Here is a 115,343-nt window from a genome sequence, read left to right on the forward strand (position 1 = left end):
GACTTCCTGTTGGAGGGCTTTAGCGGCTGTGAATGCAGTCTCATCATCAGTGCGATTATCAGGCAGCTTGGGTTCCCGGGCATCACCAGATAAATCGGCGTTCGATACAACAGCGTTGTCGTAGTAAGAGAAAATGGCCGAGAGCACGCCGATCCCGAGAGAACCGAGCAACACCAAGGCGAGCACAGATATCGAGAGGCGTGGTTTACCGATCGAACCAGATGACGCTGCATCCTGCACTGACCAGAGAATGGACATCGCGCCTGCATGAATGACGACAGGAAGGGGCGCGACAACCCGCTCGCCTGCGGCAATATTCCCGTTTCCCTCTATGCTGAGACCGGCAGCAAGCGCCTCGACCTCAAGTGTTTTGCCCAGAAGAGTGACGCGAAAATGATGCGGCGCGAGGCCCTGCTCGACGAAGACTATGTCGGCGTCGAGGCCGCTACCGATCAAGCTGGTTTCTAGAGCCGTCGTACCAGTCAGTTCACAATAGAGCCCTGAGATAACTTTGAATTGAAGCGAAATGGCGTCGTTCACTGACGATATCCAGACAAAAGAGAAGCCGCACGGCGAGTGGCATGCGGCTCATCTCGGCTCCACTTCGTGCCAATTGTGCTACGCAGTGCCTAGAGCCCCATCCGCATCACTGTACGCGTTCATCCGCCGCCTTCTTGGTTGTCTGGAGCTCGGTCGTAACAGTGCGCAGTAGCATACTCCTAGCCGTAGCCTCTGCGCTCACCGCTGCCAGTTCTGCGATTTGGGCCTGGAAGGCCGCAGCCCCAGCACCTTTGGCCGCTACGTTCTGGCCAGCCGCGGCGCCAGCTCCAACTGCACTCGTGACAGTACCTATTTTAGACATGTCATTTCCCTTTCTGTTACAATTGTGCCGTCACTAACGGCACGCACCTCCTGACGGGGGCCACCCAGCGTCAGGCATCCTCTTCAGTTTCTGCCATAGCTTCGTCGGCATCAGCCATGGCATCGTTCATAAGTTGCAGCGCAACCGATCGAAGAGCTAGTTCGAAGGCTTCGCTTTGAATTGCAGCCTGCGAGCGATCCCCAGAAATGGTCGGGCCATCCGTAACGCCGCTCCCGCGATCCGGCCTGTTGTGACCAGAGGGCCCGCCTGAATCGCGCGGCGGCTGTCCAGTCGAATGTCCATGCCCCCCTTTGCGGGCCAGGGAAACGCCGATGGAGCCAACTCCACTTCCAATCACTCCGACCATCAGCTACTCCTGCCTTAGCGGCGAATTGTAGATAACATCTACTTATGAGCTCCAGCTTTCGAAAAGCTGACAATTGTCAAAAAAAGAAGCGCTATTGCATATAAACGTGCTGCACGATCTGGACTCCCTGGAACTCCGGCAGGCCGAGGCGGCGCTCAGTCCGATGCACTTGAGTGACATCAGCATACAACGGGCATGCCGACAGCAAGCGACAACCTGTTCGAAGAGCCGGTCGGCTCCAGGACAAAAAAACGCTAACGTGTGCAGTTGGACCAGCAGGGCGAGAAATTCGGCATTTTGCGCGAGCGTGAAGCTCTCTCAGGTTCGATGAAGCCTCGAATGCGCAAAGGCTTGCTTTACACGAAACTTCGGGCCGGCGAGACCAACTGCTTTGCGTATCGCCATTGCGGTGTCGGAGCCACCCGATGGCAAAAGAGGCCGGGCATCAAAGACGCTCCGGCCTCAATGTAAAGAACGGCCTCGAGGTGTTTTACGGGACTCGGGAGCAAAACCCCGAACGAACTACTACGATGGTCTCAAAGAAACCCTGCGTTCAAGCTCCTTTGCGCCTAAACACCGAATGGGTATCGCTCGTTAGCGCGTGGCAGTTTGTAACGCTCTTTCGTTCCCTGTCCATGACATGAGGGCCGGTCTTGGCAGATGGGGCCCGGCCGTCGCGACCAAATCTGGCGAGAATCCGGTCACATGAAGTCATCTTCGTAAGTCTCGTAAGAGCAGCTGGTTGAACACTGTGCGGTTTCGGCATCCTCAAATTTGCGGAGATAGAGCGGCGGTTTGTCTTTACGCCGCCATTCAGCGGCACTGGTCTGCGTCCATTTGTCGGGATGCTGTTTGGGGTCAAGGACCATGTCGCAATCATCCACTTCAACAAACCCCATCATCGCTGCACGGGCTTTCGCCTCTGGGTTTTCCGCGCGCCAGTTCAGCAACGGTCGTTCGCCGTCCCTCCGAAGTTGGTGCTCGAGCAGAATATCGCCTGCATTCTCAACGAGAGGATGGGCGACTTGAAGATCCACGGTGGAGGTAATCTCTTGGTGACCAGGAAATTGGTCTCTCCAACTTTTGGATTCGAACTCTTCTTCCATGCTGAACCCACCTTCCGTTCTCATCAGTCCAACACACTGGTTTCCCAACTGGTAACTGAAATATCGAGCGTTCTCAGAATCCCGACGAATGCCGTATTGCTGAGCAACGTCCGCAGTGCGTCTGGCTTTTGCGGACACGAAGTCTGAATATTCCTGTGGATTGTCGGCGATGTCAGTGATTTCTTTGCCATGAAATTTCCTGATCTCCCTCCTGAACGTCTTCAGATCAATCGGCACGACCGGAGGTTCGTGATCGAGGGTATATCTGGATGAACCGCCGTTGGAATCCGATCTGTCTAAGTGCATTCGGGCAAACGTGTCCGCGAACTCTTGGGTTTCTGCATCCGTTTGCTTGCTGGCACTCTGCGTGTAGTGGAAATCGGACGAGCTATCAATTCGACCGTACATGGCGATCTTGTACTCCTATTTTTTCGCATTGAGAGCGGCTGGCTAGGGGAAACGGGTCAAGATAGACCCGCACAACTGACGTTCAGCTGACTAGTGGGACTTTCAGCGCGGACAAAAAGCTTTCTACCGCTATTTGCCAATACTCGGGTTCACTGGCTCTGTTGCTGCTTGCGCGGACGGCCGGAGCTCGGAACCATTGAACCATTATCGGCTTGGGTGGCAGATCTGGCTGGAACGGACGTGTCGTGGAAGTTTGGGCTTAAGCCTACCGTTTGCGCCGCCGCGTTTCCAATTTGCTGAAGCGTCGACGTTATCGCTGAGGTTCGCAGCATTTGACGCCATCTGTAGAAAAAAATGAACGATCGATCTCGTGGCGACGAGCAATGTCCGCCACAGACGTGTTGCCATTCGAAGTCTACGACCCTGTTGCTTTAACCCGGGCACGCGTCATGACGCGGGAACTCTGCACGCACGGATATGGCGGGGGCGCCGGACCAGCGTCCCTGCGGCCGCCGTTACGTCCGACCCCAACACGTGCGGCACCTCTATCGATTCTCAGCCACAACTACCATTTGAAACAACGTGTCGCCACCGACGGACATGCCAAACCTGAACGACAAGCGCGAGCCACGTTTGCCGCCATTCGCAGAAACCGATTGCCAGATGATCCCGCCGTGCGATGTGCTTGCGGCAGCACTGTTTCTTCCTGGGCCATCCATTGCGTCCCGACTTAAAGCCAAAGGAATCACGCCCGGAAGTCAATGTCTTCAAAGTTCTTTTCCGAATTCAGGGATGCTCAGGCCAAACCTGCGGCCAAGAGTGCTCTCGCGATGGGCTCGAAATATTGCATGGGGATGGCGGTGCCCAGTTTCGTTGTGCTCATGAGTTGGTGCGCTAGGACATGATCATCGACAATCTTGAGACGCAGATTCTGCGCCTCGCGAAACATATCTGAAGCGGCCTCGCCCTCGGCGCGGCAAACTAAGATCGGAACTCCGGTCTCACCACGAACGTAACGCAGACCGATCAGCACCGCAGTTCCTCTGTAGACTAACGTGGCGCGATGCACACCAAGCGGAGGCTCGCTAGCCATCTCGTTGCGAATGCGACGCCGTTCACCCTTCAATTCTGGCGTTCCTTGCTGTTCCTTCAACTCGCGCTTTATTTCCGTCTTCGTCATGCGCATTTCACGCAGAAATAGCGCACGCTGCAACAGCAGATCGATCAGTCCGCCGATCAGAAGTGCGCCGGCGCCAATTCCGATCAGCTGTTTCGCTCCGGTAAAGACGACGCCGAAACAGCCCATTCCGCAGACCGGCAGATACACCATCGTCTTCCATAAACCGAGAAAGAAGAGGGAAAAGGTCCCGCCGAGAACCAACACCTTGAACAGCGTTTTGCCAACCTCGACTGCCGAACGCGCCGACCCCAAGCGCTTCAGCCATTGAAAAGGATTGATTTTTTCGAAGTTGGGCTTCATTGGCTCGAGAGAGAATACAAATCCTCTATTGGCCAGTAATGCAGCCAAGATTACCGCGCCAAAAAGAGCTGAGAGCAGCGGGCCAACGGTTGCCAGGGTGAGTTCGACTAGCAGAACCAGCGCCTGCCGGACCGCGAGATTGAAAGGCAGGTTTTGCAGCTTGTCGGTTAATAGTAGCGCTTCCCTGCATTTATCTTCGATAACGCTACCTCTTAGCCATAAGTAGGCAAGCCCAGCGCAAGTGGCGGCCGCGCGGACAAAATCCGAGCTACGCGGTATTTGACCTCTTTTGCGCGCGTCGCTCAGCTTCTTAGGGGTAGCGCCGTGTGATTTCTCTTCGCTCGTATCGCTCATTTCAGCAACTTGTCGAGCCACCCAAGCGTGCCGTCCGCTTGCGTGATCTCAAGTTTAATGCCCTCGAGCAAATAGGTAGCGTAGGTAACCATGATGATCGGAAAGACGATATTCTTGATCGGCGGGGAGAGCTGGCCAGATTTGAATTGTGGCGCAAAGCGACGTAGCATCATCATTGATATATCAATCAGTCCCAAAAAGAAGACTACAGGCCCCGAGACTAATAATGTCGTGCGCACGATGTGGTCGAGGAGCCCGAATAACTCCACTGCGCCTTGGGTACTCAATGTTGGCTGAAACCGATATACGGGCCAGATTGAGTAGCTACCATAGAGGGCGCTGAGCACAGCTTCCACGCCTCCCGCTGCGACGAAGATCGTAATTGCAGTGATTCCGAGAAATACTCCCATAGCGGAAGCCTGACTGCTCGTTGCTGGGTCGGCCTGAGTAGACGGGCTGGTGATGCCGCGCTGGTTGTCGATAAACTCACCCGCAGCCTGAAGGCCCCATAAAGGAATTCCGAGAAAAGTGCCAAGTAGCACGCCGACAAACACCTCCTTTAGTCCGAGCAGGGGTATCTGGATCAGACTTGTTTCCGGATCCAGCGCCTGCAATCCGTCGCTGACGTGTGCCAAGCAGGGTAGTCCGAAGGCGATAGCCAGGCAGCCGCGGATCAGCCCGCCAATTTGAGATCGTGTAAATACAGGAAGGATCAGCATTATGCCCAGCGCGCGGGCCGCTCCAAGACCGGCTGCCGCAACGAGTTCGATAGCCGCATGGAGCAAGATCTGAATCTCGGCAGGTGACAAATACATAGCGCAGACTAATAGCCGAGTGTCATTGCTGGAAACTCGGTAAAGATCTGGTCCGCGAGCTCGATGAGCGGAGCGCTCAGCACAGGCGCAAACAGGCCAATCACCGCGACAACGACCAGGAGCTTCACAGTGAGTGGCAGGCTTTCATCCTGGATCTGCGTTGCTGCCTGGATGATGCCAATGGTTAGGCCAACAATCACCGATGCAATGAGCGGTGGCAGAATCCAGATCATGAAAACCACCAGTGATTGGCTCATTAGACTAACAATACTGGATCCGGTAATCATAAAGCTCCCGGCATCGTATAACTGAGCACAAGTCCGTGCATCAATCTTGACCAGCCATCAATAGCGACGAACAAGAATAGTTTGAACGGGACAGCTATAATCGTCGGGGATACCATCGACATCCCCATGGCCATCAATATCGTCGTGACGATAAGATCAATGACGATAAAGGGTAGATAAAGGAGGAAGCCGATTTCGAACGCGCGCTTTAGTTCTGATATCAGAAAAGATGGTACAAGAATGGCGAAATCATCTGCTGTGACTCTAGCGCGCATTTCCTCAGGCCAGACCTTTTCCGTCGAGGAGAGGAAAAATCGCCGCTGCTCTTCGTTTGTGAACTTCTTGAGATGTTCAAGCAAGGGCTGACTTCCTGCTTTGGCGGCTTCAGCCCAGTCGTCGAGCGATTGATAACGGAGTCTCGGATCTGTTATCCGATCATAGGTCTGCTCAGCAACGGGTGCGCTGACGAACATGGTGAGGATAAGTGCGGCTGCGTACAGCACGATGTTAGGTGGTATCGTCTGGGTCCCGAGTGCGTTGCGGACGAGGAACAGAACAACTGATACTTTTACAAACGCCGTGGTTGTGACGACCGCTAACACCAGCAAGCCGAGTGCCGCGGTTATCGCAAGAAGGGCCAGAATTGCCGGCTGCATTTCAGTCATTGCATGCCAACCTTCCACGGAGTCTGATGCCCAACTCATCTCCGATGCGCACGATGTCGCCACGTCCGATACACCGACCATTGGCAACTATGTCTACAAGGCCATCGATTGGCCGCCCAAGTTCAAAAACATGCCCATCGCCGGCACTCCTCAAATCGCCCAAAGAGATGGGCCAGCGGCCGCATTCAAAGACAAGCACGATCTCTATGTCATCGAGATCGGCATCCGACGGCCTTAGTTGCGATTCGGTTTCTGTCATATGCGCATACTCCAAGGGGCGTGATTGCGGGCGGAAAGGTCCCCGCAGGACTAGGTGGTCGCCCTCAAGGTCTGCCCTGGTCCATAACTGACCCACAGACAGAGCGATTTGGCCACGGCCGAACGGCGATATGTCTGGCAACAGAGCATCACCGACGGATGCTTTTCGAAGGAGCGCCGCCGAAGCTCGAAGCGTGCCGATCTCACCTGCAACTATGACCGGAAGGTCTGGGGAAAGCTCGCGCGGTTGCCGCGGCAATTGGCCAAGCAGTTCGGCCAGCGCGCGGAACGCAAACGGCACCAAGCCATCAAGAGGCGAGAAGAGGGACAGGCGACCCTTGCCACTGACCGAGCCGAAGACGATCTCCAGTTCCACATAAGGAGCCAATGTTATGGCTTTACCCACGCGAAGGAGATGCAAGGTCCGGTTCGTCTTATCCTCCAGTCGAGCGATAAGCGGCTCGAGCGCAAGTTCGAGAATGAGCGATGCAGTTGGCTCGGTAGGAAAAGCAAGCCCGCTCTGCACTGTCGAGACGAGCGCCTCTACAAGCGGTTGAGAGAGCGACAAGACGACCGTTTCACCTCCCAAATCCCAAATGCAGTCAAACATCGGAATGGCAGAAGACTCGTGTTGCCAAACAAGTCCTTCCATCGACACCGAAAGTGGTTTGTCGCCGACACGGCTCTGAAACGGCCCGCGTGAAGCCGCTATGTCGTTGATCCACGCGACGACCTCGGGGGACAGTGTCAGCGCTGGTTCGAATATGGTGCGTCTGGCCACGCCAGTCATCAAAGCGGATCTTAGCTGCACGATGCGGTCAATCCGAAACCTGCAGTTACCGGAACTCGTTGCGTGATCTCTGGGCGAGCGAACCCCTCCCATACCGCAGTAATATCTCGTCGTCGGCCTCTATCTCACCTGCGGCTTCAGAAAGAATATCGACGGCGCGCCGGAGGTCATCCTGGATCTGTTGCCATTTGTGCCGTGCTTCCGAACGCTTCACCAACAGGGCCTTTGCCTCAGACGCCGCTGTCTCGGCCTGCTCTTGAGCGATGCGCGCGTCGTCAAGTACCTGGCCTCTGATAGTGATCTCAGCCGCAAGCCGCTCTATATGAAGGTGGTGATGGTCGAGTGCGGCGCTGGACAAGGTGTTCAGCGACGTTAGTTCTTGGTAGAGTTGAGCTTCCTTTCCAGCACGCTGTTGCTGTGCGATTTCAAGCTCCCGAGAGGCATTCTGTGCGGCTACAATGGCCATGTGGTGCTGAGCTTCCTTCTTCGACAGTTTCCTACGGGCGTCGCGCTCGCGCATTTCCTTTAAAAGCCGTAGCCTTGAAGCGTAAGCATAATTCACGAGGTCAAACGCGACATCCATCCGACCGTCTCCTCAAAATCTGATACCTCGTCTTCGCTCTGGCGCAAAAACTCTTTCAACTCACCAATTGACGCGACGGCGCGGTCAGTAAGGGGGTCGCCGCCTTGCTTGTATTCGCCGACGTTGATCAGAAACTCGCACTCTGCATAGCGCGCGAGGAGATCACGAAAGAAGGATGCTGCCTTGCGATGCGTCTCAGAAACGACCGCATCCATAACTCGGCTGCGACTCTGCAGCACGTCGATAGCTGGGAAATGGGATCGCGCCGCAAGAGCGCGTGAGAGGACGATATGTCCGTCGACAATGCCGCGCGATTCCTCGGCGATCGGATCGCCTGTGCCATCACCTTCGACAAGCACAGTATAGAAGGCTGTGATTGAACCGCGCTCACCCATGCCGGCGCGCTCCAGCAGGCCTGGTAGTGCGGCAAAAACAGAAGGAGGAAAGCCCCGCCGGGTCGGCGGCTCTCCCGCAGCAAGACCTATCTCGCGCATCGCACGGCAGAAGCGCGTCAGCGAGTCCAACAGGAGAGCGACACGCAGCCCTTGTTCGCGAAAGTACTCCGCCAGGGCGGTCGCCATAGGAGCACATTGCGCCCGCTCCGTTGCCGAGCGATCGGAGGTCTCAACCACAACTATCGCACGGCGGAGGCCTTCCTCCCCAAGATGCCGCTCTACGAATTCACGTACTTCGCGGCCACGCTCGCCTATCAGCGCGACTATGACGACATCGGCGGCAGCACCTTTTACGATTTGTGATATTAGCGTCGACTTGCCCCCGCCAGGCTCGCCATAAATCCCGATCCGCTGCCCCTCACCGCATGTGAGGAGACCATCGAGCGCGCGCACCCCAAGCGGGAATGGCCGCTCAACCATGCGCCTCGTCATTGGATTGGGCGCCCTGCCGTGCAGCGGACGAACTTCGGTGGTTTTAACTTCGCCTTTGCCGTCGAGTGGACGGCAGCGGCTGTCGATCACACGGCCAAGCAAATCGGGGCCGATCGGCACTTCACGCATTCGTCCAGTGGAGACGACTTCCGCGCGGCTGGACAGACCCGCCAAGCCTCCGATCGGCGTGAGCAGCACGCCATTGTCCAACAAGCCGATTACCTCTGCTTCGAGCGACAGACCGGTTCGCGTATCCTGCAGCAGACAAAGTTCCCCAATCCGAGCCTCTGGCAAGACGGCATGGATCAGGGTACCAACAGCCCTCGTGATCCGTCCTCGCACGACGCGCGTATCGATTCTCTTTGCCGTGGACCACAAAGACGCGATCGCTGGCTCGAGAGGAGTCCCCTCAAGGCTATTATGCTGTGGTACCGGAGTGATCACAGTTCTCCTTCTTCAGAAAGGTACTCGAAGCCAAGGCGCAGCGCGCGCATCTGCGCATCAAGTCCAAGAGCGACGTTGCCATACTCGCTCCACAGCACACACTCTTGCGGCGACAACGTAGGATCCGTTTCAATTCGAACCTTCGGCCGCTTCTCCCGTCCGTCGCAACCGGCGAACTCGCGCGCGAGCATATCGACTTGCGTGGGACACACATGAAGGCAAACTTCTTCCGCGCCGTTGTATCTGCGCTCAATCGCGTGACGAACAGCCCTCACCAACAGCTCACCCGGATTGAAAGCACCTAAAAGATCGCTCAGTATCTCTATGACAAGCTGTGGCAATTCCTTTTCCAGAACTGCCTTTCGTTGCGCTACTTCGGTGACTGCTCGTGCAATCAGCCGTGACATTTCCTCGGCGCCTGTATTCAACCCCTCGGCGTAGCCGCGGGCCCGCTCCCTCTGATAAGCGGCGCGTGCCCAGGTACGGACCCGCTGCTGATGCCGTTTTGCTGCGGCAAGCGCATCTCCAGCGCTGTGCCAGATATTAAGCTCACTCGCGGGTATCAGTGGCCCCAATGGGCGCATCTGCGGCGCGACGGGTGCTGCTGAAATGTCGGCTGTCATATCACGGGCTCTCCATCTCGAAATGGGCTATCACGAGCGAAAACAACCCGCTTGAGGCACCATCGTGCTCAGGCGCCGGGTTCTCCGCGGCTGTACCGAGCGGCAAGCGTAGAAGCACGCGGTTCCGCTCAAGCGCTGGTCTTATGTTGAGCCAAGCACCAAGACAAGCATGTCCATCGTGTTCTATTTGCAACGCGAGTTTTTCCGGATCAGAGATCAATTTGTCTGCGATAGCATGCGCCAGATGTCGGATGCCAAATGCGTGCGCATCAGCGCCAATACGTTCAACGAGACGGGCGAGGTCACGCTGAGAAACGACTTTCAGAAGCGAACGGGCATGCCAAATACTTCCGGCAAGAAGAGCAGCGCGACGAGGATCATGGCCGCGCAGGAGATCGGGCCCCCATCCGATTCGGTTCCAATCCATGTCATTGCCAAGCAGCAATTCTGCCAGTCGTGGCTGAAGCCTCGCACACTTCTGCAACTGCACCACTGTCGCAGCCGACAACTCCGGATCGAGACGGGCGGCAAGACGCGTCGGATGGGTCGACGCAGCAAGCTCGCTCCTGGGAACGGAGTGCGATTGGAACGAAACATCAGGTTGGGTATTTTGTATCGCTATCGGCATTGGTAATTTCACCTACGCCCTAGCGCCGGTATCTTTTTACGAATAGCCGCGAGAGCGGAAACACCGGGGCGCTCCTGGACTCTAGATAGTTCGCCAGTTAATTGCCTGCGCCGATGTCCAAGAACGATGAACAAGAGGTAACACGTCACAGCGAACACTGCAGCGCCAACACCCACCGCGACAGCCAGGAGCGGCACTGGGATAGGCCTAGATGCTTGAGCCAAGTCAGGCTCCAGTAAAGACCGTTGCTCTTGTGCGGACCTTTCCACCGGCACCAAAACCACTTCTACCTTGTCGTAGGCCAAGCCTTCGATGCTTTCGGCGACGAGCATCTTTATCTTAGGCAGCAGAGATGGGAGATTCGTTTTGGCGTCGTGGCGGATAAAAACCGAGGCCGATGACGGTGTGTCGCCTGCTCGCAGCAGGTCGTTATGCGGCAGTACCACATGAACACGCGCCGAGAACACGCCATCGATATCGCTGATTGTATGCGACAACTCTTCGCTAAGGGCATAAACGTAACGTGCACGCTCCTCGGTCGGTGATGCAATAAGGCCCGAACCTTGGAATATTTCGCCAAGGTTCTTGAAAGATTGGCGCGGCAGCCCCTTGCCATTCAGGAGCTTGATTGAGAAGGCGAGCAACTTTTCGTCGACCTGGATTGTGCTGGTGCCATCCTTACCGGCCACCCGGACCGCATCAACCCCGTTGTCCATCAGAAGCGCGAGCATCTCATTCGCCTCGCGCTCTTGCAACTGGGTATAGAGATCGACCTTGCAACTGCTCAGAGCCAGGAGAAGTGGCAGCACGACGAGGCGAAGCGGTCGCCGGCCAGACGTGTCGCTGCTCGTTGTGTCGCCATGGGCTGAGCCGAACATGCGCGCTACTCACCCTTCCTTTAATAGTTTGTTTACGGATGAGGTGATGCCGCTGATACCCTTCGAAACAAGAGCAACTTGGGTCACGCCATTATAAAGATCCCGCAGACCGGCAACCATCACGTCAAAATCATGCCCCCCTTGCGGGATTCCCAACCTTTCGGTGCCCGCCCCATCTTCGACAGGGAGCTTCTGCGACGGCCCGGGCGGAGCGCCGCTTATAAGGGCCGCCTTATGGTTGGGCGCGGCAGCAGCAACTATACTATCCGGGCAAATCGCAGAAATCGTCTGCAGCACGCGGTCCTTCAGCGGGCTCGTTGGCGCCGCGCGGTGAACGTCCATCGGCGGAGAAATAGGCGCCGTCCTCACTGGCGTTGAAGCAGTATCGTTTTTCATCGAATCAGCCGCCTGTGCCAGAGCACGCTCAAACTGAGCTTGCTCGCCGAATGACGATGACGCGACCCTGGGGAGACTGTTAGAGATTGACGTGACAGGCAGCATCATGAGAAGGACTCGATTACTTAACTCTTTGACGTGGAACTCTAGCGAGGCGAGCTGACGACACGCTGACTACCGGCAGCGTCGCTTGCCCATTGAAGAGTGATGTTAGTCGAGTTGAACCGCATGGGAGATTTTCAGATTTGGTTTATCAAGACGAGATGCCGACAACGCCGATCCCATTCACACCGCTTCATATGTTTAGGAGACTGCTCTGTGTCGGGCTTTTTCTATTTGCCGGAATCCACACAACCCTCGGGGCCACCCTGCCGCTCCCCTCGACCTCCTATAAGTATACGGTTCTAGATCAGGATCTCTCTGCCGCGTTGCAGGAGTTCGGCAACAACCTGAAAATCAGTGTTAACATCAGCGCAGAGGTGAAGGGGCGGATTCGCGGGCGTATACCGGAGTTGTCACCGCGCGAGTTCCTCGACCGATTGACCGATCTCTACGATCTCCAATGGTATTATGACGGGGTTGTGCTCTATGTGTCTGCTGCAAAAGAAGCACAAACTCGGATGCTTGTGTTGAGTTCAGTTCACTTTAGTGCTTTCAAGCTCGCCCTCGATAAGCTTGACATCTCTGATGAGCGCTATCCGGTGAGACCCGCGCCGGGAAATGGCCTGGTCTTAGTGTCCGGCCCGCCGCGCTTCATCGCGCTCATCGAGCAGACGTTGAACGGTCTACTGGCAGTGGCGCAGGCGCAGCCTCGCGCAACCGATACGCCCGCGAGGGAATCTGTGATGGTACTGTTTCGGGGCTCCTCCACCACGGTCGTCCGCGGCGGGAGACCGGAAGTCTTTTATACTTCTGAGATGCTGCCAGAGAACGACGATGGCGGGAAGGCTGAGCTGAGCAAGAAATGAAATTCAGACTTTAGGATTAGCACCTCACTGCGGTCACCTCTTGATTGTTATTCGTCTAAGCCTCGTCAGTTTCTCGAAAGCTAAACCGCTCATGATGTGAATCGGTAGCTCCAACGATGTCGCCGACCATTGTGCCGGAATTGACCTTTGTAGCTAGCATGGAGCGAAGCAATCAAAAAGCATAGTTACTCCAGCGGAGGCTTTAAGATTGTCACTTCGTGAGCGCAAGCGCCTTATAGAAGGTCCTTGTGGAGGGACAACATCACGTCTGAGGATGCACAATGTCGGCCAGCAACCTTTTACCAATGATCAGCTCTAATCCTGCACAGTTCGCCCAGGCGTCGCTCGCCAAAGCTTTCGCGCCTCGGGTAGCCCAGGGGCAGCAAAGCGTATTGTCCTTCGAAGCGATGCTGTCCACTAACATGCTAGACAGGATTGGTCCTTTAGCCAGTCGGGAGGACCTGCTGCCGCCGGATGCCGAGTCGACCTTGGAGGATTTGCAGAAGGACCCATTGGCCCTGCTGCCCCCCCACATGAGGGCGGCGATCGAATCAATGGGTCAGACCCCGCAGTCGGCTGTTGCGATCGACGACCATTATGTCGCGCCAGCTCCCATACAAAGCTCGAGAATTACATGGAACGGTGGATCGCTGACTAAGCCTGAGTTGCAGATTGTCGCAGTGCTGAACCGTCACAAGGATCTGTGCCCACTCAGTTGGGAGTCGCTGGAGGCTAAAGTCAATGATCCCTCTACACCGCCGGATCTGAAAGCGGCAATCGAGGCATTGCTACAGGATCCCGAACTTTTTTATGCAATCGGCTCGCAGGGCGATGGTCGCTGTGGAGGCAAGATCACTGCGAAGGACTTGTCTGAATTTTCCAAACATCACCCACAAGTTGCCGCATTTCAGGAAAGCCAAGCGCAAAGCTACGCGCAGAACTACATCCCATCCGACAGCGCCGAGAATGCCCAGCCATCGGTCATGACCGAGAACGATGCTCTACGGGAGCTTTATCGGTACTCGGAATATCTTCCCAAGAACCTGAGTCTGGCCGACTTCAAGCAGATCGTCGACGGCGAAGCGAAAACAGGCAAATGTCCACCCCAGGTCATTGCGGCGGCTCAATACTTCGTCAGTCATCCGGAAGAATGGAAGAGGTTGTACGGTGGTAATATAGATAAGGTCCACAAAGAGGACTTCCTGCAAGTGGCCTCCTCGTCGATGAGCCTCACACAAGCCGAGTTGGACACGCTCAAGACAATTAACAGCCATCAGGAGTTATTTTTCGGGAGCGGTGATCTCACACGCGACAAGCTGGCGAGTATGGCAGACGACAAGAGCTTGGATCCGAAAGTACGTGAAGCTGCCTCGCAGCTCCTTTCAGATCCTCTTCTGTTCGGTCTGCTAAACAATGCGATTACGGGCTATAAGACTCATCATGGATTTTTCGACTTCGGCGGCGGACATACGGTCGATTCTGGCAACGTCAGCAAAGAAGACTTTGGCCGTTTCTACACAAACATGACTACGGCAAACCGCACCGTTCAGCAGCCAAAGTTCCATGTGCCGGAAACTGAGGCTGCGCAGAACGCTGTCGCAGACATGAAGATGGGCCTGGCGGACCAGCCTGACATCAAGTCACCGAAAAAGAACGGCGGAGCCCTCATACATGTCGTCGACTCCGTGCTGCGGGTAGGGTCTAAAGTGCTTGACTGGGCTGCAACGGCCGTGGGAGTGCTCAGCTTCATCCCGGGAATCGGACAGGTGGCCGATCTCGTATCCATGACGCTTGCATGCGAGGCGCAAGCCGCAAATCTCCTCCGTACAGCGATTACCGGAGGCAATATGAAGCAGGCGCTGATAGAGGCTGGCATAGGGGTCGCAGCACAAGCAGTCGGCCTTGTCTCGGGACCCGGGGTCAAGCTGGCTATTCGCAACGGGCTCGCAAGGAAGGCGATTGAAGAGGCCGCGACGGCCGGGATTAATCTGCCGCTTTCAATGGCGCAGCACTATGCAGAAGGCTATCTGAACGACCTGAAGGCACGCCTTACGGCCGACCATCCGGCCTAGGCCGTCGGCCTTCCCGGCTAGTTCATGACCCATTTTCCCATGTGGGTATCCTCACCGCGCCTCGCCGGCCGCTGTCGCTTGCACATTTGCGAGCGACGAGGCAGCGAACGCGCAGGAGACTAGACGTGAACGCGGATAATCAAGATATGTGCGATGCGAAAGAGCGAGCGTGAGGCCGGACCGCATGGAACATTGCCCTCTCTCCGCAGCACAATTGATCCCAACAGAAGAGGTGAACCCTGACAGGGTCGATGCACTGCAGGCCCAAATCCTGCAAACAGGCTCATGGACCGTGCCAATAACAGCCGAGAAGGATGCCTTATTCGTGATTGACGACTATCACCGGTTGACGGCTGCGCATCGCCTCCGGCTCACCAGGATGCCGGTGCTTCTTCTCGACAACGATTCGGTGCGGGTAGAGAGTTGGCGCCCAGGTGGGAACATTACTCCGGCTGAAATCTTCGCGATGGCGCGCAGCGGCCGCAAGTTTCCCTACAAGACGACCCGGCACGTTTTTGCCCACGGCTTGCCGACATGCGATGTGCCGCTTGAGCTTTTGAGCAGTCCCACTCCGATGGACATGGCGCCGGTCTTTTCCGCGGGGGCGCTGTGATGACGAAGATCGGCCATGGGCTGCCACCGATTCTGCGATCGGCGACTGCGGACCTTCTCACCAAATACGGTCCTCTTCTTTTCGATTGGGCCGCCCGCCACGGCTCCCCGCTCAATCTGGTCTGGCCGGATGCGTTGCGGGAGAATCTTGCCGCCTTGAAGGGCGTACTGACGGAGCGCCGCGTCGAGCATGCGATCTATTACGGGGCGAAGGCCAACAAATCGCCCGGGCTCATGCAGGCAGCGCTCAGCGCAGGCGCCGGGCTCGACGTCTCCAGCCTCTACGAGCTTCGCGACGCAAGGCGGCTTGGGGCCGATGGTGCCAGGCTTGTGGCGACGGGACCGGCGAAGACGAGCGCATTTCATCAAGCGCTGATCAATTGCAACGCGCTGATATCGGTGGACTCGCCGGAAGAACTGGAGGATCTCATCCACGGTCTGCCGGCAGATGCTGGCCAACAGCCGATCCTCTTGCGTTTGCGACCGAGGGACCAAAGCAAGAGCCGCTTCGGCATGCCGCCCGACGCGATTGTTCATTGCCTCGTTCGGCTTGCCGGCGAAGGCAGGCTCCGTTTCGACGGGCTGCATTTCCACCTTAGCGGCTATCGCCGGGAGACCCGTGTGGCAGCGCTCAGTGAGGCCGCCGACCTCATTGCCGAAGCCAGACGGATGGGATTTTTTCCGGGCATGATCGATATTGGCGGTGGCCTGCCTATCCAATATGTCGACCGAGCCAGGTACGACGCGCATCTCGCGGCGCAGGCGCCCGAGGACTACCGCACCGGGAAAATACCGGACTCTTTCTATCCCTATGGCAGCACTCTTTCAGCAGCCGACTGGCTGCACCGGCTCTTGGAGGCGGAGATGAACCAGGGCCGAAGCGTAGCCGGTTACCTGGCGCGTGAGGGTCTCACGCTGGCGATGGAGCCCGGCCGCGCTCTGGCCGACCAGGCGGCGATCACTGTCTTTCGAATCTCGCGGGTGAAGGCGCTCGGTCCGGATTCGCACGTCATCTTTGTCGAAGGTAGCAGCTTCAGCGCCTGCGAAACTTGGTTCGCCTCCGAATTCCTGATCGACCCTATTCTCGTGCCTGCCACCAAGGCGACCGTTCAATCGCCGCCGGTCCGCGCCTATCTGGCCGGCCATAGCTGCCTCGACGAGGACGTCATCAGCAACCGGTGGCTGACGTTCCCGACCGCGCCGCGCGCTGGCGACCTGCTCGTATACGCCAACACCGGCGGCTACCAGATGGACCTCCTCGAAAACGAGTTCCATCGCCATCCCATGCCCGCTCGCTTCTGCGTCATCGAAGACGCCGAAGGGCGGCCCAATCTCGTTCCCGACACAATTGGAGAGGTTTAGATGCTGCACACGACCGTAACACAATTGATCGGCCAGACGCCGGTCATGTCGATCGACGTGCCGGGCCGCAACGCCACCTTGGTTCTGAAGATCGAGAAGAACAATCCCGGCGGCTCGATGAAGGATCGTATGGCTCGCAGCATGGTGATTGCGGCCCTTGAGGATGGGCGCCTCGCTCCGGGCGGCACGATCGTTGAATCATCGTCGGGAAATACTGGCACGGGGCTGGCGCTCGCAGCGCTGGAATTCGGGCTGCGCTTCATTGCCGTGGTGGACCACCATGCAGCGCCCGACAAGATCCGCATGATGCGGGCGCTAGGGGCTGAGATCCGCTATGTCGAAGGCGACTTTCGCGAAGACGAGGTCGCAGTCGTCGAGCGCCAACGCCTCGCAGCGCAACTCGGCGCGCAGCTTCCGGGCGCGCTGTTCATGAACCAGTCCGACAACCCGGCAAATCCGGCAGGCTATACCGGCCTCGTGGACGAACTGGTTGCCCAGCTTCCCGACGGCATCGACGCCTTTGTCGGCTGCGTGGGGACCGGCGGCTCGATGACCGGAATCTCCCAGCGTCTGAAGCGTAACAATCCGGCCGTACGCACTATTGCCGTGGAGCCGGCCGGCTCGATCGTTTTCGGCAAGCCGGGGCACCCCTATTACCAGTCAGGAACGGGCACGCCCGCCGGCGATGAGGTCGGCAAGGTGCTGGACTATGGCTGCATCGACGAAGGCGTGCAGGTGACCGATACGCAAGCCTTCGAGACGGCGCGGTACATCGCCCGGCGCAAGGGACTGCTCGTTGGCGGCTCGACCGGCGGCGCCATCTACAAGGCGCTGGAGTTCATTGGCGCCGGCAAGCTCACCGGCACGGTCGTCACGACGGTTGCCGATGGCGGCGAGAAATATCTTGGCACGATTTTCGATGAGGAATGGATGGCGAAGCGCCGCCTGCTCGACCCGGCAATCGCTGCCCAGTTGGATGGCTGGCTATTCGGAAAGGCGCGGGCAGCATGAAGGTGACCATTTGCGGCGCTGGCCGCACCGGACATTTGAACGCGGTGCTGTTCAAGCAGAACCCGGGCATCGATGTTTCGGTCCTGACCACGTCCGCCACCGTGGCCGCGCGATGGGCGAGCGGGGGCGATCTCTGGCAAGCGGTGACGCGAGACGGTCGCACCCTGAGTGCTAGGCCCGACTACAGCGGAACCGACCCGAGCGCGGCGCTCGACAACGCTGACATGGTCCTCATAACGCAACCCGCCCAGGCAAGATCCGCGCTCTTGCATCGGATAGCGCCGTATTTGCCGACGGATAAGAGCGTCTATATCGGCGCGATTCCCGGCTTTTGCGGCTTCGACTGGCTCGCGGCAAAGGTGCTTTCGGGGCGTGACAATGTGGTGATCTGGGGCATGAAGGACGTGCCCCATATCGCTTATGATCTGATTGCAGGCCAGCGCGTGCGGATGGGCGGCGCCAAGGCAGAACTCTTCGTTGCCCTGGATCGCCGGGAAAGCGCTGCGAGCGCCGCCGCACTGATGGCGATGTTGAATCGCATCTACGAGGCGCCCGTCAACCTGCTCAAGGACTATCTCGAAATCACGCTGACGCCGGGCAACGCGCTGATGCACCCGGCCGTGCTCTACGCGCTCATCGGCCCCGGCGCACCGTGGGAAAAAAGACCGTTCGACGAAGCCCTGTGCTGGTGGAGCGACTGCCCACAAGCAGGCGCCGAGCTCCTGGAAGCTTGCGATGCGGAAAACCAAGCGATCCGCCGGGCGAGCGAGGCACGTCTCGGCATTGATCTCAGCTCAGTGAAGCCGCTTCAGCAGGAACTGATCGAGGCCTATGGCGACCAGATTGGGGATGACCGAACCATGTACACGCTTCTACGCACAAATCGCGCCTATGCGGGCATTCCTGCCCCCCTCGTTCCCAATCCACATGGCCCGGGGCTCGTCATCGATCGCGGAAGCCGCGCCTTCCATGAGGATATCGCTTTCGGACAGGCGCTGCTCGTCACGATGGCAGAACGGCTCGAGGCGACGGTACCGGCGATCGCCAAGACCTATCGCTGGGCGTGCGACTACCACGGCAAATTGGCTGCGGGTACACCAGACTATGTCCCAGCCGACTGGCCGGAGGCCGCCTGATGGACGAGAAGACGCCTTCCGTGACGAATCCCGTCGAGAACGAGGATCTTGCGCTTTTGACGCAGGCATCGCGCAACGCGATCAACCGGCTGGTGCGCTGCCTGTTCGCCGAGCGCCTGCTCGCGCCGAACGCCTTGCTGTGGGCACGCGAAGGCCGCCAGGCCTGGTTCCCCCTCTGGCCCTCGCAGCGCATGCTGCACTTCACCGATCTCAGCCTCGCGCCCGCCGGAACCTTGCGGAACCGTGGACAGATCGAAGTGCTGGACGGCACCGGGGCACGGCAGCGGATCGATGATCCGGCCGCCCTGATGCGGGAGGTTGCCCCCTCTCTCGCGATCACGCCCGCTTCTGACGGACTGGAGCATTTGCTGCGCGACGTGGACAACAGCATGCGCAACGACATGCTGGCGCGCCGCGAGCGCGGGCGCTGGAGCGCCAGGCTGCGCCAGGAAATCGCCGAAGCCGGTGCGCCCGGCTTCCTTGCCTATCTCGAAAGAAGCTTGCCGACGCATTTGGCCGCGATGACCCTCGACCAATGGGGCGCGCTCGAAGGCCACCCGTTCTATCCGACCTGGAAGGCCAAGCCCGGCCTGGCGGCGGAGGAGGTCGCCGCACTGTCCCCCGAGTTCGGCGCGCGCGTGCCCCTGCGCATTGCGGCGCTCCGCAGCAGCTGGGCCTACGTCGAGAAGATGCCGCATGTCGGAAGCTATTCGGAATGGTTCGCTGAGAACTTCCCGGATCTCTCGCGCGATTGGGCGGAGGGCCTGAAAGCGCGGGGCCAGTCACCCGAGGACTGGCTGCCTCTGCCGGTCCACGCCTGGCATCTGGAGCACTTCGTGCGCCGCGAATTCGCGGCAGAGATCGAAGCCGGCATTTTCGATCCTGACGGCCCGGAGATCGTGACGTTGCCGTCCATGTCGTTTCGCACGATGCTGCCGAAGACCGAGGCGCCAAGACCCTTCATCAAACTGCCGGTTGCGATCTGGATGACGAGTGAGCAGCGCACGCTGCAGGCGAAGTCGATCCATATGGGACCGCGCCTCAGCACGCTGATTTCCGACATTGTGTCGGAGGAGGATGACCTCAGGTGCAGGCTGGAGATCCTTACTGAAGAGCTTGGGGCGATTCTGCGTCATCCCGAAACCGGCGACGAGCATCTCGGCCGCTTTCTTTCGGTGGTCTATCGCAAGGCCGATGCTCTTGCCCGTCGAGATGGCCTGCTGCCGGTAACCGTCGCCGCGCTTCTGACCGCTGGCCCTGTCGACGGCCGGCCACTGATCTGCGAACTCATCGGAAAAAGCGGCGACGAGAGCGAAGCGGCGATCGCTGTGTTCTTCCGGCTCTATGCTCGCACCGTTGTCCGACCGACTCTGGCCATGTATCTCCTCTACGGCATTGCATTCGAGGCGCATCAACAAAACAGCACGGTCCTTTTCGATGATCGCGGCCTGCCACGGAAGCTCTTGATCCGCGATTTCGGTGACGGCCGCAGTTTTGCACCGCTCTTCACCGAACGCGGTTATGAGCTGCAGCCGTTCAGTCGAGGGGGCATCCTGCCAACCACCTTCGACGACGATATCAGCCTCGTGCGCTCGTTCCTCATCAATGCGTGCTTTGTCTGCCATCTTCACGAGATCGCCCTTTGCCTGACCGAGCAATATTCGGTTGCGGGTGACAGCCTTTGGCGCGTCCTCAGGGAAGAAACGGAAGAGGCGTTCGAGACGTTGCGGCCGCGCATGCTCTCGGATGCGTTCTGGCTCGAGGAACGCCAGGCCTTCCTCGAACGGCCCTGGCCGGCACGCTCGGTCCTGCGGATGCATCTCGAGCGCTATCGCGACTACCGCATCGAGCACCAATTGCCCAATCCGTTGGCGAGTGCGGAATGACCAGGACAGTCGCGGTCCTGCGCGGTTTCGGACCCGACTTCGCGCTGCTGTTCGGACTTCAATTCATCTCCATGGGCGCCATGGAGATGAACGGTCCCTTCTGGCCGATTCAGATCAAGGCATTGAGCCCCTCGGACAGCGTCTTTGGCCTCGCGGGTATCGGCGTCTACGTCTGCCCGATGCTCGGCGTATCGCTGACGAGTGCCTTTTGGGGACGTATGGGCGACCGGTACGGCAATCGCCTGATGATGGTCCGGGCCTTGCTGGGCCTGGCGATCACGCAACTGCTCGTCGCCTTCGCCCAGGATGTCTGGACCATTCTGGCGTTGCGCTTTCTGCAGGGGGCCTGCGCTGGCTATATCGCTCCGGCCCAGGCCTACGGCGTTGAGGTCACCGGCGGGCGCGATCGCGCCCGCCTCTTCGCCTGGCTGCAGGTGGCGACGAATGTCGGCTCGCTGGGCGGCGCTTTCCTCGGCGGGCTCATCCTCGACGCCTTGCCTTTTGCGGCCGTCAACCTCACCGCCGGGGTGATCTGCGCATTCTGTGCCGCAGTCGCCTGGACAAGCCTGCCGGTTCCACCAGGAGGAGCGGGACTCACGAAAACCGCGAAAGCAACAACAGTCTCTTGCGCGCCTTCCACGGGGGTGTCCGTGTTCGGACTACTTGCTCTGATGGGATTGCTGCTTGCGAGCAGGATGGTGCTGCAGGTGCCCTTTTCCCTCTATATGTCGGAGGTCTACGGCTCTCAGCATTGGATCACGGGATTGAGCTATGGCCTTCTTGCGCTCGGCTTTGTGGTCGCAGCGCCGGTGTGGGCCCGGACCTTCGAAGGGCGAGAGCCGTCTTTTGTGCTCGGATGTAACGTGCTGATCGCTGGCGGATGCTTCGTCGCCACCGGGCTCGCTGGCTCGACCCGTGCGATAGGGCTGTTCGCAGCGCTCTATTTTGCCTGGGGCGCGCTGCTTGGAGGAACGACACCGGTTCTCCTGTCGCTCGTCTCGGCCGCGACGCGAAGCGAAAGGCAGGGATCGGTCCTGGGGCTTGCGCAGACCTGCCAGCAGGGCGCTTCGGTCGTCGGGATCATTGCAGGAGTCGCCGCCACGCAACGGTTTGGGCTCAAGGCAGCTTTCCCGCTCGTCACGGGCCTCTACGGCCTGTCTTTTCTCGTGGCGCTCGGCCTGTGGCTGAAGGCGCGCCAATCACGTCGGTAAAGAAGAAATATCGTGTTGAAACATTGTCTCTTGGCGCGTGCCATGTTGACAGCTGTTGTCTCTATCATCCTGGATCTGTCGACGGGCTTCGCCAGCGACGCGACGTTCGAGCGAACATAAGTCCGGTCTTCATTCGGTCCATCTGATTGTCAGCTTCTCGAAAGGTATCTCTCTTACAATTGCAGGGCGAATTAGACGGTGATGCCGCCTCCGCATCGGAAAGGCTTGGGGCCTCCATATTTCAAAGGAGAAACAGGATGGATATCAATTCAACCCGCCCACTAAACGCAAGCCCACAGCCCGACTCTCCACCACCCGCCAACGAGAGTGCATTTGCGCATCAGCTGAGCGGATTTCAATATAGCCCTCCACATGCCGCTGACTCACTATTGCCGCAGGTTGAAGCCGATTCCCCATATTTGGACACCGGGCATCCCTACTCGCAGTATTTGGATTCAGCATATCCTTATCCATCACCTTGTGAATGGCAGCATGACCTGTATACCAGGACTAGGGAAAGGTCTCCCCATCCTAGCGAGCAGCGACCGCATGCTCGGGTGCTACAGGACGCGCCCGAACACGACCAGGATCAGCACGTGGAAGCCGCGGGACCGCGAGCTGGATCATGGCAAGTGGGGCCATCACGATCTGGACCGTCGCAAGCCGGGCCATCCTCGTCCGCCACCCCACTGAACGCAAGCCCACCGCCACATGCCACCGACTTAGAAACCGAGCATCCCTACTCGCAGTATTTGGATTGGGCGAATCCGTCATTGCTTGATTGGCAGCATGACCTGCATACGCGGGCTACAGCTTCTCCCGCGCCACTGACCGCTGAGAGGGGAAAGTCTCCCCAGCCTAGCGAGCAGCAACCGCATGCTCGCGCGCTGCAGGTGCCCGAATACGATCAGGATTTGATATGGCAGCGCGTGGATGCCGCGGGGCCGCAAGCTGGACCGTGGCAGGTGGGGCCATCACACTCTGGACCGTCGCAAGCCCGGCCATCGCACGCTTGGCCGTCCTCGTCCGCAGGGGCCGAGCCGACTGAACTTTCTGATTTCGTTATGGATAGCGGCGTTCGTGCGTGGGACCACTGGTTCTTAGCTCCTCACATGGCCTCAGAAGACCAGATGAGCATGCTAAGAGCCACGGGGCTAATGCCAACCGCAGAGGTCCCGACAACAACGTTTTTAATGATGGGCATGCCGCACGTTGCCGAATTCCGAGGCGAGGGAGTTATTCGCATCAGGCCATCGCTGGATTTTGACATTTGATCTGCGGACTCGGGTGCGGGCTTTCCTGCAGAGTAGGCGTTCACGATCGAAGCGCACAGCGTATGCCTGCAGCTGACAGGGGCAGGAATTCTTAGCACCCCCGTCTGACAGGCGCCATACGTTACAAGCGTCAAGATATTGACGCCAGCCAGACCTATATACACGTCGACTCAGCTTCGTATCGGCGAGACTGACGTACCGACCCTCTAACTGGCTGTCTGGGCGTCGATCGATCTTGCTTATGCACAAGCGCCGATAGGGGCTCAACAATTTCCGTGCCGACTGACACCCCGGCAAGTGATCCCATCCGATCTCGCCACACTCTAAGTGACTGCAACCGCGGTAAACAAAGTCGGGAGCGCCGCGCCGCTCATGCGAATCGAGTGCGTTGAGGGGACACCCAACCCGGATGAAGCGATCATCGGGAACAGTCGCGTTCCTGGCTCATAAGCCACCTTTACCCGTCGAGGTCCTGTAGGTGGTAACTGGTATGGCCGCCCGATCACCATCGCTGGGCTTGACAAATCTATTGCCGAGCAAATCGCGCGGATCGTTGATCATTACTGCCAGATTGTGGCTCGTCGAACAGCCGATCGGCTGGTCGAAGAATTCGTCATTAAGTAACTGGCTGGAAAGCGACCGGCAGATTGGAGGGAGGGCATGATAGACAACGGCCTCTACCCGCAGCTGCCCGCGGTCATTTTGGTCAAGCAAATGGATGTTGGAAGCGCCGATGCCCATCTGTCTGGCTTGATGGACTGCCTCTGCGCTGAGCCGGGACGACCCGCTGATAACGAGGTGAAGGGCATCCCTCCGGCCGCGACTGGCCTTCCATAGGAAGGCAAGAAGACGCTGCTGTTCGGAAGCGTGAAGGCTCTCCAACTTCAAGACGGTGGACTCCTGTCGGACAAAAATCGGTGTCGATTGCTCGACATAGATCGGTGCAGTGCTTGTGCAGCCTGCTAGGCTTGCTGTCAAAGCGAGCAGGTGAGCTATGATCCGCAACGTCATTCGGCAACACTATTCGATGATGAAGCCGAGATCGCCCTTGACGCTTGGCGCGTCGGTGCTGATAGCAGCGCGGGCTCGCGGCGGAGTGCCCAAAGCCGGAGCCATCCGGTCCGTGGGTGCGCTCATTTGGTTGGGGTTGGAGCCTGGCCTGACGATGTAAGGCGTAACCAAAATAACCAATTCCGACTCCTCCTTTTGAAACGAGGACGAACGAAACAGAGCGCCAAGGATGGGTATTCGGCCAAGCCAGGGAAATGCACTGATATCATTGTTGACGTTACGCCTGATGAGACCGCCAATCACGAAGCTCTGCCCGCTCGCGAGCTCGACGACTGTATCGGCACGCCGCGTGGAAACTGCCGGCACGGCGATCCCGTTGACTTGAACGGCACCTTGTAACGATAGTTCACTGACTTCCGGCTTTACGTGAATGTTGATTAGGTTGTTGTCGAGAACAGTTGGTACGAATTCAAGACTGACGCCGAAGCGGCGAAATTCCACCGAGGTTTGCCCATTTTCCTGCAGGACAGGAATGGGAAATTCGCCGCCGGCGAGGAAGCTGGCAGTTTCACCCGACATAGCAGTGAGGTTCGGCTCAGCCAAGACGGAAGCTATGTGCTCCTTAGCAAGCGCGTCGAGAACCGCGCCGACGCTGACAGCATCATTGTCGAATCCGATTTCTGCTGTACCGCCGCTACCAGTTGCCGAACCAAGTCCAGCACCTCTGTTTAACACACCCACCTTGAAATTGCCGAATTGACCGAAGGCGGACAAGTTGATGCCGAGTGCCTTCAGACCGCTGCGGGAGACTTCCGCTACGCGCACACTGAGATTAACCTGCAAAGAGCCGGCGACCTTGATATTGTTGACGATCGGCGCACCGTCACCGAGAAATTGCTCAGTAACTCTTTTTGCAATGTCAACGACTTCGGCATTGGGCGCTGTACCGCTGAGGATTGCGCCGCGTGGCGTATAGCTGACGTGGATCGGGTAGTCGCCGACCTGGTCTCGCAACATGGCACGCAAATCCCCGATCGGCTGCGTTACTACAACATGCAACTCGGCGAGAGCCTCGCCATTTTCGTCCAGAGCGAATAGGCTGGTCCGACCGAACTTCTTGCCAAAGACGAAGATCGTTCTATTGGAGGGTGCCTGATAATCAGCAATTGTTGGGTCGGCCACAAAGATGGTCGCGGCTGGCGCGGGCAAATGAACTGTCTTGCCCAGCGAAGAGGAAAGGTTCAGCGTGGCGTTGATGCTGTTGGGAGCGGCACGAGGCACCGCTTCATCCCCGTTGTTTTCGGCAGCGGCGGACATAGGCGACAACAGAACGAGCGCGTAGAGAAGATTGCTCCAGTATGGAACAGTTGACCTTGAACCGACGATGGGGGTCGGCCATCGATCGGCGCTAGCATGACCAGTTGGAGTGGCTTTCAAGGCAGTCCTTCCTTCAAATTCGACTATGCTGATGACGCGTCAGTCAATTCAAGAACGTAGCCAATGCCGCGCACGGTCCTGATCCGCAACGTGGCACCTGACCTACTGAGATACCCGCGTAAGCGGTAGATTCCGGCTTCAAGCGCGTTGCCTGAAACTTCGTCGTTGAACGAATAGAGTTGATCTTCCAACCGCGCACGCGGCACGATGCGACCCGCGCGGTTAAGCAGATGCTCTAGAATGCATAGTTCGCGACGTGCGATCATTAGCGGATGACCGTCAACCGACACCTGTCGGCCGATCGGATCGAAGTGGAGGTTGCCAAATTCAATGATGGGGCAAGTGATCTGTGTCGATCGGCGCAGAAGGGCCCGCATTCTGGCGATGAGCTCATCCGTAGAGACGGGTTTACGGAGAAAATCGTCCGCGCCACTATTGAATACCGAAATTCGTTTCTCGAGATCGTCGAGCCTGCTCATAATGACGGCAGGAACTGAATACCCGTCGCTCCTTAGCTGCCTCAGCCAATCCAGTCCATCGCCATCTGGCAGTACCAACTCCAGCAGAAGAATTTCATAGCTCGCTGAAAAAAATGCGCTCGACGCCTGTTCCAGCGTGCCAACTACATCAACGGCAAAGCCGCCGTCACCGAGCGCGCCTCGGACCGCGCGGGTAAGATCCGTATCCACGAGCAACGTTCGCATTTCATTCTCCTATCAAGGCAGGACAGCCAATTGAGCACGTCACCGCGGACTATGACCGGGGTGACAGCAGTACCGCGCGACTGATCGCAGTATTCGTACCCGCTCCTTGCGAGGGCTAATCGAAGGAGCATGTAACCCAAACACCTGTGATAGCGGGGGCGAAGGTCTGTTGACGAGCAGAAATACACCGGTCGGCGAGCCCATGATGCCAAAAATACACCTGCGATTTCTCTGCGCATTGATATGCCCTTACACCTTCATTAGATCAGCCTTTGCCTTAAGAGAAACTGATTGAGCAAATCGATTCTTCGGATCGAAGGCATCTGCATCATGAATGCATTTCGCTACATTTACTTCGGGGGTCGAGCTGTCGTCGCACACTGCTCTGCCGTTACATGAACCACTCAGGCTGAACGGCGAGCTCCGGTTCGATCAAGGATCGCGAGACGAACACTGATGGACATCCAGAACACACTAGCGCGATTGACTATTACCCAATCCTAAATTCGCTGGAAGAAGTTTTGTGGCTGTACATGAACAACGCCCTAACCCCTCCGCGTCAGCTTTCTGTCAGCCAGGCTGATTAACAGCAGCAGTAGATATTGGGCGCAGATTTAATGGTGCTCTTCGGAAACCAATGTGGAGTGGGGCACGTCTGGCATCAATGGCTCATCACATCGGATCAACGTTTGGTTCCGACGCGGTTGAAGTGAGGCGATTCGCGGCGAACTAAGAAACTAGGAGCAAGCTGGCATACAAAAAGGCTTCGCGGGTGTGTCGCCTGCCGCCTGCAGTCCGCGATGTCAAGCTCCTGAAGGTTCAATCAGGAGCTATTCGTCCTCTGCGAAAGTGAGAGGTCGGTCGTTTTACTCCATGTGTGGGTCAGGACTCGTCGGCTGGCAGCACTGATCCTGGAAAGAGTTTAGAACCATATCTCAAGCGCATGGCGGGATATGAACTTTGCATAGCGCGACCGGGTCGATGCGGCACTAGTATCCGCCATCGCTTCGTCTGATTATCAGAAAGATGCCATTGATGCACTCAGGAAAGTTCCAGCCAGGCGGCACGCCCGCACAAGACAATGTGATCCTGGGCGGGTCGTCCTCTCCTGATCCTGCTGCCGAGACATTAACCCGACGCGTCGATCGGGTTGAGGAGGTCGGCGTCGCTAAAGAGGGTCGAACTCAAGGTCTTTGCTGGCACGCAGGAGTGGTTCATTGAGGCGATGGGCGAAGAGTTCCACAGCCGCGTGCCAGATCGGCTCGAAAACTGCGGACTGCCCGGAGCCACTGATGCCCCCAGCAGATTGGAAACCACGTCCGAAATTGAGACCGCCCGCAAAACCAATATCGCATTGAAGAACAGGCTAACCGAGGGTCACTCTGTTATCGGGGAACAGCTGGTCACCGACGTCAGCTCCCGAAAGTGCCGGGGTCCGGGTTGCACTCCATTCTCATCAGCACGCTGGAAAGGCCTCTGCAAGCCGAAGTTTTGTCCCAACGCACCACTCATTTGGTGTGTCGAATGTGGTGGGATAGTCCCGCTCTTTACGGTACTCGGGACGGAGTGCGCTCCACTCCCTCATGTTCTTCTGAGCAGCGGGAACAAGGCAACGGCGCTCACTCTGTAACATCACTGAAAACTACCTGTTCTATGAGGGCAGAAACGCTTTGGTTGAATTATATAATGCGTTTTAAGGGACTTGATCTTAATCTGCTCGTAGCGCTCGATGCTCTGATGACAAAGCGAAGCGTTACCGCAGCTGCTCGCAGTATCAACCTCAGTCAGCCGGCCATGAGCGCCGCCATCGCCCGCCTACGCACCTATTTCGGCGACGACTTGTTCACGATGCGAGGTCGCGAACTTATCCCAACTCCGCGTGCGATAGCGCTCGCCCCCGCAGTCCGCGATGCTCTGCTGCACATCCAGTTCTCCATCATTTCTTGGGATATGTTTAACCCAGTTCAGTCGGAGCGACGCTTCAGGATCAGGCTTTCCGACGTCATGATGCTGGTGTTTTTTGAAAGAGTCGTGAAGCGGCTGGCGCGAGAGGCGCCTGGCATCGGCTTCGAGTTGCTGCCTCTCACTGAGGATCCCGATGAACTTCTCCGGTACGGTGACGTCGATTTCGTGATCCTTCCGGAATTGTTCGCGTCGAGCGATCATCCAAAGGCGAAACTGCTCGACGACACGCTGGTTTGCGTAGGTTGCCCCACTAACAAGCAGTTAAAACGGCAGCTTTCTTTCGAAAACTACGGATCGATGGGTCATATTGCGGCTAAGTTCGGACGTACGCTAAAGCCTTCCATCGAGAATTGGTTGTTGCTTGAGCACGGTCTCAAGAGGCGCATCGAAGTCGTCGTGCCGGGATTTAGCCTAATCCCGCCTTTGCTGTCGGGAACCGATCGCATAGCGACCATGCCGTTACGGCTGGTGGAACATTTCGCAAAAACAACGCCGCTGCGGGTCGCCGAACTTCCACTGGCACTTCCACCATTCGCCCAAGCTGTCCAGTGGCCTAGCCTACACAACAGGGATCAGGCGAGCATCTGGATGCGGCAGGTACTACTACAGGAAGCGTTGCACATGACAGCTCCGCGTGATTCAGTGGAATATCGACCCTAGTCGTTCGCAGCCGCGGATTTGACCGGCTTTGAGACACCCTGCTCACGATCAATGTGCCGCTCCGCCATGATCATGAAGCAAGACCCTGGTACACGGCTTCGGCCGCGGAGTGGGCTTTTGTGTGACGATTAGTGCATGCATCCCCTCGTGCTGCTGATCTTGGCTATTGTTCCCTTCAGCCGATCAACATAGGCCTGGACCTCACTTCGACTTTCCGTAGAGAGCCTGCGTAGTTCGGCGCATGCGGCCGCCTGCGGCACTACTCCTAGAGGGACCGCCACTGAAATCCAATCAATTTCGTGGAAGAGGCTCTGCCATCCGCTTCCGACATACGGTTGGATATCGATAAAGCGCGGTGTCCGTTTTTGGAAGCAAGCCCTCAGGTTGGCATATCCTTCCGGCAACTCGGCTGCGGCAAGATCTCGCCAAAACGGTGTGTCAATTCGCTTGGAATCGTAGTGCAGCCTCAGGAAGTCCCGAACACCCGTCCAGCACCGTGCGTTCGCGCTGTTATAGCCTTCGATGGCCCGAGCGGGCACAATGCCGCTTCCGTTGGCGAGAATGCGCTCCAAATTCCTTAACGCTTCGAAGGTGTAGGCGGCAAGTGCAGCCTCCAGGGGCTCAACACAACCCGACGCTGTTCCCAAAGCCACGAAATTGTTAACCCATGCGGTCGAAAAGTAACCTTGATCCAGCGAAAGCTCGTGTTTCGCCTCCACACGGAATCCATAGTGATTCTCAACCTCGGCGATTGCCATCGCAGCGTCCGCATATCTGCTGCTGAATGCATAACCGGCACTGATCGAGCGATTCAATGGGGCTTCCCACATCCATCCGGCTTTCATGGCGGTAGCACGGGTAACGGGGGATGATGCCCGCGGCTCAAGCTCAAAGATGATCGCACGATCAGTAGGCAGCACATTTGCGAACGAACACCAGCGCGTATTAAAGACTTTGCCGAGACCCAATCTGGCAAATCCGGACGCATCGACGGCGAAGTCGACTTCAAGTTCTTCGCCTCCGAGCTGGAAAGCGTTTACATGCCCTCGGTCGTCGAGTCTCATCCCGTGTACCACAGCCCTACGAGAAGTGATCCCACGTGCCAGTCCGACACGCCTTAGGTATCGCTCGAAGCCGGCGTGATTGAAGTGAAACGAAGGGTAGAGTCCAGACTCACCCGTTGCCAGCAACTCGTCGATTTCCACTTGCGATGCCTTCTTTGTGATTAACTCAAAGCCAGGGATGCACGTGTGAAGGTTCTCACCTGCGGCAATTCTCGCCGACAGCAGAGGGAAGAAACCGCCGACGCGACATTCGATTTCCGGTATGCCCGATCCGCCGAACATGCGGTAGTAGCGATCCGGGATTCCTCCACCCCTCCAATTCTCATAGAGCACACCAAGCTTGTGGGTGGCGCCGGCTTCACCAATGAAAACGTCCAGGTCGAGCTCATTGCGACACAACGTGTCAATCAGGTTGAGCGAGCCCCCCTCCCCTGGGCCAAGCGGAAACACCGTCGGAGCCTCTATGACCGTTACATCGACATCAACGTCGAAAACACGGCGAAGCGCTATCGCTGCAAGCCAACCGACAATGCCACCGCCGATAATTCCTATGCGCTTCGCATTCGTCAGATCCAGCATCACTTTTCACTATCGTCAAGATTATGTTAAGAGGCGGCGCATCTGCAGAGAGAACCAACAGTAAGATTCAATGTAGGATCATCTGAAGCGGTAGCATTCCCCAGATTGTGCCGTCGGGCAGCAATCCGGCAGCGCTAACCTGAGCAAAGGCGCCAACGTATTCTCGGCGACTATCATGATCAGCTCCATTGATTGGAAGGTCCTTGGCGACATTACGCAAATTCCATGTTCGCTTTCCAGAACGGCTGCAGCTTACGCACTCTCTTGTTCCGCGCTTCAAGGGCTGACGCGGTCGCACGGCGCTGGTCCTCGGTGACAGTGAAGTCGGCCAGAAATCCAGCGTGGGCACTTGTCCTTGCACACCGAAAGCAAACCTGAGCGGGGATTTAGCCGCACGAGAGAGATTTCATGAAGCGGTTAGCAAGGGGCCTATCGAGAGTCCTCGTCCTCGAAGCACGGATCCCCATCCGTGCGCCCGTGAGTGCCCGCTATACGAGGGTCCCCCGGCTGTTCCTCTCCATGGAATTGCCCGGTCGTTTGACGAGCTCTCCGGGCGCAGTGAGCCCGCCAGAGCAGAAAGAGTACGTTTGCGAAATAAGCTAGCTGCAGAAGCAGCGAACCAACCATAGTCGTGACGACTGCGTCACTGATGGACCCCGTTACGAGGTAGACTATAAGAGTGTTGGCGCACAGGAACAGCCATAGAATTCGATGAAAGATACCAAAAGACAACGCCGTTTTCCTGGTTTGTTTGTGGGATCATGCGGCAATGTCGTCGGCCGCAACATGATTCTGGCAGTTTGGGTAAACACGCACTCCGGCTCCGCAGCCGATACAGCGGCCGGCGCTGTCGCCGGACATGATCACATGATCTGGTTGCTGGAATGATCGTCCTCGGCGTCGCAAAACACCGAGAATTTCACCTGCGTCATTGATCCCGTGAAGGTGCATACCTCGCGCCCCGAGTCAGCAGCCGCAGCCGATGCATAATAGATATTCCGGCACCAGCTGAAGCGGCGGGTCACGAACGAGCTTTTCATCGTGAATTCTCCGACGCGGCGAGTTCTCTTTTGGCAGCGTCCAACTGAGCAAAAGCGTCGAATGTTTTTTCGGCGACGGCCACTATTTCGGTCCAATAGTTCGGAAGGCACTCGGCAAGGTCATGCAATTGCGTCTTCGCAGTCGCAGCGCGTGACTGCAGTTTTTGAACCCTCTGCTTGAGTTCTTCAAGATCTGTCATGGTCTTATTCCTTGCAGGCACATTATGCCCGCGCCACGTCCGGATAAGTTTCGATGCTTTTGATCGCATCCTTGACCAACTTCGTGCCAGTCTTGGCGCATTTGCCAAGTGTATTGAAGCCGAACCGGTGAACGTCACGTAGGGTCTTCGACAGCACCACCAGCCGCCTGGTTGTGAAGAGCACTCGGCCGATGCCCTCATCGCTGATCTCCAGCGTTCGCGAGATCAAAAGCCCCGTGCGCTCCTCGATAGCGACGCCGACGGCGGCGTAAAAAAGGTCGAGCCTCAACAGCACGTCTGGCTCGGGGTCGCCGATGACGGGGATAGCTCGCCGCTGCTCCTCCGTAACTGTGAAGTTGGCCAGCAACTCGGCGTCACATTTATCCTTCCATAATCCGTAGGAATCATGAGCGCGGACCAACCGCGCGAGGCATTTCATGAAAGGGGTGGCCAACGATCCATCGTCACTGACAGCTCGAGTAAACCGGGGATCAGATAACGCTGTCATCATTTAGTCCTCGTCCTGAAGCACGGGCCCTCTTTAATCGAGGCGATCCCGTGAGTGGCCGGCAATACTACCAACCGTCTGTCTCTCTCCATGCAAAATTCATATGCCGCTATGCCCCTTTAGAATGATAAGGTGGCTGTCCGAATGCACTTCCGAGCGCAGTTCCGATAGCGCATGAGCTAAACGATCAGCCCATTTCAACGCTCGCGATCCCATGGTGCGGCTCCCGGGCCGGCGTTTTGCCGACCGCCGCTTTTAGCGGGTCAGGTCATAGGAATAATCGGTCACCGCCGTCTGCATCGTTTCGCGATCGAGGCGGTCGAAGATCGTGTCGAGGATCGTCGTCAGCAGGCGCAGGCCGCCCTGGTAGCCCATGAGCGGAAAGCGGTGGTGGTGGTGGCGGTCGAAGATCGGGAACATCAGCCGGATCAGCGGCGTGCCGGTGTCGCGCTCGAGATACTTGCCGTAGGAATTGCCGATCAGCAGGTCGACCGGCTCGGTGAAGAGCAGCGAGCGCAAGGCCCAGAGATCCTTTCCCGGCCAGACCTTTGCCTGCTTGCCGAAGGGAGAAGAGGCGAGCAGCTCGGTCATCTCGGCCTGCCAGGCCGCCGTGCCGTTGGTGGCGAGGCAATGCCGCGGCTCGCCGCCGGTCTCCATGACGAAGCGGGCCATGGCGTAGACGAAGTCCGGATCGCCGTAGATCGCGTATGTCTTGCCATGCAGCCAGGATTGGCTGTCGGCCATGGCGTCGACCAGCCGGCCGCGTTCCAGGCGTATCGTCTCGGGGACTTCCCGGCCGGAAATCGCCGACACCTTCATCAGGAACGCGTCGGTGGCGTTGATCCCGAGCGGGTAATGGAAGGCGGCGGTGGCCTGGCCGACCTCCCGGCAATATTCGAGCGTCTTGCGGCTGTTGTAGTGCTGCAGCGACAGCGTCGCCTCGGCATTGAGTGCCGCCCTCAGCGCCTTGATCGTCGTGCCCCCGTCATACATGCGGTATTCGCCGTCGGACGGCGTATCGAACTGGTCGGAGGCATCCTGGATGAAGGTGTAGGACACGCCCATCAGGGTGAGCAGGCGCTGGAGTTCGCGGTTGTTGCCGACGCAAAAGCCGTCGAAGCCCGGGATGATGTTGATCGTGCCGGCCGCTTGGGTGCGCGCCTGGCCCTTCCAGAAGTGCTCCAGGATGCCCTTGACCATGCTGTCATAGCCGTCGACATGGCTGCCGACGAAGGCGGGCGTGTGAGCGAACGGCACGTCGAATTCGGGCGGGACTGCGCCTTCGCTCTTGGCGTTCTCAATGAAGCCATGCAGGTCGTCGCCGATGACCTCGGCCATACAGGTGGTGGAGACGGCAATCATCTTCGGATCGTAGAGCGCGTAGGTATTGGCGAGCCCGTCGACCAGGTTCTTCAGGCCGCCGAACACCGCCGCATCCTCGGTCATCGAGGACGAAACGGCCGAAGCCGGCTCCTTGAAGTGGCGCGACAAGTGCGAGCGATAATAGGCCACGCAGCCCTGACTGCCATGGACGAACGACATCGTCCGCTCGAAGCCGGCGGCTGCGAACACCGCCCCCAACGGTTGACAGGCCTTGGCGGGGTTGACGACGAGCGCCTCGCGGGCGAGGTTTTTCTCGCGATATTCCCAGCCCTTGCTGTAGTCGCGCTGGTCCGTGACGAGCCGTTCGGGGTGCGGACATTCGAAGTTCAGCTTCTTCTCCGCGAGCATCTGCCGGTATTCCGGCTCGCGAAACAGCGGCGCATGGTCGAGTATCTTCTCAGCCGATTGCGGCATGGTGTTTGACCCTTCTTGATCTGGCCTCTTAGGCCCAGGGATGTTCGAGAGGTTTCCGGTCTTGCCGCGGTCCTCGTGCCGCGCAAGACCGGCCGATCATTCGGCTGCAACTGCGGCCGTCGGCACGGTCATTTTCTTCCAGGGCGCGTCGTAGAGATCCCAGACCGGATTGTTGATGGCGAGATCCATGTCGCGGGCGAAGATGGCGAAGCCGTCATAGCCGTGATAGGGGCCGGAATAGTCCCAGGAGTGCATCTGGCGAAACGGGATGCCCATCTTCTGCACCGGATACTTCTCCTTGATGCCGGAGCCGACCAGATCGGGGCGGATCCGCTCGATGAACGTGTCCAGTTCGTAACTGGTCGCGTCGTCATAGATCAGCGTGCCCGTCTTCACGTAGTGACCGGTGCGCTGATAGTCGTCGTTGTGGGCGAATTCGTAGCCGGTGCCGACGATCTGCATGCCGAGGTCCTCATAGGCGGTGATGACGTGACGGGGGCGCAAACCACCGACATAGAGCATCACTCGCTTGCCCTGGAGGCGCGGCCAGTACTTGTCGATCACGGCGTCGACCAGCGGCCGGTACTTGGCGATGACCCTCTCGGCCCGTTCTTCGATCGTCGGGCCGAAATGCCTGGCTATCTTGCGCAGAGAGGCTTCGATCTGGGAGGGGCCGAAGAAGTTGTATTCCATCCAGGGGATGGCGTATCTTTCCTCCATGTGCCGGCAGATGTAGTTCATCGACCGGTAGCAGTGGATGAGGTTGAGCTTGGCCCTGGGGGCCCGCTCCACTTCCGCGAGCGTGGCGTCGCCCGACCAGTTGCCGACGACGCGCAGCCCGATCTCCTCGAGCAGGATGCGCGACGCCCAGGCGTCGCCGCCGATGTTGTAATCGCCGATGACGTTGACATCGTAGGGACCGGTTTCGAACTCGACGTCCGTCTTGCCGTCCGCCTTGTCGAACACCCAGTCGCGGATGGCGTCGTTGGCGATGTGATGGCCGAGCGACTGCGAGACGCCGCGGAAGCCTTCGCAGCGCACCGGCACGATGGTCGTTTCGTGTTCGACGGCCTTCTTGCGCGACACCGCTTCGATGTCGTCGCCAATCAGGCCGATCGGACATTCGGACTGGATGGTGATGCCGTTGTTGAGGGGAAACAGCTCCTCGATCTCGTCGATGACCTGTTCCAGCTTCTTGTCGCCACCAAAGACGATGTCCTTCTCCTGAAAGTCGGAGGTGAACTGCATCGTCACGAAGGTGTCGATGCCGGTGGTGCCGACATAATAGTTGCGGCGCTGCGACCAGGAATACTGACCGCAGCCAACCGGGCCGTGCGAGATGTGGACCATATCCTTGACCGGGCCCCAGACCACGCCCTTCGAGCCCGCATAGGCGCAGCCGCGGATCGTCATCACCCCGGGGATCGACTTGATGTTCGACTTCACGTCGCATTCGGAGAGGGTCTCGCCCTCCTCCCCGACCGCCTCGCGGTCCGATGCGACACTGAGGTGCTTTTGGCGACGCTTGGCCGCCTTGTGTGGGTACTGCGACAGCACTTGCGTGATCAGCTCCTGATGGAGCGCACTGTCATTCTCGTAATCGAGGCTCATTGGGCCTGCCCCCTTTTTTGCGTGTCCTCCAAGAAGAGGCACCATTGGTGGAATGTCGCACCGGATCACCGTCCCGGCAGCGTCTGCGGCGGCGGTCACTGGGCCGCTGCCGCCGCTTCCTTGGCCTGAAGTTCGGCAAGCATCTGCTCGTCGGTCTTCATGACGCCGAAATCGAGCAGCATGTCCTCCAGCTCCTCCATGGTGATCGGGGTCGGGACGGTGCCCTGGCCGGAATTGGCATGGATCTTGTCGGCCAGCGCGCGATATTCCGCCGCCTGTTGCGACTCCGGGGCATACTGGATCACCGTCATCTTCCTGAGCTCTGCGTGCTGGACGATGTTGTCGCGCGGCACGAAGTGGATGAGCCTGGAATTGAGCTTGGCCGCCAGCGCCTCGGCGAGATCGAGCTCGCGGTCCGTCTGGCGCTCGTTGCAAATCAGCCCGCCGAGCCGCACGCCGCCCGAATGGGCGTATTTGAGGATCCCCTTGGCGATGTTGTTGGCGGCATAGAGCGCCATCATCTCGCCGGACATGACGATGTAGATTTCCTGCGCCTTGTTCTCGCGGATCGGCATCGCGAAGCCGCCGCACACCACGTCGCCCAGCACGTCGTAGGAAACGTAGTCGACATCGTCATAGGCGCCATTTTCCTCCAGGAAGTTGATCGAGGTGATGACGCCGCGGCCGGCGCAGCCGACGCCCGGTTCGGGGCCGCCGGACTCGACGCATTTGATGCCCTTGTAGCCGACCTTGAGCACGTCCTCGACCTCGAGGTCTTCCACCGATCCCTCCTTTGCCGCCAGATGCAGGACCGTGTCCTGCGCCTTCGCGTTGAGGATGAGCCGGGTGGAGTCGGCCTTGGGATCGCAGCCGACGATGAGGATCTTCTGCCCGAGGTCGACAAGGGCGGCGAGCGTGTTCTGCGAGGTGGTCGACTTGCCGATACCGCCCTTGCCGTAAAACGCGATTTGACGCAGACCTGCCATGTTGCTTTCCTTCGTTGTTCGAAACCATCGCGGTTGCCCGCAACACGAATACAGCGGCAGCTTCAAGCCGCCTGCACAAGGAAGGCTTCAAAAGCCGTGCCAAGTCGAGGAGGGTGAGCCCAGCAGAAGCTGGTTTACCTTCTTTTACAGCTACTTAGATTAGGAGAAGTAGCCGACCCAGAAGCAAGCCTGTGTCGCGGAGCCGACAATTTCACAAACAATTGTCGAAAGCGTCCGACGCGCCAATGGTCGTAGTCAAACCGGCGCAGTGGGTCACGATCGACAAAGGCGACGGACCGCTGTAGTTGTCGAAGTGGTGCTCGGCGAACCAGGCTGTGCTAAAGCCGGCTTGCAGAGTGTCCTACGATTCATGACAGCCGCGCTGGGCGGCCAGGATAGATGTTGCGAACTTGATAGTCGCTTCGTTTGCAGATCAGGCGCCGTGCAGGTCGCGGTGCCACGTGTCATTCGGCCGGCCTGACGGTGTGGTCCCTATTAGGACGCGTCAGGCGAGGCCAGAAGTCGTCCCAGTTCAACATCCCTGCCTTTCGTGAGCCGCGGCCTACGCGACGTCCATTCGTGATCCGGTGTATGTTGCGCGGTTGGGTCTTCGAGACGTCGAGGGAGCTGAATGAAGATCAACGTGACTACTTGTGCGCAAGGACCTGCGCGGCGGTGCGCACAAGAGACCGGAGCAGAAACCTTGGGGCCGATGTGATCCCTGAATGCGCAATGGGGAGGTGCCGCCTTCCTGCAGGAGGGCGAAAGAAGCCGTAGAAGCGTCCGGGATTCCGACACCTATAACGCAAGCCGATGTCATCAATCCGACAAATCGACGAAAATATCGAATGGTACTCCAGGCTACTCAGCGCAAAGCGGTGGCGGGTCACGGCCTGCCACGGCGGGGATCGCTGACGATCAGGCCGTCTTGAGGTCTGCTATAACCTTTTCAAAGAATTCCTTGATTGGCTTCGACATATCAATCAAAGCCTTGGTGCTGAGCGCCTGGGATTCTTTGACCTGCTCGACACCCATGTCTATACGCTTGCGCAGGAAGGAACACTGTAGGTCGAAAACTTGGGACGGCGATTTTGCCCCGATCAACTCGCTAAGATGGTGCAAATTAGCGAAGGTGTTGGCTTGGACTGCAGCGAAAGTGTTCAGCGACAGTTCAAATCCCACCATCATTGTTGACTTGAAGACGGATCCGGCCAGCTCCTGTGACTCAATAGCATGCGTCAATTGCTCGCCCCTATTGATTGCCGTGGATTGACCGACGATCGAGTTTTCGACAGTTTCGAAGGGCTTTTCTGCGGTCCTGGACATTTCGCATTCCTCTCGTTACGGCGGCTCTGGCGACCATCTTGCACATCGTCAACGGCCATTTGTCGCAAGAACTCAATTGAATAGTATTGTGAAATCTTCATACGTGGCGCAGTCGAGGCATAGGATTGTTGCCGCAATGAGCAGCTCCGCCGCCTCGCAATGAGCAGTATCAAGATTTGTGCCAGTTCTGTCGGTGGCGCCAAAAATCTGTCATCTCGCTATCCCTCCACCCGGGTCTTTGCTGCGGCTGCGGACTTTGGCTGGAGGCCGATTAAGATGTCTCGGCGGTCATTTGATGGAGGCAAATAACATTTCTTGCCGGCCAAGGTTTGCCTTGAGACAAAGGTGAGAATTATGGACAGAAGGCGGTGAGGAGGCAGTCCCGTCGTGCCAGACCGATGGTGTTCGCGCACTCAAATTCGTGGATCACGTCGGCGGCGAAGAGCTTGGCGATAATGTCAGAGGCGTCGTCCTAATCGCCTGCACTACCATCAGTATGTCGCCGTGGCCGGTTACCGGGATGGCGGGGCTGGTCGGGTCGAGAACAGTAAGCACCTCGGGCGTCAGGATCTGCGGTTTAACGGCAACTGGCACGGTCATTGCTCATCAGCTTCACATGACAATCGCCGCTGTCGGTTTTCGGAGAATCGGCCTGGCAGGCGACCGGGCGGGCCCCATATGGAGGATCTCCTGATGACCATTGAGCATTCCGCGGAGACCCGCGCCAAGCCACCCTTATATCGCCATCTCTATGCCCAGGTACTGGCAGCGATCGCGGGCATCCTGTTTGGATATTTCTATCCGGACATCGGAAAGCTTGGAATGATCATTGCACCGGTGATCTTCCTGAAGGTCGCGACGGAGATCGCAGGCATAACCGGTCTCGCCAAGGTTGGTCCCATCGCCGGCAAGGCGAGTTTGATACCTGACCTTCTCGACTTTGGTACTTGCCGTCCACCTCGCGGTCACCAATGTGATGCAGTCGGGTGCGGGCAGTGCTTATCGATCCGGCCTCGCTCAATGCCGAGGCGGTCGCCGGCTGTGCGGAAAAGGCGCAAGAACAGTTGATGACCGGTTTCCTGATACTGGTTATCCCGTCGACGCTTGTCAGCGACGAAGGAAGACTTTGCGACACTGGTCGACATCCACGTCATCGCCGCCGCCAGAAAAAGTGACAACGGGTACAGCGACACAGGCCGCGACCCTACCAGGCACAAAGCTCCGCATATCCATAGACGCTATGAACAGAATTTAGAAAATCAATTTTTGAGGAGTGTGAATTGCCCATATCTAGGGACGATCGGCCACTGACATGCCGATCCTGCAACGACTTGGAGCCGCCCCACAAACACCGTGGCGGCGAATGGATAAAAACAAGGAGCAAGGACGAGATGCTGGACATCGGCGTCATTGGAAGACTGAAGTTTGCGACCGCGTTCATGGCCATGTCCTTACTACTGGTGCCGGCTGCGGAGGCTCAAGAGCAGCCGGTCTGGCACTACGGACTGTCGCTCGTCGATGATCTCAAATATCCGCCCGGCTTCAAAAAGTTCGACTATGTGAATCCCGAGGCACCTAAGGGCGGAGATCTCAGGCTTTCACAGACAGGCACCTTCGACACGTTCAATCCCCTGCTGGTGAAGGGCGAAACGGCCGTCGGCCTGGATTTCGTCTTCGACACGCTCATGAAACCGTCAGAGGACGAGATTTCGACGGCCTACGGGCTTCTGGCCGAAGGCGTTTCCTTCCCCGACGACATCTCCTCGGCCACGTTCCGGCTGAGGCAGGAAGCGAAATGGGCCGACGGCAAGCCGGTGACGCCGGAAGACGTCGTCTTCAGCTTCGACAAGGCGAAGGAACTGAACCCGCTCTATCAGAGCTACTATCGGCATGTCGTGAAGGCGGAAAAGACAGGGGATCGGGACGTCACCTTTCACTTCGACGACAAAAACAATCACGAACTTCCTCATATCCTCGGGCAGATCCGGATTGTGCCGAAGCACTGGTGGGAGGGCACTGGACCGGACGGCAAGCCGCGCGACATTTCGCGAACGACGCTTGAACCGGTGATGGGGTCAGGTCCCTACCGGATCGCTTCGTTCGCCCCCGGCGGGACCATTCGTTATGAGCGCCGGCCCGATTACTGGGGCGTCGCGCTCAACGTCAATGTCGGGCAGAACAATTTCGATTCGATCACCTATTCCTTTTTTGGCGACCGCGACGTCGAATTCGAGGCTTTCCGCTCCGGCAACACCGATTATTGGCGGGAGAACCAGGCGATGCGCTGGGCTACGGCCTTCGATTTTCCGGCGGTGAAGGATGGCCGCGTTAAACGCGAGGAAATTCCCAACCCCTTCCGGGCAACGGCCGTGATGCAGGCGATGGTGCCGAACATGCGCCGCAAGCCCTTCGACGACGAGAGGGTGCGCCAGGCATTGAACTATGCGCTCGACTTCGAAGAACTGAACCGGACCATCTTCTACAATCAGTATCAGCGCGTGAACAGCTTCTTCTTCGCCACAGAACTCGCCTCCTCCGGTCTGCCGGAAGGCAAGGAACTGAAGAACCTCAACGAGGTCAAGGACCTCGTGCCGCCCGAAGTGTTCACCACCCCTTATAGCAACCCGGTCGGCGGCACGCCGCAAAAGGCGCGCGAAAACCTGCGCAAGGCCATCGAGCTCCTGAACAAGGCGGGGTTCGAGCTCAACGGTAACCGGATGGTGAATACTGAGACGGGCAAGCCGTTCTCCTTCGAGATCATGTTGAGCAGCCCGTCATTCGAGCGCGTCGCCTTGCCCTATGCGCAGAACCTGAAGCGGATCGGTATCGAAGCGCGCGTGCGCACGGTGGACCCATCGCAATATACCAATCGCAAGCGTGCCTTCGACTACGATGTGACCTGGGAAGTTTGGGGTCAGTCCTTGAGCCCCGGAAACGAACAGGCGGACTACTGGGGATCGGCAGCCGCCACACGCCAGGGCTCCAGGAATTATGCCGGCATCTCCGACCCTGGCGTCGACGCATTGATTGAGCGCGTGATCTTCGCAAAGGATCGCGAAACGCTGGTTGCCGCAACGAAGGCACTCGATCGCGTCCTGCTCGCCCATAATTACGTCATTCCGCTCTATTACAAGCTGGCCGCCCAAATCGCCTATTGGGACGCGCTGGCACGGCCGAAAGAGCTGCCGAAATACGGACTGGGCTTCCCCGAGGTGTGGTGGTCGAAGAGCGCTGCCTGTCATTTGCCCGCTTCGCTGTAGTTGCATTTGTGGGAGCTCTGGCGAAGCCGGGCGTCTCCAGTTCACGCCCGACCGTCGCCTCATCCGAAATGCGCAACTTCTGGACCAATCTGCGCGCCAGTGAATTTTTAGGATAGCCTGCTTTCGACGTCCTTTGCCAGCCCCGGGCGCAGAGCGTCATTCAGTGTCGCTCGGTCGCCGCGGTGCACCGTTCGTTGGGGACCAACACTGCAGCGAATGGCGCTGCCTCCGAACGGGGGCCGCCATCGTAGAGTGAGGCAAGTGCCAGCAATCGCCGCTATGGCTGGCATCCTCCGTCTGCCATCAAGCTTTCGAAGAGCTGCGCCGCCGAAGTCATCACATCGCATCCTGTTTGCGGCACAGAGGCGCTCTTTGGTGTGGGCTAATTCGACAATGTCCGATTTCCGACATTGTCGGACAAATGTCATACCGATGTTTGAGTTTCGGTGTTGTTTCAGAACCGGTTTTTTCGTTGGCATAGTTTGTGCTTGACCGATTTGCAAAGGCCTTTTCGAACCAGGAGAAACGATCCAATGATAGGTCTCAACGGAAGAGCCGTTAGTGCAGTGAAGCTCACTCCTTCCCGCGATTCTGAACCGACCGATGGCTTATGCATATGACGGTTCAAGCGCACGGCTGTGCATATACCATTTTGCATTAGAGACTGAGTCGCGCGAGGGCGACACTGTTATCGAGAAGGAGATCAACATATTTGTTGACTCGGACCCCCAACCCCATGTGGCCGGCCTGGCCCGGGACGTCATCCCAAGGGTGGATTCGCCCGGGTTGGTCTTCAACGTTTCAACGCGCGGGAGAGGTGAGCCTGCGGCAAATCGTTCGGCTGATCGCCACGCACGGGAGAACAGTAATGCTGGATCAAAAAGCACTTCTACAATGCCACGATCGCCATTTGTAAACCTTTCGTCGTTTCGGTAGCTGGAGAATTATCTTGAGGCCTATCTATCTCGACAACAACGCAACGACGCGCGTCGATGCGGAAGTTCTCCAGGCGATGCTGCCATTTTTCGCAGATGTGTTTGGCAACGCTTCCTCGATGCATGACGCTGGTGCTACTGCCGGGGCAGCGATTAACGTAGCGCGCCGGCAGTTGCAAGCACTGATCGGTGCAAAGTTCGACCCAGAGATCACCTTTACCTCGGGCGGGACCGAAAGCAACAATGCGGCGATCCTTTCGGGGCTCGAGGCTATGCCTGAGCGCACTGAGATCGTAACTTCGGCGGTCGAGCATCCTGCGGTGCTGACGCTCTGCACCCATCTGGAGAAGACACGCGGCACCAAGGTGCACAAGGTCCCAGTGGATCACCAGGGCCGACTTGACCTTGACGCTTATCAGGACGCCCTTACACACCGTGTAGCAATCGTTTCGATCATGTGGGCCAACAACGAGACGGGAACGATCTTTCCTGTGGTAAAGCTAGCTGAGATGGCCAAAAAAGTCGGCGCAATTTTCCACACCGATGCGGTGCAAGCAGTCGGCAAGCTACCGATTGACTTGAAATCAACGGCAATCGACATGCTGTCGCTTTCCGCGCACAAGTTCCATGGCCCGAAGGGCGTCGGGGCACTCTACATAAAGCGCGGGGTACCCTTTCACGCACTCATCAAGGGAGGCCACCAGGAGCGCGACCGGCGCGCGGGCACGGAGAACACGCCCGGGATAGTAGGTCTGGGCAAGGCGGCAGAACTCGCGTTGGATTGTATGGACAAGGACAATGCGATAATAAGATCATTCCGCGATCGGTTGGAGAAAGGACTTCTCGAGCGTGTCACCCAAGTCTTCGTAATGGGTGATCCGGTGACGCGGTTGCCCAACACAACGAGCATTGCCTTTGAAGGCGTCGGTGGTGAAGCCATGCAGTTTCTGCTCAATCGCCATGGCATCGCCTGCTCCTCCGGATCCGCCTGTACCTCTCGTTCTTTATCGACGAGCCATGTGCTAAAAGCCATGGGTACTCCCCACAGGCAGGCGGTCGGAGCAGTCCGCTTCTCGTTGTCAGGCTATAACTGTGAAGAGGATATAGATCGGGTGTTGCAGGTGATACCCGCAGTTGTGAAAAAACTGCGTGAATCTCGTCCAGTATTTGCCGGGTAGACGCTCTGCCGGCACATACGATTGTTTGAGCGCTTGGGAATGTCCGAATACCCGTCACTGATGGCGTCTCGATCACAGCTCTTCCCAGGGTCATCATAGGGTGCAGGGCCGGGACCATGTGTTGGAACGAAAGCAGCTATTCCGCGGCCAGTAGGAGAATGCAATGTCTTATGATGATGCGACCTTTGCCCCTGATGGCACTGACATCCTCACCTGGCTGAAGGATTTGTCGGCCGCCGAGGAGTTCTTCGATGCCCTCGGCGTCACCTATGACCCAAAGGTGCTAAACACATCACGGCTCCACATAATGAAGCGCATGGGTCAGTATCTGGTCGCGGAGGACTTTTCCGATCTCCTCACAGGCACGGCCGCCACCCGTGCGCGCGCCGCACTCGAGCGCGCTTACAGGGACTTTGCAACTTCGTCGCCACTCAAACATCGTGTTTTCAAGGTGCTTGAGGATCGCGATCCGACTAGAGCTGCTGCGCCAATCCAAGTCTTCGTACCATTGGAAGAACTCTTGCAGCCATCCGAAATCAGTGACTGCGGCGGGGTTGCGACACAGCGATGTCATCAGTCCGACAAAGTAGTCGCGGCTCCGGACGCGCTGGAATGAAGCGGTTAGCAGGTTGTAATAAAACTCGTTGGCACGTGGTGCATGGAAGGGTCGGGAGACCAAGGCGATCGAAACCTAGACAGATCATAATGCACATCGCCGATACCCAGTCGGCGCAGATGCGCGTCCATTGCTAATGCGTCGGTGCCTAAAGTGCCAACCCGATGCCGTCGGCCTGCTTCAGCGCTGGTCGCGGTCAGGGTTGCATGGGGCTGGGTCATGTCCGGGATGATACGCATACAGCTCTGATCTCCCCACCGCCGTGGGGGTCGTCGACCTGCTGTGCCGGCCGTTTGTGACCCCCACACTCCGCACGATTCGTCGACGCTTCTCCGCCGCTACGCCGTCGTCACGCTTTTGAGCGTATCCCGATGGTTCACTGAATGAATCGACTGGCGGAATCCGCAACTGAGCTGGCAAAAAAGAGAGCGCTGCCTTAGTGAAGAATTTTGCAGATGTCTACATTTCGGAGCGGCCGATTGGCCGGTTCGGGACTAAAGGTCGGCAAGTTGACAATGCATGCACTCTGAAAATGCACAAAATGACGACATTTTTAGGTTGGCACGGCGCTTGCTCGTTCACGGCATCATCCACGCCGGCAAGAGCGAGGCGGTGTAATTGGCAACTATGAGCAAAGGAATTAGCTATGGCGCGAGCTGACGTAGAGCGATTCGTCAACGATTTGGACAAAGGCAGGCTGCCAGCAAACCTCAAGCCAAGTGCCACGGGTCTTGCACCAATCGTAGCGATCGGAAAGAGTCTCGGCTACAACATAACGCTTGACGAAGTTCAAAACTACATCCGATTGGACAGCCGACGGAAGTCTACTGGCAAGAAGCTCGACGCGATGGCGAACAGCAAGCGTGGCTCGCGCGTTCCGGCCTTGCCGCGCTTTGTACAATCTACTGCCTTGGATAGTCCCGTTACGGATGGACTCACGCGGCCGTTGCATATGGCTGAAAAGGGCGCCGCCGTCGCCGCGGTCGTTCAACTTGTTGTAATTGTTGTTCATGTTTCAAGCTGATTTTTTTACCGGAGCGCATTGGCTTGGACGATCGGTGCGAAGAGAGCATGACAGCAAATATCATCGGGAACGAGACATGCGATCTGGCCTACAAGAAACGGCTTCAAGGGCTCACCTTTATAAAGGCGAGTATTGGCGCCAGATCTTTAACCGGCGCACGCCGGAGCAACGGCGCACCTTGTCGCACATCAAGCGTTTCATGGAACGGCTGGCTGGTGACATAAAGTTCCGCACCGCGGTTTCGGAGAGCGCCGACGCCCCTCGCGCGGTAACAGAGCGCTATGGCATTGAAGTTGACCCACTGGAGATACTGCCGCTCTGGCGCAATGATCACCTTACTTACCGCTACAAGCCGGAGTCTGCCCCATGGCCGCTGTCGATAATGTGGGACGAGTACATGCGCGACATGTTGCGCCATCGCGACCTCCTGCGCGACCATGGCGATATGTCAATGACCAACCCTCGCTTTCATGCCTGGCGCGAGCGCCAAATTCGGCGTTGTAATGACGAATTGGGCGGATCAGCGCCGTCGATCACGCACCCCATCATCGCTTTCGAGCTGAGCGAAGGGTGCACCGTCGGTTGCTGGTTCTGCGGCCTCTCGGCCGCTCCATTCAAAGGCTATTACGAGTATAGCAAACAGCATGCAGAGCTTTGGCGCGGCGTGGTTGGTGTCGCGAGCGAGGTGTTTGGCCCGGCAGCTCGTACTGGATTCTGCTACTGGGCCACAGAGCCAATGGACAACCCGCAGTACGACCGCTTTCTCTTCGACTACTATCAGATCACGGGCGCATTGCCGCAAACAACGACGGCCGCCCCGCTCAAGGATGAGGCACTCACCAGGCGCGTGCTCGGCCTCTTCAATCTTTATGGCACTACGATGAATCGCTTCTCTGTGCTCAGCACGGCACATCTCAATCAGATCCACAGGGCGTTTTCGCCTGAAGAACTGACAGGGGTCGAACTCGTCATGCAGGGCAAGGACGCTCCGACCGCAAAGGCTTTCACGGGGCGGGCGCGCAAGCGGAAGGAGAAACTCAGTGCGAGGCAAGAGGCAATCGCCTTTCCGGAGCGAAATCACACGACGATCGCCTGTGTTTCCGGCTTCCTCGTAAATATGCCGCAGAGACGTTTGCAACTAGTGACGCCGGTACCGGGTAGCGGACGCTGGCCCCTCGGGTATCGCATAGTGGGTCAACGGTCATTCAGGACGTCTGACGAGTTCCGGGACGGGCTCAAGAGCATGATTGATCAACATATGCTCGAGAGCCCGGCCCCCGACCTGCCGATCCGCTTCCGCAGGGACCTGGAGTACACAGCGGGAGACCGCTGCTTCCATCTCCGCTCGCGAAGCATGGAACACCGGGTGCTCGACTACGCTCCGATCTCGGTTGGCCAACTAATCGCGTGCGGCAACTTTACAGCCTCGGAGTTGGTTGTGCGGGCCTCGACGGATGGAATGAGCGTACTTGCTGTCGCCGACCTGCTCGATCAGTTATACGCGGCCGGCGTGATCGAAGAGGACCTCGATGACCGCTATGCTTGGCAGACCAGCGACGGCATCACAGACCGCATTGAAGAAGCTCAAGGATAGCGGCAGGCGGGTTCCTTTACCTATCGGGACCACTGCAAATGGCACGGGCGGGTGCCACAGGGAAACCTTCAGCCGCCGATCCGAGACGATCCGCCACCCGAACCCGCGCGATCGTGCTGCAACATGCCAGGTCACTGTGAAGAGAAGAAGCTCACTCCGTGACCAATTGAGCACTTATAGACCCGGCTCGTTCCTTTTCGCTCGTAACTGGGCACATTGAAGACGACCATGGTGAATTCGGCGCCACCGTCCGGCCGGATCCGATATCGAAGAAACTGGACAACCGGCTTACCGTCACGATCTATGGTAAAATGCTGATCTGCAAAAGCGAGGGTGCCGTCAGATGTGATCCTATAGCCGTCTATGCTAACGCCTCCACGCGTCTTGGTCGACGGTGTATCGGAAGTAGCCGGAGTGCACATGCCTAAATCGACCGTCACAGTCACCGGTTTGCCGGTAGTCAGCGCGCGTTCAAGCTCGGGAAAGCTTGCCAGTACATGACTATCGCCGGCGGCATTGGCAGCTGTAGCAAACAGGATCCCGAATAAGGTTGCAACGATATGTTTCACAGGTGGTCCTCTTTAGAGCGACTATACGGTTGACACGGCCCCTGCGGGCGAACCGGGGGCTCGGCGGTTTCAAGCAGGGCGCGGGTGGGTTCAGGGAGAGAGTGCGGCTTCGGACCGGAGCAGTTTGCCGACAGCCCATGCCATTCGATGCGGCAGCCGTGTGTGGAGAAGGCTCCGCGTCTACTGCTATCCTTGTCCCAATTGAATTCAACCCAAAGTGCCACGCTATTCTAATGGGAAATCTCAGCAGATATGTAAAATCGCTTATTTGGATGGAGGCTATTGAGGAGATGGAAGATTGGTCGCACGCAGGTGAAAGCCTATCGGCGCTGTCACTATCGCCTGCGGGTGCGGGGGTGCCGGAAAGAGAGACGATGAGCAGTTACCCGCTGGCGAGCGATGGACAAGGAGGAGACCGATCCGCCACTACGAAACAGCGAACGCGTTCGTCGCGCATCCAGGCAACGTAGCGGTGGAGTTGCGCCTGGCACGACAATTATGGCAGTCGGCTCACGCCACCAGCCAAGCAACTTCGGCCAGGGGTCGCGCGACCGACGTGCAGCGGTAGCCGCACCGCGAGGCTTTTGGCTAGGCTGAAGAGGATAGGTCAGCATGGCCACATATGTCTGGCCGCAAGCTAACCTTAGTAACCGACCGCTTGAAGGATGCCCGCTTGTCGCACTGAGGTGATGATGGACGGGCACCAAGTGTTAGACTGCATTCAATAGCTGACGGCTGCCGCACACACTGGCAGCGAAGACGTCGCTTTTGACAGACGTCTGACTTCGTCAGGCTGCAGCGCGACATATGTGGAACGACCCGCTTGGCAAGGGCATTTTTCAGCGATTCATCCCGCGGGAACGGTGCGGTCATATGTCCGGCCTATCAGCGCGGTTCTGTGGACCGCTGGCCTCGATGAAGTCCGCGAAACGAGTGACTGATCAACCAAACGCGCTCGAAGCGCAATGTCGCGCTGGCCTCTCTCGCCTCGGGATTTCGTCCCGTTGTGGAATCATCGCTTGTTTGTGCACCTTGCCACTGGCGGCTACCGTGCCGCGCAGTTCGTGATGTTCGTTGTCAGCTTATGAGCTGGCCGCACTGCTCTCGAGACCGCGATATGTTCCGCCCTTGGTCAGGAGCGCCCAGATGATCCGCGCCATTTTGTTGGCGAGCGCGATCGCAACGACCTTGAAAGGCCGTCGCGCTAACAGTGCGACTAGCCACCGTGGGGCTTTGTGGTTGCCTCTTGCATGTCGCAGGACCGAGGTTGCACCGGCGACGAGCAGAGTGCGAAGCTCGGGATTGCCCATCTTCGATATTTTGCCCAATCGCTCCTTGCCTCCGCTCGAATGGGATCTCGGCGTTAATCCCAGCCATGCGGCGAAATGGCGCCCGGATTTGAACCCACCCGGGTCTGGGACAAGCGCCTTGATGGAGGCCGACGTAATGGCTCCGACGCCAGGGATTGTGGCCAGCCGCCGCATGTCTTCGTCATGCTTCACTTCGGCGACAAGCTCTCGCTCGAGTTTGTTGATCTGCAGCGCCAGCGCGTCGATTTGATCCGCAATTGCCGTCAAAGCGAAGCGGGCCGCGTTCGGGAGACGCGCATCGGTTTCATCACGCACGATCGCGATCAGGCTTGCAATTTTCGCCGTGCCGATGCCGGCAATGATTCCCAGTTCGGACAGGTGAGCACGTAGCGCGTTGATCGTCTGAGTTTGCTGACGAACCAGAAGGGCGCGTGTCTTCAAGACCATCGCCGCCGCCTGCTGTTCGGGGGATTTCACCGGAACGAAGCGCATCGTCTTGCGCGTCACTGCCTCACTAATCGCCTCAGCGTCGGCTGCATCCGTCTTCCCCCGTTTGACGAACGGTTTGACATAGGCCGGCGGAATCAAACGTACCTCGTGGCCGAGTGCGCCGATCTCCCGCGCCCAGTAGTGCGAACCGCTGCAGGCTTCGATACCAACCAAACATGGGGGCTGCTTCTCAAAGAAACGCAGCACCTCGGCGCGGCGCAGCCTTCGGGTGAAGAGTGGAGAGCCCTCAGCGTCGGCGCCATGAGCCTGAAAAATCTGCTTGGCCAAATCCAACCCGATAGTGATAACTTGCTTCACGGAACGGCTCCTACTTTGTGGCGTTCAAAACAACGACCACGTTAGCACGTTGATGCTGTGGTAGCGGGTCGTTCCACCTCATCAACCAAGATGAGACAGTCAGGCACCATGACGCTAGGTCATCAATGCGGCTGGTGGCAAAGGCCGTGGCGGCTGCAGGGCGACGCGCTGTTGATTGACAGATCCGCATAGCGCACGATTGGGATGCGGCGCAGGAGACTTCCCGCTCGATCAGATTTCGAGCGAAGTTGGTATTACGGTAGCAAGCGACATGCCTTCGGCAGGTGGTCAGGCGGGCTTCACGCCGAAGCTTGCCGCCACTCTCAGTCCCCACACCGGGCATATTCGCCGTTTGGGAAAATATGCACTCAGCATGGACGACCAGCCAGCGCCGCTCGTCCCAAAATGATTGTCGTTCGAATTGCCCGCGTGAATTCTACCCAAATGGGCGATATCCATTACTGCCAGGCCTTGCTAGCCATGATAGTCATAAGAGCTTGGTTACCGCTACAATCGCATTAATTCGGTCGCGAACGTAACCGCAATTGTTCGAGCAATAACGTTAATTGGTTTTCGAGTTCTCGAAGAGAACGTTCCGTTGCTATAAAGTGAACCTCCGCGCCCGCTACGGTTGAAATTGATAACATTCCCGAATTGGAGCCATCGGCGGCCAGACCAGCTCTGACGCTGAATCCGGCTGCAGCAAAGGGCTTGAACTTTCTTTCCTCCTTCCCCGTTCTCGTAGCGATTTGATTTTGGAGCTGTCCGCATGCGGCCATGAACGAAGCAGCTATTCTGCTGCCAATTTCTGGACCGAATGCTACTGTGGTTGTTTCCCCTTGATCAGCAATCAAACTGACAAATGCTAGTTGATCATCCGCGGTCGTTCCTATTCCGTTTACGTCTGTTATCAATATTGCGTCGATCTCGACCATCTTACCTCTTCCCAGAAGCCACGCTACCCGATAAAACACCTTCGAGTCAGATGTACTTGGCGCCGACCAGCCCATTGTTGATTTTTGGGCCGAATTGGAGTTGCGCCTGATACGACAGGAAGCCGTCGCTTTTACACACGCCTGACTTCGTCAGGCACCATGGCACTCAGCCAACTCGATCCATTAGTTCCGATTGAATGGTCATTGCGGTATACAGCGAAGCATCCAAAGGCAAATCTCCAAACGCGACCTGACAAAGGAGATAGTTAGCACCTGCTTCGTCGACTTGATCAAGCAGAGCCCGTCGCACGACAGGCGCCGTTCCTACGACGCACAATTCACTTTCGATAGCTGCATCGAAGGTCAGGGGCAGATTTGGCGGAACTGGAATTGCATGGAGGTCGTACAGGAATTTGAAGTTATTCAGCCATCGTTCGAAGGCAGGAGCCGCAAGCGAGTATGCATGTTCCGCAGATTGCCCGACGACAATCATGCGGAGCAGCCCGAGAAATGACTCGTTGCAGTTCGCGTCAGAGCTGAAGTTTTCCTCGGAACGGAAGGCATCAGTAATCCTGCGAACAAGCGAGGCGGGTCCCACACATGCGACATTTGCGCCGTTTGTAGCGGCCCAGCGTGCAGACTCAGGTCGGTTGGTGGCGATCCAAGTCGGCGGGTGCGGGCGTTGATGAGGCCTCAGGATCAAGGGGACATTGTTTAGTTCAAAGTGGTCGCCGCGGTAGGAAAGATTGCCGCCCCTCATCGCCTCCATCAGGATTTCGCTGGCTTCGAAATAGCGTCCAGCCACCGCGTCCGGATCGATCCCGAAGTAACCTAGCTCGATCGGAAGAGAGCCGCGCCCTATGCCCAACTCGGCCCTACCGCCGCTCAAATGGTCAAGCATGCAGATCTCCTCAAACGCACGCAGCGGATGAGAAAGGCTAAGCAGCATGACAAGCGGGCCAAGACGAAGTTGACGGGTGCGCTGCGCGACGCTCGATAGGAACAGATTCGGCGATGGGCTTCTCCCATGCGGCGAAAAATGGTGCTCCGCTAGGTGGTAAGCGTAAAAGCCGAGACGATCACATGCTTCCGCTAGCGTGAGGCGGTCTGCGTATTGCCGTGCCATGGCGTTACCGTCCTCGTCCAAATGGTCGAATATGCCGAAAGCTAGCTTTGAAGGAAGGATTTTTCTCATTTAACGTCTCACTTTACCCTAGTAGCCCCGGACTTCAATTCGAGCGAAATAAGACCTGGGGGCTTTATTTGGCCGAACATCGCTATTCGCGGTGAGCCTGCCCTTGCCTAACGGTGGCGGAAGCCAAATCGTTAAGCGACGGCACACATCCTTGCGTGCTCGGCTATTGCTCAACAGTTTTTCAGTGCACCTACCGGCAGATGTTTCCGTCCCAGCGACCTTGTGTTGTGGAGCACGCCTTTAGACACATGCAGGCGCCAGGCTATGAACTCAGCTTCCTCACGGGCGTGGCGTAGTTAGCGCTGTGGGAGACCAGTCTTCCGGTCGTCGCTCTCTTTCCTGTCGCCACTGTCTTTTCCTACGTGCAAAAGAGCCGAGCTTGAAGCGGCTATACGTCCCATCATCGAGATTGTCTGAGCTCCCGAAATGTCCTCGACAGCCGCAAGAAACGCATCCATTTGTGGTTTCGTCCCGATGCTGACGCGAATGCAATCTTCCAGACCTTCATCGGGAAGAACGGCCACGAGTATCTTTTTCCGTTTCAAGCAGGCGTGCCACCAAACGCCGTCTCGTCCTGCAGGCACCCGCGCCAGCAAAAAGTTTGCATGGGAGGGCGTTACAGAGAACCCAAGTCGCGACAGCGCCACCCTCACCCGCTCTCTCTCATGCCTGATATGGCGGTGGTTCTCATTATAGGTGGCGCGGTGGGCCAGGATGCTGACGCCAACCGCATGGCCGATCACATTCATATTGAACATGTTCTGGATATTGCGCAGCCTCCCTATCACCTCAGGATGACCGAAGCCGAAGCCGACGCGAATGCCGGCCGCAGCATAGCTCTTCGAAAACGTTCTTAAGAGCAGAAGATTCGAATAGCGGTTAACGAGGCGCAGAGCGCTGTCGGGAGCGAAGTCCACGTAGGCCTCATCGAGTACCACCAACTGGTCAGATAGTGCGACGAGGCTTTCAATATCAGCAATCGGGACAAATGTTCCTGTCGGGTTGTTCGGATTAGCCAGCAGGATGAACTTTGCCTGCTTTGCAGGACCGAAGAGCAATTCGTGTATCGGCAACAAGGAAGACTCGCCCCATTTGATTTCAAGTAATCGAGCACCTTGCAATTGGGCGAGCTTGCGGTTGTATGCAAAGCCGGGCGACAGCATCGCGACACTGTCACCCGGACCAAGGAATGCTTTATATATGAGCGAAAGAAGTTCGGACGAACCGTTACCGGCGATCACCTGATCCGCGGAAAGATCATAGGATGCAGCGGCGGCTTCCCGCAAACTGATGTTGTCATCCTCTGGATATAAATACTGCCGCTCGAGAGCAGCAATTGCGCTCTGCATTACCGCTTTTGGCAACGCAAATGGATTCTCGTTTGTATCGAGTTTGACATAGCCGGCGTCGGATGGCTGACTGGACGGCAGAGAATTTAGCTGTCTGTACACTTCCGTAAGAGACGAAAGTACGCGCTGCAGCTTTGCATCAGACATAGTTCTCTCCATTCAATTCGCAGAGGATAGTCGCTTTGTCCGACAGTCAACGCGAGTTGGGCTAACAGTGCCGCGCATTCACTGACTCCAACTTGATGAGCGTTCTTCTATTTCGCCCGCATCTATTCAGTAAAATCGTTTGTTTTCATCGCAGCCATTGATGATATGAATTTAACGCTTTATCGACTTTTGATTACTCATCTTCGTCAGTCCCATACCGCCGCTGGCCGAGGCCGGTCACCTCGATCCATTTCATGCCTGGTTCACCCATGACTTCAAAAATGGCGTCTGTATCTCCAATCCGTTCCGTTTCGCGCCTGCCGATGAAGAATACTCGCGGCCTCGGTCAGCAAAAGGCGGAGTATTCGTCGCTCTCATGACAAAACGCTAAAATCTCTCAAGGTGCGATAAAGCAGGCGGTGATTTGTTCTATTGCTTGAGCACTGGAGCCAATACTGCCACCAAGGCTGCGAATAGTCCGACGATAAAAAAGCATAAACGCATTGTGGCTGCCTCAGCGAGGAGTCCAATTGCAAATGGCCCCAACGTCATTGCGCCATATGCGAAGATTGCAACGGACGCGATGGCTTTCCCCGCCGGCACTACAAGATCGGCTGCTGCCCGACTGAAAGCCAATGGTAGGACGGCCGCATAGCCGACCCCCATCAGCACGAAGCCCGCCACGACTAACGGCAAGGTTTCACCGAGGACGATCAACAAAATGCCAAAGACAGCCGAGAAACCGCTTATGCGTGCAACATTGGCTGATCCCCATCGCGTAACCAGAGAATCCGCCTTAAGCCTCATCATCACCATGGCCGCAGAAAAGCCCATGTATCCCAACGCGGCGTCCGATTCTTCGGTCCCGACTACATCATGCAAATATACAGCACTCCAGTCGAGAGCTGTACCCTCTCCTAGTCCAGAGGCGAGAGCAATGAGCCCCACAAGAAAAAGGCCACTGTTAGGTAACACCAATCCCACTGCACCACTTTCATGCCTTCGGATGGTTGATTGCCAATCGAGCAGAAGGAAGGGTCCGAGCAACCCGCCGATCGTCACGGCCGTAACAAGAAAATGGACGTACACTGGGGTCTGAAAGACTGTAGCAATGTAACCGCCTGCTGCGCCGAGAACGGCCCCCACACTCCACATGGCGTGAAACGACGACATCACTGGCCGTCCCATGTGTTTCTCCACTTCGCTCGCCCAACTATTCACCGCTACGTCCATCGAGCCATGACACATGCCAAAGAGAAATAGGGCGATCGCCAGCAGCGGTATTGTGGGCGCAAGCCCTAGAGCGGCAATCGAAACCAGGAACGGGATCGCGATCATTCGGGCGACCCGCACTGCACCCAAGCTATCGGACAGCCTTCCGGTAATGGGGAACGAAATTAATGCGCCCAACCCTAAAAGCAACAGCAAAACCCCAAAGCTCGCTTTGGCAACGTGAAAGTGACCCATCACGGCGGGAACGCGAGAAGCCCAGGTCCCGAGGAGGATCCCGTTCAACAGAAAGCCTGCAGCGACACCGCGCCAGGGAGTAAGCAACCTACGCATTTCTTCTCCAACATCCCATAGCTTCTGACGTCGATTGATCACGTCCGGTCGTATTCCGGCGCTTGCGTAGCGGACCCTGAGAACTCAGGTCAGCGCTCGCCCATTCCGCGGCAGGCTACAAATGAAAAGATCTCGATCTCCGTTCTGAGGTCTCAGAATAGGAAATCGGGGCCGGCTGGACTCTTCTTTTCCGCTCTGACCGGTGAAACCGGTGTAGAAAGCATCGCTCGCTTCAAGTCGGATCGTGGTCGGCGACTAAAGCTGCGCTCAAGCTAGCACGAATGAACTACAGATGAATTGATTGAGATCATAGACAGGCTTGCGCAAAAACCACGTTCAATAGCTTTTCAGTGCGGTGAGTCCCGGAGCGATTTTGCCTATAACGCTACCCGGCAATTGCAAATATCGGCCGCCACGATAGACCAATGAACGACCGTTGCCCTTGCAAATGTCGACAAAACGGCCGAGCATAATCGCATGGCTGTGTCGTTCTATGAGATCCTCAAGCTCGCAGTCGATGGTCGCCGCAGTATCCCGAAGGACCGGCGCGCCGCTCAGCCCGCCAAGATTCGGAGAATTGATCGGCGAGTATCGCCTTGGTATTTCAGGACGTTTAAAGGGTGAAGGGCCGTACGAGAGTATCGGACAGACTGGTGACTCATTTCCCAGTGCGGTGGTGCTTGTCTGACTTTATAGAGACACTCTGTCTCCACACAGAAGCGGCCCAATCCATACATCACCGCTCGTGTGCGCCCAAAGACTTGACCAGCATCACGATTCGGCGGCGCACACGATAGTCGCCCACGCGAGAAAAGGCCCTGATGAGCTCGATCCCTTCCTTGCTTACAACGAATTCAACGACTTCGGGTGGGATGTTAATCTGATTTGAAGCGGACCGCTCCTCCGACCGGATTTTATTAAGCGTATCCTCAAAGAAGTAGGAAGGCTCAACTTTCAGAGCCTTCGAAATCTGCTGAAGCCGACCCGCACCGACGCGGTTCACGCCCTTTTCGTATTTTTGAACCTGTTGAAACGTCACCCCGATAGCTTCGCCGAGAGTCGTTTGGGACATGTTCTGCCACTCACGCCTCTGGCGGATTCGTTGACCGACATGGGCATCCACAGCGTTTGGCTTACGTCTTGTTTGTTCAGAGTTAGTACTCAGCACATTCGTCTCCTCAATTTCGGCTATCTTAGTTCTTCGGGAGATATGATATGAGCTCCACCTCCCGCACATACACTCCTTTACCTCAACTGAAAGTCAGAAACTCAATTGAGACATCTGGAGTCTTCGGCGGCCACCCTAAGCACATTCGGATTGTGCTTCAAGTGTGAAGCCTTAGCGGTGGTGCTGATGCGCTTTCGTGAGTAACGCGAGAACCGCTGCTGCAGGGTCAAGCAGTCTCGTTGCCAGCAGGTCACCAGCATCGCAGGAGCAGTCGTGCTAGAGAGCATTCGCCTGTTTGCGCCGAGACACCACATTCTCTCCTGCCGTCGGGCGGAGGGAGGCTGCGATGCGGGGCCTCCCTTGCTGCTTCAGGAGTCGCATAGAGCCTGGAATCGAACATCTGGTGACCGCGAGAGGTGATCTTGACTACCCCCATCCCAAGGTAGTGCCCCGCCGGGGCGTTGGAGAAGGTCGGCCGGACGCTGCCAGCCTAGCTTTCCTTTGGACGGTCATCGGTTCGTTCCCTTGAGGGACGGTCCAACAGTCATTACGGTGGGGTCGGCGGAGAGCAGCCGTTTCGCGACTGCCCGTACGTCCTCCACGGTGACGGCCTGGATCAGTTGTTTGCGACGCTCGACGTAGTCGATGCCGCGATCTTCGAGTTGGATTTGGACCAATGTTTGGGCGACCGCACTAGATGAGTTCAGATTTTCGATCGCATAACCGCCGATGAGCTTTTTCTTTGCCGCAGTGAGCTCGTCCTCACTGACGCCCTCCTCTGACATTCGCCTGACCTCGGCTTGGATGAGGGAGAGCGTCTCTGCGGCCCGATCCGGGCGGGTTCCGGTGCCGATGACGAGCGCCGAAGCATGGTCGATGTTCTCCAAGGTTGAGTAAATGCCGTAAGCGAGGCCCCGCTTCTCGCGCACCTCATTCCAGAGCCTGGATGTGAACGCGCCTCCGCCAAGGATTTGGTTCATGAGATTGGCTGCAAAGAACTGCGGGTCCTTTCGGGGGATTCCCGGGTAAGCTAGGCTCAGTTGGGCCTGAGGTAAGTCATACGCGACGCGAATGGCGCGCCCCAGCTTAGGCACTGCGTCAACGACCGGCGTTAGGGAGGGGCCAGCAGGCAATCCGCCGAATATTCGATCCAGATCACGCTTGAGTGTGCCGGGATCGATCGCTCCCACCACGGCAATGGTAAGGTTGCCGCGCGCGAAAATCCGCTCATGAACCGCCTTCAGATCGGAGGTCGTGACTGCGGCAAGTGTTTGCACGGTGCCCTCCTCCCGACGCGAATACGGATGATCACCATAGATCGCCCTCATCCATGCGAACTGTGCGGCCGTCTCCGGATCCTTGGCTCTTGCCAGGATGCTGGAGACGATTTGGGCACGAAGGCGGTCCACCGGCTGTTGGTCGAAGCGCGGCTGCTCGATTGCCAGCCGGAGAAGTTGGAAAGCCTCATCCTTTCGCTCCGCAAGCACCCGCATATAGCCGTAGACTGCATCGGGCCCCGCCTCAAAGAGCATCTCGGCGCCAGCATCGTCCAGCCGCTCCTGAAAGGCATCGCTGTCAAGATTACCGGCCCCTTCGTCCAACAGCTCTGTGATCAGATTCACAATGCCTTCCTTCCCAGATGGATCCTGCGTCCTGCCGCCCCGAAATGCGAAGCGGGTGGTGACGATCGGTAGCGAATAGTCCTGCACCAGCCACGCCTTTATCCCGCTCGATGTCTCGACCTCCTCTATGGCCATGCCCGCAAGCGCTGGACACGCGGCAAGGCCCAGCAATATGCATGCCACGACGAGTGAGGGCTTGGCCCCGATGCGCAGTCGGCTGAACGATATCATCGGCTTTTATCTCCTGAGGTAGCGCTTTCGCGGGGCAGCAGATACCCCGCTACGGACCGGTCGGGACTGAGGTATTTCCTGGCAGCCGCTTGCACCTCTGCCGCCTTTACGGCGCGGATCCTAAGTGGCCACGCCTCTACGTCGTGTGCAGTATCGCCTGTCGCAAGCGCCGCCCCATAAATGCCGGCCATTCCCGACTGGCTGTCGCGCGCGAAGATTATCGAGCGCACGAAGCGGTTTTTGGCCTTCTCGAGCTCGACATCCGTAATGCCGAACTCGATGATCTTCCGAATTTCAGCGTCTATCGCATCCTCCACCTCCTCAATCTTCGCCTCGCCGCGCGGCGAGCCAAAAACCGTGAAGCTCGACGGATCGAGCGACCTTCCGTTGAAATAGGCCCCGCCAGAGGAGGCTATTGCCTGTTTGACTACCAGCTCCTGATAGATCCGGCTGCGCGTTCCCCCGCCGAGAATCTCCGACAGGATATCGAGGGCTTCCGCTTCGCCCTGCTCGGCTGTTCCGTAGGACGTCGTTACCCAGGATTTTTGGAAGCTCGGCACCGTGACGCGCGGGTCGGTGAGCGCGACGATCCGTTTAGTGTTCTGCTCCGGCTCTTGCGGCCTCACCCGCGCCGGCAGATCCGGACCGCGAGGCAGGGTCCCGAAGGTCTCGTCCGCTAGCTGCCGCACCCTGCCGGCGTCCACGTCGCCTGCCACGACCAGAATGGCATTGTTGGGGGCATAGTAGCGGTCATAGAACTTTAGTGCGTCTTCGCGATTAAGCTGTTCCATTTCATGCATCCAGCCGATCGTCGGGATGCGGTAAGGGTGGTTCTGATACAAGGTCGCCTGCATCTCCTCCTCAAGTAGCTGCTCCGGATCGTTCTCGACGCGCCAGCGTCGCTCTTCAAGAATGACATCGCGTTCGGGTACGATCACCGCATCGGTGAGAACGAGATGGCGCATCCGGTCAGCTTCGAATTCCATCATTGTTCTGAGCGACTCTGGCGTGACCGTCTGATGGTAGGCGGTGTAGTCGGAACCCGTGAAGGCGTTCTCCTCACCGCCGATCTCCGCGATCTTTGCGCTAAACTCTCCGGACGGGTGCTTCTTCGTTCCCTTGAACATCAGATGCTCCAGGAAATGAGCAATGCCGGATTTGCCGGGTGGCTCGTCGGCATTGCCGACCTTATACCAGATCATCTGCGTGACGATCGGCGCCCGGTGATCGGGTATGACGACTACCTCCATGCCGTTGCCCAGCATGAAATTTGCAACCTCGGCTTCGCGAAGCGGGCTCTCGTCGGCCGCCATTGCTGAGGTCATCAGAAATTGCAGTGCGACCATACATAGGACAAATGCACAGATACGCGAACACACTCCATCATGGCTCGTCGACCGCTGTGGCAAATGCGACCGTGCAGTGCCAGCTCGACCATCGCTTGGCGAGTACCACCTCTTCCTTCGTCTCCAAGGTTCTGCAGTAGGGTGGCCGGGCGCGGGCCCCGACCCCGGCCTAAAGAACGGTTCTGACATTTCGACATTCTCCGCACAATTCTCGTCGACGCTGACACGTCAGCAGAGCAATATACGTGCCACGGAAAACCCGTTTAAATTCAAGTGCCTGGATCGAACTAGCTATGTCGGCATTCTAACATTGTCGTATGTCGAACAATGACAGCCTGGCGGCTAAAAGTGGACCGCCGCGTCCAAAACCGACAGGCGGCGATCCGTAGAGGCTGGCCTTCTGCCGAGTAGGCGAGCTCGCTCGGTCCCGCCCGACATGGTTCCGGGCGGTCATTGGCACTATAACGGTGCCATACTTCCCGTTCGCGCCTGCCGATCGTCTTATTGCTGCGTTCCTGGGTCTACGCGGCGCCGCATATTCGTGTCCGCCAAGGCTCTCCCTGCGACATGCAGGGCTTCGTCGAAAAAGTCGATAAGAAACCCAAGCGCCGCAATGCGCTCTCTGTGCCGGCCATGATCAAGGCAATGGTAGCTGGGTCCGATTTGCAAGATGAATGGTGTTGAACCCAGTCTACCAATTTCTTCATCGGCATCGCCAACCGCCACTCGCCAAAGACATCGACGCGCTCATGCCGTGGGTCCATGCACAACGGATCAGCGACTCACAAGTAGCTGAGACTCCCCGACGTGCTCATGGCGATCTCACAACGGCAGAGCGCTTGGGCGGAAACGCCGCGTACGATCCATCGGACAATGAGATGGTTATTAGCCCTATTGCCGATGGGCCTTGATTCAAGTCAAGGCCCCGCACCACGCATTACCTCATCCTTGAGTACGGAAGATTACCTTAGAGAAATCACGGAAAGGGACTGGAGTGTATGATCGGTAGGATCAAGACGTTTGCGCCCCCCACAAACCGATCATTAGCTCCAGCCACCGCCGATCGGCTGGCCTTATTGGCAGGTTCTCACGAGGACCAACTGTCTCTCTGTGACCGTCTCGAGGCCATTGCAAACAGCCTTCCGCACGGAGTCGACCATAGTATATGCGCTCACGCCGGAAAGATGCTTGGCCCGCACTTACGGAATCTTCACGAGAGAGAAGAAGCTGCTGTTTTCGCGTGGACAGAGGAGAAGCTAGGGGACGATCCATCAGTTTTAACTACTTTGGGTCTGCTCAAGTATGAGCATTGCGAAGACGAATGCTTCGCCGAGGAATTGGCGGAAGTGTTGGGTCGGCTGGCGACGGCGGACGCTACTGTCAATCCGGAGGCAGCGGGTTATATGCTCCGTGGTTTCTTCACCAATTTGCGTCGGCATGTGCGCTTCGAGCAGCAGTGCTTTTGTAACCTAACTGCTGATCGCTCAGGCTGCTGACGCATCCCGTTCCTGACCGATGCCAACGGGGCATTCGAAGATCCTCTCTGAGTGCCCGCGGGCGCCAATTGCCTCCTGACTCCAAGGCAGGGATTCACGCTGAATCACGCGAGGAAATCAATGTCGTGCCAATTCTGTCTCATTCCGAGTTCGGCGGACTTGCTCTGGCTCTCAGGTGGCTGGGCAGTTCGTTGTTCTACGTCGGCTGCTAGCTGCGGGACGGGGTCGACGGTCGGCGATGTCTACGTCTTTCGTCAGCTTGCGCGACGGCAAGGGCTCTTTGGGGACTGTCGTTTCGACTACGATTGCATTTATAACGGCCAAAGTGGTTTTTCGGAGTCCGTTCGTCAGATCAAGCAACAATTTCGTCGGCCGCTACATGGGTCTGGCAGTTCTTCGGGCATACCCGGGCGCAGGCTCCGCAGCCGATGCAGCGGCCGGCGTGATCGACAACCATGATCGTGCGACTGAGCTCGCCATCGAAGTCGTCGTCCTCGCCATCGCAGGCCCCGAGGATCTCACCGGATTCGTCGATGCCGTGCAGATGCATGACCTCGCGCGAGCAGACCTTGAAGCAGCGGCCGCAACCAATGCACGTCATGGCGTCAATGGCCGTCAGATATTGCGGCATCCATGTGGAGCCGTCGCGGGTAAAGAAATGACTTGTCATCGTTGGTTCTCCAATCAGGATCTGTCTCTCCGCATCCGCCACAGGCAAAAAAGTAAAATCTCTTCCGAGATCGGACGTGACCTCATCCGTCACATCCGCCGAAATTCCGGTCTTGTCGGCCGACTTTTCGGGGGCGGTCTGCTAGTCAGCGGCCATTGCAAAGACTTGGCTAGGCATTTTTGAGCCTCGCCCTGTGGAAAGATCGCGGCAGCGGGACCGGTGCGCGTGGGGAGGAGTGGTCCCGCTGCCTGACGTCGGCTCTCCAGGGGAAATGAGAGCCGGCGGTTCGTCATCGCCTAGATCGACCGTCCACCGCGCCACGTGGGTGCGTGGATGGCGGTTATCGCTTCGGTCTCCAGCGAGCTTCCTATTGGAAGACTGACGGATGGTGTTCGGTCGATACGACTCTGCCCGGTCGTGAGAAGCACCGCGAAGCCCTCGTACACGGAGCGAACGGACGGTTCGAGCGCAAGCCCGGCGGTGGTGTGGAAAGCTTTGAGCCTCCACGGCACGCCCGCATCGAAATCGCGGATGATCGCGTACCACGCTGGCGCGCTGTCCCGCGGCATTGATTCCAGGATGAAGCGGCCGGAGTTACTCTTCAGGTTGCCGCCGACACTACCGACTTTCGGTCCGAGATCAAAAAAAACAGCGAGCGCATTCTGGGCGGCGGTGCACGTGTCGATGCCTCCCTCGCAGCCGAATGCGACCTGACCTAGACCTGCCACGTTGCTTGCCTCATTCGTACCCTGCCGATCCCCGGCTTTCCAGCCTCTTAGATGGCATGTCGGCAAGACTCGTGCCACTCGGGTGCTCGACTTGAAAAGAAGCTTGTTATGTTAGCATTTCAGGCATTTAGCCGGGAGGCAAAGAAGGGAACCGTCGACAAGAATGTGTCGCTTTACCGACAAGAGTGTCGAAGCGGCTGTTTGAATTACTACACATGGTTCTCATCGGCGGCTACCGAACGAGTACTCAAGCGGTACAGATAAACTGCCCGGGGCAGACGGCGGCGCGCGTCGCTGAGGTTGATGCACGGGCTGATACCCTCCGTTTCGGAAAAATCCACTATTTACTCGCCCTCAAGCCGCCCACGGGCGTAGCCCTAATCCTTGGCCGGTCGCCTTGGCGCCGGCAGCATGCCTTTTGCCGGATCGATCGTCAGGCCCGAGCCACTTCGGGATAGGTTTCAATGGCGGCGGTCGCATCATCCACCAGCTTTGCACCGGCTTCCGCGAGCTTGCGAAGTGTCGCGAAGCCGAAGCGGTGGACGTCGCGCACTGTTTTCGAAAATACGACCAGCCGCCCGGTCGTTAGAAGCACTCGTCCGAAGCCCTCATGGCTGATCATCGTGATCGGCGACGCTACCAAACCGGTACGTGCTTCGATTGAAAGCGCGACGGCGGTATAAAAGATATTGAACCGCAACATAACGTCCGGGCCGGGATCGCCGATGATCGGGATTTCTCGACGCTGCTCTTCAGTGATGATGAAGTGGGCCAACAACTCCGCGTCCGATGCGCGGTCCTGCGATCCGTAGGTATCCTGCGCGCGGACCAGCCGCGCGAGGCATTTGACAAATGGCGTGACAAGGGCCGCCTCGTCCACCTTGACATCAGGCGTGCCCGTATTGAGGGACGTTTTTTTCATGATTCAGTCCTCGTCCTCGAATGGTTTTTTCTCTGCGACGCCTGCTTGCGCCAGCACCTTGCGCAACCACGGCGGAGGGGCCGTCTTGAGCATTTTCTGGGTTCGTGAAAGTACGTCTTGAATGGCTTCCGGCTCTCCCACTCTAATCGGATGAATTCTCGCAGAGACGACCCTGGCTGCGGAAGGGCCGCCGATAGCCCGACAAAAGAGGAGATGACAGCCTCTTAACGCGGTCACCTTTGGGGTGATGCGGTCCTCGCCCTCGATCGGATGCTTCCCGGATTCGTCACAGACGTCATCGAAGCTCACAGCTTCCACGAAATCCCAGCCGTCGCGCGACACGTCGTAGACTGCAAAGTGCTTGGCCGACCCGAAATGGGCGTTTAGGACTTTCATGTCCTGCGTCGCGATCGCTATGCGCAATGCGCCGGAACGCCGCGGCTGGATCTCGTCAGTGACGAGCGAGAGGCGACGAACGGAATTCATCCGGCATTTCTCCGCTTTCGCATTGCATCGATTTTCTCAAGCGACGGCGCGGGCTGGTTGGCCTGGATGATGTTGGCCGCCTCGAAGATCAGGTCGCGCGTGCCACGATAGAGAACTGTGAGTTTGTGCTGGCTGCCGAGGCGGTCGAATATCGGGAAGCCGATCCGCAGCAGAGGGATGCCGAGGCGCTCCGCTGCCTGGCGACCGTGCGAATGGGTAACGAGAAGATCAGCGCCGCCGGCTAGATCTTCGAGATCACCGAGATCGCCGATCTGGACCTTTTCGGCCGGGACTTTCTCGATAATTTCTGACTCACCCGTAGTCGTAACGGCCGAGATGATCTCGGCGCCAAGTCCCGTAAAAAAGGTGGCAAATTGGTACAACTGGTCCGGCTCGGTGGCGATCGCGATCTTCTTGCCGGCGAAATGGAAGTGTCCGTCGAGAAGCGCGTCTTGCAGCTGTGAGCGGTGACGGTGGATCTTCGCCGGCGCCGGCACGCAGGAAATCTCGGAAAGAAGCGAGACAAACTGGTCGACGTTCTTCAATCCCGTTAGTGACTGGACCAATACGTAAGGCACACCCGTCAACGTCTGCAGTAGCTCAGCCGGGCGCCGCATATGTTCCCCGATGGCGATGCACCGCACCGCCCTACCCAACTCCTGTATATCCTCGATGCTTGTACCTCCATACGCTGTCGGCATCCAGCGGTCGGGCACCGTACCGTCGAGGGAGCCTGAGACGTCCGGCACGATCACCGGCCTCAGCCCAAAACCTTCCACCATCTCGCGCAACTGCTCGATATCGCCTACCGTGAGGTGCCATCCCGGCAGGATCGCAACCTTCTTTTGCTTCCACGGCTGCTCGCTAGGTTCTGTAATCCTCTCGATCAGTGTTGCCTTTCTCGAGCGAGGCGCCTGCTGACCCCGCAGTGTAATCTGTTGGATCATCGCGGCGACGGCCCTCGCCCAGCCCTCCTCCAAGGCGCCATCGAAATCCGGCGTGTTTGCCAGCACGACCTCTGTGCCTGCAAGTTTCTCCGCATGCGTCATCTTGATGTTGGCGATTTGCCTTGCGAAATCTTCAGAACGGGTTTCCACAAGTGCCGTCGTGCAGATCCCGATCAGCCGCGGATTCGCCCGCTTTTTCAAGTTCAGAATCGCCTCTTCCAGATGGGCTGCCCCGCCCAAGACTGTTGTCAATTCGTCCATTGCCGTCGTCTGCAGCGGGATCGTTTCCTTGAAATGGCGCACGCACAGCACTAGCGCGAAGCTAGTGCAGCCTTGGCTGCCGTGGAACAGCGGTATCGCGCCATCGACCCCGAGAAAGGCTAACGCGGCACCCAGCGGTTGGGACGACTTGAGCGGATTGACCGTCGCTGATTTAGATTGGCGATGGATGTCGACCATTTGCTTTCCTCAACACTCAACGAAGTCACCGGCGTCGTGCCGGCGAATTGAGCGCCCGACACTCGTAGCATCGGAGTCAGGGCGCGGGTTCGGCAGTGGTTCCTGTGTAGCAGGACGGCTTTCCCACGGTGCCGGCTCCCTCACCTGCGACCAGACGGGGTTGTGAATCGCAAGGTCGATCTGGCGCACGAGTTCCACCGTGCCGTCATAGCCCGCATAGGGGCGGTGACGCTCTTGGTTGATATCGACCCAGGGCATCTTGGCCTTCAGCGCAATGAATTGCGTGCGCCCGCCCGACAGCATGATGTCAGCCTTATGTTCTGAGAGCATGGCATAGAGCTCTCGGGGCGACATCGACTCGAACATCTGGAGATCGTCCTTAAGCACCTGTCTGATGCGCTCCTTGTCCTCCACCGTCGATTTCTTGACCGAGGTGCCAACGATCTCCATGCCGATCTCCATCAGCGCATGAACAAGCGACCAGGATTTCACGCCGCCGGTGTTGATGAGCACCCGCTTGCCTTTAAGCCGCGGCCGGTATTCCTCGAGCTTTTTCCACGCAATCGCCTCCTCCTCCGCAATGAGTGCATCGGTGCGGTCGAGGATTTCTTGATCGGCACCCTTCTTTACGAGCAGATCGGCAATCTGTCGGAGTGCTTCCGAGGTGGCGGTGATGCCGTAGAAGGATCCCTCGAAGAACGGGATATTCCAGCGCTCCTCCATTTTGCGGGCAAGGTTGATCAACGCCGTAGAGCACACCAACATGGCTGCTCGAGCGCGATGAGCGGAGGCAATGTCGAGATAGCGGGCATCACCGGGAATGCAGGCGCGAACACGGATGCCAAGCCTCTCCAAGAGTGGCTTGACCAACCAGAACTCACCAGACAGGTTGAACTCGCCAAGGATATTGATGTCGCAAGGGCCGGCATCATCTGGCTCCACCGTGCCGATGACATGGTCGAGCAACGCCTCGCCAGCCAGCTTGTTGCCGAGGTTCTTCGAACCGACGAAGCCCGGCGAATTGATCGGCACCACCGGTAGGCCGCACGTTTCCTCAGCGCGCTTGCAGACCGCTTCGATGTCGTCGCCGATAAGTGCCGTTACACACGTCGCATAGACAAAGATTGCCGGCGGCTGATACGCTTCTCTAATCTGGCGGATCGCTTTGAAGAGCTTCCGCTCGCTGTTCCCCATCACTATGTCTTGCTCGGTGAGATCGGTCGTGAAGCTGGTGCGCCAAAGCGTCGGACCGGACGACGCCGTACCTCGGTTGTCCCAGGAATTGCCTTCGCAGGCGAGTGGTGCATGAACCAGATGCGCAACGTCGGTGATCGGCTGCAGCACGATCTTGGCGCCATCGAAGGCGCAGCCTCCGGCCGCCGCGCCGGGGGTCAGCGGTTTCGAACAGCCTTTACTGCGCGCGTTGGAATCCTTGCTGCGATTTCTCTCACAGGCAGGCTCATCGAAGACATCTTGGATTTTGACATTGAGCGAAGACATTCGCTAATCTCCACATTGCATCAGGAGACGGCCGGCGTTTTGCCGACCGTCGCTTTTAGCGGGTCAGGTCATAGGAATAATCGGTCACCGCCGTCTGCATCGTTTCGCGATCGAGGCGGTCGAAGATCGTGTCGAGGATCGTCGTCAGCAGGCGCAGGCCGCCCTGGTAGCCCATGAGCGGAAAGCGGTGGTGGTGGTGGCGGTCGAAGATCGGGAACATCAGCCGGATCAGCGGCGTGCCGGTATCGCGCTCGAGATACTTGCCGTAGGAATTGCCGATCAGCAGGTCGACCGGCTCGGTGAAGAGCAGCGAGCGCAAGGCCCAGAGATCCTTTCCCGGCCAGACCTTTGCCTGCTTGCCGAAGGGAGAAGAGGCGAGCAGGTCGGTCATTTCGGCCTGCCAGGCCGCCGTGCCGTTGGTGGCGAGGCAATGCCGCGGCTCGCCGCCGGTCTCCATGACGAAGCGGGCCATGGCGTAGACGAAGTCCGGATCGCCGTAGATCGCGTATGTCTTGCCATGCAGCCAGGATTGACTGTCGGCCATGGCGTCGACCAGCCGGCCGCGTTCCAGGCGTATCGTCTCGGGGATTTCCCGGCCGGAAATCGCCGACACCTTCATCAGGAACGCGTCGGTGGCGTTGATCCCGAGCGGGTAATGGAAGGCGGCGGTGGCCTGACCGACCTCCCGGCAATATTCGAGCGTCTTGCGGCTGTTGTAGTGCTGCAGCGACAGCGTCGCCTCGGCATTGAGTGCCGCCCTCAGCGCCTTGATCGTGGTGCCCCCGTCATACATGCGGTATTCGCCGTCGGACGGCGTATCGAACTGGTCGGAGGCATCCTGGATGAAGGTGTAGGACACGCCCATCAGGGTGAGCAGGCGCTGGAGCTCGCGGTTGTTGCCGACGCAAAAGCCGTCGAAGCCCGGGATGATGTTGATCGTGCCGGCCGCTTGGGTGCGCGCCTGGCCCTTCCAGAAGTGCTCCAGGATGCCCTTGACCATGCTGTCATAGCCGTCGACATGGCTGCCGACGAAGGCGGGCGTGTGAGCGAACGGCACGTCGAATTCGGGCGGGACTGCGCCTTCGCTCTTGGCGTTCTCAATGAAGCCATGCAGGTCGTCGCCGATGACCTCGGCCATACAGGTGGTGGAGACGGCAATCATCTTCGGATCGTAGAGCGCGTAGGTATTGGCGAGCCCGTCGACCAGGTTCTTCAGGCCGCCGAACACCGCCGCATCCTCGGTCATCGAGGACGAAACGGCCGAAGCCGGCTCCTTGAAGTGGCGCGACAAGTGCGAGCGATAATAGGCCACGCAGCCCTGACTGCCATGGACGAACGACATCGTCCGCTCGAAGCCGGCGGCTGCGAACACCGCCCCCAACGGTTGACAGGCCTTGGCGGGGTTGACGACGAGCGCCTCGCGGGCGAGGTTTTTCTCGCGATATTCCCAGCCCTTGCTGTATTCGCGCTGGTCCGTGACGAGCCGTTCGGGGTGCGGACATTCGAAGTTCAGCTTCTTCTCCGCGAGCATCTGCCGGTATTCCGGCTCGCGAAACAGCGGCGCATGGTCGAGTATCTTCTCAGCCGATTGCGGCATGGTGTTTGACCTTCTTGATCTGGCCTCTTAGGCCCAGGGATGTTCGAGAGGTTTCCGGTCTTGCCGCGGTCCTCGTGCCGCGCAAGACCGGACGATCATTCGGCTGCAACTGCGGCCGTCGGCACGGTCATTTTCTTCCAGGGCGCGTCGTAAAGATCCCAGACCGGATTGTTGATGGCGAGATCCATGTCGCGGGCGAAGATGGCGAAGCCGTCATAGCCGTGATAGGGGCCGGAATAGTCCCAGGAGTGCATCTGGCGAAACGGGATGCCCATCTTCTGCACCGGATACTTCTCCTTGATGCCGGAGCCGACCAGATCGGGGCGGATCCGCTCGATGAACGTGTCCAGTTCGTAACTGGTCGCGTCGTCATAGATCAGCGTGCCCGTCTTCACGTAGTGGCCGGTGCGCTGATAGTCGTCGTTGTGGGCGAATTCGTAGCCGGTGCCGACGATCTGCATGCCGAGGTCCTCATAGGCGGTGATGACGTGACGGGGGCGCAAACCACCGACATAGAGCATTACTCGCTTGCCCTGGAGGCGCGGCCAGTACTTGGCGATCACGGCGTCGACCAGCGGCCGGTACTTGGCGATGACCCTCTCGGCCCGTTCTTCGATCGTCGGGCCGAAATGCCTGGCTATCTTGCGCAGAGAGGCTTCGATCTGGGAGGGGCCGAAGAAGTTGTATTCCATCCAGGGGATGGCGTATCTTTCCTCCATGTGCCGGCAGATGTAGTTCATCGACCGGTAGCAGTGGATGAGGTTGAGCTTGGCCCTGGGGGCCCGCTCCACTTCCGCGAGCGTGGCGTCGCCCGACCAGTTGCCGACGACGCGCAGCCCGATCTCCTCGAGCAGGATGCGCGACGCCCAGGCGTCGCCGCCGATGTTGTAATCGCCGATGACGTTGACATCGTAGGGACCGGTTTCGAACTCGACGTCCGTCTTGTCGTCCGCCTTGTCGAACACCCAGTCGCGGATGGCGTCGTTGGCGATGTGATGGCCGAGCGACTGCGAGACGCCGCGGAAGCCTTCGCAGCGCACCGGCACGATCGTCGTTTCGTGTTCGACGGCCTTCTTGCGCGACACCGCTTCGATGTCGTCGCCAATCAGGCCGATCGGACATTCGGACTGGATGGTGATGCCGTTGTTGAGGGGAAACAGCTCCTCGATCTCGTCGATGACCTGTTCCAGCTTCTTGTCGCCACCAAAGACGATGTCCTTCTCCTGAAAGTCGGAGGTGAACTGCATCGTCACGAAGGTGTCGACGCCGGTGGTGCCGACATAATAGTTGCGGCGCTGCGACCAGGAATACTGACCGCAGCCAACCGGGCCGTGCGAGATGTGGACCATATCCTTGACCGGGCCCCAGACCACGCCCTTCGAGCCCGCATAGGCGCAGCCGCGGATCGTCATCACCCCGGGGATCGACTTGATGTTCGACTTCACGTCGCATTCGGAGAGGGTCTCGCCCTCCTCCCCGACCGCCTCGCGGTCCGATGCGACACTGAGGTGCTTTTGGCGACGCTTGGCCGCCTTGTGTGGGTACTGCGACAGCACTTGCGTGATCAGCTCCTGATGGAGCGCGCTGTCATTCTCGTAATCGAGGCTCATTGGGCCTGCCCCCTTTTTGCGTGTCCTCCAAGAAGAGGCACCATTGGTGGAATGTCGCACCGGATCACCGTCCCGGCAGCGTCTGCGGCGGCGGTCACTGGGCCGCTGCCGCCGCTTCCTTGGCCTGAAGTTCGGCAAGCATCTGCTCGTCGGTCTTCATGACGCCGAAATCGAGCAGCATGTCCTCCAGTTCCTCCATGGTGATCGGGGTCGGGACGGTGCCCTGGCCGGAATTGGCATGGATCTTGTCGGCCAGCGCGCGATATTCCGCCGCTTGGTTGGAGTCCGGGGCATACTGGATCACCGTCATCTTCCTGAGTTCGGCGTGCTGGACGATGTTGTCGCGCGGCACGAAGTGGATGAGCCTGGAATTGAGCTTGGCCGCCAGCGCCTCGGCGAGATCGAGCTCGCGGTCCGTCTGGCGCTCGTTGCAAATCAGCCCGCCGAGCCGCACGCCGCCCGAATGGGCGTATTTGAGGATCCCCTTGGCGATGTTGTTGGCGGCATAGAGCGCCATCATCTCGCCGGACATGACGATGTAGATTTCCTGCGCCTTGTTCTCGCGGATCGGCATCGCGAAGCCGCCGCACACCACGTCGCCCAGCACGTCGTAGGAGACATAGTCGACATCGTCATAGGCGCCATTTTCCTCCAGGAAGTTGATCGAGGTGATGACGCCGCGGCCGGCGCAGCCGACGCCCGGTTCGGGGCCGCCGGACTCGACGCATTTGATGCCCTTGTAGCCGACCTTGAGCACGTCCTCGACCTCGAGGTCTTCCACCGATCCCTCCTTTGCCGCCAGATGCAGGACCGTGTCCTGCGCCTTCGCGTTGAGGATGAGCCGGGTGGAGTCGGCCTTGGGATCGCAGCCGACGATGAGGATCTTCTGCCCGAGGTCGACAAGGGCGGCGAGCGTGTTCTGCGAGGTGGTGGACTTGCCGATACCGCCCTTGCCGTAAAACGCGATTTGACGCAGACCTGCCATGTTGCTTTCCTTCGTTGTTCGAAACCATCGCGGTTGCCCGCAACACGAATACAGCGGCAGCTTCAAGCCGCCTGCACAAGAGTGGCTACAAGACCCGTGCCAAGTCGGTGGAGCGGAGCGGTTGGCTGCCGATTTTCCAGATTTCTCAGCCGCTTAGACCGAAAAGAGATCGCCCGCATTAAAAAGCAAGCATGTGTCGCGGAGCCGACAATTTGTACCCAGCAATTGTCGAAAGCGTTGCCTATCAGGCGCTCGGAGCCCACTGCCGCTGATCAGGTACAAGCCGCGGGTTTGGGGAGCATCTTCTCGGAGGCTTTGCCAGCCCTAAGTGTCCGCCGTCCGATCAAGTTTGCTTAAGATGGGTATTTCCGGCCCTCGTCCGATTAAAATCGCGGACTGAACTATCGGAGCTCAAATGCGTACTGCCGCCGGTAGCCTGCTTGTCTGTCGTGCGAATGGTATGCGACCCATGACGCCCATGAGCCACTTTCACGAGGAGTTCAGCTGTAATCTGTGCCGACATTTACGATGGCTTTTGAAACTTGCCGGGCATTCTGACGGCGTCTGAGGAAGTGAGCTGACCCGAAGGTCAGGACGGTATAAACTCAAGCCTGCGACTGCCCGAGAGATTTCTGGACTGCCGGGATTATCTTGTCCCCCCAAAGCTCGATCTGGCGCAACATCGTGTTTTGGTCAAAATCTCCCAGCTGGGTCTGAATTGCAATCTGGTCCGGCTTCAAGACATCGATCTCCTCCAGAAGGCGATCAATCACGCGATTGATACTGCCAATGGGCAGGTTCTTGCGCATAGTGTCGAACGATAGATCCTGATGCGTCGGCATCTCCTCCAACATATAGCCGTCCTTACTTTGTTGCCGACGCTGTTGCAGTGCCTCGGACAGCCGGCGCTGGAAGCGGGCGTTATCGATATAGCTGTTGATTTCCGCTCCATCATCACTGGCATAGCAGCACCGCAGTAGCGATACCTTGGAGTCGCGAACCTCCTTGCCCTCGGATGCAGCGGCGGTCTTAATGATGCCACGCAGCAAGCCCAGAGTTTCCAAGCCGTCATGGAGAGCCGTGACGAAAAGATTGTGACCCTCACGATAGGCTCGGGCCATAGTTTTGGAGGATGCGGTAGCAATCCAGATCGGTGGCGTCGGCTTTTGGAGGGTGCGCACCGAAATCGCCGTCGGGGGTATCTGCATGTAGCGACCGCTGTGGGTGAAGATTCTTTGCTTTAGTCCCTTCAGCAAAATGTCCAGGCATTCCGAAAAGATGGCCGGCGCCTCATCTATATTGACGCCGAAGCGGTCGAACTCGAACTGCTGGTATCCCGAGCCAACGCCGAGTTCGAGTCGACCGTTGGCAACGACGTCGACAAAGCCGATTTCCGCCAGCAGGCGCTGTGGTTGGTAGAGCGGCAGCACGCAGACTGCGGTTCCGAGCCGAATGGTGCTCGTCAATCCGGCACAGTGGGCTACCATCAGTAATGGCGACGGGACGAGACTGTAGTTGTTGAAGTGGTGCTCGGCGAACCAGGCTGTGCTGAAGCCAGCCTGCTCCGAAAAAATTGCCTGCTCTATCGAGTTGCGGACGACGCTAGCGGAAGACTGATGATAGCCGCGCTGGGCAGCGAGAATGAACGTTGCGAACTCCATGGTGTCTCCTTGTTTTCGGATCTGGAATCGCGCAGTCGTGGGTCGCGCCTCGATTGACGAGAAGGTTTCCCTATGGCCCTGCTCATGGCCCCCTAACGCATTCAGAGCGCCAAGCGCTAAAAGCGTGCAAATGCAATTCAGGGAGAGAGCAACCGCCATCGCGCCGCCGGCCGGCGCTGCGGCCTCATCTCCGTCGAAATTGCTCCATCGACTTCGCTGCCCCACCCCGCTTCTCTGGACGAGATCAAGCCTCCGTCCACGTGCAGGATCGAGCCGTTGATGTAGGAGGCATCAAACGAGGCCAGAAAGTAGGCAGCCTCGGCGACTTCTTCTGCGTCCCCGACCCTGCCCAAAGGAATTCGCTGTCGGAGCGAAGCCGAATCCATGCCGGCGACCGCTGCCAGCCGGTTGGCGGCACATGTGCGGATGTAACCTGGAGCGACTGTGGCTGTGCGGATGCCCAATGGCCCGAGTTCGGCCGCCATGCAGCGGGTCAGCATGTCTATGCCAGCATTGTATGCTCCATAGGCGTGACTTGGCGCGAGCGGTGAAAGGCTTAAACTTGACCCGAGATTCAGGATTACGCTGCCAGAGCGCATCGATATGGCGGCCTCGCGAACGCAGGTGAAGGCGCCAGTAAGATTGACATCCAGTATGCGTTTGAGGACTTCCGGCGACTCCTCGATATTGGGGACGAGTATCTCATTCATGCCGTTGACGAAGACGTCGAGGTGGCCGAAGCGCTCCCGCAATTCTTCGAAGAGCGAGACTACCTCGGTTTCGACGGTCCTGTCCACGCGCCTTGACAGGTGCTTGTCGCCGAGCAAGCCGGCGAGCTTTACCGCTTCTTCACCGTCTCCGTCGGCGATCACAACCGTGTCGCCGTTTTCGGCAAAGCGCCGAGCGATGGCCGCGCCTACGCCTGTAGCGCCGCCCATGACGATCACTGTTCGCGCATCGGTGTCCTCGACCGGCCGCATGAATTCTGCTCCGGGCGTCCTATCCTGAGCCTGATGGGCACCACCCGGTTGGTTGACTGACATCCAGCCCCCATCGACCACAAGCGTCGACCCGGTTATGTAGCTCGCCTGTGCGCTCGCCAAAAAGCGCACGGCCCGCGCGATTTCGTCGGGGCGCGCTATTCGGCCCAACGGTACGCGGCGCCTTATCGCGCTGACGTCGAGCTTGCCAGCGCGTTCCAATTCGGCAACCATAGGCGTGAGCACGTGACCGGGCGCTACCGCTGTCACACGGATGCCGCGCGATGCCCATCGGCACGCCAGCGATTTCGTGATTGAGATCAGACCAGCTTTCGAAGCGGCGTAGGCACTGCGCTTCGGATTGCCGAGCAGCCCAGCCAGCGAAGCGACATTGACGATGGCGGCGCCAGGTTTCATCAGCTTCGCGGCTTCGCACGCCATCGAATAAGCCCCGACAAGGTTTATCGCTAGAGCGCCTTGAAAATCTTCGAGAGCAGTATCGGCGGTCGCAGCCATGGTCGGCCCAATCCCCGCATTATTGACGAGCACTTCAATCCGCGAGAATCGTTTTTCCAGAAGGGCACGCAATGCGACGACATCGTCCTCTCGCGACACGTCAACCTCGAGGCCAAGATGGGGCTCTCCGAGATTTTGGCCAAGTTCGATTACGCCGCTGTCCGGGAGGTCCACCGCGACAACGACATCTCCATTCGCGGCAAAAATATCGACGAGCGCGCGGCCGATACCCCCCGCGGCACCTGTGACGACGATGACCCGCCCTGGCTGAACCTGGCGATCGTCCATGCGTCTCTGTGCTCCACGGGCTCGGCCTCGAGGAATCGGAGGGTAGCGCAGTCGTATCATGGTTATTCTTCTCCACTGCCGATCAGGTCCTTTGGATGATTTTTCGCAGCAACTCGCCGCTTCGAAAGTTCGTAAACGGGATCATTCGGATGCGGTGCCCCAATCGGTTGGCGAGGACCGAACCGCTCTGCTTCCGAGGACTTCGGTGGTCTCTGTTTCTCAACCCAATCATAGACTACCGTCCGTTCGACGATGCGCCACTCCCCTTCCCTTTTCTGAAACAGATCACAGTAGCGTCCGCACAAGAGCACCTGCTTTATCTCGCCTGTTGCGTCGGGACCGCGCTGCAGCGCGGTGAAATAACTCTCGACGGCGGCCTCTGTCGCGCCCAGGAACTCAATGATTATGTTCGCAAGCTGGTGGATGTTGCGCGGCTTAGTTTTGAAGACGTTGAGTGCATGCTGAATAAACCCTGCGGCAGAGCCGGAGTAGCTTCCGTGATTGTCGCGTGCATCGGGCCAATAACAGCTGCGCAGTGCAGCCTCGTCTGCCCGGTCGATTCCTCGACAGTAGCGATGGAGACAGTCGCGGATTGCTTCTCGGTCGAATAGATTGGTTATGCTTTCTTCATTCATCATGGTGCGGTGAGATGCGGTAAGCGATGAAGACTTGGGAGCGATCGGCGCTTCATTGCTACCGCCTCGCCCGTCCAATCAGGCCCAAGTTAGGATGATATTACTGATCCCGAATACATGGCCGCCATGAGTTATCGGCGCCGTACCTTCCTTGATGCGGAAAGCTGGGATGCGCGCTAACCATTCACGTAGGCCAATGACGATTTCTCGCCGTGCGAGATGCGCTCCGTGGCAAAGGTGTGGTCCATAGCCAAAGGCGGTGTGCTGATTATCCTGTCGTGCCAGATCGATAGTGTTGGGGCACTTAAATTCAGACGGATCTCGATTAGCAATCATCGCGGGACAGGAAACATAATCACCCTCACGGATAGGCACGCCTTCGAACTCGGTGTCCTTCGTGGCCACGCGGATTATCTGAACGGTTGAATAGGCGCGCAGCAGTTCCTCAGCGGCGAGCCCGAGCCGATCCGGTTCGTTTCGCAACAACTCCTGGTGCTTTGGATTGCGTGCAAGATAGGCCATGTCAAAGCCAATGGCGGCGGCAACCGTGTCGAGCCCCGCGACCAAGAAAAGCACACCGATGCCGCGGACTTCCTCTTCTGTTAAAGAGCGGCCCTCGATTTTCGCCTGCAGGGCGAAGGTCATGAAATCGACGGCTGGCGACTTGCGGCGCATCGCTGCCATTTCGTCAATAAAGGCCACGACCGAGCGGGCTGCTGCCGTTCGCTTTTCTGCATTGCCGTGGAGCAAATCGCTTACCCAGCCGACAAGTACTTCGGATCGCCTCTGGGAAAGTCCCAGAAAGCTGAGGAAAACGCTGACCGTAAAGGGCAAGGCGAAATCCTTCATCACGTCACAGCTGGTCTTCTCTTTCGCAATGCAGTCGATCAGCGCGCCTGCTCTGGCATGGATAGTCGGCTCCAGCGCCAACACCCGCCTGGATGAGAACAGAGGGTTTAGCAGTGCACGAAACACTCCATGGGCCGGGGGGTCCAATTCGAGGGGGATGACCGGCCAGTTTTCGCCAAGTGCCGAGGCGAAGATGCTGCGATGGCTGGAAAAGGTCTCTGTATCCTCAAGGACCCGGCGCTGGTCTCTCGCCCGTGTTATGACCCAGGTACCTCGTCCATCGCGCGTGTTGGAAGGAGAGTAAAAGATCGGCGGGCCATCATCATGAACGCAAGCCACGGCGGCGTGCGGATCCCCGTTAGGCGTCGGCGCCATGCCAGGCGACGTGAAAAGACTGAAGTCCCGCACCAGTGCGGGCGGAACATGATCCGGGATGGGGTTGGTCTTCACTCGCTTTCTCCTTAAGTCACTCATAAGCTTAGCGGACCGCCGAAGACCTGAGCGGAATGATCGGGAGCAATTCGACGGGAATCGCGCCCCCCTGGGCGACCGGCAAGAGCACGATCTGCGGGGTTGGTTGCACCAAACAGCACTTTTTGTCCGAGTTCAACAGTGTCACTCCGCTGACTTGACAAACCCGACATGGTCTCGACCGGCGCCTTGCCTGCAAGGGTGGTTGCAAGCTGCGCCGGGGCAAGCTCGCCTTCCCACTTCGCCACCACAATCGTTGCGACCGCATTGCCGATTATGTTGGTGAGCGCCCGGCACTCGGACATGAAGCGGTCGATGCCGAGGATCAGCGCCATGCCGGCGACCGGCACGGAGGGAACCGCGGAGAGGGTTGCGGCAAGCGTGATGAAGCCAGCGCCGGTAATGCCAGCTGCCCCCTTCGAACTCAGCATGGCGATGAGGAGCAGCAGGATCTGATCGCCGTAGGAGAGCGGCGTATCGGTCGCCTGGGCGATGAAGAGCGCCGCGAGCGTCATGTAGATGTTGGTGCCGTCGAGGTTGAATGAGTAGCCGGTCGGAATGACTAGGCCGACAACCGAGCGCTTGCAGCCTGCCTTCTCCATCTTGCTCATCAGCCCCGGCAGCGCTGCTTCCGAGGAGGACGTCCCGAGCACGAGCAGCAGTTCTTCCTTGATGTAGCGGATGAGCGCGACGATCGAGAAGCCGTTGTAGCGTGCGACCGCGCCGAGCACCATGAAGACGAACAGGAACGAGGTGAGATAGAAGGTGCCGATCAGCATCGCGAGATTGGCAATGGATGCCACGCCGTACTTGCCGATGGTGAACGCCATAGCACCGAAGGCGCCGATCGGGGCGGCCTTCATCAGGATCGCCACCAGCCGGAAGATCGGCAACGTCAGCGCGTGCAGGAAATCGACGACGGCCTCGGCCTTCTTGCCGACCATCGCGAGCGAAATGCCGAAGAGGACCGAGGTGAACAGTACCTGGAGGATGTTGCCCTCGGCGAAAGCACCGACCAGCGTCGTCGGGATGATGTTCATGAGAAAGCTGGTGACCGACTGCTCATGTGCCTTCTCGGCATAGCTCGTGATCACCTTCATATCGAGCGAGGCCGGATCGATATGCATGCCATCTCCCGGCTGGACGATATTCGCGACGATGAGACCGAGAATGAGCGCGAGGGTGGAAAAGGCCAGGAAGTAGATCATCGCCTTGCCGGCGACACGGCCGACCTTGGCGAGATCGGTCATGCCGGCAATGCCGGTCGCGACCGTCAGAAAAATCACCGGCGCGATGATCATCTTGACGAGCATGATGAAGGCGTCGCCGAGCGGCTTCATCTTGGAGCCGACATCCGGATAGAAATACCCGAGCAGGATGCCCGCGGCGATCGCCGCCAGAACCTGGACGTAGAGATGTCTATAAAGGGGTGTCTTGCGGCGGACCTCCGCGAAGTTTTCTACGATCAAGATGATTTCCTCCACTTGGTGCATGCGCACTCGTAATCCGCGCATGCAGTGATGACGAAAAGGCCTCCCAGCCGTCTATAGCCGGCCTAGGCGGCACTTAAGCTCAGCGTCTCCGCCATCTTTCCCGACCGGTGAAGCACTGTCGCCTTCCTCAGGGCCAAAGCAGCTCTCCAATTCCTTGCATTGCTGGCAAGAAGGCGCCGTGCACAGCGAATAGCCCTCGGCCTCACACAGCTTGCGATAAAAGTACTTCTTCCACCGCATGTTTTGGGTATTGCCGGCTGCAAGCGTTGGGAAATGGCTGGCGAGCAATCGGCTGAGTTCGACTCGATCAAAAAGACCAAGCTCCCTCCAGAGATGGTTGTGGCGCAAGGCACGCCGGGCTATGATTTTGGCGAAAAGCACGCTCGCCGAATCGCCCGCTCGAGCATGCGCGAGCAGCAGACCGCGCAGAAGTTCCTCCTCGGGGCCGGGCTCCGGATCTCTTACCTCTTCCAAGCGAAAAACATGAATAGTTGGGGCGGGAAAACTGCGGTTCAGGATGTCCCGCAGCTCTACTTGCGAAAGACCAGTTGCCTCTGTTGCCGTTGCCTCGCCGGCATCGATTTCCTCGAGTGCACGCGAAAGGACACATGCAAGTACGTACTGGTCGAAATCCATTTCGAGGTCCGTAGGCGGCCAGGGTCCGAGGTCCAGCAATTCGGATAACTGTCGCCAACCGGGCCGATCGGTCATTCTGATTCCGAGTGTTACTCTCCCTTTCGACAAAGCGCGCACCTGAGCTAGATTTGACATGTTCCCATCCTTCCCTGCCTTCGTCCCACACGAGGGCGCCCAGTGATGCCTGCACGGCAATTGTGCCCCCCGGGGCCGTTTCAAAATTCGTGCCAATCCAGTCTGCTGAGCCGAAGGGTTAAGTTCGTGCGTTCCATTCAAAGGCTAAACGAAGGTCTGTAGGAAGCAGGGGGAAATGCGGCCCGTGTCGGAAGGACGACAAAGGCGACATGATGTCGGTTCTCTGACAAGAGCAGCGGTCGAGTTTCTTAACCGGAAACGCGGAACGGTCGATTCGGCAAGTTCCTGTTAAAATGAACTTTGCAGGCGGCGCGTTGATACGCGCGGCCGCCGCAGCTTGTTGCAGACAGGTTGAGCCACGAGAAGGTGTGCGCGCGTCCAGTTTACGCCAGTCCGCGCACAAGATTGCCATGCCCGTACCGAAGCAGTGCTGTTTGAGCTTGGATCTAAAGTGGCACGCCGCTTGCTGTCTGTTCGTTGGCCGACGAGCTGATTATTCAAGTAACGGTGCTTCGCCAGAGGGTCCAGAGGCGGCGAATGCTCAGTTCTTTTTTCGAAGGAGCGATGCTCAATGCCTGTGAAAAAAAGAATCCCTTTCGTTGCCTTTCGCACGCGTGTTCGCGACGAGACAATAGGAGGGCCAAACCCATACCGATGGGAAGTCAGAACAACCGAGGATTACTTCAGTGGCAAGCGCGTCGTTCTGTTTTCGCTTCCCGGTGCGTTCACCCCGACCTGCTCAACTCATCAATTGCCTGACTTTGAGAGACTTTACGAAGAATTCCGGAAGGTAGGAATCGAAGCGGTCTACTGCCTGTCAGTTAATGACGCCTTCGTCATGAACGCATGGGGCAAGGCGTTGGGCTTAGAGAAGGTCAGGCTTATCCCGGATGGTTCGGGCGAATTCACTCGCAAGATGGGCATGCTGGTTGCAAAGGACAATCTCGGCTTCGGAATGCGCTCGTGGCGCTACGCTGCCGTGGTCAATGATGGCGTGGTGGAGCAATGGTTCGAAGAAGAAGGTTTCTCGGACAACTGCGAGTCCGATCCTTATTGGGCATCTTCTCCGCAGAACATTCTTGAAACGCTGAGGACTTTCGATACCGCACGTCTCGGTCGTGTCCCGATTAAATTTTGATTTTTGCCATGTGAGCTATCCAGTCTGATGTTGCGGAGCCAGTGCTGACAGTGAGCGCCGCAGCTACCCACTGAGCAGCCCCCAGCGCAATTTCATGAACCCCGCGCAGCAGGAAAATCGCCGCTCAAGGTGACTTGCCGGTTTGCTCGCGGACGATCCCTCGATCCATTGAGCTAATGCGTGCCATCGAGATAATCGATTTCACCGAGATACTGCTTCCTGCTATGCCGCTTTTCGGGCACGGAACCGAAGTTAAAGGCGAGTTCCCATGAGCAAGTCTGTCATCACAATTGATGTCGTTCAAACTCGCGTTCGCAAGAGGAGCATTTTGGCCTATGTACACCCGACATGAAGGAATTGCGCCGGAGCAGTTCATGCTGCGGCACGGGAGGGTACGGCACATTCCCGCTGAGGGTTTAGTTTCCTTCAATCGACCGGGCATCCAATCTCCGCGCCGGAATCTCAGCAGCCCTGCCGAGGATAAACGTCGATGCTCGGCGCGTCGCGGAGAGCCTCACACGAACTCGGTTTAACACCCAAATGTCGTAACTACGACTGTGTCGTACAAACGACATGGCCGTGTTTTAACAACGCGTTGTTTTCATGATGGTTTCTGGTTGGCACACTAGGTGCATCGTTCGCAGGCGACTCGAAACCAGGAGAAACGAACCCATGATAACGCTCACCGACAGTGCGATTGCCGCAATAAAGTTCGCGCTTTCACAGACTTGCGAGCCGGCGGATGGGCTACGCATCAAAGTGGAAGCGGGCGGCTGCTCGGGTTTTAAATACCACCTGGGCTTGGACAGCGAGTCGCGCGACGGCGACGCTGTCATTGAGGCGGGCGGGGTCAAGGTGTACGTAGACTCAGCTTCTCAACCTCATGTCAGCGGCATGACTGTGGACTTCACCACGGGTGTCGATTCCCCCGGATTCATCTTTGATAACCCCAACGCGCGAGAGAACTGCGCCTGCGGGAAGTCTTTCGGCTGATCGCAGAAACAGAGGGGTACGAGAATGCTAGGTCATCCACGAGAAGGATCAGCAAGACACTTCATGCTGTCGCTTTCCGCGCACAAGTTCCATTGGCCGAAGAGATTCGGGGCACTTTACATAAAGCGGGAGTTTGCAACCACTTCGCCGTTTTCACGTCGGATCTTTAGGATGCTAGAGGAGCGCAAGCGGACCAAAGCAGTGCGCCTAAGCGCACATTTGTCAGTGGGACTCGGCCTAAAATCATCGGGAAACGACAAGTACGGAGCGGTTGCGACGATTCGATGTCATGAAGCCGACAACGCTATCACGCAGGCCGCTGTCCTGTAAGCCGAAAAAGCTCCTTAGATTTCATGGGCTTCTTGGACCACAGTTGGTTGGCATGGTTGGTGCTTGGGAAGGGAGGCGAAAGACGTCATCTTACATGCGATCGGAGCTAAAGAGACCTCATGCACATCGTAGTCTGTATCAAGCAAGTCCCGGATTCAGCGCAGATACGCGTCCATCCGGTGACGAACACGATCATGCGCCAAGGCGTGCCGACTATCATCAACCCTTACGACCTGTTTGCCCTCGAACAGGCACTCCAAGTGCGTGATCACCATGGCGGCGAGGTCACGGTGCTCACCATGGGCCCCCCCATGGCCGAAGAATCTTTACGCAAGGCGCTCACTTATGGCGCAGACCGCGCGATACTCCTGACCGACCGGCACTTTGCCGGCTCCGACACGCTGGCGACTTCATTTGCTCTTTCTCAGGCAATCGCGAAGATTGGCAATAGCTTTGGATCGCCTGATATCGTCTTCACAGGCAAGCAGACGATCGACGGCGATACCGCCCAGGTCGGCCCCGGAATAGCCAAGCGCCTCGACCTCGTGCAGTTGACCTATGTCGCAAAGGTCACTTCCATTGATCTCCGCACGCGCGCGATTACGGTCGAGCGTCGCTCGGAAGGCGGCACGCACGTCCTGAAGAGCGAATTGCCTTGCCTGATCACCATGCTGGAAGGATCGAATGCCATTCGCCGCGGCTCACTTGATGATGCCTTGCGGGCCGCACGCAGCGAAATCGTCAAGTGGAATGCGGTGGAGGCTGGCATTGAAGACATCACAAAATGCGGGCTGCGCGGTTCGCCGACGGTCGTCAAGCGGGTCTTTGCCCCTACCCCGCGCGAGCAAAAAGCGGTGCAGATCGACACCGTCGAGAAGGCAGTGCAGGACGTAGCTAACGAACTGGTCACTTCAATCTTCGCCCATCAGCCGGCACTGGAGCACGAGCTCTCCTCCACTCGTAGCGTGAGCAGATAGGAGCAGATTATGGGAACTCGAAAAAGAAAAGCACCACCACCGGCCCAAGCCCGTGCCAGCATGAAAAAGGACCTGCCTGAGCAATTCAGAGACTACCGGCACGTCTGGGTTTTCATGGAGCTGGAACGCGGCCATGTCCACCCGGTCTCGTTCGAACTTCTCGGCGAAGGCCGCAGACTTGCCGACCAACTGGGGGTTCAGCTCGCAGGTATTATTCTCGGGCCTCCGGGGGATTCTACCTTGCACGCCGCTGCTGAGGCCTTCGCCTATGGTGCGGATCTGGTGTATCTCGTCGAGGAGCCGCTGCTCACGGATTATAGAAACGAGTCTTTCACCAAAGCACTGACAGATCTGGTCATTACCCATAAGCCTGAGATTCTGCTTCTCGGTGCGACGACGCTGGGTCGCGACCTCGCCGGTTCCGTGGCGACCACACTGCTGACGGGGCTCACAGCCGACTGCACCGGACTTGATGTCGACGAGGACGGTTCGCTTGCAGCTACCCGGCCCACGTTCGGTGGCTCGTTGCTTTGCACGATTTATACGCTCAATTGCCGGCCCCAAATGGCAACGGTGCGGCCAAGGGTCATGCGCATGCCACAGCGGTCAAACAAGCCGATCGGGCGGGTAATCCGGCACGATTGGCGGATGTTGGAGGAAGAGATCGTCACGAAGGTCGTCGGTTTCCTTTCCGACGACCGATCGGGGAACGCCAATCTCGCCTATGCGGATGTGGTGGTTGCCGGCGGGCTGGGCCTCAGCAATGCAGAGAACCTGCTGCTTATCAAAGACCTCGCGCGGACGATCGGCGGTGACTACGGCTGTTCCAGGCCGCTCGTCCAAAAGGGCTGGATGCCAGCTGATCGGCAGATCGGCCAAACTGGCAAAACGATCCGCCCGAAGCTCTATATAGCGGCTGGAATATCAGGCGCGGTCCAGCACCGCGTCGGTGTCGAGGGAGCTGACCTGATTGTGGCTATCAACACCGATCCACACGCGCCCATCTTCGATTTCGCCCATGTCGGTGTTGTCACCGATGCTGTCAGCTTTCTGCCAGCGTTGACGGAAGCTTTCACCAGACGGTTGGCGCTGGCCAACCGTCTGAGACTTGTGAACTGAGGTAAAACCTATGACCGAGGAAAGATTCGACGCCATCGTCGTCGGTGCCGGTATGTCTGGAAACGCGGCTGCATACACCATGGCAAGTCGCGGTCTAAAAGTGTTGCAGTTGGAGCGCGGAGAGTATCCGGGCTCCAAGAACGTCCAAGGCGCCATCTTGTACGCCAGCATGCTGGAGACAATCATTCCCGATTTCCGGGATGATGCACCTCTTGAGCGGCATCTGGTCGAGCAGCGATTCTGGGTAACGGACGACACGTCACACACCGGAATGCACTACCGGTCGGACGACTTCAATGAGCCGGCGCCAAACCGTTACACGATCATTCGCGCCCAGTTCGACAAGTGGTTTTCGCGGAAAGTCCGAGCGGCGGGCGCGATAGTTTTGTGCGAGACGACGGTGACGGAACTCGCTCTCGATGCTGCCGGCAAGGTGATAGGCGTCCATACCGATCGAGCGGGCGGGGTCATCCATGCGGACGTGGTCGTGCTCGCTGAAGGCGTAAACGGCCTCCTCGGCACGAGAGCACGATTTCGCAAGGTGCCGAAACCCGAAGCCGTGGCACTCGCTGTCAAGGAAATGCATTTCCTACCGGAAGAGGTCATCAATGAACGCTTCGGCCTTACCGGCGATCAGGGCTGTGTGATTGAGGCGGCAGGAACAATCTCGCGCGGAATGGCCGGCTTGGGATTCCTCTACACCAACAAGGAATCAATCTCGCTTGGCATCGGCTGCCTTGTCTCCCATTTCGCAGCGACCTTGGAAAGTCCTTACGCGCTACTTGACGCATTCAAGAACCACCCATCAATCCGGCCGCTACTTGCGGGCTCGGAGATTAAGGAATATGCGGCGCACCTCATTCCGGAGGGCGGATTCAAGGCAATTCCGCAGCTCTTTGGAGATGGCTGGGTCGTGGTCGGCGACGCGGCGCAGCTCAACAACGCCGTGCACCGCGAGGGCTCGAACCTCGCCATGACGTCGGGCCGCATCGCCGGCGAGGCGATCGCCGCAATCAAGAGCCGAAAACACCCGATGACGAGTGACAATCTCTCACTTTACAAGGCCATGCTGGACAAGTCTTTTGTTCTGAAAGATCTTAGAAAGTACAAAGACATGCCCGCCCTGCTCCACACAAATTCACGCAATTTCTTCACGACTTATCCGCAGTTGATGTCGCAGGCGGCGCAAAACTTCGTGCGCGTCGACGGCACACCCAAGATCGAGAAGGAAAGAGCGACCACGGCCGCTCTTATTAAAGCGCGTTCGCGATGGGGACTGGTCAGCGACGCAGTCCGCTTGGCACTGGCCTGGCGCTAAAGGGGAGCATTGAGATGACAGCTTCAGTTGTTCGCATTGAAGACAAGCTTTACCAAAACCGTTACCTGGTGGACGCGGGGCGGCCGCACATCAAGGTGCGGCAGCATCAGTCTCCGAGCCCAAACCTGCTTGCGCTGACCGTTGTTTGCCCAGCGAAATGCTACGAGGTAAATGAAGACGGCCAAGTAGAGGTTACTGCGGATGGATGCATGGAATGCGGGACATGTAGAGTACTGTGCGAAGAGAGCGGTGACATTGATTGGAGCTATCCGCGAGGTGGATACGGCGTGCTCTTTAAATTCGGATGACTTGCATCTCACTTTTGTCTAATAAGATGGGTACGTTGACGGGCGCTCACAGGTGCAAGCGCAAGCACTTGATAATGTCAGCAAGGCGGCATTTTCTCGTAGGGAGCCAAGAGCCGTTCGTACCACGCTCAGGGTGTTTCCTCGTAAGAATTGGCTCGATGAGTATATGACTGAATTATCCCCTAAAACCATGCACAAACGGGACTTGGGGTGCAGCGGTCTCTATCGAATATCGAAGGTCTTGATCACTTCAGCCAGCCTCGAGATCAAGCTTGCCAATGTGATTAACACCCTCCCCGCACTTTTGCCAATGCGGCGCGGCGCAATCGTCGTTGTGGGCGCTGAAGGAGAGCCCGAGACAACTGCGACGTTCGGGGTTGAGCCTCCATCATCAGGCGCGCGCCACATTGCTGCGAAGGCTGCAATAGATAGAATCGTCGCAAAAGGTGCGCCGCTGGTCGTACCGGACACTTGCAAGTCGGAACTGTTCCAGGATGAGCTTCAGAGTATCGTGAGCGGCACTGGCCAAGTCACCTTTATTGGTGTCCCGATGAAGGCCGATCAAGAAACGCTTGGAACATTATGGATCGACCGCGCCAAGGATGGCGCAGCCACCAGAACACAATTTGAGGAAGAGGTGCGTTTCCTGTCGATGGTCGCCAACCTTGCGGCACGAGCGGTTCGGCTGGATGGCCACGAGAGCCGCGATAGTCGACCGATCGGCGAGGAGGGCGATCGCAAGATTGGTGCAGGCGACAAGGAACTGCCTGAACCAACCCGACAACGGCCTACGAGAATCGACTGGATTGTCGGGGAAAGCCCCGCACTCAGGCAAGTGGTTGAAAGCGTCAAAGTCGTTGCACAAACCAACTCTGCGGTGCTCCTCAGGGGCGAAAGCGGCACAGGCAAGGAATTCTTCGCAAAGGCAATCCACGAGCTTTCACCTCGCGGAAAAAAGCCGTTCGTGAAGTTGAATTGCGCGGCACTGTCTGCAGGCGTCCTGGAATCGGAACTGTTTGGGCATGAAAAGGGCGCCTTTACGGGGGCCATCTCTCAGCGCGCAGGCCGTTTCGAACTGGCGGATGGCGGGACGCTGCTGCTCGACGAGATTGGCGAGATCTCGCCGGCCTTTCAAGCGAAACTGTTGCGCGTCTTGCAGGAAGGAGAACTTGAGCGAGTTGGCGGCACAAAAACGCTCAAGGTGGACGTCCGACTCATATGCGCCACCAACAAGGACCTGGAGACGGCGGTGGCCGAGGGGGAGTTCCGGGCTGACCTTTATTATCGCATCAATGTAGTGCCTCTCTTTTTGCCGCCTCTCAGGGAGCGAAATGGAGACATTCCACGCCTTGCGAAGGTTTTCCTCGACCGGTTCAACAGGGAAAACAATCGCAATCTCGAATTCACGCCTGCGGCACTCGAGATCCTGTCGAGATGTAAATTTCCCGGCAACGTCCGAGAGCTTGAAAACTGCGTCCGCAGGACCGCCACTCTCGCACGTTCGGCGACGATTGTTCCATCAGATTTCTCCTGCCAGAATGACCAGTGCTTTTCTTCAATGCTCGGGAAATGCGCTGAAAGACCGCTTGGCACCCGTTCGCTCAATGGGTTGACGATGAGTAAAAGTTTGCCGGTCGAATCGCCGGTTGGGCTCGGTTACCCCAACGGCCACGGCTTAGCCGTGGCACCACATCTATCGGACCGCGAGCTGCTAATCAGCGCGATGGAGAAGGCCGGCTGGGTTCAGGCGAAGGCAGCTCGGATCCTCGGCCTCACACCCAGGCAAGTCGGCTATGCTTTACGCCGGCATCGTATACAGGTGAAAAAAATCTAAAGTCGGTGAGCCCACTTCCGGTGGGCGTGGCCGACCCTCTGGCACGCGGGTCTATTGGTTCAGTTCGGCAGTTTTGTCGCGACTTCGACAAAACTGCCTCGAAACAATTGGCCTAAATTGAACACTAAACCACAAGTCATTGAATCGATGTATTTTATTTCTTTGGCACAGCGTTTGCTTTTAGGACGACGACCTTACTCCAGTGGAGCCGTTTGATGAATGCACCGATAATTTCGCTTGAAAGCCTGACCAACACGACATCCTCTGAGCAGTTGCTGACAACCGTGACATCCGGTGGCTGCGCATCCTCCTCCTGCGGCTCGTCCTCAAGACCAACCGACACGGATTCGGCTACCTGGGAGAAGATCAAGGATCACCCTTGTTTTTCAGAGGAAGCGCACCACTATTTCGCTCGTATGCACGTCGCAGTCGCGCCAGCATGTAATATCCAATGCAATTACTGCAATCGCAAATATGATTGCACCAATGAAAGTCGGCCTGGCGTCGTGTCGGAAAAGCTGACACCGGACCAGGCGCTACACAAGGTGATTGCGGTCGCCAACGAAGTGCCTCAGCTTTCCGTTCTTGGCATCGCAGGTCCGGGCGATGCTTGTTACGACTGGAACAAGACAAGGGCGACTTTCGAACGCGTCGCTCGGGAGATCCCCGACATCAAGCTGTGCATTTCCACGAATGGACTTGCCCTTCCGGAGCATGTCGACGACTTGGCGGAAATGAACGTCAGCCACGTCACAATCACCATCAACATGGTCGACCCCGCAGTCGGCGAGAAGATCTACCCGTGGATCTTTTATGGTCATCGCCGCTACACCGGCACGGATGCTGCGAAGATCCTGCATGAGCAGCAGATGTTGGGACTTGAGATGCTGACCGAACGCGGCATCCTCACGAAGATCAATTCGGTGATGATCCCGGGCGTTAATGACGAGCACCTGATCGAAGTCAACAAACGGGTCACGGAGCGCGGCGCGTTTCTGCACAATGTCATGCCGCTGATTTCCGACCCGGCACACGGCACCTCGTTTGGCCTGACCGGACAGCGCGGCCCAAACGCGCTCGAACTGAAGGCGCTTCAGGATCGTCTCGAAGGCGGTGCCAAGCTGATGCGTCACTGTCGACAGTGCCGTGCCGATGCAGTTGGCCTTCTTGGCACTGACCGTGGCCAGGAGTTCACGCTCGACCAGATTCCGCTCGAACCTAGCTACGACGGTGCTAAGCGTCACGCCTACCGGGAGGTGGTCGCACGCATACGCGATGACCATTTAGCGGCTAAGGAGAAGGCGATCGCAACGGTCGCATCCGTAAACATTGGTGGCTCGCTTCAAGTGGCTGTCGCGACGAAGGGCGGCGGACGCATCAACGAACACTTCGGCCATGCGAAGGAGTTCCAGGTTTACGAAACCTCACAAAGCGGGATCAAATTCGTGGGGCACCGTAAGGTCGAGCCGTATTGTCATGGCGGCTGGGGCGAGGACGCGGCCCTCGTTGACATCATCACTGCACTCGACGGCATAGACATCGTGCTGTGCGCAAGGATCGGAGATTGCCCCAAGAATCAGCTCTTGGAAGCGGGCATTCGGCCCGTGGACGCCTATGGCTATGACTACATCGAGGAGGCGATCAGCGCTCTTTACGCGACAGAGTATGGTATCGCCCCATCGCAGGCAACGGCTTGAGCTGGCCTGTCGATCGAGACCTAACCAGGAGTTGAATAATGGCTCTCAAAATCATCGCATCCCAGTGCACGCAGTGCGGCGCCTGCGAATTCGAATGTCCCTCCAACGCCATCGAGTTAAAGGGCGACAAGTACGTGATTGATCCTAAGAAATGCACCGAATGCGAGGGAGTTTTTGAGCTGCAGCAATGCGCCTCTGTATGTCCGATGCCGAACACCTGCGTGCCGGCTTAAGTCCGGTTCGAAGCAGGCTTCGTGCGCAGCAGGACCTGGTTTTCCCTTGTAACTCCAACGATGAAAGGAATGGAGATGGGTCTTAGACGCGAAGAGGCGATTGAAATCCACAAGCCCCCGCGATTTATGCCGGGTGAGAGGGTCTGTGCCACACGCCACATCAAAAACGACGGCACGTATCCCGGGAAGGAAATCGGAGAAGGCCTAGTCAGGAAAGGCGACGCGGGATTTGTGCGCGATGTCGGGACCTTTCTCCAGCAGTTTTACATCTATGCCGTCGAATGGATTGATCGCGGCAACGTCGTTGGAATGCGTGCGCGTGAACTGAGGAGCCTCGAGGAGGCCTCAACCCGGAAAAGTACTGAATGCGCCACTGGTGTCAACGAAGGAAAAGCCAGATGAAAGTAACAATCCGCAGAACTGGCAATGGCTTATCCGCCTATGTTCCCAAGAAAGATCTCGAAGAGCCGATCGTCCAGACTGAGAATGACGGCCTATGGGGCGGCTTTGTGGTGCTCAGGAACGGCTGGAGGCTCTTACTGCCCGATCTTGCGAAGGACACCCAGTTACCCGTCACCGTCGAAGCTAAGAAGTTGGTGAATGATGCAGCGCAAAGAGAAACATCATGAATACAATACTGACTTCGGGTCTAGTCGTTCGCAACAGCCCGCCGAACGTGGCTTGACCCGGCGTGTGAACCTGTGCCCTCGAATGCCGCCAACAGCACTGTTGCGTCCGACCTGCTTGGCGCCTTGTTGCCATCTTGCCCTGGAGCATCCGTTCCCCTTCGCCGCCGGTTTGCGGTTCGCCAGCTAACGACCGGCCGCAGTGCGCCTGTCGGTCGAAGGGCCACCTAAAGATCTCGTCGTCGCAGTCGGTTCCGCGGGAGCCTGCACGGCGCTCAAGCCCGCTAACGAAGGGGCCCACCATGACTGCTGCAAAGGAAGGTATCCTGCTCACTGGGGAACTGAAATTTAAGGATCGCGGCGCGCTGACGGCGTCACTTGGCACGCGCGAAGGCTCGAGCAGCATGATCAAGGGCATCACCTCTTCGGCCTTGGCGTTCCAATCAGCCTGCATAACAGTAATTGCGAAGATAGCGTGATGGTTCCTCGACGACGGGCGACCGCAAGTATCGGCTTCGTCAAGCCGCTTGGCAATGCAATTGAAGCGCACTTTGATTGCGCACCAAACGTCAGACAATCCGAGCCTGTGACGACCTAGGGCCGACGATGCTTAAGAAGGGTGCGCCAGTTTCCGAGCTTGCTGTGACTCTCGCTGCTGGGAGCGCTTGGCGGCTTGGTGATGTGGCATTTCGATATGCCGCTCGCTTGGCGCAACGGCGTAATGATTGCCACAGGCTTGGGGTGCGCTGTTCAGGTTGCCGCTGGCGATGCCCCCTTCGCTCGACCGCCAATGACCGCTGCTATTGGTGCAATGCTCGGAACGTTGTCGCCTGCAATTTTCGAGCATGCGGATTTATGTCTGTTGTCGCTCGGTGGTCTAGTACTACAGTTGCAAATGCCCTCGTTTTCTGTAGTGGGCGAGCATAGCGTGAGCCTGATGCTTTCGTCGCCAGAGTGACCAGGCGAGAATGAAAGCACGTTTTGCGGGCTTTCGCATGATCAGCCGAGTGATGAGGGTGCGGATTTCGGCAACGGTGGGAATGAGCCTGACTTTGCGCGTCAGGCAGCTATTGGCGGATTTGGACTCGTTTCGTTCGGTTTGCCGCAGGCCGAACGGCGTAGATCGGCGCCGAGCTTGGCCAGGAAGGCGGCGGCCGCCATGACGAGCGTCATGTGGCGATGCCAGCCGAGCCAGGAGCGAGCTTCGCAATGGTCAAGGCCGAGATCGTCCTTGGCGCGCTGGAAGCATTCTTCGATCGTCCAGCGCAATCCGGCTGCCCCGGCCAATTCCGCAAGCGTGGCCTCGGCGGGGGCAAAGACCAGATAATAGCTGAGGGCGCGCGGATCCGTGCGGCTTTTGCGGATGAGGAGATAGCGGGCATAGCCTTCGTCAACGACATAAGGCAGAGCAATCCGTGCCCAGTCGTAGAGACGCAATCCCTTGGCGCCTTCGCCGGCCGGACAAGCAGCCCAGGCCGCGGCAGGCAGTTCCTCGGCCATCTCTTTCGGATCCGTCTGCAGCAGCCCCTGATCGGTCAGCATTCGCAAAGTATGGTTGGAGCGCACCGCAAGCACATAAGGCTGTCGGCGCTCCTCGAGCATACGGCGCGTCTGGTAATCCCCGCCATAGACCGCATCGGCCAGAACCCAGGCGCACGGCACGCCCCGATCAAGCGCTTCCGCCAACATGCCGCGTGCCATCGCCGGCTTCGTCAAAAATTCCGTCTCCTGTGGAATGCCGGCCGCCTTGCGCCGCGCCGGGTCTTTCCCCCAGGCTTCCGGCAGATAGAGCCGTCGGTCGATCAGCGCTTGGCCAAAGCGGCTGGCATAGGCGATGAATACGCCGATCTGGCAGTTCTCGATCCGGCCGGCGGTGCCCGAATATTGCCGCGCCACCCCGACCGAATGGGTGCCTTTCTTCAAAAAGCCGGTTTCGTCCACCACCAGCACACCCGATCGCTCGCCGAGCGCCTCAATGGCGTAGTCGCAAACGATGTCACGCAAGCGCTCCGCATCCCATTGCGAACGCCCCAGCAGGGCCTGGATCCGCCACGGACGCCCAAAGCCGGCCTGCTCGGCCAGAAGCCAGCCGGTCTTGCGCTCAATCCCCGATAAAAGCCCGTCGATGAACGCCCCGCAGCTCTCCCGCGCTTCGGAACGGCGGAACACGACGCCAAGACGCGCCTTCAGCGCCGACAACTCCCCTTCCCACGAAATCCCAGAGCCCGACCATTCCGAAACAGACATGCCGCATCCTCACCAAGAAAACCCCTTGAAGAGAATCATGATTTGCCATCAATTACAACTGTAGTACTAGAGCGGGATGATTTTAGGTCCGCTCATATCCGGCTTCCTTGAAGTAGTTTCGGCATTCCTTGGGCGAGACGGTTTGGAGGATTGTCGCGAGGGCGTCGTGAAGGGTGTTTCGGCTTCTGGCCTGGGCGTTGCGTAGCGCGTGCTTGATCTTGGCGAAGAGCTTTTCGATCGGGTTGAGATCGGGGGAATATTGCGGCAGGAAGAACAACCGGGCGCCGGCCTTGCGGATGGCCGCCCGTATTGCCTTGGCCTTGGGAGCCGAGATTGTCCATCACGACGATGTCTCCGGGCGTGAGTTCCGGTACCAGCACCTTTTCGACATAGACAAGAAAGCTCGTCGCGTTGATCGGCCCGTCGATGACCCAGGGGGCGCTGACGCGATCAAGGCGCAGAGCGGCAATGAACGTCATGGTGTTCCAGTGGCCGAAGGGAGCCTGGCCGAACAGCCGCTCGCCGCGCGGCGCCCAGCCTCGAAGCGGTGCCATGTTTGTCTTCGTCCAGGTCTCGTCGATGAAGACGAGGCGGGCCGGATCGATGCGATGGCGATGGTTCAGCCAGCGGCCGCGTCTGGCAGCGACATCGGGGCGGTCGCGTTCGCTGGCGACCAACGTCTTTTTTTATAACTCAGCCCTTCGTCATGCACGAAGCTCCAGACGGAGCGATAGTCGACCTTCAGGCCCCGCTCCGCCAGTTCCGCGACCAGCCCGCGCAGGGTGAACGCCTGCGCACGGCAGCGCTCGATCAGCCAGACCCGATGCTCACCAGCGATCGCCCGCGGCTTGTGCCCGCCCATCTGGCCGGGGGCTGCGCTGCCCGTCTCACGGAAGCGCCGCACCCAATCGATCGCCGTGCTGATGCCGATGCCGAAGCGCTTCGCCGCCGCCCGGCAGGACAGCCCCTCGCGCATCACCGTATCGACAACACGGTCCCGAAGGTCATCTGAAAAAGGTCTCGCCATGCAGGCCGGCCTCCTGCACCGGCCCATAGGGTGAATCTGATTTGCTCACAAAAGGAATCGGGAGGGTTCTGTGAGGTCGCGCGGGGATTGGCTGGCGAACTGAGGCGGGGCGCGACCTCATTGAAGCCGGATTGAACTGGCCCGCTGACGCTGGCACGGCGCTATGGATTTAGTGCTGCGGCGTTTGATCGTGGCGCGCCGGTAGTGATGGCGCGCGCCGCTGCGGCGGGGGCAATGGCTCGGTGTGGCGGCGTCCAGTGCTGGTGTTTGTGGGGCCACCGGGGTCTTGAGCGCGGCTTCGGCAGAGCCGGAACCGCAGCGGGATGACGCAGGGGATACAGGCCCCTGTCGCACCGGCCCAGGTCGGTGCGGCAAGGCTGTCGGGACCATGGGCGCGGCGGCGTGCACTCATGACGTGTCGGGCCATGGTCGCGCCCGCGGCAGCCGGACGATGATGCGCAGGATGCCGCCGCAGCAGGGACAGACGGTCGAAGCGGGCGCGCTGGTGCCCGGACTGACTGCCTTCGGCCCGGCGGCGTTGCGGCGGGGCATCGGCCAGCAGTCGCCTGATGACGGCGAGGCGGGCGCGGCGGATGCCGTTGGCGAGGAAGCCGTAGTGGCGGATGCGGTGGAAGCCGTCGGGCAGGCAGTGGAGCAGGAAACGGCGGATGAACTCGTGCGGCGCCAGCGTCATCGAGCGGTGCGTTGCCGTGGCGGTAGTCGCGCCAGCGGAAGGTCACGCCGGTGTCGTCGGCGCTGACGAGGCGGCTGTTGGCGATGGCAACGCGGTGGGTGTAGCGGCCGAGATAGGCGAGCACCCGTTCGGGCGATCCGAACGGCGGCTTGGCGTAGACGACCCAGCGCTTCTTGCGCAGCGGACGCAGCGCCCGGGCCATCGCATTGCCGTCGCCAAGCGGCGCGAGGGCGCCGAAGAAACGCAGGCCTCCGGCCGTCTGCGCCGCCAGCAAGCGCTCGAGGAACAGGCGGCGGAACAGCCGGGAGAGCACCCGGACCGGCAGGAAGAAACGGCGGCGGCGACAGGCGATCCAGCGTCGGCCATCGGCGGCCAGCACGCCGCCGGGGACGAGGCAGTGGAGATGCGGGTGATGGGTCAGCGTCTGCCCCCAGGTGTGGAGGATCGCCAGGAAGCCGAGTTCGCCGCCGAGATGCCGGGGATCGGCGGCAATGGTCTTGAGCGTCTCGGCGGCCGCCTCGAACAGCATCGTATAGAGCTGCCGCTTGTTCTGATAGGCGATCGCGGCAATCTCGGCCGGCACGGTGAATACCACATGGAAGTACGGCACCGGCAACAGATCGACCTGACGGTCGGTAAGCCAGCGATCGCGCGTGGCACCCTGGCATTTGGGGCAATGGCGGTTGCGGCAGGAATTATAGGCGATGCGGCTCAAGGCGCAGTCGTCGCAGGCCTCGACATGGCCGCCGAGCGCTGCCGTCCGGCACAGCTCGATCGCCGCCATGACGCGGCGCTCCCCCGGCCGAGATGACCGTCATGGGTACGACGATAGGCGGGGCCATGGCGGCGGAAGATGTCCGCCACCTCCAGCGCCGGCCGCATGGCGCGATCTCAGACCGGCGGCACGACCTCGAGGCGCAGCCGATCGAGCGGGCTCTCGGTCCGGGCGATCGTCGTTGTCGCCACCTGCGTGTAGCGCGCCGTCGTCGACAGGTGGGTGTGCCCGAGCAGCACCTGGATGATGCGGATATCGACGCCGCTCTCGAGCAGATGGGTGGCAAAGCTGTGCCGCAGCGTGTGCACGCTGACCCGCTTGGTCAATCCCGCCGCCTTGGTCGCCGAACGGCAGGCGGCGTAAAGCACCTGCACATCGATCGGCTTGTCGCCCCGTCCGGGAAACAGCCAGTTCCTCGGGCGTGCCAGCCGCCAATAGGTGCGCAGGATACCAAGCAGCTGCGGCGAAAGCATCACCGTGCGATCCTTGGCGCCCTTGCCGTGACGGACCTGGATCACCATGCGCTGGCTGTCGATGTCGGCGACCTTCAGGCTTACCGTCTCCGAGGCACGCAGTCCCGCGGCATAGGCGGTCGTCAGCGCCGTGCGCGCCTTCAAGGACGGTACCGCTTCGAGAAACCGCACGACCTCGTCGGCGCTCAAGATCGCCGGCAGCTTGCGCGGCGTGCGCGCATAGGCAATCCGCTCGGGGATCTCGGCCCGGTCCAGCGTCACGCCGTAAAAGAACCGCAAGGCGCAAACCGTCTGGTTGAGCGCCGGCCAGGAGATGCCCTGCGACACCAGGTAAACCTGGAAAGCGCGCACATCCTCCAGCCCCAACCGATCCGGCGAGCGGCCGAAATAACGGCTGAACTTTGTCACGGCATGCAGGTAGGATCGTTGCGTGGCCGGCGACAGGTTGCGGAGCGTCATGTCGTCGATCATGCGGCGGCGCAGCGGGTTCACCGCTGCCGGAGCGTCGGTCATCGGTCGGTCTCCTGGTCAGGGGTTGGTTCTCAACACCCCAACATCCCATCAGGAGACCGCGCCTCCAAACCCGACCTCTCCCGCGTCAGCGGGTTAGTTCAATCCCAATTCCGATTCCGTCTAAAGTCATCCCGCTCGAGCGGTGTTCATCGCGGCTGAGGTGCACTGGTCTACATCTATTTCGGGCGTGTGGCCGGATTCGACCACCCCACCGCTTACTTCTCGGCAATGCCTGGAGGTCTCGTCGACATGGTGACACTCGGCCTGGAAAGTGGCGGCGATGAGAAGATGATCGCGCTCATCCAAGCCGCCCGGATCATCTTGGTGGCACTTTGCTTGCCGTTCCTGATTCGGAGTCTCACTGGAGTTGCGCCGGAGCCGCTCCGCTCGCAAGCGTGCGCGCCAACGACGTCCTGTGGTTCTCCTTGGCTGTTTTGCTCGGGTTGGCTGTCGGGTTATTGCTGCGCCTGCCAGCAGGCTATCTGCTCGGTCCCATGTCGGTAAGTGCCATCATGCATGTCGTGGGATTGACGCAATTTGAACTGCCGACTACCGCACGCGCCGCGGCGCAGGTCGTCATCGGGGCTAGAGCGGGATGATTTTAGATCCGTTCATATCCAGCTTCTTTGAAGTAATTCAGGCACTCTTTCGGCGATACGGTCTGGAGGATGGTTGCGAGCGCGTCATGGATGGCGTTGCGGCTTCTGGCCTGCGCCTCGCGTAGCCGGTGCTTGATCTTGGCGAAGAGCTTTTCGATCGGATTGAGATCGGGGGAGTATTGCGGCAGGAAGAACAGCCGCGCGCCGGCCTTGCGGATGGCGGTGCGGATCGCCGCGGCCTTGTGCGAGCCGAGATTGTCCATCACGACGATGTCGCCGGGTTTCAGCTCCGGCGCCAGCACCTTTTCGACATAGACAAGGAAGCTTGTCGCGTTGATCGGCCCGTCGATGACCCATGGGGCGCTGACGCGATCAACGCGCAGGGCGGCGATGACCGTCATGGTGTTCCAGTGGCCGAACGGAGCCTGGCCGAACAGCCGTTCGCCGCGCGGCGCCCAGCCTCTCAGCGGTGCCATGTTCGTCTTCGTCCAGGTCTCGTCAATGAAGACGAGGCGGGCCGGATCGATGCGATGGCGATGCTTCAGCCAGCGGCTGCGTCGGGCGGCGACATCGGGCCGGTCGCGCTCGCTGGCGACCAACGTCTTTTTTTATAACTCAGCCCTTCCTCATGCACGAAGATCCAGACGGAGCGGTAGTCGACTTTCAGGCCCCGCTCCGCCAATTCCGCGACCAGCCCGCGCAAGGTGAATGCCTGCCCCCGGCAGCGCTCGATCAACCAGGCGCGATGCTCACCGGCGATCGCCCGCGGCTTGTGCCCGCCCATCTGGCCAGGCGCGGCGCTGCCCGTCTCACGCCAGCGCCGTACCCAATCGATCGCCGTGCTGATGCCAATGCCAAAGCGCCTTGCCGCCTCCCGGCACGACAGCCCGTCGCGCGTCACTGCACCAACAACACGGTCCCTAAGGTCATCCGAAAAAGGTCTCGCCATTCAGCCCGGCCTCCCGCACCGGCCTGAATGGTGAATCTGATTTGCTCACAAAAGGGAATCCCATGCCGATTCCGCCTAAAGTCATCCCGCTCTAGCTAGTGTCCTGATTCAGAAGTTTCTGCCGATTTGTTTTGCACATCGGCGATTTGCAGCGTTGCCAGGCAGAAGCGTTTGATCGTGGCGAGGATATCGTCGGCCGACTTGGTCCACCGGAAGGGTTTGGGGTCGGCGTTAACGGCGTCGATGTAGGCGGTGATTGCCGCTTCCAATTCGCCGGTGGAGCGGTGCACGCCGCGCCGGATCTGCTTTTCGGTCAGGTTGGCAAAGAAGCGTTCGACCTGGTTGAGCCATGACGCCGCCGTCGGCGGTGAAATGAATGTGCCAGCGGGGCCGCTTGACAAAGAAGTTGCGGATGGCGCTGGTCTTGTGGGTGGCGTAGTTGTCCATGACGATGTGGATATCGAGGTCGCGCGGCACGTTGGCTTCGATTTCGCGCAGGAACTTCAGGAATTCCTGCGCGCGGTGACGCTTGAAGCAGCGACCGATGATCTTGCCGGTGGCGGCATCGAGCGCGGCGAAGAGCGACAGCGTCCCATGCCGCACGTAATCGTGGCTGCGCCGCTCGATCTGGCCGGGCCGCATCGGCAACACCGGCTGGCTGCGATCGAGTGCCTGGATCTGGCTCTTCTCATCGACGCAAAGCACCAGCGCCCGCTCGGGCGGGTTGAGATAGAGGCCGACAATGTCGCGCACCTTCTCGACGAACAGCGCATCCGAAGAAAGCTTGAAACTCTCGGCGCGATGCGGCTGCAGGCCGAAGGCCGTCCAGATGCGATGGATCGTCGAGGGCGCATGTCCGACCGCCCGTGCCATCGAGCGCAGGCTCCAGTGGGTGGCGTCCGGCGGCGTCGTCTCCAGCGTCAACCGGATCGTCTCGGCGATCTCTTCATCGCCGATCTGGCGCGGCGCGCCGGGACGCGGCTCGTCGTAAAGCCCGTCGAGCCGCTGCTCGGCGAAGCGCCGTCGCCATTTGGCCACCGTGTTCGGCATCGTGCCAAGCCGCACGGCAATCTCCTTGTTCTCGACGCCGTCCGCGGCCAGCAGCACGATCTGCGCCCGCCGCCGCCAGGCCCTGCGCCGTGCCGCGGCGGCGAACCAATGTCTCCAGATCACCGCGCTCCTCAGCCGTCAAGACAATCGCAACCGCCGCTTTGCCCATCGATCATCCCCTTGGCAAACAAGGAAACTGATCGCACAAATTTATCGATCAGGACACTAGCATCGGCTGCCGTTTCGCAAGGGCGCCGCCGAAAAAGATTATGAAAGTTATCGGCCTGTCGTTCGGGTCAACAATCCTGCTTCTGTCGGTGACGCTAGCCGTGGCGGGCGTTATATCCTTCCTTACAGGAGACCGGTTCACGGCTCTCATGCTCGCCTACTCGCCGGGAAATGTCGCCGAGATCAGCCTCATTGCTTTGTCGCTTGGCGTCGGGGTCCCCTTCGTTGTCCTCCATCAGGTCGTCCGTCTCTACCTTGTCGTAGCAGGAGGGGCCGCGGTGTTTCGGTGGATAAACCGGTTAAGACTTTGGATTTCTGACTAAACGAGCGGGGCACGGTGTTGAGTGAGTGACACATATCTCACGCCTGCGACACGCGCTAGCAGCGAAGGAGTCGCCTTTTCACATACCTGCCTTCGTCCAGCACCATCGTACTCAGCCAACTCGATCCAGCAATTCGGATTGAATGGTCATTGCGGTGTACAACGAAGCATCCAAAGGCAGATCCCCAAACGCGACCTGACAAAGGAGGTAGTTGGCACCCGCCTCCTCCAACTGATCAAGTAGAGCCTGTCGCACAGAAGCCGCCGTTCCCACAACGCACAGTTCACTCTCGATAGCTGCATCGAAGGTCAGGGGCAGATTTGGGGGAACTGGGATCGCATTCAGGTCGTACAGGAATTTAAAACTTTTAAGCCATCGTTCGAAAGCAGGAGCGGCGAGCGAATATGCATTATTTGCGGACTGACCGACCACAATCATGCGCAGCAATCCGAGAAATGACGCTTGGTTGTTCGTGTCAGTGTTGCGTTCTCCCTCGGAACGGTAGGCCTTAGTAATCTTGCGAACAATCGAGGCGGGTCCTACACACGCGATATTTGCTCCGTTTGCAGCAGCCCAGCGTGCAGATTCGGCTCGGTTTGTTGAGTCGGCGGGTGCGGGCGTTGGTGAGGCCTTAGTGTCAAAGGGACATTGTTCAGCTCAAAATGTTGGCCACGGTAGGAAAGAGTGCCGCCCCTCATCGCCTCCATCAAGATTTCGCTGGCTTGGAGATAACGTTCCTGAACCGCGTCCGCATCAATCCCGAAGTAGCCTAGCTCGATCGAAAGAGAGCCGCGTCCGATGCCTAACTCGGCCCTACCGCCGCTCAATTGGTCAAGCATGCAGATCTCCTCAAACGCACGCAGCGGATGACAAAGACTAAGCAGCATGACAAGGCGGCCAAGACGAAGTTGGCGGGTGCGCTGCGCGACACTCGAAAGGAACAGATTCGGCGATGGGCACCTTCCATGCGGCGAACAATGGTGCTCCGCCAGGTGGTAAGCATAAAAGCCGAGCCGATCACACGCTTCCGCTAGGCTGAGGCGGTCTGCGTATTGTCGTGCAATATCATCACTACCGTCCTCGTCCAAATGGTCGAATATGCCGAAGGCAAGTTTTGAAGGAAGGGCTTTTCTCATGAAACTGTCTCCGATTTTGTTCCCGGGAACGCCTGGCCCCGATCCACGCGAAGGGGCATTTCTCGACCGAACATCACCACTCACGCTGAATCTGCCTTTGCGTTGCGCGGACGCCAGATCGTTGAAGCGGCCGGCATTCGCGCACGTCCTCGGGATATTGCTCACCAGCTCTCTCAGTGCTCCTGCGTACGAAACCGCTGGCCGAGCGGTCTGCCCAGGTCGTTGCTGAATGAAGGAACGCTTTGCCCCACAACACGGGCAAGCGTAGGCAGTTCAGTCTCCTTCACCGGATTGATAGGGTGGTCGCCTCTGCGGGAAATCACTCTTGGAGCCGTTGTCTTTCTGTCGTGTTGCAAAGGTGTGTTACCACACGCAAAAGAGCAGTGCCTGAAGCTGCTATACGGCCGATCTTCGAGACGTCTCTGCTTCCAAGATATCCTCGACAGCTGCAAGAAACGCATCCATTTGCGGTTTTGTCCCGATGCTGACACGAATGCAATCTTCCAGACCTTCATCAGGAGGGACGGCCACCAGTATCCTCTTGCGCTGCAAGCAGGTTTGCCACCAGGTGCCGTCTCGTCCTGAAGGCACACGGACCAGCAAGAAGTTCGTATGCGAGGGTGTTACAGAGAAACCAAGTTGCGACAAGGCGAAGTTCACACGTAACCGCCCGATTGGCACCGCCTGCCGGATAGCGCCTTGATGGCCTAAGACACGTCATTAGCGACGTCGTTAGCGACGTGTCTTAGGCGAGGTATGAGATGCGTGTCGAAATTCTTGGTCAGGAACGGCGGCGGCGTTGGAGTGACGAGAAGAAGCTCGACATTGTCATGTCGATTGGGCTCGACGGTGCGGCGGTCACTGAGGTTGCCCATCGGCACGATGTGAGCCGGCAGCAGATTTACGCCTGGCGGCATGAGCTGAAGAAGAAGGGTTTGTTGTCGTCCACGGCCGATACGGTCTTCCTTCCCGTAGACACGTCCGCCATTCACGGCGCCCCGCTCGTGCGTGAGGAGGTTGCGCGCGTGCCTGCAATGATCGAGTTGCGGTTGAACGATGGGCGCAGCCTTCGCTTCGACAGTGGCGTCGATGCCGCCGTTCTGACTCGGCTGATCCGGGCGGTTGAAGCAGCATGATTGGACCAGGAACCGGTGTTCGAGTGTATCTCGCCTGCGGAGCCACGGACATGAGCAAAGGGGTGGAAGGTTTGGCTGCGCTTGCGCAGGATGTGCTGCGCCAGAAGCCGACGGGAGGTGCAGTCTTCGCGTTTCGCGGCCGGAGCGGCCGACTACCGACATTCTGCATACGGTTTTCGTTTTGCGACGATCGCATATCCTTGGCATCCGCTGTTCGGGAGCAAGGTGCAGGTCTCGCCGTATAGGCGCGGCAAAAGCTTGATGTCGATCTATACAAATGAGCGGCCCGATCTTTCCCGTGAGTTGCCGAACTGGATGTTCGACGAGCGCTATTGCGGCGGGATGAGGCTTGGACCACCCGAGATCAGCATCGATGGCCTTAATATTGCCGCCTTAGCATCATTCGGCGCGACTCGGGCAAGAGGCGCAAGATCCCATCCTTCAAGGAAGAAGGAGAAGGGTGATGCGAAGCAGGCGACATCAAAATCGCGACCAGTTCGTCTTACAGCTGGAGCGCCAAAATCTTCAGGTTCCGGTCAAGAACGTCAAAGGGTTGGTGGAAGCACTGGCGGATCTTCTGCTGGAAGCTTTGGAGGTGAACAGGACGGCGAAGACGGGAGGCGCAGATGAACGCGAAGATCACGTCTGACCATCTTGGTCGCGCCGCTGTGGTCTATGTCCGTCAGTCAACCATGGCGCAAGTGACAGGCAATCTCGAAAGCCAGCGCCGGCAGTACGATTTGGCTGGAGCCGCCGCAACAACCGGCTTTGCGTCAGTGACCGTAATCGATGACGACTGCAGCGCGACATATGTGGAACGACCCGCTTGGCAAGGGCATTTTTCAGCGATTCATCCCGCGGGAACGGTGCGGTCATATGTCCGGCCTATCAGCGCGGTTCTGTGGACCGCTGGCCTCGATGAAGTCCGCGAAACGAGTGACTGATCAACCAAACGCGCTCGAAGCGCAATGTCGCGCTGGCCTCTCTCGCCTCGGGATTTCGTCCCGTTGTGGAATCATCGCTTGTTTGTGCACCTTGCCACTGGCGGCTACCGTGCCGCGCAGTTCGTGATGTTCGTTGTCAGCTTATGAGCTGGCCGCACTGCTCTCGAGACCGCGATATGTTCCGCCCTTGGTCAGGAGCGCCCAGATGATCCGCGCCATTTTGTTGGCGAGCGCGATCGCAACGACCTTGAAAGGCCGTCGCGCTAACAGTGCGACTAGCCACCGTGGGGCTTTGTGGTTGCCTCTTGCATGTCGCAGGACCGAGGTTGCACCGGCGACGAGCAGAGTGCGAAGCTCGGGATTGCCCATCTTCGATATTTTGCCCAATCGCTCCTTGCCTCCGCTCGAATGGGATCTCGGCGTTAATCCCAGCCATGCGGCGAAATGGCGCCCGGATTTGAACCCACCCGGGTCTGGGACAAGCGCCTTGATGGAGGCCGACGTAATGGCTCCGACGCCAGGGATTGTGGCCAGCCGCCGCATGTCTTCGTCATGCTTCACTTCGGCGACAAGCTCTCGCTCGAGTTTGTTGATCTGCAGCGCCAGCGCGTCGATTTGATCCGCAATTGCCGTCAAAGCGAAGCGGGCCGCGTTCGGGAGACGCGCATCGGTTTCATCACGCACGATCGCGATCAGGCTTGCAATTTTCGCCGTGCCGATGCCGGCAATGATTCCCAGTTCGGACAGGTGAGCACGTAGCGCGTTGATCGTCTGAGTTTGCTGACGAACCAGAAGGGCGCGTGTCTTCAAGACCATCGCCGCCGCCTGCTGTTCGGGGGATTTCACCGGAACGAAGCGCATCGTCTTGCGCGTCACTGCCTCACTAATCGCCTCAGCGTCGGCTGCATCCGTCTTCCCCGTTTGACGAACGGTTTGACATAGGCCGGCGGAATCAAACGTACCTCGTGGCCGAGTGCGCCGATCTCCCGCGCCCAGTAGTGCGAACCGCTGCAGGCTTCGATACCAACCAAACATGGGGGCTGCTTCTCAAAGAAACGCAGCACCTCGGCGCGGCGCAGCCTTCGGGTGAAGAGTGGAGAGCCCTCAGCGTCGGCGCCATGAGCCTGAAAAATCTGCTTGGCCAAATCCAACCCGATAGTGATAACTTGCTTCACGGAACGGCTCCTACTTTGTGGCGTTCAAAACAACGACCACGTTAGCACGTTGATGCTGTGGTAGCGGGTCGTTCCACCTCATCAACCAAGATGAGACGCGCATTGCCTCGTCCAAACTGTTCCTGAATATTCAACCGTTGCCTCACATAATTTGCTCCCTACCGAGGGATGACCAGGGGCGACTATGGGACAGCTGAGCATGGCGACGAGGAAAGAACTGACGGCGGCAGTTTCGGAGCGTTATCGTGTTTCGACGCGAGCGGAGAAGGCGAGAATTCTGGATGAGTTCGTCGTCGTCACGGGCTTTCACCGAAAACACGCGATGCGGCTGCTGCGGTGTCACGAGAGAGCGCCTACAGGTCGGCGAGCGCGGCCGCGGGTTTATGATGAAGCGGAACGCAATGCGCTCATATTGCTGTGGGAGGCGTCTGATCGGGTCTGCGGGAAGCGGCTGAAGGCGTTGCTGCCCGTCCTTGTCGAGGCGATGGAACGGCACGGTCATTTTAACCTCGCGCCTGAGATCCGCGGCAAATTGCTGGCGATGAGCGCGGCTACGATCGACAGGACGCTGGGCCCTGTCCGAGAGGGCTTGGGACGTTCTCGACGCCGGCCCGCGGCGCACGCCCTGCGACGGAGCATTCCCATTAGGACGTCGGCGGATTGGGACGATCCGGCGCCAGGCTTCGTTGAGGCGGATCTCGTCGCCCATTGCGGCCCTTCGGCTCGCGGCAGCTTCATCCAAACCCTTGTGCTCACCGACATCGCGACTGGCTGGACGGAATGTGCGCCGCTGCTGGTTCGCGAACAGACGCTGTTGAGCAGTGTCCTCACAGAATTGCGCAAGCAACTGCCCTTCGCGCTTCTCGGCCTGGATACGGACAACGACACGGTCTTCATGAACGAGACGCTGAAGGCCTACTGTGACGCCGCCAACATCGTCTTCACGCGCTGCCGCCCCTACCGCAAGAACGACCAGGCCTTTGTCGAGCAGAAGAATGGCGCCGTGGTGCGCAGGATGGTCGGATATCGTCGGTTCGAGGGGCTGGAGGCCGCCGCGTTGCTAGCGAAGCTCTACCGATCAGCGCGGCTGTTCGTGAACTTCTTTCAACCATCGTTCAAGTTAATCTCGAAGCAGCGCGACGGCGCTCGTGTGCGCAAGACGTATAGTCCGCCAGCCACGCCGCATCAGCGTCTGGTTGCCGACGCTCGCACGTCAGATGCAGTCCGCTGCTGTCTGCAGGAAATCTACGCCCGGCTCGATCCTGTCCTGCTATTGCGCGATATTCGTGCCCTGCAGGAGCGACTTGCTGCGCTTGCCGACACTCCGCCCGCCATGCGCTCTGACGGGATAACTCAGCCGATCGACCTTTTCCTGGCGAGTTTGCGGACGGCCTGGAAGGACGGAGCTACCCGGCCGACGGATCGCCCGATTGTGAAAGCCAAGAGAGGACGGCGGCGTCCTGACCCTCTCGTTAAGGCGACTGCCGACTTGCGAAGTTGGTTCGAAGCCGAACCATGGCGAACCGGCAGTGAACTTCTGTCGCGACTGCAGGCCGAGTATCCCGGCGATTACCCCGACAAACTGCTTCGAACACTTCAGCGCCGGCTGAAGGTCTGGCGCAGCGAACAGGCGGATGCGTTGCTGTTTGGCACCTTGAACAAGGAGCTGCCGGCCCAGCAGATCGCAAGGCCACACTGAGGCGACGCCGTGGCGCTCGCGAAGGAGGCCAGGCGCTGCGAAACCCCTACCATCTCCGCGCCCGGCCTCCTTCGCCCCAACGCGGGAACAAAATGAATGAGGCAACGTGCGAATCTCGGGGAGCATCATTACGTGCGGCAATACGTGATCTCAGCCAGATTGTCGCTCTACAGACGACCTCGGCCGTTCTGGGTCTGGCAGTATGGAACGGCCTGGATTCGAACGGCTTGTGGCACAGGTCTGCTCCGGCAATGTTGGAGCGGTCTATTGCATCGAAGCGTCGCGCCTGGCGCGCAATGGGCGGGACTGGCATCATCTAATCGACCTCTGCGCGCTGGCCGGCACATGGGGATCGACCCGGATGGCGCCTACGATCCGCGACTCGTCAATGATCGTCTGCTGCTTGGGCTGAAGGGCACGATGTCGGAATAGGAGCTTAGCTTGATGCGTCAGCGCGGTATCGCCGCGCGTGATTCGAAGGCGAGACGCGGGGAGTTCCGCTTCATGCTGCCTCCGGGTTTCTGCTGGAGTGAGGCGGGCAAAATCGAGATTGATCCGGACGAACATGTGGCTGAGACGATCAGGCTCGTCTTTGCCAAATTCCGGGAGTTGGGGAGTGGTCGCCAGGTCTTTCTGTGGCTGCGGTCGGCGGATATCAAGATGCCCGTCGTCTTGCGCAATGTCGACGTCTGCAAACTCGTCTGGAAAGCACCAGCCTATCATAGCGTCATGCAGATCCTTCACAATCCGCTCTACGCGGGCGCCTATGCCTTCGGACGACGAGCACAGCGAACACTGATCGTCGATGGTCGGGCTCGCAAGGCTAACGGGCTGCGCAAGCCCAGGGATGAATGGAGCGTGCTGCTGCGTGACAATCATCGAGGTTACATTACCTGGCGGGAGTATGAGGAGAACCACAAACTTCTGGCCGAGAACGCGCACATGAAGAAGAATTGCGATCGCAAATCAGCACGCGGCGGCCGTGCCTTGCTAACGGGACTGATGCGATGCGGTCGCTGTGGCCGAATGAATGCGCGTCTTCTACGGCAGCGCAAAAGGCAACGCGCACCGCTACCAGTGTCGCGGCGACGATGCTCATGTAGGCGTCGGCCTTTGTATCGGCATTGGTGGCGTGAGGGTGGATCGCGCCGTGGCCATGCAGATTTTGGAGGCGGTGTCGGACCGCGCCGTCGAGGCCGCGATCTTCGCCTCGGATCAGGTCGAGCGGTCTCAAAGAGATATCATCGCAGCAATTGAGCGGGACCTTGAGGGCGCACGCTACGAGGCGTTGCTGGCCAGTCGCAGGTATGAGCTTGTTGATCCGGCCAAGCGGCATGTTGCACGCGAACTGGAGGCCCGATGGAATGATGCCTTGGAGCGTGTAGGCGTGCTTGAGCGCAAGATCAAGGAACTGTCCGCACTGTCAGCGGCGCGACCAGTCATCGATCGTGGTCGGCTCCTGCAGCTTGCCCAGGATTTGCCGACCGTATGGAATGCGCCCTCCACTGATACGCGAACAAAGCAGCGGCTCATCCACATCCTGGTTCAGGAGATTATTTGCGATCTCGATGATGCGACGAACGAGGCGGTGCTCTTGATCCATTGGACCGGCGGTCGGCACACCGAGGTGCGCGTGGCGCGCGTTAAGACCGGAAGATATCCTGCCGAGCTCGCACCAACGGCCGTCGAGGCGTTACGAGAACTGGGCGGACATTGGCCAGATCGGGAACTCGCGGTGTCCCTCAATCGGATGCTTTGCAAGACAGGTGATGGCGAGAGCTGGACGACCGTGCGTGTTCGCGAAATGCGCGAGCGCCTGGGAATTCCCGAATATGATGCCGCCAAAGTGGACGTGCCGATGATTAGTCTGACGAAGGCGGCCGAGAGACTCGGCATCTGTGTCGGATCGGCGAAGAGCCTTGCGAAGAAGGGAATCTTGCCCGCAACTCAAATCTTGCCGGGCTCACAGTGGATGGTCCCGGTCGAAGCGCTAACCTCAGAGGCCGTCCGGATAGGGGTGCAGGGTGTAGCTGATCGCCGGCCAAAGTTTTACGAGGATTATCAATACGATAAGGTTGTTCGATTGCCCGGACTCTAACAGAGGGATGCATTATGAAACGCACTGTGGTGGGCTGATCAAGGTGATCTGGCACGACGGGCAAGGCGCCTGCCTGTTCACGAACGATCGGCGTTCATACTACACCTCTTTCCTCGCCAGTTGATGTTCTTGACTTTGTCGGTGCGCAGCAGCGCGATCTTCAAGTTGGTTCCATCGGCTGCATTGCTTTTGCGGCAGGTCTCCATCGGGCATTTCGTATAGGCTGTAGTGCCCGTTGTAGGCATGTCTGGTGACGAGGCCATACTTGGCCCATCTGGCGACGGTTTGCTCGCTGATGTTGAGGTGCACTGCCGCTTCCTGTCTTGTCAGCATTCCCCGCTGTCGCAGTCGATCATATCGTGATCGCAGCTTATATTCGTGGATGAGATAGGCGACTTTGAGAGGTGTAAAGCGGGCATTATGGCAGCCACGACGTGCCGTTCCACCTGGGCGATGACCCTGCTCGTTCAGAATCTCGGCGATCTCGGGGTAAATGTAATCATCGAGAAGCTTATCGATCAGTTCAACGATACTGGGCTTTGTCTTGATCTGCTGAGCGGAGGATTTTGGGTTCATGGTGGTGACCGTCTGGATTTTGCCACCCTTGAAGCGAACTTGTGAAGCCTGGTGGTTCCTTCCGCCGGCAGCTTTAAGAGAGTGACGTCCTCGATGATGTGGGCCATCAGTCGCTTGCGTTCGCGGCTTGGGGTATCCGGATCTTTCCAGAGCTCGTTGAAGTCGGCCGTCATTGCGACCAACCGCTCGTGGACAGCTTTATCGAGGATGAATTGATCGTGCTCTCTGCCACGTTCGCGCTCTTCGCGGGCACTGGCCAGTGTGCGAAGCTTCCCGTTCCATTCACCTTCGAGCGTGTCGGCGACGAGGCGGTTATTAGGATCGACCAGCATGAAGCGGCGCTGAGCGAGATCGGCCTCCGTTTGGGCGCGTTCGATCGCGCGACAGCGCAGCCGGTCTGCTTCTTCATGCCGGGCTTGGATCTCCTTGCGGACTTCGAGAGCGAGTTCGACGGCCGCCGGCGTCATCTGCTCAGCAATCAGCATGCCGATGGCTTCATCGACGGGAGGCCCGGCGATCGACTGACACATAGGCTCCCCACGATAAATACGGGCACGATTACAAATATACCAGGCTTCCTGCCGGCCACGCCGGGCCGCATAGCGAACCCTAAGATGGCTCCCGCATTGCCCACACACGGCCCGGCCCTGCAGCAGTGCCGGTCCCTCCCTTGGGATTGAAGCTCGTGCCGCTTCAAATCCACGGCCGTTCGCCTTGAGGATTCTCAGATTCTCCTGATGTCGCTCCCAGCTGATATAGCCGGGATGAGCATCGGGAATGCAGGCCGGCCAATCATCAATGTCGCGCGCACGCAAAGTCCTCTTGCCGTCGATGGTGCGTCGAAACTGTCGTCGGCCGTAGGTATAGGCGCCAGCGTAGCGCGGATTGTTCAGGACGCGCATCGCCGTCGACGCGGTCAGCGGCCGAAACAGCGTGTCGCCGTTGTGTAGGCGCGACGGAAACAATAGGCCTTCATTGCGAAAGACCTTGACGGTCTGGGAGGCGGACCCGAGGCGAGAGAACATCTCAAAGAAATGAATGATCGTTTCTCTGACTTGCACGTCTGGATCAAGCGTCACATTGCCGAAATGGTCATAGACCAGCCCGGTCGGCAGGAGGCAACGAAACTCGCCGCGCCGCACCTTATTGAGAATGCCGCCGCGTAGCCGGGCCTTGATCACATGCAGCTCGGCCTCACTCATTGTTCCCTTGAGGCCAAGCAGGAGCCGGTCGTTGAAACTTGCCGGATCATAGACGCCGTCTTCGTCGAGGATGAGTGTATCGGCAAGGGCGCAAATCTCCAGCAAACGCTGCCAGTCGGCATTGTTACGCGCGAGACGAGAGACTTCCAGGCCCATAACGATCCCGGCATGCCCCATGCCGACGTCGCTTACCAGGCGCTGGAACCCTTCACGCCAGGCGGCTGATGCACCGGACTCTCCCTGATCGTTGTCGATGACGATAATCTGCTCGTCGCGCCAGCCGAGGGCGACAGCGCGCCCCCGAAGCGCATATTGCCGCCTGGCGCTCTCGACGTTCTCAACGACTTGCCGCATGGAAGACTGGCGGATGTACAGGTAGGCGCCGCGTTCGAGGTGATGAGGCTGGACTTTGAGATGTACATTCATCGTGATCTCCGATCGTTGATGCTCATGGCGATTGTCGCAAGGACGTGAACGACGGCGCTGTGTCCGCGGTGCAGCGGCCAAGCAAATGACGATGGGTAATTCTGCTCTCGCGGGGTGATTGCTGTTGCGGCCAGCGCCTGAGCCCATCCCCACATGCCCCGGCGCAGAAAGAGCATCAGGCCGCTACGAGCCATAAGCGGCAGCGCTGCGCCGAGAGCAGCCTTGCGCAATACCTCGTACTGGGACGCGATGGTCGACGGTTGGATCGGGCATGCCGCCGTCGCGGCAATGTTTACCTGCCGCTTTTTTTTAGAACCCGCTCGATCGATCTGGGATGAAGCTCGATATCGAGTTCCTGGCGGAGCAGCTTGGCAAGTTCCCGGGCGCGAACGGGTTCTCCTGGGGCGAGCTGCGCCTGCAGAAATGCCAGGACTTTGTCGTCGATCTTGTGGGGACCGCGGGGCCCCGGCTTTGTCGGCACCAGTCCGGCAATCCCGGCCATGTCGAAGTTCACCTTGGCCTGGTAGTAGGTCGGCCTGGAAACACCGTACTCGTCGGAAGCCTCCGTCACCGACACCTTGTCGATGGAGACGCGACGCAGCATCTCGTATTTGACCTGCACGGCGTCGTGCGGATCGAAGAACTCGCTGCCCCGAAACTTTGGATCGCGCACCTTCTCCGGGGTTGGATTGAACGTGCCCTCTTCCATGAGGGCATCCGTCTTTGTGCGCTTGCTGTCGTACTTCGCAGACATCAATGGCTCCGAGGACATGAAGCGACGTTATCGTAAGATCAATTATGACGCATTTTACTGCCTCGTCAAGGCAAGCCCTGTGGTTTATCACCGCGCATTCCTCGTAATTCCGGGTGCAATTCCTCACAAATGTGATCCACGCGGCATAATCAACTTTACATAAGCGGCATATTTATCTTTACATCCTTGCACGGCATCGTGTGCTGGAAAGGCGCTCTACCAGGGCGGCCAATTCCATTAAGTCGACGACACGCAAGAGCGATCGTCCGTTGCCCATGACGACTTCAGGATCTGGGCTGACAAGGTCAGTCCATTGCGGGGGAACCGACCAAACGGTGGCATCCTCGGTCTGCAGCAAAAGACGCTCACCATGCCGGTTATAGCGTCTGCCGACACACGGCAACTGCATGGGAAATAGTGGATGAAACGGATGCGTTACCCGTACTAACTGCTGATCTGCGTTGGTAGAGGCTGCATTCCTTTGTGAGGTACAAGAAGCTCGAGCGCGGCCGCTTCATCTCCTATGGCCTTTGTCAACTATCTTGAGCACAGCTTCTCGACCGCTCCTTTGGGGGGCGGGGATATTTTGATGCATACGATCCGGATGGGTGAGGACGCCGAGTGTTCTCGACGGTCGCTCAGACTCCTATGCGGGGATTAGTTACCCCATGATGACGGTGCGTCGGAGGGCTGCCTCGCTCTGGCCACGGACGTAGGCGACACGGCTGTCCAAGATAAATTCGAGGATTCCCTCTACCGCGATCGGCGTCCTCGCTGATGCGGATCGTAGGATGCGTGGTCGATCACGCGCCGAGCGGGACGCGCTGGCCGATGGACCAGATGAACCCGAGCAGCTCCCGCGCAACTGCAGCGGTCGCGACAACCGAGCGTTTACCGCGCGCGGTTAGCTTCCTGTACGTCTTATGAAGGCGTAGCTGGGCCTTCCAAGCCAGAGCAGCGATATCTTGTGAAACTGGCGGGCAATGCTCTTTCATCCACTGCCCGACCTTCGGTGTCGTCCGATAACTCCAGGCGGCTTCACATAATACCGCCCGTGCAATCGAGCTGCCGGCCTTGGTAATGCCGCGCCGCCTTACGGTACCGCCGCTGCTGTGCTCGCCGGGAGCGAGGCCGAAGTAGGCAACGAGCTGCCGCGGATGAGCAAAACGGGAGAAGTCTCCGACCTCCGCGAGCACAGTGGCGGCGACGATTGGACCGACGCCCTTCAATGCTTGCAGAGCCTGCATCTGCTTAGCCCACGGGGAGTCGGTGATCACTTCTCGGATTTGCTGCTCGATTCCTGCCTTGCGGGCCTCATTATGCTCGAGCGCGTTAAGGTAGGTCTGGAACGCGATCTGGTGCGCCGGATGGGCGAACATTCTGTTGCAGAGCCACATCCGGTGTCGGCGACTCCAAGCCTTACCTTCGAAGCGCAAGTCGCAACGAAGCATGAACGCCTGGATGCGGATGCGGTCCCGGCGGACATCTTGGCAGGCTGCGTGTCGGGCCCGTACCAGGTCGCGCAGTGCTTCATGAAGCGCGTCCGGCACCCAGACATAGGTGAGCTCACCGGCCCGATGCAGACGTGCTAGACCGATAGCGTCGCGCCGGTCATTCTTGATCCGCTCGCCCGGCTTTCGGGGCGTCAACGAAGGGGCGCACACTCTGCAGATCATCCCCATTGCCGAGAGTTGACGCTGAACGTTGTAGCCGCATGACCCAGCCTCGTAGACGAACTCGATGCCACGATGTCGACGCGCCAGACTCCGAGCGAGCTTGCCGATTGCTGTCGGATCGTTCTTGATCGTGCCGACATGTCGAACCTCACCCGCTCGCCCAGCGTCCGCCACCGCGACAAAAATTGTCTCCTTGTGCACGTCGAGACCAACGAAAGCACAAATCTCTTGCATAGCATTCTCCTCCTTCCTCGCCGGGTCCACGCCCGGACACCCAGGATGCGATCCCGGGTGGGAAAAGGCCATGTCATCTGGCCGAATATGGAGGGCGGCGCGGTCGCGATCTCCCCGGCGCAATTGTCTTATTTGTTGTCCGGGATTTCTGCGAACCTTGCGAGCGCCTATCTGGCGCTGCTTTCCTAGCGTGAGATGTTGCAGGCTTAACGTGATGTCGTTGTTGTCGAGCGCGATATCGTCGTCGCCGAGCGGGATATTGCGGTGGCGCAAGCCGCCAATGCGCAGGCCATGCTGTCCGACAGTGAGGCCTGGATTGCCAGTCCGGAGCTGGCGATCGAAAAGCTGAAGCGCGAACTACGTGGAAAGCGATCTGAGCGCACGACGCGTCTGATCGACCAGATGGAATTGCAGCTCGAAGAACTGGTGATGGCGGCGACGGAGGATGAAGCCGCAGCGCAGGCGGCTGCCGCCAAGACCTCGAGCGTGCGTTCGTTCACGCGCAAACGGCCGCCCGAAAGCCGTGGCCGGAAGATATCGAGCGCGAGCACGTGGTGATAGATCCCCCGGCCACTTGCGCATGCTGCGGTGGATCACGGCTTTCCAAGCTGGGCGAAGACGTCACCGAGACGCTGGAAGAGATTCCGCGTCGGTTCAAAGTGATCGAGACGGTGCGGGAGAAATTTACCTGCCGTGACTGCGAGGCGATCAGCCAGCCGCCGGCGCCGTTCCATGCCACGCCGTGCGTCTTCATCGGTCCTCATCTGCTGGCGACGATCCTGTCCGATAAGTTTGGAATGCATAGCCCTCTCAACCGCCAGAGCACCCGGTTCAAACGCGAGGGCATCGAGCTTTCGACCTCGACGCTGGCCGACCAGGTCGGGTATGGAACGGCCGCGCTCCTGCCGATCTTTGATCTGATCGAGACGCATGCCTTCGCGGCCGAGCGGCTTTTGGCGATGACACCACAATCCCCATTCAGGCCAAAGACAAATGCACGACCGGGCGAATATGGACCTACGTGCGCGATGACCGGTCCTACGGCGGCGCGGCAGCGCCGGCGGCCATATACTATGCGTCGAGCGATCGCCGCGGCGAGCATCCGCAGAAGCACCTGGCCGAATATGGCGGCATTGCTTCGAGCCGCTCAGGGTCGCCGAAAAGAAAGCGGTACCGATCACCTTCGCCTTTTGCCATGCGCATGCGCAGCGCAAATTCTTTGAACTGGCCGACATCCAGAAAAATGCCCGCGACCGCAAACGCAAGGGCAAGCCGATCTCGCCGATCGCCCTGGAGGCCGTCCAACGGTACGTGCGCTGTTTGAGATCGAACGCGAGATCAATGGATTGAGCGCCGCAGACCGGTTGGCGCCCGGCAGCAAAAGAGCAAGCCGCTGTTCGATGACATGCACGCGTGGCTGAAACGGGAGCGCGCCACGCTCAGCAGATCGTCCGAGGTGATCGAGCTGTCGGGCGAAATGAAAAACTGACCCCCCCTATTGCCTCACCCAGGAATGTTACTGAAGTTGGGGGCATTGAGATGGCCCGTATCTCCTCCCGCCGCGGCGGGAGGAGATACGGGCGCGCGCTTCATCCAGTCGCCATCGAGTATGATCTGCCCGGCTATTTCCATGCGCCAAGCCTTGACGGCCATGCTCACGGTGAATCGCTGCAGATCGATGGCGAGCGGTTCTTCGGTCCCGGCATTCAAGCCACGGCGATCGACCCGCTTTCCGAGCTCCTCCTGTGCGGCACGAATTCCGGCAAACAGCATCACCGGATCTTCCCTTTCCAACATCGCCTGCAGCCGCTCCTTGTCGGCCTCGGCCACACCGGAATGGGCCAGCACCCGCGCAACAGGCGGCACGGGCGGATGGTAGCGTTTGATGACACGAGCGCCGATCCGTGTCTTCTCCCGCAACTTAAACGAAGGTTGGAACAGGTTGCCATGCAGACGTACCACGTCGTAGAGACGCCCAAGGACAACCGTCGCCTCCGCGCCGACGAGCCTTCCGTAACCGACCAGCCGTCGCACGATCGCGCCGTTCTTCTGCTCGACCCAAGCCTGATCGTTCTTTCGATACGCTCGCGAACGGGTCACCTCCAACCCCTGACTTCGGCACCAGCAGACCACACGTTCGTTCATGAAGGCGCTATCGTTGTCGAAGTCCACGCCCTGCAGCGGGAATGGAAACAGCGAGCGGGCCTGATTGAGGGCAGCGATAACGAGACCGCTTTCGCGCGTGCGGACTGGCACGCACTCGGTCCAGCCCGTAGCGATATCGGTTAGCACCATCGTCTGCACGAAACTACCGGACGAAGAGGTCCCCGAATGAGCCACGAAGTCGACCTCGACATAACCGGGCAGCGGATCGTTCCAGTCCCCGAAGGTGCGCACCGGGACCGACCGGCGAGCAGCAGAACTCATTCCAGCGCGCCGACGCCGGCCACCGCGCGCCACCACACGTATCTCTGACAGCAACCGGTCCATCGTCGCCGCACTGACGGTCAGTAGCTTATCGCGAAGCTCGGTACTCAGATCGAGCCGGCCGTGACGCTCAAGAGCTGGCAGCAAAATCGGGATCAGCGGCTTCAGGCGTTTCGAGCAGAGGCGATCGGATGCTTCCCACAGAGCCACCAGCGCTTCCCGAACCTCGGGACCATACCTGACAGCATATTGCCGAGCGCAAGGCGGCTCGCTCTCACTAGGGCGGAGCACTCGGATCGCATGCTTGCGGTGATATCCGGTAACTGCGACGAACTCATCTAGGATCCTTTGCTTGTCCGCCCGACAGCTCGATCGATATCGTTCGATGATCGCCTCGACCAGTTCCGTCCGTGTCGCCATGCTGATCCGCCGTGCCATCCATCCCCCGAGCCGGAACAGCGAACCATGGCCATCCCATCGGGAGCATCAACACTATCGGTAACATTTTGCTTGAGGCAATGCGGGGTCAATTCTTCGATTCGCTTGACACGAGCCGATCGATTACATGCTGAAGCGCTGGGATGGCTTTGCCGGTTTCCTGGAAGATGGCCGTATTTGTCTCACGAACAATTCGGCCGAGCGCGCTCTCTGAGAGGAATTGCACTCGGCGTCGAAACTGGACCTTCGCCGGTTCCCAGCGTAGGGCCGATCGTGCCGCCATCACGACCTGCCGTCTCAACGACGTCGACCCAAAGGCGTGGCTCGCCGATGTGTTCGCCCGCATCGCCGATCTTCCCATTTCCCGCCTGCACGAACTGCTGCCTTGGCAATGGAAGTCGCAAAAAGGGACGGCTATTGCGGCGGTCGCGTAAACAGCTCCCGGAACGATGCTTCCGAACGCTCCAAGCCTTCATGGTCAGGATAATGACCTCGACTTGTTGACCGGGTCGCCCATCATGCCCTTCTTGTGAAGTCGATCCGTCCGTTGTCCGGTCGAAGCCCTTCCAGGCACATTGTTCGTATTCAGCGTCAGCCATAACAGCGCCAAAACGGCATCGTCGATCTTGTCCTCATCGATCTCCATCAACCGACGTTACCACGCGCGGCGCCCAAAATCCTGCGGGGCGGCAGCGCCGGCAACACGGCCGTGGGCGTGGCGAAGTTTGGCGGACGTGCCGCTTTCTTCGGCAAGGTGTCCAGCGATCGGCTCGGCGAAGTCTACATCCGCGACATCCGTCCGCAGGGCGTCGCATTCGATACCAAGCCGCTGAAAACCGAGCCGCCGACCGCCCGCTCGATGATCTTTGTCACACCGGACGGTGAGCGCTCCATGAACACCTATCTTGGCGCTTGCAGCAAATTCGGCCCTGAGGATGTCGAGGCCGACAAGGTCTGCGGCGCCAAGGTTACCCATTTCGAGGCCTACCTGTGGGACACAAGGCGCGCGAAGGAGGCGATCCGGCAACTGCCACGTTGGCAAGCGCAGCCGACCGGGAAGTATCTAATCGGATTCCTTCTGTGTCGATCGTTATCGCGACGAGTTCCTCGAACTGAGGCGATCCGGCAGCGTCAACATCGTCTTTGCCAACCGCGAGGAGATCAAATCACTCTACCAGGGTGCTTCCCTCGAGGAAGCAGTCGCTGCTATCCGCAAGGATTGCAAAATCGCCGCCGTCACGCGTTCAGAGGAGGGATCAGTGGTCGTGTGCGGCAATGAGACAGTAATTATCGACGCGATGCAGATCAAAGACCGACGGGCGCCGGAGACCTCTATGCCGCCGGCTTTCTCTACGGCTACACGAACGGACGAAGCCTCAAAGAGTGCGGCAACCTGGGCTCGCTGGCTGCAGCGGTGGTTATTCAGCAGATCGGGCCGCGCCCGTGGCAAAGCCTGCGCCGCGAGGCTGAGCGGTCGGGCCTGCCGTAGTGACGGCAACGCTGCCGTTTTCCTGCTTGTGAAGTGCAGGACGACCGCCTCATCCGGTGGGCAGTTTTTCCGGAGCAATGCGATCGGGCGTCCATTCCGTTTCGGCTGGGAACCTAGAGTCCAGCTATTGTGCTATGGGCACGTTCTGGCGAGGCGGAGGGCTACAAACAAGTTCTCTAAAGCTATAAGAGAGCTCTGAACACCCCCAACTTGCGGGCGCGCACGGCTTTTCCACCAGACAGGATCTTGCGAGCCACATTATCCCGTGGAGGCAGATCCAGTTATTATGAACTGCCTGTTGGAGTGCACGTTGGCAAT

Annotated in this window: 91 protein-coding genes and 15 pseudogenes (1 of these 106 running past the window's edge); 40 read left to right on the forward strand and 66 right to left on the reverse strand. The window is 58.6% G+C overall.

Annotated elements, in window-relative coordinates; genetic code table 11:
- The 14 genes from SS05631_RS28290 to nolB all read right to left on the reverse strand — a co-directional run.
- A protein-coding gene (locus SS05631_RS28290; protein ID WP_037426169.1) for a hypothetical protein crosses the window boundary here: on the reverse strand, nucleotides 1-540 show its 5' portion. It extends 351 nt beyond the left edge of the window; 540 of the gene's 891 nt are visible here — the first part of the coding sequence; its start codon is at nucleotides 538-540; its stop codon lies beyond the left edge, outside the window.
- Between the two features lie 392 nt (nucleotides 541-932).
- On the reverse strand, nucleotides 933-1,229 hold the full coding sequence (locus tag SS05631_RS28300; protein ID WP_010875097.1) for a nodulation protein NopC: 297 nt from the start codon (nucleotides 1,227-1,229) through the stop codon (nucleotides 933-935).
- A 701-nt stretch (nucleotides 1,230-1,930) separates the two neighbouring features.
- Nucleotides 1,931-2,743, reverse strand: coding sequence for an effector protein NopP (gene nopP, locus SS05631_RS28310; protein WP_014857569.1), 813 nt, complete (start codon nucleotides 2,741-2,743; stop codon nucleotides 1,931-1,933).
- Between the two features lie 796 nt (nucleotides 2,744-3,539).
- Complete coding sequence (locus SS05631_RS28320) at nucleotides 3,540-4,577, reverse strand: EscU/YscU/HrcU family type III secretion system export apparatus switch protein (RefSeq protein ID WP_014857567.1); 1,038 nt, start codon at nucleotides 4,575-4,577, stop codon at nucleotides 3,540-3,542.
- Nucleotides 4,574-5,392 carry a type III secretion system export apparatus subunit SctT gene (sctT, locus tag SS05631_RS28325; protein WP_037426165.1) on the reverse strand — a complete coding sequence of 273 codons (819 nt, stop codon included), beginning with the start codon at nucleotides 5,390-5,392 and terminating at the stop codon, nucleotides 4,574-4,576. The genes SS05631_RS28320 and sctT overlap by 4 nt, the downstream gene beginning before the upstream one ends.
- Nucleotides 5,393-5,400: 8 nt before the next feature.
- Nucleotides 5,401-5,679 (reverse strand): EscS/YscS/HrcS family type III secretion system export apparatus protein, encoded by a 279-nt coding sequence (locus SS05631_RS28330; RefSeq protein WP_014857565.1) that lies wholly within the window; start codon nucleotides 5,677-5,679, stop codon nucleotides 5,401-5,403.
- Nucleotides 5,676-6,344 (reverse strand): type III secretion system export apparatus subunit SctR, encoded by a 669-nt coding sequence (sctR, locus tag SS05631_RS28335; RefSeq protein WP_037426161.1) that lies wholly within the window; start codon nucleotides 6,342-6,344, stop codon nucleotides 5,676-5,678. Before sctR ends, SS05631_RS28330 begins: the two co-directional genes overlap by 4 nt.
- Nucleotides 6,337-7,392, reverse strand: a complete 1,056-nt coding sequence (gene sctQ, locus SS05631_RS28340) for a type III secretion system cytoplasmic ring protein SctQ (RefSeq protein ID WP_037426158.1) — start codon at nucleotides 7,390-7,392, stop codon at nucleotides 6,337-6,339. The genes sctR and sctQ overlap by 8 nt, the downstream gene beginning before the upstream one ends.
- A gap of 46 nt (nucleotides 7,393-7,438) precedes the next feature.
- The gene (locus SS05631_RS28345; RefSeq protein ID WP_014857562.1) at nucleotides 7,439-7,975 is read right to left on the reverse strand and encodes a hypothetical protein; all 537 of its coding nucleotides are present in this window, start codon (nucleotides 7,973-7,975) and stop codon (nucleotides 7,439-7,441) included.
- Nucleotides 7,951-9,306: a type III secretion system ATPase SctN gene (gene sctN / locus SS05631_RS28350; protein ID WP_037426155.1), complete on the reverse strand. Its 1,356-nt coding sequence runs from the start codon at nucleotides 9,304-9,306 to the stop codon at nucleotides 7,951-7,953. Before sctN ends, SS05631_RS28345 begins: the two co-directional genes overlap by 25 nt.
- Nucleotides 9,303-9,929 carry a nodulation protein NolV gene (nolV, locus tag SS05631_RS28355; RefSeq protein ID WP_037426152.1) on the reverse strand — a complete coding sequence of 209 codons (627 nt, stop codon included), beginning with the start codon at nucleotides 9,927-9,929 and terminating at the stop codon, nucleotides 9,303-9,305. Before nolV ends, sctN begins: the two co-directional genes overlap by 4 nt.
- 1 nt (nucleotide 9,930) lies before the next feature.
- Entirely contained in the window at nucleotides 9,931-10,569 is a 639-nt protein-coding gene (gene nolU / locus SS05631_RS28360; protein WP_015633406.1) for a nodulation protein NolU, read from the reverse strand.
- Entirely contained in the window at nucleotides 10,566-11,435 is an 870-nt protein-coding gene (gene nolT, locus SS05631_RS28365; protein ID WP_037426145.1) for a nodulation protein NolT, read from the reverse strand. The genes nolU and nolT overlap by 4 nt, the downstream gene beginning before the upstream one ends.
- 9 nt (nucleotides 11,436-11,444) lie before the next feature.
- Nucleotides 11,445-11,939, reverse strand: coding sequence for a nodulation protein NolB (gene nolB / locus SS05631_RS28370; RefSeq protein ID WP_014857557.1), 495 nt, complete (start codon nucleotides 11,937-11,939; stop codon nucleotides 11,445-11,447).
- A 155-nt stretch (nucleotides 11,940-12,094) separates the two neighbouring features.
- Here nolB and nolW point away from each other — a divergent pair, with 155 nt between their 5' ends.
- From nolW to nopL, 9 genes are all read left to right on the forward strand, one after another.
- On the forward strand, nucleotides 12,095-12,799 hold the full coding sequence (gene nolW / locus SS05631_RS28375) for a nodulation protein NolW (RefSeq protein WP_032490256.1): 705 nt from the start codon (nucleotides 12,095-12,097) through the stop codon (nucleotides 12,797-12,799).
- A gap of 281 nt (nucleotides 12,800-13,080) precedes the next feature.
- Complete coding sequence (gene nopX, locus SS05631_RS28380; RefSeq protein WP_037426143.1) at nucleotides 13,081-14,871, forward strand: type II secretion system effector nodulation protein NopX; 1,791 nt, start codon at nucleotides 13,081-13,083, stop codon at nucleotides 14,869-14,871.
- A gap of 184 nt (nucleotides 14,872-15,055) precedes the next feature.
- The gene (locus SS05631_RS28385) at nucleotides 15,056-15,484 is read left to right on the forward strand and encodes a ParB N-terminal domain-containing protein (protein WP_014857553.1); all 429 of its coding nucleotides are present in this window, start codon (nucleotides 15,056-15,058) and stop codon (nucleotides 15,482-15,484) included.
- Nucleotides 15,484-16,845, forward strand: a complete 1,362-nt coding sequence (locus tag SS05631_RS28390; protein WP_037426141.1) for a Y4yA family PLP-dependent enzyme — start codon at nucleotides 15,484-15,486, stop codon at nucleotides 16,843-16,845. Before SS05631_RS28385 ends, SS05631_RS28390 begins: the two co-directional genes overlap by 1 nt.
- Nucleotides 16,846-17,856, forward strand: a complete 1,011-nt coding sequence (locus SS05631_RS28395; protein WP_037426137.1) for a cysteine synthase family protein — start codon at nucleotides 16,846-16,848, stop codon at nucleotides 17,854-17,856.
- The gene (locus tag SS05631_RS28400) at nucleotides 17,853-18,992 is read left to right on the forward strand and encodes an NAD/NADP octopine/nopaline dehydrogenase family protein (RefSeq protein ID WP_014857549.1); all 1,140 of its coding nucleotides are present in this window, start codon (nucleotides 17,853-17,855) and stop codon (nucleotides 18,990-18,992) included. The genes SS05631_RS28395 and SS05631_RS28400 overlap by 4 nt, the downstream gene beginning before the upstream one ends.
- Nucleotides 18,992-20,878 carry an IucA/IucC family protein gene (locus SS05631_RS28405; protein ID WP_037426133.1) on the forward strand — a complete coding sequence of 629 codons (1,887 nt, stop codon included), beginning with the start codon at nucleotides 18,992-18,994 and terminating at the stop codon, nucleotides 20,876-20,878. The genes SS05631_RS28400 and SS05631_RS28405 overlap by 1 nt, the downstream gene beginning before the upstream one ends.
- Nucleotides 20,875-22,089 (forward strand): MFS transporter, encoded by a 1,215-nt coding sequence (locus SS05631_RS28410; protein ID WP_037426130.1) that lies wholly within the window; start codon nucleotides 20,875-20,877, stop codon nucleotides 22,087-22,089. Before SS05631_RS28405 ends, SS05631_RS28410 begins: the two co-directional genes overlap by 4 nt.
- 257 nt (nucleotides 22,090-22,346) lie before the next feature.
- Nucleotides 22,347-23,363 (forward strand): type II secretion system effector nodulation protein NopL, encoded by a 1,017-nt coding sequence (nopL, locus tag SS05631_RS28415; protein WP_014857546.1) that lies wholly within the window; start codon nucleotides 22,347-22,349, stop codon nucleotides 23,361-23,363.
- A 444-nt stretch (nucleotides 23,364-23,807) separates the two neighbouring features.
- On the opposite strand, the gene SS05631_RS28420 is transcribed toward nopL, so the two are convergent.
- The 3 genes from SS05631_RS28420 to SS05631_RS28430 are packed head-to-tail and all read right to left on the reverse strand — an operon-like array spanning nucleotide 23,808 to nucleotide 26,515.
- Entirely contained in the window at nucleotides 23,808-24,374 is a 567-nt protein-coding gene (locus tag SS05631_RS28420) for a CpaD family pilus assembly lipoprotein (RefSeq protein ID WP_014857545.1), read from the reverse strand.
- Between the two features lie 9 nt (nucleotides 24,375-24,383).
- The gene (locus SS05631_RS28425; RefSeq protein ID WP_037426125.1) at nucleotides 24,384-25,811 is read right to left on the reverse strand and encodes a type II and III secretion system protein family protein; all 1,428 of its coding nucleotides are present in this window, start codon (nucleotides 25,809-25,811) and stop codon (nucleotides 24,384-24,386) included.
- 23 nt (nucleotides 25,812-25,834) lie between these two features.
- Entirely contained in the window at nucleotides 25,835-26,515 is a 681-nt protein-coding gene (locus tag SS05631_RS28430) for a response regulator (RefSeq protein ID WP_014857543.1), read from the reverse strand.
- 1,686 nt (nucleotides 26,516-28,201) lie between these two features.
- On the opposite strand from SS05631_RS28430, the gene nodD2 reads away from it, so the two are divergent.
- A complete protein-coding gene (gene nodD2, locus SS05631_RS28440) occupies nucleotides 28,202-29,140 on the forward strand; it encodes a transcriptional regulator NodD2 (protein WP_010875122.1) in 939 nt (312 codons plus the stop codon).
- Nucleotides 29,141-29,268: 128 nt separating this feature from the next.
- Here the strand turns inward: nodD2 and SS05631_RS28445 are convergent, their stop codons facing one another.
- From SS05631_RS28445 to SS05631_RS28490, 10 genes and pseudogenes are all read right to left on the reverse strand, one after another.
- Nucleotides 29,269-30,783 (reverse strand): tryptophan halogenase family protein, encoded by a 1,515-nt coding sequence (locus SS05631_RS28445; RefSeq protein ID WP_037426118.1) that lies wholly within the window; start codon nucleotides 30,781-30,783, stop codon nucleotides 29,269-29,271.
- A gap of 429 nt (nucleotides 30,784-31,212) precedes the next feature.
- Nucleotides 31,213-31,515 (reverse strand): exopolysaccharide production repressor protein, encoded by a 303-nt coding sequence (locus SS05631_RS32575; protein ID WP_037426115.1) that lies wholly within the window; start codon nucleotides 31,513-31,515, stop codon nucleotides 31,213-31,215.
- Between the two features lie 131 nt (nucleotides 31,516-31,646).
- Nucleotides 31,647-31,823, reverse strand: coding sequence for a hypothetical protein (locus SS05631_RS28455; protein WP_010875125.1), 177 nt, complete (start codon nucleotides 31,821-31,823; stop codon nucleotides 31,647-31,649).
- The gene (locus SS05631_RS28460; protein ID WP_010875126.1) at nucleotides 31,820-32,023 is read right to left on the reverse strand and encodes a CCE_0567 family metalloprotein; all 204 of its coding nucleotides are present in this window, start codon (nucleotides 32,021-32,023) and stop codon (nucleotides 31,820-31,822) included. The genes SS05631_RS28455 and SS05631_RS28460 overlap by 4 nt, the downstream gene beginning before the upstream one ends.
- A 22-nt stretch (nucleotides 32,024-32,045) precedes the next feature.
- Nucleotides 32,046-32,534, reverse strand: a complete 489-nt coding sequence (locus SS05631_RS28465) for a NifX-associated nitrogen fixation protein (RefSeq protein ID WP_080579242.1) — start codon at nucleotides 32,532-32,534, stop codon at nucleotides 32,046-32,048.
- 252 nt (nucleotides 32,535-32,786) lie between these two features.
- Entirely contained in the window at nucleotides 32,787-34,328 is a 1,542-nt protein-coding gene (gene nifK, locus SS05631_RS28470) for a nitrogenase molybdenum-iron protein subunit beta (protein ID WP_095678128.1), read from the reverse strand.
- Nucleotides 34,329-34,424: 96 nt separating this feature from the next.
- Nucleotides 34,425-35,939, reverse strand: a complete 1,515-nt coding sequence (gene nifD, locus SS05631_RS28475; protein WP_095678129.1) for a nitrogenase molybdenum-iron protein alpha chain — start codon at nucleotides 35,937-35,939, stop codon at nucleotides 34,425-34,427.
- A gap of 95 nt (nucleotides 35,940-36,034) precedes the next feature.
- Nucleotides 36,035-36,925, reverse strand: coding sequence for a nitrogenase iron protein (nifH, locus tag SS05631_RS28480; RefSeq protein ID WP_010875130.1), 891 nt, complete (start codon nucleotides 36,923-36,925; stop codon nucleotides 36,035-36,037).
- A gap of 244 nt (nucleotides 36,926-37,169) precedes the next feature.
- Nucleotides 37,170-37,340 (reverse strand): annotated as a pseudogene (locus SS05631_RS28485) (LLM class flavin-dependent oxidoreductase); the annotation flags it as partial.
- 503 nt (nucleotides 37,341-37,843) lie between these two features.
- Entirely contained in the window at nucleotides 37,844-38,251 is a 408-nt protein-coding gene (locus tag SS05631_RS28490; RefSeq protein ID WP_037427441.1) for a phasin family protein, read from the reverse strand.
- 693 nt (nucleotides 38,252-38,944) lie between these two features.
- On the opposite strand from SS05631_RS28490, the pseudogene SS05631_RS28500 reads away from it, so the two are divergent.
- From SS05631_RS28500 to SS05631_RS28530, 6 genes and pseudogenes are all read left to right on the forward strand, one after another.
- A pseudogene (locus SS05631_RS28500) lies at nucleotides 38,945-39,360 on the forward strand (cation:dicarboxylase symporter family transporter); the annotation flags it as partial.
- Between the two features lie 282 nt (nucleotides 39,361-39,642).
- On the forward strand, nucleotides 39,643-41,511 hold the full coding sequence (locus SS05631_RS28505; RefSeq protein WP_095678130.1) for an extracellular solute-binding protein: 1,869 nt from the start codon (nucleotides 39,643-39,645) through the stop codon (nucleotides 41,509-41,511).
- 949 nt (nucleotides 41,512-42,460) lie between these two features.
- Nucleotides 42,461-43,624, forward strand: a complete 1,164-nt coding sequence (gene nifS, locus SS05631_RS28515; protein WP_037427446.1) for a cysteine desulfurase NifS — start codon at nucleotides 42,461-42,463, stop codon at nucleotides 43,622-43,624.
- A gap of 163 nt (nucleotides 43,625-43,787) precedes the next feature.
- Nucleotides 43,788-44,159, forward strand: a pseudogene (nifW, locus tag SS05631_RS28520) (nitrogenase stabilizing/protective protein NifW); the annotation flags it as partial.
- 727 nt (nucleotides 44,160-44,886) lie between these two features.
- Nucleotides 44,887-45,264 carry a hypothetical protein gene (locus tag SS05631_RS28525; RefSeq protein WP_014857677.1) on the forward strand — a complete coding sequence of 126 codons (378 nt, stop codon included), beginning with the start codon at nucleotides 44,887-44,889 and terminating at the stop codon, nucleotides 45,262-45,264.
- A 76-nt stretch (nucleotides 45,265-45,340) separates the two neighbouring features.
- Nucleotides 45,341-46,858: a radical SAM family RiPP maturation amino acid epimerase gene (locus SS05631_RS28530; RefSeq protein WP_050988447.1), complete on the forward strand. Its 1,518-nt coding sequence runs from the start codon at nucleotides 45,341-45,343 to the stop codon at nucleotides 46,856-46,858.
- A gap of 131 nt (nucleotides 46,859-46,989) precedes the next feature.
- Here the strand turns inward: SS05631_RS28530 and SS05631_RS28535 are convergent, their stop codons facing one another.
- From SS05631_RS28535 to SS05631_RS28575, 9 genes are all read right to left on the reverse strand, one after another.
- A complete protein-coding gene (locus SS05631_RS28535; RefSeq protein WP_083854374.1) occupies nucleotides 46,990-47,427 on the reverse strand; it encodes a VirK family protein in 438 nt (145 codons plus the stop codon).
- 1,082 nt (nucleotides 47,428-48,509) lie between these two features.
- Nucleotides 48,510-49,544, reverse strand: a complete 1,035-nt coding sequence (locus tag SS05631_RS28540; RefSeq protein WP_095677963.1) for an IS110 family transposase — start codon at nucleotides 49,542-49,544, stop codon at nucleotides 48,510-48,512.
- Nucleotides 49,545-50,062: 518 nt separating this feature from the next.
- Nucleotides 50,063-50,479 (reverse strand): hypothetical protein, encoded by a 417-nt coding sequence (locus tag SS05631_RS28545; RefSeq protein ID WP_244412436.1) that lies wholly within the window; start codon nucleotides 50,477-50,479, stop codon nucleotides 50,063-50,065.
- Nucleotides 50,480-50,645: 166 nt separating this feature from the next.
- Nucleotides 50,646-51,674 carry an LLM class flavin-dependent oxidoreductase gene (locus tag SS05631_RS28550; protein ID WP_037427206.1) on the reverse strand — a complete coding sequence of 343 codons (1,029 nt, stop codon included), beginning with the start codon at nucleotides 51,672-51,674 and terminating at the stop codon, nucleotides 50,646-50,648.
- A gap of 296 nt (nucleotides 51,675-51,970) precedes the next feature.
- Nucleotides 51,971-53,170, reverse strand: a complete 1,200-nt coding sequence (gene hisC / locus SS05631_RS28555; protein WP_037427208.1) for a histidinol-phosphate transaminase — start codon at nucleotides 53,168-53,170, stop codon at nucleotides 51,971-51,973.
- 429 nt (nucleotides 53,171-53,599) lie between these two features.
- Nucleotides 53,600-54,733 (reverse strand): MFS transporter, encoded by a 1,134-nt coding sequence (locus tag SS05631_RS28560; protein WP_037427210.1) that lies wholly within the window; start codon nucleotides 54,731-54,733, stop codon nucleotides 53,600-53,602.
- Nucleotides 54,734-55,469: 736 nt separating this feature from the next.
- A complete protein-coding gene (locus SS05631_RS28565; RefSeq protein ID WP_010875143.1) occupies nucleotides 55,470-55,901 on the reverse strand; it encodes a helix-turn-helix transcriptional regulator in 432 nt (143 codons plus the stop codon).
- Nucleotides 55,902-56,410: 509 nt separating this feature from the next.
- Nucleotides 56,411-57,754 (reverse strand): pitrilysin family protein, encoded by a 1,344-nt coding sequence (locus SS05631_RS28570; RefSeq protein ID WP_037427212.1) that lies wholly within the window; start codon nucleotides 57,752-57,754, stop codon nucleotides 56,411-56,413.
- Nucleotides 57,751-59,079 carry a pitrilysin family protein gene (locus SS05631_RS28575; RefSeq protein ID WP_244412441.1) on the reverse strand — a complete coding sequence of 443 codons (1,329 nt, stop codon included), beginning with the start codon at nucleotides 59,077-59,079 and terminating at the stop codon, nucleotides 57,751-57,753. Before SS05631_RS28575 ends, SS05631_RS28570 begins: the two co-directional genes overlap by 4 nt.
- Nucleotides 59,080-60,098: 1,019 nt before the next feature.
- On the opposite strand from SS05631_RS28575, the gene SS05631_RS28590 reads away from it, so the two are divergent.
- Nucleotides 60,099-60,596, forward strand: coding sequence for a hemerythrin domain-containing protein (locus tag SS05631_RS28590; protein WP_037427214.1), 498 nt, complete (start codon nucleotides 60,099-60,101; stop codon nucleotides 60,594-60,596).
- Nucleotides 60,597-60,948: 352 nt separating this feature from the next.
- Here SS05631_RS28590 and fdxB read toward each other — a convergent pair whose 3' ends face one another.
- From fdxB to SS05631_RS28665, 15 genes are all read right to left on the reverse strand, one after another.
- Nucleotides 60,949-61,266, reverse strand: coding sequence for a ferredoxin III, nif-specific (gene fdxB / locus SS05631_RS28595; RefSeq protein WP_037427216.1), 318 nt, complete (start codon nucleotides 61,264-61,266; stop codon nucleotides 60,949-60,951).
- A 296-nt stretch (nucleotides 61,267-61,562) separates the two neighbouring features.
- Nucleotides 61,563-61,994, reverse strand: a complete 432-nt coding sequence (locus tag SS05631_RS28600; RefSeq protein WP_037427218.1) for a hypothetical protein — start codon at nucleotides 61,992-61,994, stop codon at nucleotides 61,563-61,565.
- 433 nt (nucleotides 61,995-62,427) lie between these two features.
- Nucleotides 62,428-62,916, reverse strand: a complete 489-nt coding sequence (locus SS05631_RS28605; protein WP_037427220.1) for a NifX-associated nitrogen fixation protein — start codon at nucleotides 62,914-62,916, stop codon at nucleotides 62,428-62,430.
- Between the two features lie 3 nt (nucleotides 62,917-62,919).
- Complete coding sequence (nifX, locus tag SS05631_RS28610; protein ID WP_037427222.1) at nucleotides 62,920-63,402, reverse strand: nitrogen fixation protein NifX; 483 nt, start codon at nucleotides 63,400-63,402, stop codon at nucleotides 62,920-62,922.
- The gene (gene nifN / locus SS05631_RS28615) at nucleotides 63,399-64,808 is read right to left on the reverse strand and encodes a nitrogenase iron-molybdenum cofactor biosynthesis protein NifN (protein WP_037427224.1); all 1,410 of its coding nucleotides are present in this window, start codon (nucleotides 64,806-64,808) and stop codon (nucleotides 63,399-63,401) included. Before nifN ends, nifX begins: the two co-directional genes overlap by 4 nt.
- 9 nt (nucleotides 64,809-64,817) lie before the next feature.
- Nucleotides 64,818-66,308, reverse strand: coding sequence for a nitrogenase iron-molybdenum cofactor biosynthesis protein NifE (nifE, locus tag SS05631_RS28620; protein WP_037427226.1), 1,491 nt, complete (start codon nucleotides 66,306-66,308; stop codon nucleotides 64,818-64,820).
- A 55-nt stretch (nucleotides 66,309-66,363) separates the two neighbouring features.
- Nucleotides 66,364-67,905: a nitrogenase molybdenum-iron protein subunit beta gene (gene nifK, locus SS05631_RS28625; RefSeq protein ID WP_095678131.1), complete on the reverse strand. Its 1,542-nt coding sequence runs from the start codon at nucleotides 67,903-67,905 to the stop codon at nucleotides 66,364-66,366.
- Nucleotides 67,906-68,000: 95 nt separating this feature from the next.
- Nucleotides 68,001-69,515 (reverse strand): nitrogenase molybdenum-iron protein alpha chain, encoded by a 1,515-nt coding sequence (gene nifD / locus SS05631_RS28630; protein WP_095678132.1) that lies wholly within the window; start codon nucleotides 69,513-69,515, stop codon nucleotides 68,001-68,003.
- A gap of 94 nt (nucleotides 69,516-69,609) precedes the next feature.
- Nucleotides 69,610-70,500 carry a nitrogenase iron protein gene (nifH, locus tag SS05631_RS28635; RefSeq protein WP_095678133.1) on the reverse strand — a complete coding sequence of 297 codons (891 nt, stop codon included), beginning with the start codon at nucleotides 70,498-70,500 and terminating at the stop codon, nucleotides 69,610-69,612.
- Nucleotides 70,501-71,105: 605 nt separating this feature from the next.
- A complete protein-coding gene (locus SS05631_RS28640; protein ID WP_037427039.1) occupies nucleotides 71,106-72,161 on the reverse strand; it encodes an LLM class flavin-dependent oxidoreductase in 1,056 nt (351 codons plus the stop codon).
- A gap of 137 nt (nucleotides 72,162-72,298) precedes the next feature.
- Nucleotides 72,299-73,945 carry an SDR family oxidoreductase gene (locus SS05631_RS28645; protein ID WP_037427033.1) on the reverse strand — a complete coding sequence of 549 codons (1,647 nt, stop codon included), beginning with the start codon at nucleotides 73,943-73,945 and terminating at the stop codon, nucleotides 72,299-72,301.
- Nucleotides 73,946-74,007: 62 nt separating this feature from the next.
- Nucleotides 74,008-74,580: a nuclear transport factor 2 family protein gene (locus tag SS05631_RS28650; RefSeq protein WP_034859521.1), complete on the reverse strand. Its 573-nt coding sequence runs from the start codon at nucleotides 74,578-74,580 to the stop codon at nucleotides 74,008-74,010.
- 78 nt (nucleotides 74,581-74,658) lie between these two features.
- Nucleotides 74,659-75,879, reverse strand: coding sequence for a cytochrome P450 (locus SS05631_RS28655; protein WP_162109193.1), 1,221 nt, complete (start codon nucleotides 75,877-75,879; stop codon nucleotides 74,659-74,661).
- 20 nt (nucleotides 75,880-75,899) lie between these two features.
- Nucleotides 75,900-77,369 (reverse strand): dicarboxylate/amino acid:cation symporter, encoded by a 1,470-nt coding sequence (locus SS05631_RS28660; RefSeq protein WP_193378224.1) that lies wholly within the window; start codon nucleotides 77,367-77,369, stop codon nucleotides 75,900-75,902.
- Between the two features lie 75 nt (nucleotides 77,370-77,444).
- Entirely contained in the window at nucleotides 77,445-78,164 is a 720-nt protein-coding gene (locus tag SS05631_RS28665) for a nitrogen fixation protein NifQ (protein WP_083854345.1), read from the reverse strand.
- A gap of 571 nt (nucleotides 78,165-78,735) precedes the next feature.
- Between SS05631_RS28665 and SS05631_RS28670 the strand changes: the two genes are divergently transcribed.
- The 12 genes from SS05631_RS28670 to SS05631_RS31205 all read left to right on the forward strand — a co-directional run bounded on the left by SS05631_RS28670 (nucleotide 78,736) and on the right by SS05631_RS31205 (nucleotide 89,216).
- Entirely contained in the window at nucleotides 78,736-79,302 is a 567-nt protein-coding gene (locus SS05631_RS28670) for a peroxiredoxin (protein WP_037427023.1), read from the forward strand.
- Nucleotides 79,303-79,974: 672 nt separating this feature from the next.
- Nucleotides 79,975-80,295 carry an iron-sulfur cluster assembly accessory protein gene (locus SS05631_RS28675; protein ID WP_037427021.1) on the forward strand — a complete coding sequence of 107 codons (321 nt, stop codon included), beginning with the start codon at nucleotides 79,975-79,977 and terminating at the stop codon, nucleotides 80,293-80,295.
- 449 nt (nucleotides 80,296-80,744) lie between these two features.
- Entirely contained in the window at nucleotides 80,745-81,602 is an 858-nt protein-coding gene (locus SS05631_RS28685) for an electron transfer flavoprotein subunit beta/FixA family protein (protein WP_034859514.1), read from the forward strand.
- 9 nt (nucleotides 81,603-81,611) lie between these two features.
- Complete coding sequence (locus SS05631_RS28690; RefSeq protein WP_037427017.1) at nucleotides 81,612-82,721, forward strand: electron transfer flavoprotein subunit alpha/FixB family protein; 1,110 nt, start codon at nucleotides 81,612-81,614, stop codon at nucleotides 82,719-82,721.
- Between the two features lie 10 nt (nucleotides 82,722-82,731).
- Nucleotides 82,732-84,039, forward strand: coding sequence for an NAD(P)-binding protein (locus tag SS05631_RS28695; protein ID WP_037427014.1), 1,308 nt, complete (start codon nucleotides 82,732-82,734; stop codon nucleotides 84,037-84,039).
- Nucleotides 84,040-84,053: 14 nt separating this feature from the next.
- Nucleotides 84,054-84,347 carry a ferredoxin family protein gene (locus SS05631_RS28700; RefSeq protein WP_083854344.1) on the forward strand — a complete coding sequence of 98 codons (294 nt, stop codon included), beginning with the start codon at nucleotides 84,054-84,056 and terminating at the stop codon, nucleotides 84,345-84,347.
- A gap of 166 nt (nucleotides 84,348-84,513) precedes the next feature.
- The gene (nifA, locus tag SS05631_RS28705; RefSeq protein ID WP_050988423.1) at nucleotides 84,514-86,181 is read left to right on the forward strand and encodes a nif-specific transcriptional activator NifA; all 1,668 of its coding nucleotides are present in this window, start codon (nucleotides 84,514-84,516) and stop codon (nucleotides 86,179-86,181) included.
- Nucleotides 86,182-86,396: 215 nt separating this feature from the next.
- Nucleotides 86,397-87,878, forward strand: coding sequence for a nitrogenase cofactor biosynthesis protein NifB (nifB, locus tag SS05631_RS28710; protein WP_037427012.1), 1,482 nt, complete (start codon nucleotides 86,397-86,399; stop codon nucleotides 87,876-87,878).
- Nucleotides 87,879-87,916: 38 nt separating this feature from the next.
- On the forward strand, nucleotides 87,917-88,111 hold the full coding sequence (locus tag SS05631_RS28715) for a 4Fe-4S binding protein (RefSeq protein WP_083854342.1): 195 nt from the start codon (nucleotides 87,917-87,919) through the stop codon (nucleotides 88,109-88,111).
- A 75-nt stretch (nucleotides 88,112-88,186) separates the two neighbouring features.
- Nucleotides 88,187-88,513, forward strand: a complete 327-nt coding sequence (locus tag SS05631_RS28720; protein ID WP_037427035.1) for a nitrogen fixation protein NifZ — start codon at nucleotides 88,187-88,189, stop codon at nucleotides 88,511-88,513.
- Entirely contained in the window at nucleotides 88,510-88,740 is a 231-nt protein-coding gene (gene nifT, locus SS05631_RS28725) for a putative nitrogen fixation protein NifT (protein WP_037427011.1), read from the forward strand. Before SS05631_RS28720 ends, nifT begins: the two co-directional genes overlap by 4 nt.
- Nucleotides 88,741-89,039: 299 nt before the next feature.
- Complete coding sequence (locus SS05631_RS31205; protein ID WP_157213225.1) at nucleotides 89,040-89,216, forward strand: hypothetical protein; 177 nt, start codon at nucleotides 89,040-89,042, stop codon at nucleotides 89,214-89,216.
- Nucleotides 89,217-89,796: 580 nt separating this feature from the next.
- Here the strand turns inward: SS05631_RS31205 and SS05631_RS28735 are convergent.
- The 8 genes and pseudogenes from SS05631_RS28735 to SS05631_RS32270 all read right to left on the reverse strand — a co-directional run.
- The gene (locus tag SS05631_RS28735) at nucleotides 89,797-90,984 is read right to left on the reverse strand and encodes an IS701 family transposase (protein ID WP_037427008.1); all 1,188 of its coding nucleotides are present in this window, start codon (nucleotides 90,982-90,984) and stop codon (nucleotides 89,797-89,799) included.
- Nucleotides 90,985-91,066: 82 nt separating this feature from the next.
- Nucleotides 91,067-92,011 (reverse strand): annotated as a pseudogene (locus tag SS05631_RS28740) (IS630 family transposase).
- 544 nt (nucleotides 92,012-92,555) lie between these two features.
- Nucleotides 92,556-93,587: pseudogene (locus SS05631_RS28745) on the reverse strand (IS91 family transposase); the annotation flags it as partial.
- 9 nt (nucleotides 93,588-93,596) lie between these two features.
- Nucleotides 93,597-94,466: a tyrosine-type recombinase/integrase gene (locus SS05631_RS28750; RefSeq protein WP_095678135.1), complete on the reverse strand. Its 870-nt coding sequence runs from the start codon at nucleotides 94,464-94,466 to the stop codon at nucleotides 93,597-93,599.
- A gap of 601 nt (nucleotides 94,467-95,067) precedes the next feature.
- Nucleotides 95,068-96,014, reverse strand: a protein-coding gene (locus SS05631_RS28765) for an IS630 family transposase (protein ID WP_086022825.1) whose coding sequence is annotated in 2 segments (ribosomal slippage) — nucleotides 95,068-95,675 and nucleotides 95,675-96,014 — 948 coding nt in all. Because the reading frame shifts where the segments join, the coding sequence is not laid out codon by codon here.
- A 95-nt stretch (nucleotides 96,015-96,109) separates the two neighbouring features.
- Nucleotides 96,110-97,233 (reverse strand): annotated as a pseudogene (locus tag SS05631_RS28770) (IS630 family transposase).
- Between the two features lie 493 nt (nucleotides 97,234-97,726).
- Nucleotides 97,727-98,751, reverse strand: a pseudogene (locus SS05631_RS28780) (LLM class flavin-dependent oxidoreductase).
- Between the two features lie 396 nt (nucleotides 98,752-99,147).
- Nucleotides 99,148-99,420 (reverse strand): annotated as a pseudogene (locus tag SS05631_RS32270) (aminotransferase class I/II-fold pyridoxal phosphate-dependent enzyme); the annotation flags it as partial.
- A 92-nt stretch (nucleotides 99,421-99,512) separates the two neighbouring features.
- Here SS05631_RS32270 and SS05631_RS28790 point away from each other — a divergent pair.
- The 4 genes and pseudogenes from SS05631_RS28790 to SS05631_RS31210 all read left to right on the forward strand — a co-directional run bounded on the left by SS05631_RS28790 (nucleotide 99,513) and on the right by SS05631_RS31210 (nucleotide 100,831).
- Nucleotides 99,513-99,887 (forward strand): transposase, encoded by a 375-nt coding sequence (locus tag SS05631_RS28790; RefSeq protein ID WP_037427807.1) that lies wholly within the window; start codon nucleotides 99,513-99,515, stop codon nucleotides 99,885-99,887.
- Nucleotides 99,884-100,042 (forward strand): annotated as a pseudogene (gene tnpB, locus SS05631_RS32275) (IS66 family insertion sequence element accessory protein TnpB); the annotation flags it as partial. The gene SS05631_RS28790 and the pseudogene tnpB, both read left to right, overlap by 4 nt.
- Before the next feature lie 308 nt (nucleotides 100,043-100,350).
- Nucleotides 100,351-100,536 carry a hypothetical protein gene (locus SS05631_RS31555; protein WP_172900208.1) on the forward strand — a complete coding sequence of 62 codons (186 nt, stop codon included), beginning with the start codon at nucleotides 100,351-100,353 and terminating at the stop codon, nucleotides 100,534-100,536.
- Complete coding sequence (locus tag SS05631_RS31210) at nucleotides 100,514-100,831, forward strand: recombinase family protein (RefSeq protein WP_157748004.1); 318 nt, start codon at nucleotides 100,514-100,516, stop codon at nucleotides 100,829-100,831. The genes SS05631_RS31555 and SS05631_RS31210 overlap by 23 nt, the downstream gene beginning before the upstream one ends.
- 141 nt (nucleotides 100,832-100,972) lie before the next feature.
- Here SS05631_RS31210 and SS05631_RS28810 read toward each other — a convergent pair.
- Nucleotides 100,973-102,006: pseudogene (locus SS05631_RS28810) on the reverse strand (IS110 family transposase).
- Nucleotides 102,007-102,190: 184 nt separating this feature from the next.
- Between SS05631_RS28810 and SS05631_RS28815 the strand changes: the two are divergent.
- From SS05631_RS28815 to SS05631_RS32290, 4 genes and pseudogenes are all read left to right on the forward strand, one after another.
- Nucleotides 102,191-103,705, forward strand: a complete 1,515-nt coding sequence (locus SS05631_RS28815) for an ISNCY family transposase (protein ID WP_095678139.1) — start codon at nucleotides 102,191-102,193, stop codon at nucleotides 103,703-103,705.
- A gap of 202 nt (nucleotides 103,706-103,907) precedes the next feature.
- A complete protein-coding gene (locus tag SS05631_RS32280; RefSeq protein WP_244412481.1) occupies nucleotides 103,908-104,117 on the forward strand; it encodes a recombinase family protein in 210 nt (69 codons plus the stop codon).
- A gap of 92 nt (nucleotides 104,118-104,209) precedes the next feature.
- Nucleotides 104,210-104,581, forward strand: a pseudogene (locus tag SS05631_RS32285) (recombinase family protein); the annotation flags it as partial.
- Between the two features lie 154 nt (nucleotides 104,582-104,735).
- Complete coding sequence (locus tag SS05631_RS32290) at nucleotides 104,736-105,803, forward strand: hypothetical protein (RefSeq protein ID WP_037427654.1); 1,068 nt, start codon at nucleotides 104,736-104,738, stop codon at nucleotides 105,801-105,803.
- Between the two features lie 99 nt (nucleotides 105,804-105,902).
- On the opposite strand, the gene SS05631_RS32295 is transcribed toward SS05631_RS32290, so the two are convergent.
- From SS05631_RS32295 to SS05631_RS28835, 4 genes are all read right to left on the reverse strand, one after another.
- The gene (locus tag SS05631_RS32295; RefSeq protein ID WP_244412475.1) at nucleotides 105,903-106,379 is read right to left on the reverse strand and encodes a hypothetical protein; all 477 of its coding nucleotides are present in this window, start codon (nucleotides 106,377-106,379) and stop codon (nucleotides 105,903-105,905) included.
- Nucleotides 106,376-108,007: a recombinase family protein gene (locus tag SS05631_RS28825; RefSeq protein WP_244412473.1), complete on the reverse strand. Its 1,632-nt coding sequence runs from the start codon at nucleotides 108,005-108,007 to the stop codon at nucleotides 106,376-106,378. The genes SS05631_RS32295 and SS05631_RS28825 overlap by 4 nt, the downstream gene beginning before the upstream one ends.
- Nucleotides 108,008-108,299: 292 nt before the next feature.
- Nucleotides 108,300-108,761: a helix-turn-helix domain-containing protein gene (locus tag SS05631_RS28830; protein WP_037427550.1), complete on the reverse strand. Its 462-nt coding sequence runs from the start codon at nucleotides 108,759-108,761 to the stop codon at nucleotides 108,300-108,302.
- An 803-nt stretch (nucleotides 108,762-109,564) separates the two neighbouring features.
- A complete protein-coding gene (locus tag SS05631_RS28835) occupies nucleotides 109,565-110,671 on the reverse strand; it encodes an IS110 family transposase (RefSeq protein WP_037427548.1) in 1,107 nt (368 codons plus the stop codon).
- Nucleotides 110,672-110,866: 195 nt separating this feature from the next.
- On the opposite strand from SS05631_RS28835, the pseudogene SS05631_RS28840 reads away from it, so the two are divergent.
- Nucleotides 110,867-112,136: pseudogene (locus SS05631_RS28840) on the forward strand (IS66 family transposase); the annotation flags it as partial.
- A gap of 38 nt (nucleotides 112,137-112,174) precedes the next feature.
- On the opposite strand, the gene SS05631_RS28845 reads toward SS05631_RS28840, so the two are convergent.
- Entirely contained in the window at nucleotides 112,175-113,308 is a 1,134-nt protein-coding gene (locus SS05631_RS28845; RefSeq protein WP_245369175.1) for a transposase family protein, read from the reverse strand.
- Nucleotides 113,309-113,651: 343 nt separating this feature from the next.
- Between SS05631_RS28845 and SS05631_RS28850 the strand changes: the two are divergent.
- Nucleotides 113,652-113,970: pseudogene (locus SS05631_RS28850) on the forward strand (transposase domain-containing protein); the annotation flags it as partial.
- Here the strand turns inward: SS05631_RS28850 and SS05631_RS28855 are convergent.
- Nucleotides 113,951-114,182: pseudogene (locus tag SS05631_RS28855) on the reverse strand (DUF6429 family protein). The pseudogenes SS05631_RS28850 and SS05631_RS28855 overlap by 20 nt on opposite strands.
- A gap of 39 nt (nucleotides 114,183-114,221) precedes the next feature.
- On the opposite strand from SS05631_RS28855, the pseudogene SS05631_RS28860 reads away from it, so the two are divergent.
- Nucleotides 114,222-115,025: pseudogene (locus SS05631_RS28860) on the forward strand (adenosine kinase); the annotation flags it as partial.
- Between the last annotated feature and the right edge of the window lie 318 nt (nucleotides 115,026-115,343).

Origin of the sequence: Sinorhizobium sp. CCBAU 05631, assembly GCF_002288505.1 — a bacterium.
Taxonomy (GTDB): Bacteria; Pseudomonadota; Alphaproteobacteria; order Rhizobiales; family Rhizobiaceae; genus Sinorhizobium; species Sinorhizobium fredii_C.

Excerpts from the sequence above, each read along its gene's own strand:
- SS05631_RS28300 (WP_010875097.1), bottom strand. The coding sequence starts at position 1,229 with ATGGTCGGAGTGATTGGAAGTGGAGTTGGCTCCATCGGCGTTTCCCTG.
- nopP (WP_014857569.1), bottom strand. The coding sequence starts at position 2,743 with ATGTACGGTCGAATTGATAGCTCGTCCGATTTCCACTACACGCAGAGT.
- SS05631_RS28320 (WP_014857567.1), bottom strand. The coding sequence starts at position 4,577 with ATGAGCGATACGAGCGAAGAGAAATCACACGGCGCTACCCCTAAGAAG.
- sctT (WP_037426165.1), bottom strand. The coding sequence starts at position 5,392 with ATGTATTTGTCACCTGCCGAGATTCAGATCTTGCTCCATGCGGCTATC.
- SS05631_RS28330 (WP_014857565.1), bottom strand. The coding sequence starts at position 5,679 with ATGATTACCGGATCCAGTATTGTTAGTCTAATGAGCCAATCACTGGTG.
- sctR (WP_037426161.1), bottom strand. The coding sequence starts at position 6,344 with ATGACTGAAATGCAGCCGGCAATTCTGGCCCTTCTTGCGATAACCGCG.
- sctQ (WP_037426158.1), bottom strand. The coding sequence starts at position 7,392 with ATGACTGGCGTGGCCAGACGCACCATATTCGAACCAGCGCTGACACTG.
- SS05631_RS28345 (WP_014857562.1), bottom strand. The coding sequence starts at position 7,975 with ATGGATGTCGCGTTTGACCTCGTGAATTATGCTTACGCTTCAAGGCTA.
- nolV (WP_037426152.1), bottom strand. The coding sequence starts at position 9,929 with ATGACAGCCGACATTTCAGCAGCACCCGTCGCGCCGCAGATGCGCCCA.
- nolT (WP_037426145.1), bottom strand. The coding sequence starts at position 11,435 with ATGTTCGGCTCAGCCCATGGCGACACAACGAGCAGCGACACGTCTGGC.
- nolB (WP_014857557.1), bottom strand. The coding sequence starts at position 11,939 with ATGATGCTGCCTGTCACGTCAATCTCTAACAGTCTCCCCAGGGTCGCG.
- nolW (WP_032490256.1), top strand. The coding sequence starts at position 12,095 with ATGCCGACAACGCCGATCCCATTCACACCGCTTCATATGTTTAGGAGA.
- nopX (WP_037426143.1), top strand. The coding sequence starts at position 13,081 with ATGTCGGCCAGCAACCTTTTACCAATGATCAGCTCTAATCCTGCACAG.
- SS05631_RS28385 (WP_014857553.1), top strand. The coding sequence starts at position 15,056 with ATGGAACATTGCCCTCTCTCCGCAGCACAATTGATCCCAACAGAAGAG.
- SS05631_RS28390 (WP_037426141.1), top strand. The coding sequence starts at position 15,484 with ATGACGAAGATCGGCCATGGGCTGCCACCGATTCTGCGATCGGCGACT.
- SS05631_RS28395 (WP_037426137.1), top strand. The coding sequence starts at position 16,846 with ATGCTGCACACGACCGTAACACAATTGATCGGCCAGACGCCGGTCATG.
- SS05631_RS28400 (WP_014857549.1), top strand. The coding sequence starts at position 17,853 with ATGAAGGTGACCATTTGCGGCGCTGGCCGCACCGGACATTTGAACGCG.
- SS05631_RS28405 (WP_037426133.1), top strand. The coding sequence starts at position 18,992 with ATGGACGAGAAGACGCCTTCCGTGACGAATCCCGTCGAGAACGAGGAT.
- SS05631_RS28410 (WP_037426130.1), top strand. The coding sequence starts at position 20,875 with ATGACCAGGACAGTCGCGGTCCTGCGCGGTTTCGGACCCGACTTCGCG.
- nopL (WP_014857546.1), top strand. The coding sequence starts at position 22,347 with ATGGATATCAATTCAACCCGCCCACTAAACGCAAGCCCACAGCCCGAC.
- SS05631_RS28420 (WP_014857545.1), bottom strand. The coding sequence starts at position 24,374 with ATGACGTTGCGGATCATAGCTCACCTGCTCGCTTTGACAGCAAGCCTA.
- SS05631_RS28430 (WP_014857543.1), bottom strand. The coding sequence starts at position 26,515 with ATGCGAACGTTGCTCGTGGATACGGATCTTACCCGCGCGGTCCGAGGC.
- nodD2 (WP_010875122.1), top strand. The coding sequence starts at position 28,202 with ATGCGTTTTAAGGGACTTGATCTTAATCTGCTCGTAGCGCTCGATGCT.
- SS05631_RS28445 (WP_037426118.1), bottom strand. The coding sequence starts at position 30,783 with ATGCTGGATCTGACGAATGCGAAGCGCATAGGAATTATCGGCGGTGGC.
- SS05631_RS28455 (WP_010875125.1), bottom strand. The coding sequence starts at position 31,823 with ATGAAAAGCTCGTTCGTGACCCGCCGCTTCAGCTGGTGCCGGAATATC.
- SS05631_RS28460 (WP_010875126.1), bottom strand. The coding sequence starts at position 32,023 with ATGACAGATCTTGAAGAACTCAAGCAGAGGGTTCAAAAACTGCAGTCA.
- SS05631_RS28465 (WP_080579242.1), bottom strand. The coding sequence starts at position 32,534 with ATGATGACAGCGTTATCTGATCCCCGGTTTACTCGAGCTGTCAGTGAC.
- nifK (WP_095678128.1), bottom strand. The coding sequence starts at position 34,328 with ATGCCGCAATCGGCTGAGAAGATACTCGACCATGCGCCGCTGTTTCGC.
- nifD (WP_095678129.1), bottom strand. The coding sequence starts at position 35,939 with ATGAGCCTCGATTACGAGAATGACAGTGCGCTCCATCAGGAGCTGATC.
- nifH (WP_010875130.1), bottom strand. The coding sequence starts at position 36,925 with ATGGCAGGTCTGCGTCAAATCGCGTTTTACGGCAAGGGCGGTATCGGC.
- SS05631_RS28490 (WP_037427441.1), bottom strand. The coding sequence starts at position 38,251 with ATGTCCAGGACCGCAGAAAAGCCCTTCGAAACTGTCGAAAACTCGATC.
- SS05631_RS28505 (WP_095678130.1), top strand. The coding sequence starts at position 39,643 with ATGCTGGACATCGGCGTCATTGGAAGACTGAAGTTTGCGACCGCGTTC.
- SS05631_RS28525 (WP_014857677.1), top strand. The coding sequence starts at position 44,887 with ATGGCGCGAGCTGACGTAGAGCGATTCGTCAACGATTTGGACAAAGGC.
- SS05631_RS28530 (WP_050988447.1), top strand. The coding sequence starts at position 45,341 with ATGCGATCTGGCCTACAAGAAACGGCTTCAAGGGCTCACCTTTATAAA.
- SS05631_RS28545 (WP_244412436.1), bottom strand. The coding sequence starts at position 50,479 with ATGGTCGAGATCGACGCAATATTGATAACAGACGTAAACGGAATAGGA.
- SS05631_RS28550 (WP_037427206.1), bottom strand. The coding sequence starts at position 51,674 with ATGAGAAAAATCCTTCCTTCAAAGCTAGCTTTCGGCATATTCGACCAT.
- hisC (WP_037427208.1), bottom strand. The coding sequence starts at position 53,170 with ATGTCTGATGCAAAGCTGCAGCGCGTACTTTCGTCTCTTACGGAAGTG.
- SS05631_RS28560 (WP_037427210.1), bottom strand. The coding sequence starts at position 54,733 with ATGCGTAGGTTGCTTACTCCCTGGCGCGGTGTCGCTGCAGGCTTTCTG.
- SS05631_RS28570 (WP_037427212.1), bottom strand. The coding sequence starts at position 57,754 with ATGATATCGTTCAGCCGACTGCGCATCGGGGCCAAGCCCTCACTCGTC.
- SS05631_RS28575 (WP_244412441.1), bottom strand. The coding sequence starts at position 59,079 with ATGACCTCAGCAATGGCGGCCGACGAGAGCCCGCTTCGCGAAGCCGAG.
- SS05631_RS28590 (WP_037427214.1), top strand. The coding sequence starts at position 60,099 with ATGATCGGTAGGATCAAGACGTTTGCGCCCCCCACAAACCGATCATTA.
- fdxB (WP_037427216.1), bottom strand. The coding sequence starts at position 61,266 with ATGACAAGTCATTTCTTTACCCGCGACGGCTCCACATGGATGCCGCAA.
- SS05631_RS28605 (WP_037427220.1), bottom strand. The coding sequence starts at position 62,916 with ATGAAAAAAACGTCCCTCAATACGGGCACGCCTGATGTCAAGGTGGAC.
- nifX (WP_037427222.1), bottom strand. The coding sequence starts at position 63,402 with ATGAATTCCGTTCGTCGCCTCTCGCTCGTCACTGACGAGATCCAGCCG.
- nifN (WP_037427224.1), bottom strand. The coding sequence starts at position 64,808 with ATGGTCGACATCCATCGCCAATCTAAATCAGCGACGGTCAATCCGCTC.
- nifE (WP_037427226.1), bottom strand. The coding sequence starts at position 66,308 with ATGTCTTCGCTCAATGTCAAAATCCAAGATGTCTTCGATGAGCCTGCC.
- nifK (WP_095678131.1), bottom strand. The coding sequence starts at position 67,905 with ATGCCGCAATCGGCTGAGAAGATACTCGACCATGCGCCGCTGTTTCGC.
- nifD (WP_095678132.1), bottom strand. The coding sequence starts at position 69,515 with ATGAGCCTCGATTACGAGAATGACAGCGCGCTCCATCAGGAGCTGATC.
- nifH (WP_095678133.1), bottom strand. The coding sequence starts at position 70,500 with ATGGCAGGTCTGCGTCAAATCGCGTTTTACGGCAAGGGCGGTATCGGC.
- SS05631_RS28640 (WP_037427039.1), bottom strand. The coding sequence starts at position 72,161 with ATGGAGTTCGCAACGTTCATTCTCGCTGCCCAGCGCGGCTATCATCAG.
- SS05631_RS28645 (WP_037427033.1), bottom strand. The coding sequence starts at position 73,945 with ATGGACGATCGCCAGGTTCAGCCAGGGCGGGTCATCGTCGTCACAGGT.
- SS05631_RS28650 (WP_034859521.1), bottom strand. The coding sequence starts at position 74,580 with ATGAATGAAGAAAGCATAACCAATCTATTCGACCGAGAAGCAATCCGC.
- SS05631_RS28665 (WP_083854345.1), bottom strand. The coding sequence starts at position 78,164 with ATGTCAAATCTAGCTCAGGTGCGCGCTTTGTCGAAAGGGAGAGTAACA.
- SS05631_RS28670 (WP_037427023.1), top strand. The coding sequence starts at position 78,736 with ATGCCTGTGAAAAAAAGAATCCCTTTCGTTGCCTTTCGCACGCGTGTT.
- SS05631_RS28675 (WP_037427021.1), top strand. The coding sequence starts at position 79,975 with ATGATAACGCTCACCGACAGTGCGATTGCCGCAATAAAGTTCGCGCTT.
- SS05631_RS28685 (WP_034859514.1), top strand. The coding sequence starts at position 80,745 with ATGCACATCGTAGTCTGTATCAAGCAAGTCCCGGATTCAGCGCAGATA.
- SS05631_RS28690 (WP_037427017.1), top strand. The coding sequence starts at position 81,612 with ATGGGAACTCGAAAAAGAAAAGCACCACCACCGGCCCAAGCCCGTGCC.
- SS05631_RS28695 (WP_037427014.1), top strand. The coding sequence starts at position 82,732 with ATGACCGAGGAAAGATTCGACGCCATCGTCGTCGGTGCCGGTATGTCT.
- SS05631_RS28700 (WP_083854344.1), top strand. The coding sequence starts at position 84,054 with ATGACAGCTTCAGTTGTTCGCATTGAAGACAAGCTTTACCAAAACCGT.
- nifA (WP_050988423.1), top strand. The coding sequence starts at position 84,514 with ATGACTGAATTATCCCCTAAAACCATGCACAAACGGGACTTGGGGTGC.
- nifB (WP_037427012.1), top strand. The coding sequence starts at position 86,397 with ATGAATGCACCGATAATTTCGCTTGAAAGCCTGACCAACACGACATCC.
- SS05631_RS28715 (WP_083854342.1), top strand. The coding sequence starts at position 87,917 with ATGGCTCTCAAAATCATCGCATCCCAGTGCACGCAGTGCGGCGCCTGC.
- SS05631_RS28720 (WP_037427035.1), top strand. The coding sequence starts at position 88,187 with ATGGGTCTTAGACGCGAAGAGGCGATTGAAATCCACAAGCCCCCGCGA.
- nifT (WP_037427011.1), top strand. The coding sequence starts at position 88,510 with ATGAAAGTAACAATCCGCAGAACTGGCAATGGCTTATCCGCCTATGTT.
- SS05631_RS31205 (WP_157213225.1), top strand. The coding sequence starts at position 89,040 with ATGACTGCTGCAAAGGAAGGTATCCTGCTCACTGGGGAACTGAAATTT.
- SS05631_RS28735 (WP_037427008.1), bottom strand. The coding sequence starts at position 90,984 with ATGTCTGTTTCGGAATGGTCGGGCTCTGGGATTTCGTGGGAAGGGGAG.
- SS05631_RS28750 (WP_095678135.1), bottom strand. The coding sequence starts at position 94,466 with ATGACCGACGCTCCGGCAGCGGTGAACCCGCTGCGCCGCCGCATGATC.
- SS05631_RS28790 (WP_037427807.1), top strand. The coding sequence starts at position 99,513 with ATGCGTGTCGAAATTCTTGGTCAGGAACGGCGGCGGCGTTGGAGTGAC.
- SS05631_RS31555 (WP_172900208.1), top strand. The coding sequence starts at position 100,351 with ATGCGAAGCAGGCGACATCAAAATCGCGACCAGTTCGTCTTACAGCTG.
- SS05631_RS31210 (WP_157748004.1), top strand. The coding sequence starts at position 100,514 with ATGAACGCGAAGATCACGTCTGACCATCTTGGTCGCGCCGCTGTGGTC.
- SS05631_RS28815 (WP_095678139.1), top strand. The coding sequence starts at position 102,191 with ATGGGACAGCTGAGCATGGCGACGAGGAAAGAACTGACGGCGGCAGTT.
- SS05631_RS32280 (WP_244412481.1), top strand. The coding sequence starts at position 103,908 with ATGGAACGGCCTGGATTCGAACGGCTTGTGGCACAGGTCTGCTCCGGC.
- SS05631_RS32290 (WP_037427654.1), top strand. The coding sequence starts at position 104,736 with ATGCGCGTCTTCTACGGCAGCGCAAAAGGCAACGCGCACCGCTACCAG.
- SS05631_RS32295 (WP_244412475.1), bottom strand. The coding sequence starts at position 106,379 with ATGAACCCAAAATCCTCCGCTCAGCAGATCAAGACAAAGCCCAGTATC.
- SS05631_RS28825 (WP_244412473.1), bottom strand. The coding sequence starts at position 108,007 with ATGAATGTACATCTCAAAGTCCAGCCTCATCACCTCGAACGCGGCGCC.
- SS05631_RS28830 (WP_037427550.1), bottom strand. The coding sequence starts at position 108,761 with ATGTCTGCGAAGTACGACAGCAAGCGCACAAAGACGGATGCCCTCATG.
- SS05631_RS28835 (WP_037427548.1), bottom strand. The coding sequence starts at position 110,671 with ATGCAAGAGATTTGTGCTTTCGTTGGTCTCGACGTGCACAAGGAGACA.